100 protein-coding genes, 2 tRNA genes and 3 rRNA genes (2 of these 105 running past the window's edge) are annotated in these 115,100 nt (G+C 65.8%); 65 read left to right on the top strand and 40 right to left on the bottom strand.

What is annotated here, in order from left to right; genetic code table 11:
- From IPG63_03215 to IPG63_03180, 8 genes are all read left to right on the top strand, one after another.
- On the top strand, positions 1-1,136 hold the 3' portion of the coding sequence (locus IPG63_03215) for a tyrosine--tRNA ligase (GenBank protein ID MBK6726260.1). Its footprint begins 70 nt before the window's first position; only the last 1,136 of its 1,206 coding nucleotides appear in the window; its start codon lies off the left edge, out of view; the stop codon is at positions 1,134-1,136.
- Positions 1,137-1,491: 355 nt separating this feature from the next.
- Positions 1,492-3,036: ribosomal RNA gene (locus IPG63_03210) — 16S ribosomal RNA — on the top strand.
- 103 nt (positions 3,037-3,139) lie between these two features.
- Positions 3,140-3,216, top strand: a tRNA-Ile gene (locus tag IPG63_03205).
- A 20-nt stretch (positions 3,217-3,236) separates the two neighbouring features.
- Positions 3,237-3,312 (top strand) — tRNA-Ala (locus IPG63_03200).
- 279 nt (positions 3,313-3,591) lie between these two features.
- A 23S ribosomal RNA gene (locus tag IPG63_03195) occupies positions 3,592-6,462 on the top strand.
- Positions 6,463-6,570: 108 nt separating this feature from the next.
- Positions 6,571-6,685 (top strand): 5S ribosomal RNA (rrf, locus tag IPG63_03190).
- The 16S, 23S and 5S rRNA genes sit together here with 2 tRNA genes alongside, the layout of an rRNA operon.
- 202 nt (positions 6,686-6,887) lie before the next feature.
- Entirely contained in the window at positions 6,888-8,906 is a 2,019-nt protein-coding gene (locus IPG63_03185) for a sulfotransferase (protein ID MBK6726259.1), read from the top strand.
- A 77-nt stretch (positions 8,907-8,983) separates the two neighbouring features.
- The gene (locus IPG63_03180) at positions 8,984-11,425 is read left to right on the top strand and encodes a TonB-dependent receptor (protein ID MBK6726258.1); all 2,442 of its coding nucleotides are present in this window, start codon (positions 8,984-8,986) and stop codon (positions 11,423-11,425) included.
- A gap of 58 nt (positions 11,426-11,483) precedes the next feature.
- Here IPG63_03180 and IPG63_03175 read toward each other — a convergent pair whose 3' ends face one another.
- The 4 genes from IPG63_03175 to gatC are packed head-to-tail and all read right to left on the bottom strand — an operon-like array spanning position 11,484 to position 15,593.
- The gene (locus IPG63_03175) at positions 11,484-12,419 is read right to left on the bottom strand and encodes a carbohydrate kinase family protein (protein MBK6726257.1); all 936 of its coding nucleotides are present in this window, start codon (positions 12,417-12,419) and stop codon (positions 11,484-11,486) included.
- Positions 12,420-12,451: 32 nt separating this feature from the next.
- A complete protein-coding gene (gene gatB, locus IPG63_03170; protein MBK6726256.1) occupies positions 12,452-13,894 on the bottom strand; it encodes an Asp-tRNA(Asn)/Glu-tRNA(Gln) amidotransferase subunit GatB in 1,443 nt (480 codons plus the stop codon).
- Positions 13,891-15,309: an Asp-tRNA(Asn)/Glu-tRNA(Gln) amidotransferase subunit GatA gene (gene gatA, locus IPG63_03165; protein MBK6726255.1), complete on the bottom strand. Its 1,419-nt coding sequence runs from the start codon at positions 15,307-15,309 to the stop codon at positions 13,891-13,893. The genes gatB and gatA overlap by 4 nt, the downstream gene beginning before the upstream one ends.
- Positions 15,306-15,593 carry an Asp-tRNA(Asn)/Glu-tRNA(Gln) amidotransferase subunit GatC gene (gatC, locus tag IPG63_03160; protein ID MBK6726254.1) on the bottom strand — a complete coding sequence of 96 codons (288 nt, stop codon included), beginning with the start codon at positions 15,591-15,593 and terminating at the stop codon, positions 15,306-15,308. The genes gatA and gatC overlap by 4 nt, the downstream gene beginning before the upstream one ends.
- Before the next feature lie 150 nt (positions 15,594-15,743).
- Between gatC and IPG63_03155 the strand changes: the two genes are divergently transcribed.
- From IPG63_03155 to IPG63_03100, 12 genes are all read left to right on the top strand, one after another.
- Positions 15,744-16,790, top strand: a complete 1,047-nt coding sequence (locus IPG63_03155) for a rod shape-determining protein (GenBank protein MBK6726253.1) — start codon at positions 15,744-15,746, stop codon at positions 16,788-16,790.
- A gap of 21 nt (positions 16,791-16,811) precedes the next feature.
- Positions 16,812-17,750: a rod shape-determining protein MreC gene (mreC, locus tag IPG63_03150; GenBank protein ID MBK6726252.1), complete on the top strand. Its 939-nt coding sequence runs from the start codon at positions 16,812-16,814 to the stop codon at positions 17,748-17,750.
- A complete protein-coding gene (gene mreD / locus IPG63_03145) occupies positions 17,747-18,238 on the top strand; it encodes a rod shape-determining protein MreD (GenBank protein ID MBK6726251.1) in 492 nt (163 codons plus the stop codon). Before mreC ends, mreD begins: the two co-directional genes overlap by 4 nt.
- The gene (gene mrdA / locus IPG63_03140; GenBank protein ID MBK6726250.1) at positions 18,235-20,109 is read left to right on the top strand and encodes a penicillin-binding protein 2; all 1,875 of its coding nucleotides are present in this window, start codon (positions 18,235-18,237) and stop codon (positions 20,107-20,109) included. Before mreD ends, mrdA begins: the two co-directional genes overlap by 4 nt.
- Positions 20,106-21,227 carry a rod shape-determining protein RodA gene (gene rodA / locus IPG63_03135; protein MBK6726249.1) on the top strand — a complete coding sequence of 374 codons (1,122 nt, stop codon included), beginning with the start codon at positions 20,106-20,108 and terminating at the stop codon, positions 21,225-21,227. Before mrdA ends, rodA begins: the two co-directional genes overlap by 4 nt.
- Positions 21,228-21,256: 29 nt before the next feature.
- On the top strand, positions 21,257-22,261 hold the full coding sequence (gene mltB / locus IPG63_03130) for a lytic murein transglycosylase B (protein ID MBK6726248.1): 1,005 nt from the start codon (positions 21,257-21,259) through the stop codon (positions 22,259-22,261).
- Positions 22,261-23,091, top strand: coding sequence for a septal ring lytic transglycosylase RlpA family protein (locus tag IPG63_03125; GenBank protein ID MBK6726247.1), 831 nt, complete (start codon positions 22,261-22,263; stop codon positions 23,089-23,091). The genes mltB and IPG63_03125 overlap by 1 nt, the downstream gene beginning before the upstream one ends.
- Before the next feature lie 30 nt (positions 23,092-23,121).
- Positions 23,122-24,339 (top strand): D-alanyl-D-alanine carboxypeptidase, encoded by a 1,218-nt coding sequence (locus IPG63_03120; protein MBK6726246.1) that lies wholly within the window; start codon positions 23,122-23,124, stop codon positions 24,337-24,339.
- A 3-nt stretch (positions 24,340-24,342) separates the two neighbouring features.
- A complete protein-coding gene (locus IPG63_03115; protein MBK6726245.1) occupies positions 24,343-24,615 on the top strand; it encodes a DUF493 family protein in 273 nt (90 codons plus the stop codon).
- Positions 24,603-25,274, top strand: coding sequence for a lipoyl(octanoyl) transferase LipB (lipB, locus tag IPG63_03110; GenBank protein MBK6726244.1), 672 nt, complete (start codon positions 24,603-24,605; stop codon positions 25,272-25,274). The genes IPG63_03115 and lipB overlap by 13 nt, the downstream gene beginning before the upstream one ends.
- Position 25,275: 1 nt before the next feature.
- The gene (gene lipA / locus IPG63_03105) at positions 25,276-26,274 is read left to right on the top strand and encodes a lipoyl synthase (protein ID MBK6726243.1); all 999 of its coding nucleotides are present in this window, start codon (positions 25,276-25,278) and stop codon (positions 26,272-26,274) included.
- A 66-nt stretch (positions 26,275-26,340) separates the two neighbouring features.
- Positions 26,341-28,503, top strand: coding sequence for a carboxy terminal-processing peptidase (locus tag IPG63_03100; protein MBK6726242.1), 2,163 nt, complete (start codon positions 26,341-26,343; stop codon positions 28,501-28,503).
- A 113-nt stretch (positions 28,504-28,616) separates the two neighbouring features.
- Here the strand turns inward: IPG63_03100 and IPG63_03095 are convergent, their stop codons facing one another.
- From IPG63_03095 to IPG63_03085, 3 genes are all read right to left on the bottom strand, one after another.
- A complete protein-coding gene (locus IPG63_03095; GenBank protein MBK6726241.1) occupies positions 28,617-29,972 on the bottom strand; it encodes a leucyl aminopeptidase family protein in 1,356 nt (451 codons plus the stop codon).
- 37 nt (positions 29,973-30,009) lie between these two features.
- Positions 30,010-30,978 carry a substrate-binding domain-containing protein gene (locus IPG63_03090; protein MBK6726240.1) on the bottom strand — a complete coding sequence of 323 codons (969 nt, stop codon included), beginning with the start codon at positions 30,976-30,978 and terminating at the stop codon, positions 30,010-30,012.
- Between the two features lie 65 nt (positions 30,979-31,043).
- Positions 31,044-32,402 carry a Do family serine endopeptidase gene (locus tag IPG63_03085; protein ID MBK6726239.1) on the bottom strand — a complete coding sequence of 453 codons (1,359 nt, stop codon included), beginning with the start codon at positions 32,400-32,402 and terminating at the stop codon, positions 31,044-31,046.
- 407 nt (positions 32,403-32,809) lie between these two features.
- Here IPG63_03085 and IPG63_03080 point away from each other — a divergent pair, with 407 nt between their 5' ends.
- From IPG63_03080 to IPG63_03070, 3 genes are all read left to right on the top strand, one after another.
- Entirely contained in the window at positions 32,810-36,076 is a 3,267-nt protein-coding gene (locus tag IPG63_03080) for a ribonucleoside-diphosphate reductase (protein MBK6726238.1), read from the top strand.
- Positions 36,077-36,320: 244 nt separating this feature from the next.
- Positions 36,321-36,749, top strand: a complete 429-nt coding sequence (locus IPG63_03075; protein MBK6726237.1) for a hypothetical protein — start codon at positions 36,321-36,323, stop codon at positions 36,747-36,749.
- A gap of 293 nt (positions 36,750-37,042) precedes the next feature.
- Positions 37,043-37,798 carry an NrdJb gene (locus IPG63_03070; protein MBK6726236.1) on the top strand — a complete coding sequence of 252 codons (756 nt, stop codon included), beginning with the start codon at positions 37,043-37,045 and terminating at the stop codon, positions 37,796-37,798.
- 270 nt (positions 37,799-38,068) lie between these two features.
- Here the strand turns inward: IPG63_03070 and IPG63_03065 are convergent, their stop codons facing one another.
- The 19 genes from IPG63_03065 to IPG63_02975 all read right to left on the bottom strand — a co-directional run bounded on the left by IPG63_03065 (position 38,069) and on the right by IPG63_02975 (position 52,247).
- The gene (locus IPG63_03065; GenBank protein MBK6726235.1) at positions 38,069-39,028 is read right to left on the bottom strand and encodes an alpha/beta fold hydrolase; all 960 of its coding nucleotides are present in this window, start codon (positions 39,026-39,028) and stop codon (positions 38,069-38,071) included.
- Positions 39,029-39,031: 3 nt separating this feature from the next.
- Complete coding sequence (locus tag IPG63_03060; GenBank protein MBK6726234.1) at positions 39,032-40,891, bottom strand: M1 family metallopeptidase; 1,860 nt, start codon at positions 40,889-40,891, stop codon at positions 39,032-39,034.
- Positions 40,892-41,019: 128 nt separating this feature from the next.
- Positions 41,020-41,562: a type II toxin-antitoxin system VapC family toxin gene (locus tag IPG63_03055; protein MBK6726233.1), complete on the bottom strand. Its 543-nt coding sequence runs from the start codon at positions 41,560-41,562 to the stop codon at positions 41,020-41,022.
- Positions 41,559-42,329, bottom strand: coding sequence for a hypothetical protein (locus tag IPG63_03050; GenBank protein ID MBK6726232.1), 771 nt, complete (start codon positions 42,327-42,329; stop codon positions 41,559-41,561). Before IPG63_03050 ends, IPG63_03055 begins: the two co-directional genes overlap by 4 nt.
- Before the next feature lie 93 nt (positions 42,330-42,422).
- Complete coding sequence (gene ubiE, locus IPG63_03045) at positions 42,423-43,175, bottom strand: bifunctional demethylmenaquinone methyltransferase/2-methoxy-6-polyprenyl-1,4-benzoquinol methylase UbiE (GenBank protein ID MBK6726231.1); 753 nt, start codon at positions 43,173-43,175, stop codon at positions 42,423-42,425.
- 45 nt (positions 43,176-43,220) lie between these two features.
- Positions 43,221-44,102, bottom strand: coding sequence for an NAD(+) diphosphatase (gene nudC / locus IPG63_03040; protein MBK6726230.1), 882 nt, complete (start codon positions 44,100-44,102; stop codon positions 43,221-43,223).
- An 8-nt stretch (positions 44,103-44,110) separates the two neighbouring features.
- Positions 44,111-44,479, bottom strand: a complete 369-nt coding sequence (gene erpA / locus IPG63_03035) for an iron-sulfur cluster insertion protein ErpA (GenBank protein ID MBK6726229.1) — start codon at positions 44,477-44,479, stop codon at positions 44,111-44,113.
- Between the two features lie 28 nt (positions 44,480-44,507).
- Positions 44,508-45,005: a polymer-forming cytoskeletal protein gene (locus IPG63_03030; GenBank protein ID MBK6726228.1), complete on the bottom strand. Its 498-nt coding sequence runs from the start codon at positions 45,003-45,005 to the stop codon at positions 44,508-44,510.
- Positions 44,992-45,759, bottom strand: a complete 768-nt coding sequence (locus IPG63_03025) for a hypothetical protein (GenBank protein ID MBK6726227.1) — start codon at positions 45,757-45,759, stop codon at positions 44,992-44,994. Before IPG63_03025 ends, IPG63_03030 begins: the two co-directional genes overlap by 14 nt.
- A 69-nt stretch (positions 45,760-45,828) precedes the next feature.
- Positions 45,829-46,578, bottom strand: coding sequence for a DUF3426 domain-containing protein (locus tag IPG63_03020; GenBank protein ID MBK6726226.1), 750 nt, complete (start codon positions 46,576-46,578; stop codon positions 45,829-45,831).
- 105 nt (positions 46,579-46,683) lie between these two features.
- Positions 46,684-47,394 carry a hypothetical protein gene (locus tag IPG63_03015; GenBank protein MBK6726225.1) on the bottom strand — a complete coding sequence of 237 codons (711 nt, stop codon included), beginning with the start codon at positions 47,392-47,394 and terminating at the stop codon, positions 46,684-46,686.
- A gap of 71 nt (positions 47,395-47,465) precedes the next feature.
- Positions 47,466-47,810: a transcriptional regulator gene (locus tag IPG63_03010; protein ID MBK6726224.1), complete on the bottom strand. Its 345-nt coding sequence runs from the start codon at positions 47,808-47,810 to the stop codon at positions 47,466-47,468.
- On the bottom strand, positions 47,807-48,094 hold the full coding sequence (locus IPG63_03005; GenBank protein MBK6726223.1) for a hypothetical protein: 288 nt from the start codon (positions 48,092-48,094) through the stop codon (positions 47,807-47,809). The genes IPG63_03010 and IPG63_03005 overlap by 4 nt, the downstream gene beginning before the upstream one ends.
- Before the next feature lie 85 nt (positions 48,095-48,179).
- Positions 48,180-49,064, bottom strand: a complete 885-nt coding sequence (prmA, locus tag IPG63_03000) for a 50S ribosomal protein L11 methyltransferase (protein MBK6726222.1) — start codon at positions 49,062-49,064, stop codon at positions 48,180-48,182.
- Positions 49,065-49,080: 16 nt separating this feature from the next.
- Positions 49,081-50,445, bottom strand: a complete 1,365-nt coding sequence (gene accC, locus IPG63_02995) for an acetyl-CoA carboxylase biotin carboxylase subunit (protein ID MBK6726221.1) — start codon at positions 50,443-50,445, stop codon at positions 49,081-49,083.
- A 10-nt stretch (positions 50,446-50,455) separates the two neighbouring features.
- Complete coding sequence (locus IPG63_02990; GenBank protein MBK6726220.1) at positions 50,456-50,938, bottom strand: acetyl-CoA carboxylase biotin carboxyl carrier protein; 483 nt, start codon at positions 50,936-50,938, stop codon at positions 50,456-50,458.
- Positions 50,939-50,972: 34 nt separating this feature from the next.
- A complete protein-coding gene (aroQ, locus tag IPG63_02985) occupies positions 50,973-51,443 on the bottom strand; it encodes a type II 3-dehydroquinate dehydratase (protein MBK6726219.1) in 471 nt (156 codons plus the stop codon).
- Between the two features lie 124 nt (positions 51,444-51,567).
- Positions 51,568-51,990 (bottom strand): PIN domain-containing protein, encoded by a 423-nt coding sequence (locus IPG63_02980; GenBank protein ID MBK6726218.1) that lies wholly within the window; start codon positions 51,988-51,990, stop codon positions 51,568-51,570.
- Positions 51,990-52,247: a hypothetical protein gene (locus IPG63_02975; GenBank protein MBK6726217.1), complete on the bottom strand. Its 258-nt coding sequence runs from the start codon at positions 52,245-52,247 to the stop codon at positions 51,990-51,992. Before IPG63_02975 ends, IPG63_02980 begins: the two co-directional genes overlap by 1 nt.
- A 127-nt stretch (positions 52,248-52,374) precedes the next feature.
- Here IPG63_02975 and IPG63_02970 point away from each other — a divergent pair, with 127 nt between their 5' ends.
- The 3 genes from IPG63_02970 to IPG63_02960 are packed head-to-tail and all read left to right on the top strand — an operon-like array spanning position 52,375 to position 54,971.
- A complete protein-coding gene (locus IPG63_02970) occupies positions 52,375-54,264 on the top strand; it encodes an MFS transporter (GenBank protein MBK6726216.1) in 1,890 nt (629 codons plus the stop codon).
- A 51-nt stretch (positions 54,265-54,315) separates the two neighbouring features.
- A complete protein-coding gene (locus tag IPG63_02965; protein ID MBK6726215.1) occupies positions 54,316-54,570 on the top strand; it encodes an AbrB/MazE/SpoVT family DNA-binding domain-containing protein in 255 nt (84 codons plus the stop codon).
- The gene (locus tag IPG63_02960) at positions 54,570-54,971 is read left to right on the top strand and encodes a type II toxin-antitoxin system VapC family toxin (protein MBK6726214.1); all 402 of its coding nucleotides are present in this window, start codon (positions 54,570-54,572) and stop codon (positions 54,969-54,971) included. Before IPG63_02965 ends, IPG63_02960 begins: the two co-directional genes overlap by 1 nt.
- A gap of 6 nt (positions 54,972-54,977) precedes the next feature.
- Here IPG63_02960 and IPG63_02955 read toward each other — a convergent pair whose 3' ends face one another.
- Positions 54,978-55,937, bottom strand: coding sequence for a mitochondrial fission ELM1 family protein (locus IPG63_02955; protein MBK6726213.1), 960 nt, complete (start codon positions 55,935-55,937; stop codon positions 54,978-54,980).
- Between the two features lie 174 nt (positions 55,938-56,111).
- Between IPG63_02955 and IPG63_02950 the strand changes: the two genes are divergently transcribed.
- The 8 genes from IPG63_02950 (at position 56,112) to IPG63_02915 (ending at position 62,757) form a co-directional block, all read left to right on the top strand.
- Positions 56,112-57,455, top strand: coding sequence for a choice-of-anchor D domain-containing protein (locus tag IPG63_02950; protein MBK6726212.1), 1,344 nt, complete (start codon positions 56,112-56,114; stop codon positions 57,453-57,455).
- A gap of 95 nt (positions 57,456-57,550) precedes the next feature.
- Entirely contained in the window at positions 57,551-58,156 is a 606-nt protein-coding gene (locus tag IPG63_02945) for a malonic semialdehyde reductase (GenBank protein ID MBK6726211.1), read from the top strand.
- A gap of 25 nt (positions 58,157-58,181) precedes the next feature.
- Positions 58,182-58,778, top strand: coding sequence for a YceI family protein (locus IPG63_02940; GenBank protein MBK6726210.1), 597 nt, complete (start codon positions 58,182-58,184; stop codon positions 58,776-58,778).
- A 101-nt stretch (positions 58,779-58,879) separates the two neighbouring features.
- Positions 58,880-59,278 (top strand): DUF2541 family protein, encoded by a 399-nt coding sequence (locus IPG63_02935; protein MBK6726209.1) that lies wholly within the window; start codon positions 58,880-58,882, stop codon positions 59,276-59,278.
- A gap of 72 nt (positions 59,279-59,350) precedes the next feature.
- Positions 59,351-59,542 carry a zinc-finger domain-containing protein gene (locus tag IPG63_02930; protein MBK6726208.1) on the top strand — a complete coding sequence of 64 codons (192 nt, stop codon included), beginning with the start codon at positions 59,351-59,353 and terminating at the stop codon, positions 59,540-59,542.
- On the top strand, positions 59,526-60,686 hold the full coding sequence (locus IPG63_02925; protein MBK6726207.1) for a glycosyltransferase: 1,161 nt from the start codon (positions 59,526-59,528) through the stop codon (positions 60,684-60,686). The genes IPG63_02930 and IPG63_02925 overlap by 17 nt, the downstream gene beginning before the upstream one ends.
- Positions 60,683-61,915 (top strand): O-antigen ligase family protein, encoded by a 1,233-nt coding sequence (locus IPG63_02920; protein MBK6726206.1) that lies wholly within the window; start codon positions 60,683-60,685, stop codon positions 61,913-61,915. The genes IPG63_02925 and IPG63_02920 overlap by 4 nt, the downstream gene beginning before the upstream one ends.
- On the top strand, positions 61,912-62,757 hold the full coding sequence (locus tag IPG63_02915; protein MBK6726205.1) for a glycosyltransferase family 2 protein: 846 nt from the start codon (positions 61,912-61,914) through the stop codon (positions 62,755-62,757). Before IPG63_02920 ends, IPG63_02915 begins: the two co-directional genes overlap by 4 nt.
- On the opposite strand, the gene IPG63_02910 is transcribed toward IPG63_02915, so the two are convergent.
- From IPG63_02910 to lpxL, 3 genes are all read right to left on the bottom strand, one after another.
- On the bottom strand, positions 62,677-63,942 hold the full coding sequence (locus tag IPG63_02910) for a DUF3999 family protein (GenBank protein MBK6726204.1): 1,266 nt from the start codon (positions 63,940-63,942) through the stop codon (positions 62,677-62,679). The genes IPG63_02915 and IPG63_02910 overlap by 81 nt on opposite strands.
- Complete coding sequence (locus IPG63_02905; protein MBK6726203.1) at positions 63,939-66,683, bottom strand: DUF2339 domain-containing protein; 2,745 nt, start codon at positions 66,681-66,683, stop codon at positions 63,939-63,941. Before IPG63_02905 ends, IPG63_02910 begins: the two co-directional genes overlap by 4 nt.
- An 80-nt stretch (positions 66,684-66,763) precedes the next feature.
- On the bottom strand, positions 66,764-67,672 hold the full coding sequence (gene lpxL, locus IPG63_02900) for an LpxL/LpxP family Kdo(2)-lipid IV(A) lauroyl/palmitoleoyl acyltransferase (GenBank protein MBK6726202.1): 909 nt from the start codon (positions 67,670-67,672) through the stop codon (positions 66,764-66,766).
- Between the two features lie 61 nt (positions 67,673-67,733).
- Here lpxL and waaA point away from each other — a divergent pair, with 61 nt between their 5' ends.
- Complete coding sequence (gene waaA / locus IPG63_02895) at positions 67,734-69,017, top strand: lipid IV(A) 3-deoxy-D-manno-octulosonic acid transferase (GenBank protein ID MBK6726201.1); 1,284 nt, start codon at positions 67,734-67,736, stop codon at positions 69,015-69,017.
- A 111-nt stretch (positions 69,018-69,128) separates the two neighbouring features.
- On the opposite strand, the gene IPG63_02890 is transcribed toward waaA, so the two are convergent.
- Positions 69,129-74,558, bottom strand: a complete 5,430-nt coding sequence (locus tag IPG63_02890) for a hypothetical protein (protein ID MBK6726200.1) — start codon at positions 74,556-74,558, stop codon at positions 69,129-69,131.
- Positions 74,559-74,940: 382 nt separating this feature from the next.
- Here IPG63_02890 and IPG63_02885 point away from each other — a divergent pair, with 382 nt between their 5' ends.
- Genes IPG63_02885 through IPG63_02875 form a run of 3 tightly spaced genes read left to right on the top strand, consistent with a single transcriptional unit; the run spans position 74,941 to position 76,385 of the window.
- Entirely contained in the window at positions 74,941-75,195 is a 255-nt protein-coding gene (locus IPG63_02885; protein ID MBK6726199.1) for an AbrB/MazE/SpoVT family DNA-binding domain-containing protein, read from the top strand.
- Positions 75,189-75,539, top strand: coding sequence for a type II toxin-antitoxin system ChpB family toxin (locus IPG63_02880; protein ID MBK6726198.1), 351 nt, complete (start codon positions 75,189-75,191; stop codon positions 75,537-75,539). The genes IPG63_02885 and IPG63_02880 overlap by 7 nt, the downstream gene beginning before the upstream one ends.
- A gap of 18 nt (positions 75,540-75,557) precedes the next feature.
- Positions 75,558-76,385: a polysaccharide deacetylase family protein gene (locus tag IPG63_02875; GenBank protein MBK6726197.1), complete on the top strand. Its 828-nt coding sequence runs from the start codon at positions 75,558-75,560 to the stop codon at positions 76,383-76,385.
- Positions 76,386-76,391: 6 nt separating this feature from the next.
- Here IPG63_02875 and IPG63_02870 read toward each other — a convergent pair whose 3' ends face one another.
- Genes IPG63_02870 through IPG63_02860 form a run of 3 tightly spaced genes read right to left on the bottom strand, consistent with a single transcriptional unit; the run spans position 76,392 to position 78,828 of the window.
- The gene (locus IPG63_02870; protein MBK6726196.1) at positions 76,392-76,889 is read right to left on the bottom strand and encodes a hypothetical protein; all 498 of its coding nucleotides are present in this window, start codon (positions 76,887-76,889) and stop codon (positions 76,392-76,394) included.
- 43 nt (positions 76,890-76,932) lie between these two features.
- Positions 76,933-77,355: a DNA polymerase III subunit chi gene (locus IPG63_02865; GenBank protein MBK6726195.1), complete on the bottom strand. Its 423-nt coding sequence runs from the start codon at positions 77,353-77,355 to the stop codon at positions 76,933-76,935.
- Between the two features lie 3 nt (positions 77,356-77,358).
- Positions 77,359-78,828, bottom strand: a complete 1,470-nt coding sequence (locus IPG63_02860) for a leucyl aminopeptidase (protein ID MBK6726194.1) — start codon at positions 78,826-78,828, stop codon at positions 77,359-77,361.
- Positions 78,829-78,982: 154 nt separating this feature from the next.
- On the opposite strand from IPG63_02860, the gene lptF reads away from it, so the two are divergent.
- Together lptF and lptG are read left to right on the top strand one after the other, a co-directional pair.
- Positions 78,983-80,071 carry an LPS export ABC transporter permease LptF gene (lptF, locus tag IPG63_02855; protein MBK6726193.1) on the top strand — a complete coding sequence of 363 codons (1,089 nt, stop codon included), beginning with the start codon at positions 78,983-78,985 and terminating at the stop codon, positions 80,069-80,071.
- Positions 80,068-81,150: an LPS export ABC transporter permease LptG gene (gene lptG / locus IPG63_02850; protein ID MBK6726192.1), complete on the top strand. Its 1,083-nt coding sequence runs from the start codon at positions 80,068-80,070 to the stop codon at positions 81,148-81,150. Before lptF ends, lptG begins: the two co-directional genes overlap by 4 nt.
- A 1-nt stretch (position 81,151) precedes the next feature.
- Here lptG and IPG63_02845 read toward each other — a convergent pair whose 3' ends face one another.
- The gene (locus tag IPG63_02845; protein MBK6726191.1) at positions 81,152-81,592 is read right to left on the bottom strand and encodes an RDD family protein; all 441 of its coding nucleotides are present in this window, start codon (positions 81,590-81,592) and stop codon (positions 81,152-81,154) included.
- A gap of 29 nt (positions 81,593-81,621) precedes the next feature.
- Here IPG63_02845 and xerD point away from each other — a divergent pair, with 29 nt between their 5' ends.
- Positions 81,622-82,533 (top strand): site-specific tyrosine recombinase XerD, encoded by a 912-nt coding sequence (xerD, locus tag IPG63_02840; GenBank protein ID MBK6726190.1) that lies wholly within the window; start codon positions 81,622-81,624, stop codon positions 82,531-82,533.
- Between the two features lie 48 nt (positions 82,534-82,581).
- Here xerD and IPG63_02835 read toward each other — a convergent pair whose 3' ends face one another.
- Both IPG63_02835 and IPG63_02830 read right to left on the bottom strand, forming a co-directional pair.
- A complete protein-coding gene (locus tag IPG63_02835) occupies positions 82,582-82,827 on the bottom strand; it encodes a BrnA antitoxin family protein (protein MBK6726189.1) in 246 nt (81 codons plus the stop codon).
- A gap of 5 nt (positions 82,828-82,832) precedes the next feature.
- Positions 82,833-83,102: a BrnT family toxin gene (locus IPG63_02830; protein MBK6726188.1), complete on the bottom strand. Its 270-nt coding sequence runs from the start codon at positions 83,100-83,102 to the stop codon at positions 82,833-82,835.
- A 309-nt stretch (positions 83,103-83,411) separates the two neighbouring features.
- Here IPG63_02830 and IPG63_02825 point away from each other — a divergent pair, with 309 nt between their 5' ends.
- The 24 genes from IPG63_02825 to IPG63_02710 all read left to right on the top strand — a co-directional run bounded on the left by IPG63_02825 (position 83,412) and on the right by IPG63_02710 (position 110,817).
- Positions 83,412-84,137, top strand: a complete 726-nt coding sequence (locus IPG63_02825; GenBank protein ID MBK6726187.1) for a thioredoxin fold domain-containing protein — start codon at positions 83,412-83,414, stop codon at positions 84,135-84,137.
- Positions 84,138-84,264: 127 nt separating this feature from the next.
- The gene (purL, locus tag IPG63_02820; protein ID MBK6726186.1) at positions 84,265-88,101 is read left to right on the top strand and encodes a phosphoribosylformylglycinamidine synthase; all 3,837 of its coding nucleotides are present in this window, start codon (positions 84,265-84,267) and stop codon (positions 88,099-88,101) included.
- 4 nt (positions 88,102-88,105) lie between these two features.
- Positions 88,106-88,816, top strand: a complete 711-nt coding sequence (locus IPG63_02815; protein MBK6726185.1) for a hypothetical protein — start codon at positions 88,106-88,108, stop codon at positions 88,814-88,816.
- A complete protein-coding gene (gspE, locus tag IPG63_02810; GenBank protein MBK6726184.1) occupies positions 88,813-90,555 on the top strand; it encodes a type II secretion system ATPase GspE in 1,743 nt (580 codons plus the stop codon). Before IPG63_02815 ends, gspE begins: the two co-directional genes overlap by 4 nt.
- A 39-nt stretch (positions 90,556-90,594) precedes the next feature.
- Entirely contained in the window at positions 90,595-91,809 is a 1,215-nt protein-coding gene (locus tag IPG63_02805) for a type II secretion system F family protein (protein ID MBK6726183.1), read from the top strand.
- Between the two features lie 3 nt (positions 91,810-91,812).
- Complete coding sequence (gene gspG, locus IPG63_02800; GenBank protein MBK6726182.1) at positions 91,813-92,241, top strand: type II secretion system major pseudopilin GspG; 429 nt, start codon at positions 91,813-91,815, stop codon at positions 92,239-92,241.
- Between the two features lie 29 nt (positions 92,242-92,270).
- Positions 92,271-92,714, top strand: a complete 444-nt coding sequence (locus tag IPG63_02795; protein ID MBK6726181.1) for a GspH/FimT family pseudopilin — start codon at positions 92,271-92,273, stop codon at positions 92,712-92,714.
- Complete coding sequence (locus tag IPG63_02790; protein ID MBK6726180.1) at positions 92,714-93,127, top strand: prepilin-type N-terminal cleavage/methylation domain-containing protein; 414 nt, start codon at positions 92,714-92,716, stop codon at positions 93,125-93,127. Before IPG63_02795 ends, IPG63_02790 begins: the two co-directional genes overlap by 1 nt.
- Entirely contained in the window at positions 93,127-93,801 is a 675-nt protein-coding gene (locus IPG63_02785) for a prepilin-type N-terminal cleavage/methylation domain-containing protein (GenBank protein MBK6726179.1), read from the top strand. Before IPG63_02790 ends, IPG63_02785 begins: the two co-directional genes overlap by 1 nt.
- Position 93,802: 1 nt before the next feature.
- Positions 93,803-94,687: a general secretion pathway protein GspK gene (locus tag IPG63_02780; GenBank protein MBK6726178.1), complete on the top strand. Its 885-nt coding sequence runs from the start codon at positions 93,803-93,805 to the stop codon at positions 94,685-94,687.
- The gene (locus IPG63_02775; protein ID MBK6726177.1) at positions 94,687-95,838 is read left to right on the top strand and encodes a PilN domain-containing protein; all 1,152 of its coding nucleotides are present in this window, start codon (positions 94,687-94,689) and stop codon (positions 95,836-95,838) included. Before IPG63_02780 ends, IPG63_02775 begins: the two co-directional genes overlap by 1 nt.
- Positions 95,816-96,442, top strand: coding sequence for a hypothetical protein (locus IPG63_02770; protein MBK6726176.1), 627 nt, complete (start codon positions 95,816-95,818; stop codon positions 96,440-96,442). The genes IPG63_02775 and IPG63_02770 overlap by 23 nt, the downstream gene beginning before the upstream one ends.
- Entirely contained in the window at positions 96,439-97,146 is a 708-nt protein-coding gene (locus IPG63_02765; GenBank protein MBK6726175.1) for a hypothetical protein, read from the top strand. The genes IPG63_02770 and IPG63_02765 overlap by 4 nt, the downstream gene beginning before the upstream one ends.
- A gap of 12 nt (positions 97,147-97,158) precedes the next feature.
- Complete coding sequence (gspD, locus tag IPG63_02760; protein ID MBK6726174.1) at positions 97,159-99,564, top strand: type II secretion system secretin GspD; 2,406 nt, start codon at positions 97,159-97,161, stop codon at positions 99,562-99,564.
- A gap of 7 nt (positions 99,565-99,571) precedes the next feature.
- Complete coding sequence (locus tag IPG63_02755) at positions 99,572-100,060, top strand: hypothetical protein (GenBank protein MBK6726173.1); 489 nt, start codon at positions 99,572-99,574, stop codon at positions 100,058-100,060.
- A gap of 398 nt (positions 100,061-100,458) precedes the next feature.
- Complete coding sequence (locus IPG63_02750; GenBank protein ID MBK6726172.1) at positions 100,459-101,847, top strand: hypothetical protein; 1,389 nt, start codon at positions 100,459-100,461, stop codon at positions 101,845-101,847.
- Positions 101,848-102,277: 430 nt separating this feature from the next.
- A complete protein-coding gene (locus IPG63_02745; protein ID MBK6726171.1) occupies positions 102,278-103,336 on the top strand; it encodes a hypothetical protein in 1,059 nt (352 codons plus the stop codon).
- Entirely contained in the window at positions 103,336-104,316 is a 981-nt protein-coding gene (locus tag IPG63_02740) for a peptidylprolyl isomerase (protein MBK6726170.1), read from the top strand. Before IPG63_02745 ends, IPG63_02740 begins: the two co-directional genes overlap by 1 nt.
- Before the next feature lie 60 nt (positions 104,317-104,376).
- Positions 104,377-105,144, top strand: a complete 768-nt coding sequence (locus tag IPG63_02735; protein ID MBK6726169.1) for an ABC transporter permease — start codon at positions 104,377-104,379, stop codon at positions 105,142-105,144.
- A complete protein-coding gene (locus tag IPG63_02730) occupies positions 105,141-106,328 on the top strand; it encodes an ABC transporter ATP-binding protein (GenBank protein ID MBK6726168.1) in 1,188 nt (395 codons plus the stop codon). The genes IPG63_02735 and IPG63_02730 overlap by 4 nt, the downstream gene beginning before the upstream one ends.
- Complete coding sequence (locus IPG63_02725) at positions 106,325-107,137, top strand: glycosyltransferase family 2 protein (protein ID MBK6726167.1); 813 nt, start codon at positions 106,325-106,327, stop codon at positions 107,135-107,137. Before IPG63_02730 ends, IPG63_02725 begins: the two co-directional genes overlap by 4 nt.
- Positions 107,138-107,174: 37 nt before the next feature.
- On the top strand, positions 107,175-108,095 hold the full coding sequence (locus tag IPG63_02720; GenBank protein MBK6726166.1) for a methyltransferase domain-containing protein: 921 nt from the start codon (positions 107,175-107,177) through the stop codon (positions 108,093-108,095).
- Positions 108,096-108,110: 15 nt separating this feature from the next.
- On the top strand, positions 108,111-109,952 hold the full coding sequence (locus IPG63_02715) for a hypothetical protein (protein ID MBK6726165.1): 1,842 nt from the start codon (positions 108,111-108,113) through the stop codon (positions 109,950-109,952).
- Positions 109,953-109,959: 7 nt separating this feature from the next.
- Positions 109,960-110,817, top strand: a complete 858-nt coding sequence (locus IPG63_02710) for a glycosyltransferase family 2 protein (protein ID MBK6726164.1) — start codon at positions 109,960-109,962, stop codon at positions 110,815-110,817.
- On the opposite strand, the gene IPG63_02705 is transcribed toward IPG63_02710, so the two are convergent.
- The 3 genes from IPG63_02705 to IPG63_02695 form a co-directional block, all read right to left on the bottom strand.
- Positions 110,804-111,676 carry a hypothetical protein gene (locus tag IPG63_02705; protein MBK6726163.1) on the bottom strand — a complete coding sequence of 291 codons (873 nt, stop codon included), beginning with the start codon at positions 111,674-111,676 and terminating at the stop codon, positions 110,804-110,806. The genes IPG63_02710 and IPG63_02705 overlap by 14 nt on opposite strands.
- A 5-nt stretch (positions 111,677-111,681) precedes the next feature.
- Positions 111,682-113,346, bottom strand: coding sequence for an energy-dependent translational throttle protein EttA (gene ettA / locus IPG63_02700; GenBank protein MBK6726162.1), 1,665 nt, complete (start codon positions 113,344-113,346; stop codon positions 111,682-111,684).
- A gap of 113 nt (positions 113,347-113,459) precedes the next feature.
- On the bottom strand, positions 113,460-115,100 hold the 3' portion of the coding sequence (locus IPG63_02695) for a hypothetical protein (protein MBK6726161.1). 216 nt of this gene lie beyond the right edge of the window; only the last 1,641 of its 1,857 coding nucleotides appear in the window; its start codon lies beyond the right edge, outside the window; it ends in the stop codon at positions 113,460-113,462.

The raw sequence follows: 115,100 nt of genomic DNA, 5'->3' as shown, positions 1-115,100 counted from the left end.
TGGAGGCGCGCCTGAAACTCGGCCGCCCGCTCCGCATCAAGGCCGGATTCGATCCGACCGCACCCGACCTGCATCTCGGGCACACCGTACTGCTGAACAAGATGCGCCAGTTCCAGCAACTCGGGCACCAGGTGATTTTCCTGATCGGCGATTTCACCGGCATGATCGGCGACCCCACCGGGAAGAACGTGACGCGCAAGCCGCTGTCCGAGGAAGGCGTGGCCGAGAACGCGAAGACCTACGCCGCTCAGGTGTTCAAGGTGCTGGATCGCGAGAAGACCGAGTTGCGCTTCAATTCGGAGTGGTTCGGCAAGATGTCCGCAGCCGACATGATCCGCCTCGCAGCCAAGCATACTGTCGCCCGGATGCTCGAGCGCGACGACTTCCACAAGCGCTATGCCGGGCAGCAGTCGATCGCGATCCACGAGTTCCTGTATCCGCTGGTGCAGGGATACGACTCGGTGGCGCTGAAGTCCGACGTCGAGCTGGGTGGCACCGATCAGAAGTTCAATCTGCTGGTCGGCCGCCAGTTGCAGGGCGAAGTCGGGCAAGCGCCGCAGATCGTCATCACCATGCCGTTGCTGGAAGGGCTGGACGGCGTCAACAAGATGTCGAAATCGCTCGGCAACTACATCGGCATCAACGAGGCACCGAACGAGATCTTCGGCAAGACCATGCGCATCTCCGATGAGCTGATGTGGCGCTACTTCGAGTTGCTGTCGTTCGCGAAGTCGATGGCCGACATCGCGCGGATGAAGAGCGAGGTCGCCGCCGGCCACGCAAACCCGCGCGACTTCAAACTGGCGCTGGCGCTGGAGCTGGTCGAACGCTTCCATGGCAAGACGGCGTCAGACGACTCCTTGCGCTATTGGAACGACACCGTCAAGGGCGGAGCACTGCCGACCGAAGTGGAGCAGCGCGAAATTGTGGTGGGCGCCGACGGCATCCGACTGCCGCAACTGCTCAAGCTAAGCGGGCTGTTGGCGAGCACGTCGGAGGCCATCCGCAAGATTGGCGAACGCGGCGTGCGCATCGATGGCGAAGTGATCGAGAACAGAGATGCGACCTTTGCTGCCGGGGCGGTGTTCATCCTGCAGGTCGGGAAGCGCTCTTTCCTGCGCGTGGCGTTGCGCTGAACCTGAACAATTTGTGCATTCGAACATCGCAGGGCTTCCAAAGCTTGGGGTGTCTGGCTAGAGTTCGCGCCCCTTCCGCAGAGGAGGGGCAAACAACGCGCAGCGAGATAAAAAAACGCAGCGCGAGTAGTTGACAGCCACCAAACGCGCTCTATAATGCGCGGCTCACTCGGGACGAAATGTTCCGGCGCGGCGGACGGAAGTCTGGCGATGATGAGCGATCTTTGACAGCGTGCGCAGGTGTTTTGAGTGGGCGCCTGGCGGGTTATTGACCTGCCGAAGAAATATGGCGTCCAAGAAAGAACAGTAGTTTTAACGCTAGTGAACTGACTTGGTTCGCTTTTCAGCTTTGATTTAACTGAAGAGTTTGATCCTGGCTCAGATTGAACGCTGGCGGCATGCCTAACACATGCAAGTCGAACGGCAGCACGGCAGTAGCAATACTGTGGGTGGCGAGTGGCGGACGGGTGAGGAATACGTCGGAATCTGCCCAGTCGTGGGGGATAACTAGCCGAAAGGTTAGCTAATACCGCATACGACCGAGAGGTGAAAGCGGGGGACCGCAAGGCCTCGCGCGATTGGATGAGCCGACGTCGGATTAGCTAGTTGGAGGGGTAAAGGCCCACCAAGGCGACGATCCGTAGCTGGTCTGAGAGGATGATCAGCCACACTGGAACTGAGACACGGTCCAGACTCCTACGGGAGGCAGCAGTGGGGAATATTGGACAATGGGCGCAAGCCTGATCCAGCAATGCCGCGTGTGTGAAGAAGGCCTTCGGGTTGTAAAGCACTTTTATCAGGAACGAAAAGCGTAGGGTTAATAACCTTGCGTGCTGACGGTACCTGAGGAATAAGCACCGGCTAACTTCGTGCCAGCAGCCGCGGTAATACGAAGGGTGCAAGCGTTAATCGGAATTACTGGGCGTAAAGCGTGCGTAGATGGTTCACTCAGTCGGATGTGAAAGCCCCGGGCTCAACCTGGGAACTGCATCCGATACTGGTGGACTAGAGTGCGGTAGAGGATGGCGGAATTCCCGGTGTAGCGGTGAAATGCGTAGAGATCGGGAGGAACATCCGTGGCGAAGGCGGCCATCTGGACCAGCACTGACGTTGAGGCACGAAAGCGTGGGGAGCAAACAGGATTAGATACCCTGGTAGTCCACGCCCTAAACGATGTCGACTGGATGTTGGGTGCAACTTGGCACTCAGTATCGAAGCTAACGCGTTAAGTCGACCGCCTGGGGAGTACGCGCGCAAGCGTGAAACTCAAAGGAATTGACGGGGGCCCGCACAAGCGGTGGAGTATGTGGTTTAATTCGATGCAACGCGCAGAACCTTACCTGGTCTTGACATGTCGAGAATCCTTCAGAGATGAGGGAGTGCCTTCGGGAACTCGAACACAGGTGCTGCATGGCTGTCGTCAGCTCGTGTCGTGAGATGTTGGGTTAAGTCCCGCAACGAGCGCAACCCTTGTCCTTAGTTGCCAGCACGTAAAGGTGGGAACTCTAAGGAGACTGCCGGTGACAAACCGGAGGAAGGTGGGGATGACGTCAAGTCATCATGGCCCTTACGACCAGGGCTACACACGTACTACAATGGTCGGTACAGAGGGTTGCAATACCGCGAGGTGGAGCCAATCCCAGAAAACCGATCCCAGTCCGGATTGGAGTCTGCAACTCGACTCCATGAAGTCGGAATCGCTAGTAATCGCGGATCAGCAGTGCCGCGGTGAATACGTTCCCGGGCCTTGTACACACCGCCCGTCACACCATGGGAGTTTGTTGCACCAGAAGCAGGTAGCTTAACCGCAAGGAGGGCGCTTGCCACGGTGTGGCCGATGACTGGGGTGAAGTCGTAACAAGGTAGCCGTATCGGAAGGTGCGGCTGGATCACCTCCTTTAGAGTCTGGCAGAGACCTGTCGGGCGTCCATTCAAGACACCTGTAGAAACCAGAGAACGCGGCTACGCGTGAAGTGCAGCTTCACGGCAGGCCAACAGCAGTTGGGTCTGTAGCTCAGCTGGTTAGAGCGCACCCCTGATAAGGGTGAGGCCGGAGGTTCGAGTCCTCCTAGACCCACCATCTCGCGAGCGAGATATCACGGGGCCATAGCTCAGCTGGTAGAGCACCTGCTTTGCAAGCAGGGGGTCGTCGGTTCGAACCCGGCTGGCTCCACCAGTTTGCCGGAAGCGATCTCTGGAACGCACGCTACAAAAGACAGAACACTTGGGTGGAGCGAAAGCTCGCTCGACCCAAGTGGTTTAGAAGACCGGACGTTGAAGTCCAGGCCTCGTTCTTTGACAAGATGGGACGTAACAAGCGTTTGGGGCTCGCCCTCATGCGATCGCGCAAGCGATGGTGTGAAAGCGAAGCTTCCGAATGTGTCGTTGAGGCAAGTAAGCGAAATGATTGAGGTTTGTTTGGCTTCCAGGACGCGAAGGCGTTTTGGGGTTATAGGGTCAAGCGAACAAGCGCATACGGTGGATGCCTTGGCGGTCAGCGGCGATGAAGGACGTGGCAGCCTGCGAAAAGCCTCGGGGAGTCGGCAACAGACTTTGATCCGGGGATGTCCGAATGGGGAAACCCACTCCGCAAGGAGTATCCGCACCTGAATACATAGGGTGTGGAAGCGAACCGAGGGAACTGAAATATCTCATTACCTCGAGGAAAAGAAATCAACCGAGATTCCCCCAGTAGTGACGAGCGAACGGGGACCAGCCCTTAAGTGCATGGTGTTCTAGCGGAATGGTCTGGAAAGGCCAGCCATAGAAGGTGATAGCCCGGTACGCTAAAGGGCACTGTGCATGAAGATGAGTAAGGCGGGGCACGAGAAACCCTGTCTGAATATGGGGGGACCATCCTCCAAGGCTAAATACGTCTGACCGACCGATAGTGAACAAGTACCGTGAGGGAAAGGTTAAAAGAACCCCGGTGAGGGGAGTGAAATAGACCTGAAACCGTATGCGTACAAGCAGTGGAAGCCCGCAAGGGTGACTGCGTACCTTTTGTATAATGGGTCAGCGACTTACTGTTCGTGGCAAGCTTAACCGTATAGGGGAGGCGAAGGGAAACCGAGTCTGATAAGGGCGCATAGTCGCGGGCAGTAGACCCGAAACCAGGTGATCTAGCCATGCCCAGGGTGAAGGTGCCGTAACAGGCACTGGAGGCCCGAACCCACTCCCGTTGCAAAGGTAGGGGATGAGGTGTGGCTAGGAGTGAAAAGCTAATCGAACCTGGAGATAGCTGGTTCTCCTCGAAAGCTATTTAGGTAGCGCCTCATATGTATCCTCTTGGGGGTAGAGCACTGTTATGGCTAGCGGGTCATCGCGACTTAGCAAACCATTGCAAACTCCGAATACCAAGACGGACTGTATGGGAGACACACGGCGGGTGCGAACGTCCGTCGTGAAAAGGGAAACAACCCAGACCCTCAGCTAAGGTCCCAAAATTACCGCTCAGTGGAAAACGATGTGGGAAGGCTAAAACAGCCAGGAGGTTGGCTTAGAAGCAGCCACCCTTTAAAGAAAGCGTAATAGCTCACTGGTCGAGTCGGCCTGCGCGGAAGATTTAACGGGGCTAAGCGGTATACCGAAGCTAGGGATGCACACTTTGTGTGCGTGGTAGAGGAGCGTTCCGTAAGCCTGCGAAGGTGGCTTGAGAAGGCTGCTGGAGGTATCGGAAGTGCGAATGCTGACATGAGTAACGATAATGGTGGTGAAAAGCCCCCACGCCGAAAGCCCCAGGTTTCCTTGCGCAACGTTCATCGGCGCAGGGTGAGTCGGCCCCTAAGGCGAGGCAGAAATGCGTAGTCGATGGAAAGCTGGTTAATATTCCAGCACCGCTCGTGGTTGCGATGGGATGACGGAGAAGGCTAGGTGTACCGGGCGTTGGTTGTCCCGGGGAAAGGCGGTAGGTGTGGGTCTTAGGCAAATCCGGGACCCTCTACACCGAGCACCGAGACGAGTTCATTAGAACGAAGTCACCGAGGCCACGCTTCCAGGAAAAGTCTCTAAGCTTCAGATCACGAGGACCGTACCGTAAACCGACACAGGTAGGCAGGGTGAGAATCCCAAGGCGCTTGAGAGAACTCGGGTGAAGGAACTAGGCAACATAGCACCGTAACTTCGGGAGAAGGTGCGCCCAGTATCGTGGTGATATGCATCATTGAGCGATATTGGGCCGCAGTGACCAGGCCGCTGCGACTGTTTATCAAAAACACAGCACTCTGCAAACACGCAAGTGGACGTATAGGGTGTGACGCCTGCCCGGTGCCGGAAGGTTAATTGATGGGGTCAGCGCAAGCGAAGCTCTTGATCGAAGCCCCGGTAAACGGCGGCCGTAACTATAACGGTCCTAAGGTAGCGAAATTCCTTGTCGGGTAAGTTCCGACCTGCACGAATGGCGTAACGACAGCGGCGCTGTCTCCACCCGAGACTCAGTGAAATTGAAATCGCTGTGAAGATGCAGCGTTCCCGCGGCAAGACGGAAAGACCCCGTGAACCTTTACTACAGCTTTACACTGAACGTTGAGTTCGTCTGTGTAGCATAGGTGGGAGCCTTTGAAGTGCTGGCGCTAGCTGGCATGGAGGCGACGTTGAAATACCACCCTGATGTGCTTGACGTTCTAACCTAGGCCCGTAATCCGGGTCAGGGACCGTGTATGGTGGGTAGTTTGACTGGGGCGGTCTCCTCCTAAAGAGTAACGGAGGAGCACGAAGGTGAGCTCAGCGCGGTCGGACATCGCGCAGTGTGTGCAATGGCATAAGCTCGCTTGACTGCAAGATCGACGGATCAAGCAGGTACGAAAGTAGGTCATAGTGATCCGGTGGTTCTGTATGGAAGGGCCATCGCTCAACGGATAAAAGGTACTCCGGGGATAACAGGCTGATACCGCCCAAGAGTTCATATCGACGGCGGTGTTTGGCACCTCGATGTCGGCTCATCACATCCTGGGGCTGTAGTCGGTCCCAAGGGTATGGCTGTTCGCCATTTAAAGTGGTACGCGAGCTGGGTTCAGAACGTCGTGAGACAGTTCGGTCCCTATCTGTCGTGGGCGTTGGAGATTTGAGAGGGGCTGCTCCTAGTACGAGAGGACCGGAGTGGACGAACCCCTGGTGTTCCGGTTGTCACGCCAGTGGCATTGCCGGGTAGCTACGTTCGGAAGCGATAACCGCTGAAAGCATCTAAGCGGGAAGCGCGCCTCAAGATGAGATCTCCCGGGACACAAGTCCCCTAAAGGAACCATCAAGACCAGGTGGTTGATAGGCAGGGTGTGTAAGACCGTGAGGTTCAGCTAACCAGTACTAATGATCCGTGTGGCTTGTCCCTATAACCTCAAGACGCTTTAGCCTCGATGACACATCGAAGCAAGCCTCAAACCCTGTTACGTCCCATCCCCCCATGCGAGTACGCGCAATGCGCGTCTCCAGCCGTCTCCTTGGCGGCCATAGCGCAGTGGTCCCACCTGTTCCCATCCCGAACACAGAAGTGAAACGCTGCAGCGCCGATGGTAGTGTCGCTTAAGCGATGCAAGAGTAGGTCACCGCCAAGGGCTTTATCTGAAACGCCCCGCCGAGCAATCGGCGGGGCGTTGCTATTGGAGCCTCGCGCGTCAGCGCTGTTCGGCAGATTGACAACCCGCATGGCGTATGTTGTTCTGCCATTCGATCACGAAGATTTAACAAGGGCCCGGGCGTGCCAACAGGCAGATTGGACAGGGGCCGCGCCCGCGTCGGCGCAGGTTCGGGGAGGCCATGAACGCAGTGCCGGAAGCTACCGGAGATTTACGTACCGCACTGGTCCACGCGCGGCGGCTTCTTCCTACACAGCCGGCGGTGGCCGCCGAGCAGGCCCGCGAAATCTTGCGGGTGCTGCCGGGCCAGCCGGATGCGCAGTTGCTGCTCGCGAGTGCCCTGCGACGAGGTGGCGATCTGGAGACCGCCCGCGCGTTGCTGCACCCCTTGCGACAGCAGAACCCGCGCTCCGCCGCGATCTGGCTTGAGTGGGGGGAACTATGCGATCGCGCTGGAGAGGACGAAGTCGCCGGGCGCGCATTGCGTCGTGCCGTGGAGTTGGAGCCGCGCCTGGTCGAGGCCTGGCTGGCCCTGGCGCAGCATTGCCGGGCGGTCGATGACGAACGCGGCGCGGCCCACGCCTACCATCAGTTCCTGCGCCACTCGGCGCGCGATCCCGAACTGCTGAGCGCAGCCGATGCGCTGTGCGCAGGGCGGATCCCGGAGGCCGAGCGTTTGCTGCGGGCGCGGCTGTTCAAGTCGCCCAGTGATGTCGCGGCGATTCGCATGCTCGCCGAAGTGGCAGCACGCATGGGCCGCAATGACGACGCCGAACATCTGCTCGGGCGCTGCCTGGAGCTGTCGCCTGGATTTCTCGCCGCACGCCAGCAGTACGCACTGCTGCTGCACCGAAACAACAAGCCCGGGCAAGCGCTGACGGAGGTTGCTGCGCTGCTGCGCGAGGAGCCGGAGAACGCGGCTGCGCTCAACCTGAAGGCGGCGGTGCTGTGCCGTACCGGCGACTACGCGTCTGCGCTGGACATCTACCAGCGCCTGCTCAAGCAGTACCCGCATCAGGCCAGGCTTTGCCTCAGCTACGGACATGCTTTAAAAACGGCCGGAAGCCGCGCGGAGTCGATTGCCGCGTATCGACACAGCATTGCGATCGACCCGGGCTTCGGTGAGGCGTACTGGAGCCTGGCGAACCTCAAGACATTTCGCTTCGAGGGCACCGACCTCGAAGCGATGCAGACGCAGCTGCAGAGGAGCGATCTCGCCACCGAGCAGCGCGCGCAGTTCGAGTTCGCGCTTGGCAAGGCGCACGAGGACGCCGAGGATTATGCGCGCTCGTTCGCGCACTATGCCGCAGGCAATCGCTTGCGTCGCGACACGATTGCATACGACGCGCGCGATGCCAGCGCGCGCGTGCGCCGTGCGCGGGCGACGTACACGACCGAGTTCTTCGCTGCGCGGTCCGACTGCGGCATCGCCTCGCGTGATCCGATTTTCGTGGTCGGTTTGCCGCGTGCGGGATCGACACTGATCGAACAGATTCTCTCCAGCCACCCGCAGGTGGAGGGAACCATGGAGTTGCCCGAGCTCATCAGCCTGACGCGCGAGTTGCGCGAGCGCGCCACGGCGCAGGGCCTGCGCACCTACCACGAGGTGCTCGCCGAGATCAGTCGCGACGAAGTCGCTGCGATCGGCCACGCCTATCTGGAGCGCACCCGCATTCAGCGCAAGACTGCGGCGCCGTTCTTCATCGACAAGATGCCGAACAACTTCTTTCATGTCGGCCTGATCCATCTGGCGCTGCCCAATGCCCGCATCATCGACGCCCGCCGCCACCCGCTTGCCTGCTGCTTCTCGGTATTCAAGCAGTACTTCGCGCGCGGCCAGAACTTCAGCTATGCGCTGGACGATATCGGTCGCTATTACCGCGACTACGTCGAGCTGATGGCGCACTTCGACGCGGTGTTGCCGGGACGCGTGCATCGGGTGATCTACGAGCGCATGGTCGACGACACCGAGAACGAGGTGCGGACACTGCTCGATTATTGCGGCCTGCCGTTCGACGCGGCCTGCCTGCGCTTTTTCGAGAACGACCGCCCGGTGCGCACCGCCAGTTCCGAGCAGGTGCGATTGCCGATCTACCGCGAGGGCGTCGACCACTGGCGGCACTACGAGCCCTGGCTCGGGGAATTGAAGCAAGCCTTGGGCAAAGTCCTGGATTACTATCCCGAACCGCCGAACGATTGAGGCGGGGCGGTCAGTCGCAGCAGCAACCACACGATGGGAGAGTGGCAATGAGGGTCAGCAGCAAGCAACGAACACGAATGGCGCTGAGTCGCGCGCCGCTCGCCGCCGCAGTCTGGCTGGCGATGGGCAGCCTGGCCTTTGCCCAGGACAGCGCTCCGGCCGCCGCCGAGTCCGGCGACGAGGAGAGCGATGACCGCGCGGTCCTCGAAACCATCACCGTCACCGCGCAAAAGCGCTCGGAAAATCTGCAGGAAGTTCCGATCAGCCTGCAGGTGCTCGGCAACGAGGTGTTGCAGGAGCAGAACATCGGCGACTTCGACGATTTTGCCGCGCTGCTGCCCAGCGTTTCCATCGACAGCGGCGGCCCGGGCTTCACCCGCGTGTACATGCGCGGTGTCGCCAGCGGCGAGAACGGCAACCACTCGGGTCCGCAGCCGAGCGTCGGCATGTACCTCGATGAGCAGCCGATCACCACGATCACCGGCGCGCTCGACGTGCACATCTACGACATCGAACGTGTCGAGGCGCTCGCTGGTCCGCAGGGCACGCTGTATGGCGCCAGCTCGCAGGCGGGCACCATCCGCATCATTTCGAACAAGCCGGACCCGACTGGATTCGAAGCCGGTTACGGCCTGGAGACGAACAAGATCAGCGCTGGCGGCGTCGGCTTCGTCGGCGAAGGCTTCGCCAATATTCCCTTGAGCGACAGTGCCGCGATCCGCCTGGTCGGCTGGAGCAAGCGCGATGCGGGCTACATCGACAACATCTACGGCGAACGCACCTTCCCCACATCGGGCATCACCGATGACAACGCCGAGTTGGTCGAAGACGACTACAACGACGTGCGTACCCAGGGTGCGCGTGCCGCACTCAAGCTCGACTTCAACGAGAACTGGTCGATCATGCCGACGTTGATGGCGCAGCGTCAGCGCCAGGGCGGGCTGTTCGCCTACGATGAAAATCTCGGCGAGCTCAATGTCTCGCACACCTACCCCGAGCGCGCCGACGATGACTGGCGCCAACTGGCGCTGACGGTGCAGGGCAAGATCGGCAACTTCGACCTGACCTACGCCTTCGCCCACCTGAAGCGCGACATCGAAGGCGAGTCCGACTATTCCGACTACGGCTTCTGGTACGACACCCTGAATGGGTCCGGCGCCTATTTTTATGACGATGCCGGTGTGTTGGTGAATCCGTCGCAGTACATCCAGAGCCAGGACGGCTTCCGCAAACGCAGCCACGAACTGCGCCTGGCGTCATCGGCAGACGAGCCGCTGCGCTTCGTCGTCGGGCTGTTCTGGCAGCAGCAGTCGCACGATATCCAGCAACGCTATAAAGTGGACAACCTCGCGTCCGATATTTCGGTCACCGGCTGGGAAGACACCATCTGGTTGACCAAGCAGGTGCGCCAGGATCATGACGAAGCCTTGTTCGGCGAGGTTTCCTACGACTTCACCGAGCAGTTCACGGCGACGGTGGGCGTCCGCTCGTTCAAGGCGGACAACAGCCTCGCGGGGTTCTTCGGATTCTCCCGGGGTTACTCGTCGCAGACCAGCAGGCCCCCGGCAGCACGCTACGGCGAGGCCGGTTGCGCGGTTCGCTATGGCGACGACGCCGCGAACTGGGAAGACTTCCACGGCGCGCCCTGCGAGCAATTCAGCAAGTCCACCGAGGAGAGTGACTGGCTCGGGCGCATCAATCTTTCCTACCAGTTTGATCCGGAACACATGCTGTATTTCACCTGGTCCGAAGGCTATCGACCGGCCGGTCTTAACCGGCGCGGCACGCTGCCGCCTTACGTGGCGGACTACCTGACCAATTGGGAAGCCGGTTGGAAAACCGTGTGGGGCGAAAACACCGTGATCTGGAACGGCGCCGTGTTCCAGGAAGACTGGGACAACTTCCAATTCTCGCTGCTCGGCGCGAATGGCCTCACCGAAATCCGCAACGCGAATCAGGCCCAGATTCGCGGCCTCGAGAGCGACCTGAGCTGGGCAGCCAGCTACAACCTGCGCATTGGCGGCGGCATCGCCTTGTATGACGCGGATCTCACCGAGAACTACTGCGGCTGGTCGGTGGACGGCAACTCGATCACCGTGTGCCCGCCCGGCACGCTCGACCCGAACGGCGATCCGGTCAGTGGCCCGCAGGCGCCGGCAGGCACACGCATGCCGATCAGTGCCAAGTTCAAGGGCAATGTCATGGCGCGCTACACCTGGGACAGCGACTGGGAACCGTTCTTCCAGGCGACGATCGTGCATGAAGGTGCGCGCGAGTCCGACCTGCGCACGGTCGAAAACGAAATTCTCGGTCGCATGCCCGGATACACGACGCTGGATCTCTCCGCCGGCTTCAAGTGGAACGACCTGAACTTCGACTTCTTCCTGCGCAACGCGACCAACGAAGTCGCGCAGCAATCGCGCTGGGTGCAGTGCCCGGAGACCGTGTGCGGCGACCAGACCTACATCTCGGTCAACCAGCCACGCACCTTCGGCGTGCGCTTCTCGCAGGAGTTCTAGGCAAGAAGGGTTGGCGCAGCAACCGGAACCCGCCGCTCACCACGGCGGGTTCTTTCTTTCAGGCCAGCGCGTAACCGAACTGCTGGCGGAACTGGTCGGCGAACTGGGCGTAGTCGAAGCGCTGGTTCTGCGGGCCGAGGTGTTCGATCTTGATCGCGCCCATCAGCGAGGCGACGCGGCCGGCGGTGGCCATGTCCATGCCGTTCATCAGGCCGAAGATCAGGCCGGCGCGGTAGGCGTCGCCGCAGCCGGTGGGGTCGACCACGCGGTGCGCGGTTGCTGCCGGGATCTGCAGGATGCCGGCTTGGCTGTGCACCTCGGAACCCTTGGGTCCGCGAGTGATGATGTAGGCCTGCACCCGCGACGCGATGTCGCGCTCGCTCCAGCCGGTGCGTTCCTGAAGCAGGCTCGACTCGTAGTCGTTGACGGTGACGTAGGTCGCCTGCTCGATCATCTGCGCCAGCTCCTTGCCGTTGAACAGCGGCATGGCCTGGCCCGGGTCGAAGATGAAGGGGATGCCGAGTTCGGCGAACTCTCTCGAGTTCTGCAACATCGCTTCGTAGCCGTCGGGTCCGACGATGCCGAATTCGACGCCGGGCACGTCGCGCACGTGGTTCTCGTAGGAACGCATCATCGCGCCGGGATGGAAGGCGGTGATCTGGTTGTCGTCGAGGTCGGTGGTGATGAAGGCCTGGGCCGTGTACAGGTCCTCGATCTCCTTGACGCGAGCGAGCGTGATGCCGCAGCCGTCGAAGTGCTCGCGATAGGCGGCGAAGTCCTGGCCGACGGTGGCCATCGGGATCGGGTCGCCGCCGAGCAGCTTCAGGTTGTAGGCGATGTTGCCGGCGCAGCCGCCGAACTCGCGGCGCATGCGCGGCACCAGGAAGGAAACATTGAGGATATGCACCTTGTCCGGCAGGATGTGGTTCTTGAACTGGTCCGGAAACACCATGATGGTGTCGTAGGCGAGGGAACCGCAGATCAGTGCCGACATGGGGGGGGTCCTTGGATTTCGGGGGCGCGAGTCTAGCGGCTCGCGTCCAATCGTTCGCGCAACAGCGCGTTGACCTGGGCCGGGTTGGCCTGGCCGCGGGTTGCCTTCATCGCCTGGCCGATCAGGAACTGGAACAGCTTGGCGTCGCCGGCACGGTATTTCGCGACCTGTTCGGGAAATTGCGCGAGCAGCGCATCGAGCATGCTGCCGATGGCGCCGCTGTCGCTGATCTGGCGCAGGCCGCGGGCGTCGATGATCGCGTCGGCAGAACCTTCTCCGGCCCACATCGCGGCGAATACGTCCTTGGCGATCTTGCCGCTGATGCTGCCGTCGATGATGCGGGCGAGCAGCGCGGCGAGATCGGTGGCGCTGATGCGTGAGGCGGTAATGTCGGTCTGCGCTTCGTTCAGGGCGGCGGCGAGTTCGCCGTTGATCCAGTTCGCGACCAGCTTGGCCTGGCCCGGAGCCGCGGCGAGCGCGGCTTCGAAGTAGTCGGACGTGGTGCGGTCCTCGATGAGCTTGTCGGCGTCGTAGGGCGTCAGGCCCAGTGTGTCGAGGTAGCGCGCGCGGCGCGCTTCCGGCAATTCCGGCAGTGCCGAACGCAGAGCCTCAAGCGCGGCGGGCGAGATGCGGATCGGCGGCAGGTCGGGGTCCGGGAAATAGCGATAGTCCTCGGCGTCTTCCTTGCTGCGCATGCTCCGTGTCTTGTTCGCGGCGGCGTCGTAGAGGCGCGTTTGCTGGACGATGCGCTCGCCGTTCTCGAGCGCGCGGATCTGGCGTTCGATCTCGTAGTCGATCGCCTTCTCGACGAAGCGAAAGGAGTTGACGTTCTTGATCTCGCAGCGCGTGCCTAGCGGCGTGCCGGGTCGATGTACCGACACGTTGGCATCGCAGCGGAACGAGCCTTCCTGCAAGTTGCCGTCGCAGATGCCGAGCCACCGCACCAGCCGATGCACGGCCTTCATGTAGGCCACCGCTTCCGCGGCGGAGTGCAACACCGGCTCCGACACCACTTCGATCAAGGGCGTGCCGGCGCGATTCAGATCGATACCGGAGGCGGCATGGAAGGCGTCGTGCAGCGACTTGCCGGCGTCCTCTTCCAGGTGCGCGCGGGTCAGCTGCACGCGGATTTCGCGGCCATCGTCGAGGCGTGCGAGCACGTTGCCGCCGGAGACGATCGGTCGTTCGTACTGCGAAATCTGGTAGCCCTTGGGCGAATCCGGGTAGAAGTAGTTCTTGCGCGCGAAGATCGACTCCGCCGCGACCTCGGCGCCGACCGCGAGCCCGAAGCGCGCGGCCTTGCGGATGGCCTCGGCATTCGGTACCGGCAGTGTGCCCGGGAGCGCGGCATCGACGAAGCTGGTCTGCGTGTTGGGCTCGGCCCCGTACGCGGTGGATGCGCCCGAGAAAAGCTTGCTCTGCGTGTTGAGCTGCACGTGGATTTCGAGGCCGATCACTGCCTGCCAGGTGCTCATCGCACGGCTCCCGGCGCCAGCGCCAGATGCCAGTCGCTGCGGGACTGCAGCGCGTGGCCGGCGGCAAACAGGCGCGCCTCCTCGAAGGCAGGCCCGATCAGCTGCAGTCCTGCGGGCAAGCCATCAATGAAGCCTGCGGGTAGCGACACGGCCGGCAAGCCGGCGAGGTTCACCGCGACGGTGTTGATGTCGGCGGCGTACATCGCCAGCGGGTCGGCGGTCTTCTCGCCGAGTCGGAAGGCGACATCGGGCGTGGTCGGGCCGGCGATCAGATCAACCTCGGCGAATGCTCGCGCGAAGTCGTTGGCGATCAGCCGCCGCACCTGCTGCGCGCGCCGGTAGTAGGCGTCGTAGTAGCCCGAGGACAGCACGTAGGTGCCGGTGAGGATGCGGCGCTTGACCTCGGTGCCGAAGCCCTCGGCGCGCGAGCGGCCATACAAGTCGCGCAGGCCCTTGGCGTTTTCGGCGCGATGGCCGTAGCGCACGCCGTCGTAGCGCGACAGGTTGCTCGACGCCTCGGCCGGCGCGATCACGTAGTAGGCGGGGATCGACAGCGGCAGGCTGGGCAGGTCGATATCGACCAGCACCGCGCCGGCGGCTTCGATCGTGCGCAGCGCGGCGTGCACGGTCGCCTGCATCGCATCGCGTACGCCGGCGCCGAACAGCGGTCGGGCGACCCCGATGCGCAGGCCGCGCACACCGCGGTCGAGCGCGGCGCGATAGTCCTCGACCGGTCGTTCGACCGAGGTTGCATCGCGCGTGTCATGGCCGGCCATGACCTGCAGCACCTCGGCGCAATCCGCTGCCGAGCGCGCCAGTACCCCGGCCTGGTCGAGGCTGGACGCATAGGCGACCATGCCGTAGCGCGAAACGCGGCCATAGCTCGGCTTGAATCCGGTGATGCCACAGAACGCTGCGGGCTGGCGCACCGAGCCGCCGGTGTCGGACCCGGTGGCGAAGGCGACGACGTTGGCCGCAACCAGTGCCGCCGAACCACCCGAGGAACCGCCGGGCACCCGCGTCGGGTCCCAGGGATTGCGCACGGGGCCGAAGGCGCTGTTCTCGTTCGACGAGCCCATCGCGAACTCGTCCATGTTGGCCTTGCCGATCGTCACCGCGCCGGCGCTGGCCAGGCGATCGACGATGGTGGCGTCGTAGGGCGGCACGAAATCGGCCAGCATCTTCGAGCCGCAAGTGGTGCGCAGGCCGCGTGTGCAAAACAGGTCCTTGTGCACGAACGGAATGCCGGACAGCGGCGAATCGGCGGCGGCCACGGAGCGGCGCGCGCCATCGGCATCCAGGCTGATCAGCGCGTTCAAGGGCTGCACCGCCTGGGCTGCGGCCAACGCCTGCTCGACGCGGTCGCGCGTGCTCGCGCCGGCGGCGCGCAACGATGCCAGGGTGAGCGCGCTCATTCGATCACCTTCGGCACCAGGAACAGCCCGCTTTGCATCAACGGCGCGATGCGCTCGAGCTCGGCGCTGCAATCGGTCTCGTCGACGCGGTCGGGTCGCAGGCTGGCAGCCAGATCGTGCGGATGCGCCATCGGCGCCAGCGTGTCCACCGCCGCGTCCTGCAGTTGCGCGACGAGGCCGAGCAGGGCGTCCAGATCCTGCGCCAGTCGCTGCTCCTCCGCGAGCGGCAGATCGAGTCGGGCAAGATGGGCGAGATGGTGCAATTGAGCGGTTTCGATGGCCATGGGCTGCTTCGCGACAAGACCGCCATTTTGCAGAGGAATCGCCTTGTCCCACAAGCGTGCGCGCGTTAGAGTCCCGCGCCTTCTGCGATGCTGGCGCGCCTGCCGCGCCCGCAGACATCGCAGCCACACCCCCAATTCTGGATTCGCGCCATGTTCAAGAGCCTGCGCGGCATCTTCTCGAACGATCTGTCGATCGATCTCGGTACCGCAAACACCCTCGTTTACACCCGCGGCCAGGGCATCGTCCTGAACGAGCCCTCGGTCGTCGCCATCCGCCAGGACCGCGGTCCAGGCGGCCCGCGCGCAGTGGCGGCGGTCGGCTGGGAGGCCAAGCGCATGCTCGGCCGTACCCCAGGCAACATCGTCACCATCCGGCCGATGAAGGACGGCGTCATTGCCGACTTCACCATGGCCGAGCAGATGCTGCAGCAGTTCATCAAGAAGGTGCACAAGTCGCGCTTCCTGCGGCCGAGCCCGCGCGTGCTGATCTGCGTGCCCTACGGTTCGACCCAGGTCGAGCGCCGCGCGATCAAGGAGTCGGCCGAGAACGCCGGCGCGCGCGATGTGTACCTGATCGAGGAGCCGATGGCGGCCGCGATCGGCGCCGGCATTCCGGTGCACGAGGCGCGCGGCTCGATGGTGGTCGATATCGGCGGCGGCACTTCCGAAGTCGCGGTGATCTCGCTGAACGGCATCGTCTACGCTGCCTCGGTGCGCATCGGTGGCGACAAGTTCGACGAAGCGATCATCAACTACGTGCGCCGCAACCACGGCACCCTGATCGGCGAGTCCACTGCGGAACGCATCAAGATCGAGATCGGCTGCGCCTACCCGCAGTCGGACGTGCGCGAGATCGAAGTCTCCGGCCGCAACCTCGCCGAGGGCGTGCCGCGCATGTTCACGATCAACGCCAACGAAATCCTGGAAGCGCTGCATGAGCCGCTTGCCGGCATCGTCGGCGCGATCCGCGCCGCACTCGAGCAGACCCCGCCGGAACTATGCTCGGACGTGGCCGAGCGTGGCATTGTGCTCACCGGCGGCGGCGCCCTGCTCAAGGACCTTGATCGCCTGATCTCGGAAGAGACCGGTCTCGCCGTGCACGTCGCCGACGATCCGCTGACCTGCGTCGCTCGCGGTGGCGGTCGTGCGCTCGAGCTGATCGACCTGCACGGCAGCGAATTCTTCTCGCCGGAATAGACCAAGGCATCGGGGTCCGCGATGCCGGTCTACAACGCCGAATCCACGCCGCGATTCTCGGAAGGAGCGAGCGGTTCGCTGCGTCTGCTGGCTTATCTTGCGCTGGCCGCTGCCTGCATGGCCACGGATCTGCGCACCGGTGCGTTGCGCGAGTTCCGCGTGCTCGCCCAGACGCTGGTACAACCCTTGCACGCGCTGGCCACGGCACCTCTGCGGCTCGCGCGCGGCGCCCGTGAGGCAACGGCGCAGCGCTCCGGGCTGGTCGCGGAGAATGCCGAGCTGCGCCAGCAGCTGTTGTTCGCACAGGCCAAGCTCGACCGGCTGACGATCGTGCAGGAGCAGAACAACCATCTGCGCGCACTGCTCGATGCGCGCCAGAAGCTGGGTCTGAAGGTGCAACTGGCGGAGCTGATCGATGTCGATCTCGATCCGTACCGGCATCGCGTCCTGATCAACCAGGGCCTGCGTCACGGCGTCTTTGTCGGCGAGGCCGTGATCGATGCCAAGGGGGTCGTCGGCCAGGTGCTGGAGGTCGCCGCCGCGCAGGCGACGGTGATCCTGCTCAGCGACCCCGGCCACGCCGTGCCGGTGCGCGTGCAGCGTACCGGCCTGCGCGTAATCGCGTACGGCACCGGCGATCCAGAGCGCATCGAGCTGCCGCACGTGCCGTTCAGCGCCGACATCAAGGCCGGCGACCTGCTGGTCACCTCGGGCATCGGCGGACGCTTTCCGCCCGGGCTGCCGGTCGCGACCGTGTACGAAGTGCTGAGCGACGATTCGGCCACCTTCGCCGTCGCCCAGGCGCGAGCGCTGGCGGGTTCCGTCAGCGCGGGCGAGCTGCTGCTGGTCAGCGACGAGATGCTGGCCTTGACGCCGCTGCCCGCTGCCGCAGCGACGCCGGAACTGGTCGGTCCGCCGGCTGGGCTGATGACTGCTCCCGCGGAAGGAGCGCCACGATGAGCCGCGGTCGCGAATCCTGGTGGTGGGTGCTGCTGAGCGTGCTGCTGGCGTCGCTGCTGACAGTGATCGCGGTGCCCGAGCCGATCCGCGTGCTGCGGCCGTTCTGGCTGGCGCTGATCGTCATCTACTGGACCATCGAGGCGCCCGAGCGCTTCGGCATTGGCTTTGCGTTCGTGCTCGGATTGCTGCAGGACCTGCTGGTCGGAACCTTGCTCGGCGAACACGCATTCCGGCTCGCGATCATCAGCTTCATCGTGCTGCGCTTCCGTTCGCGCCTGCGCTTCTTTCCGATGTGGCAGCAGGCGCTGGCGGTGGCGGCGTTGTTGCTGAACGATCGCATCGTGGTGCTGTTGTTGCGCGCGATCGCTGGCGAGTTCGCGATCGACTGGCGCTACTGGCTGGCGCCGGTGATCGGTGCGGCGCTGTGGCCCTGGGTGTTCCTGCTGCTTGATGACCTGCGCTCGCGCGGGCGACAGCGCGAGTCATGATCGATTTTGGGCCCGGGCGGCGCGCGGTCAAGGACCCGATGCAGGAGGCAAACCTGTTCCGGGGTCGCGCCGCGGCCGGCTTTCTGATCATCGCGGCGTGCCTGCTGGTGCTGGTCGGACGCTATGTCTGGTTGCAGGTGCTGCGCCATGACGAGTTCAGCGGGCGCGCCGACGAAAACCGCATCAAGTTGCGGCCGCTGCCGCCGAGTCGCGGGCTGATCTACGACCGCAACGGCGTGCTGTTGGCCGAGAACATCCTCGACTACCGGCTGGAGCTGGTGCCGGAACAGGTCGGCGACGTCGATGCCACGCTGGAGCAGCTTGGACGGGTGATCGCGATCTCGGCCGACGACCGCGAACAGTTCGAGACCCTGCGCAAGGTCAAGCGCCGCTTCCACAACATTCCGCTGCGCTATGCGCTGGAGGAATCCGAGGTGGCACGCTTTGCGCTTGAGCGCCACCGTTTCCCGGGCGTCGAGGTGGTGCCCTATCTCACCCGCTACTACCCGCAGGGCGCGGACTTCGCGCATGTCGTCGGCTATGTCAGCCGCATCGATAGCGAGGATCGCGAGCGCATGGAGGATGCCCGCTACAGCGCCACCACGCATATCGGCAAGACCGGTATCGAGCGCTACTACGAGAACCAGCTGCTCGGCGATGTCGGTTACGAGCGGGTCGAAACCAATGCCGAGGGACGGGCGCTGCGCGTGCTCGGGCGGGTGCCGTCGAAGCCGGGTCGGCACCTGCACCTGAGTCTGGACGCAAACCTGCAGCGCGCCACCGTCGCTGCATTTGCCGGGCGCGCCGGCGCGGCGGTGGCGATCGACCCGCGCAACGGCGAAGTGCTGGCGATGGTGTCGCAGCCGGCGTTCGATCCAAACCTCTTCGTCAACGGCATCTCGCGTCGCGACTACGCAGCGTTGCTGCATGGCGAACAGCGCCCGCTGTACAACCGCGCCGTGCTCGGCGGTTATGAACCGGGTTCGACGATCAAGCCCTTCATCGGCTTCATGGGCCTGAAGCTCGGCGTGCGTGCGGCGACGGATACGGTGTGGTCGAGCGGTGAGTTCCGTTTGCCTGGACAGGATGCGGTGTGGCGCGACTGGAAGAAGGGCGGGCATGGACGCGTCGATCTGCGCGAGGCTCTGGCGCAGTCGGTCAATACCTATTTTTATGGGCTGGCGGTGGAGGTCGGCATTGATCGCCTGGAGCCGGAGATGCGTGCCTTCGGTTTTGGCGCGCCGACCGGCCTCGACCTCACCCGTGAACCGACCGGCGTGCTGCCTTCGCGCAGCTGGAAGCAGCAGCGATTCGGCAGGACCTGGTATCCCGGCGAGACCGTGATCGCCGGCATCGGCCAGGGCTATTGGGTGGTGACGCCGGTGCAATTGGCGCATGCGCTGGCTACGCTTGCAGCGCGCGGTGCGGCGCAGCGGCCGCATCTGCTGCTGAGCATGCAGAGCGGCATCGATGCGCCGCCCGAGGCGGTTCCGGCGCTGTCGCCGCTGCCGCGGATCGAGGCGCCGGACGCGGTCTGGGATGCGGTGCGCGAAGGCATGGAGGCGGTGATGCACTCGCCCACCGGTACCGCGCGCGCTTTTGGCATCGGCGCGCCCTATCGCATCGCCGGCAAGAGCGGCACCGCACAGCGCGCGCGCCGGCGCGGCAACCAGGAATACAACGAGAACACCACGCCGGAGCACCTGCGCCATCAGGCCTTGTTCGTCGCATTCGCGCCGGCGCAGGCGCCGACGATCGCGGTCGCGGTGGTGGTCGAGCATGGTTCCAGCGGTTCCAAGGCCGCAGCGCCGGTGGCGCGCGCGATCCTCGACGCGGACCTGCTGCAGGCGACACCGGGGCCGGCGCCGTGATCGACTTCGACCTGATGGCCAGGCTCGAACGCGGCCTGGCGCGCTGGCTGAAGCGCCCGCGCGTGGATCTGGCATTGCTCGCGGCACTGCTCGCGGTTGCGGCGACCGGCCTGGTGGTGTTGTACAGCGCCAGCGCCGAGGCGCCAGCGCAGGTGTTCAACCAGGGTCTGCGCCTGGCGCTCGGTTTCGCCGTTCTGTTCGTGTTCGCGCGCATCGCACCGACCGTGTTCCGCACCTGGACGCCCTGGTTTTACGCGTTCACCGTGTTGCTGCTGGTCGCGGTGCTGGTGTTCGGCGAGGGTCGCGGCGCGCATCGTTGGCTGGACCTGCAAGTGGTGCGCTTCCAGCCCTCGGAGTTCGCGAAACTGGCCTTGCCGATGATGGTTGCGTGGTACCTGCATGATCGGCCGTTGCAGCCATCGTGGCGCGATCTGGCGGCGTGCGCGCTGATCCTGGCGGTACCAGCGGCGCTGATCGTGAAGCAGCCCGACCTCGGCACCGCACTGCTGGTGGCCGCGAGCGGGGTGTTCGTGATCTTCCTGGCCGGCATGAGCTGGCGCCGCATCCTGTTCCTCGCCGCCTGCGGCGTCGCCGCGGTGCCGCTGTGGTGGCAGTTCGTTGCGCACGAATACCAACGCAACCGTGTGCGCATGTTCCTCAACCCCGAGGCCGATCCGCTCGGCAATGGCTGGAACATCATCCAGTCGCAGATCGCAGTTGGCTCCGGGGGAGTGTCTGGCAAGGGTTGGCTGGGCTCGACCCAGGCGCGCCTCGACTTCCTGCCCGAACACACCACCGACTTCATCTTCGCGGTGTTTTCGGAGGAGTTCGGCCTGATCGGCGTGGTCGCGATCATCGCCGTCTACCTGTTCATCATCGGTCGTGGGCTGTGGATTGCCGCAGGCGCACGTGACACGTATTCGCGCCTGCTCGCCGGTTCGATCAGCATGACCTTCTTCGTCTACGTCATGGTCAATGGCGGCATGATCGCCGGGCTGATGCCGGTGGTGGGCGTGCCGATGCCGCTGATCAGCTACGGCGGCACCTCGGCGGTCAGCCTGCTGGCCGGCTTCGGCATCCTGATGTCGATTCACGCGCACCGCCTGCGCGGGCGCTAGGCTAGGCGCTTGTTTGCATGGAATCTCGCATGTCTGCACTGTCCCGACTGTTTGCCCTCGTGCTTGCCGGCGCCCTCGCCGGCCCTGCCCCGTTGGCCGCGAAAGATGTCGAAGCCCACCCCGGCGCGAATGCACTGGTGCGCGAACTGCGCCGCGAGACCGCGGCCGACGCGGCCACGGTGAAACGCTGGCGCGTCCTGCTGCGCGAGGCGAAAAAACAGGACAGCATTCTCGCCGCGATCAGCCGACCGGCCGAGCAGACCAAGCCATGGAAGGATTATCGCCCGATCTTCCTGGCCGCCAGACGGCGCGACGATGGCATCGCGTTCTATCGCGAGAACCGCGAATTGCTGGAGCAAGTCGGCCTGGAGACCGGCGTGCCGGCCGAAGTCATCGTCGCGATCATCGGCGTCGAGACCAGCTACGGCCGCATCACCGGCAGCTATCGGGTGATCGACGCGCTGACCACGCTCGCGTTTCACTACCCACCGCGGGCACCGTTCTTCCGTGGCGAGTTGAAGCAACTGCTGCAGCTCGACGGCCGCTTTCCGCAGCCGATCGAACAGATCAAGGGTTCCTACGCCGGGGCCATGGGCTGGGGCCAGTTCATGCCGACCAGCTTCGCGAAGTGGGCGCGCGATGGCGACGGCGACGCCGTCATCGACTTGTGGAGTTCGAAGCCCGACATCATCCATTCGGTGGCCAACTACTTCGTCGCCCATGGCTGGACGCATGCCGCACCGGTGGCCGGGCTCGCGATCGCCGCGCCCGGATCGGTGTCGCCGGAAGTGCGTGCGACCGAGACCATCCACTCGCTTGATGCGCTGGCGCGCGCCGGCTACACCCTGGCCGAGCAGTTCGACGGCGCCACGCCGGCGACCTTGCTGGTGTTGGAAGGCGAGGCGGGTACCGAGCACTGGATCACCTTCCAGAACTTCTACGTGATCTCGCGCTACAACCGCTCGCCGATGTACAGCATGGCGGTCTGGCAGCTGAGCCAGGAGATCGCGCGCGGCGTTGCGGAAGCGCGCTGATGCGACAACTGCTGCTGGTGCCGGTGCTGATGCTGATGCTGATGCTGATGCTGATGCTCGAGGCCTGTGGTCGAGGGCACGTGCGCGATGAGGTTCCGCCCTCGGGTCCTGGGCTCGATGGCGCCCCGACCGGACTGATCGATGTCAGCGGCATCCCCGAGCCGGTGCCGCGCGACGAGCCACGCGCGCGCTATGGCAACCACTCGCCCTACACCGTGCTCGGCCACAGTTATCGGGTGCTGGACAGCGCTGATGGCTATCGCGAGCGCGGCATCGCCTCGTGGTATGGCACCAAGTTCCACGGCAAGCTGACCTCCAGTCGTGAGCCCTACGACATGCTCGCGTTCACCGCTGCGCACAAGACCTTGCCGCTGCCCACGTATGTGCGCGTGACCAATCTCGACAACGGCCAGCGCCTGATCGTGCGCGTGAATGATCGCGGACCGTTTCATGCGGACCGCATCATCGACCTGTCCTATGCCGCCGCGATCCGCCTCGGCATCGCCGCGCGCGGCACTGGCCGGGTCGAAGTCGAGGCGATCGATCCGACGCATGCCGACGCCGTCGACGTGACCCGCCCGCAAACGGCCACGCCGCGCCCGCTCTATGTGCAGGCTGGTTCATTCGCCAGCCGCGATAATGCCCGGCGTCTGCGCGAGCGGCTGGACGAGGCCGGATTCGACGATCTGTTCCTCGATCGCGTGTTGGCTCGCGGCGAGCTGTTCCATCGCGTGCGCATCGGACCGCTCGATTCGGTCGAGGCCGCCGACGCCCTGATCCAGCGCCTTGCCCGCATCGGCGTCCGCGCCGTCGCGACGCAGGTCGAGTAGCCCATCCAATCCTCGAGTGCCGCAGTACCCATGACCGCATCCGTGAAGTCCGTATTCGCCAGCCTGGTTCTTTCCGCCTGCTTCGCCGCCCAAGGTGCGGTGCCCGCCGCGACCCCGCTCAGCCTGCCCGCGAATGCGACCGCGAGCAGCGCCGCGCCGGTGCCGCCACCGCCGAGTGTGAGCGCCAAGCACTACGTGCTGGTCGACTTCCAGACCGGGCGCGTGCTCGCCGAGCAGGGCGGCGACGAGCGCGTGCCGCCGGCTTCGATCACCAAGATCATGACCTCCTACGTCGTTGCCGCCGAACGCAAGGCCGGCAAGATCAAGGACGATGATCTGGTCAGCATCAGCGAGAACGCCTGGCGTCACGGCGGTGCGGTGACCGACGGCTCGACCAGTTTCCTCGAGCTGAACTCGCAGGTGCCGCTCAAGGATCTGTTGATGGGCATGATCATCCAGTCCGGTAACGACGCTTCGATCGCGATCGCCGAGCACGTTGCCGGTTCCGAATCCACCTTCGCCGCGTTGATGAACCAGTACGCGCAGCAACTCGGGCTGAAGAACTCGCATTTCGTCAACGCGCATGGCCTGTTCGACCCCGAGCACTACATGAGCGCGCACGACATCGCGACGCTGTCGCGCGCGCTGATCCGCGACTTCCCCGGGGAGTACGCGCACTACTCGCTCAAGGAATACACCTGGAACCAGCACACCCAGCGCAACCGCAACATCCTGCTGTGGCGCGACCCGAGCGTGGATGGCATCAAGACCGGGCACCTGAGCCAGGCTGGTTATTGCCTGGCGGCTTCGGCCAAGCGCGGCGATACCCGCCTGATCGCGGTGGTGATGAACACCGCCGGCGAAAAGGTGCGCGCTGATGAGGCGCATGCGCTGCTCAACTACGGCTTCCGTTTCTTCGAGACGCACAAGGTGTACGAGGCGATGGCGCCGGTCAGCGAAGTGACCCTGTGGCACGGCGAAGCCGAGAAGGCCAGCCTCGGCCTGGCGCAGCCGGTGCTGGTCACGGTGCCGCGCGGTTCCTACGCGCGCCTGTCGGCGACGATGAAGGTGGCGAAGCCGCTGTCAGCGCCGCTGCACAAGGGCCAGGTCGTCGGCAGTCTGACGCTGGCGCTGGACGGTCAGGCCGTCTACGAGGCGCCGCTGGTGGCGCTTGCGGACTATGCCGAGGGCGGCTTCTTCAAGCGCATGAGCGATTCGGTCTGGTTGTGGTTCGACGATGGCGAATGAGCGATGACCGCAGCGACGGGCGAGCACGGGTTCACCTTTCCGGGCACGCTGGAAGTAAGCGTGATGGGCGCGGCCGACGCCGCGTTGCACGAGATCGTGCCGGAAGTCCTCGCCACCGTCGGTGTGGTCGTGATCGCCGGTTCGCTGCGTTCGCGTGCCTCGAGCGCGGGGCGCTACGTTTCGATCACGGTGGCGTTCCATTGCCCGGATCGCGCCAGCCATGACGCCGTGCACTGCGCGCTGCGCGCCCATCCGGCGGTGAAATGGACGCTGTGAAGCCACTCCCGCTGCACGTGCGGCATCTGGGGCGGCAAGCCTATGAACCGGTCTGGCGTGCGATGCAACGCTTCACCGACGCCCGCGACGGCGCGACCATCGACGAGATCTGGGTGCTGGAACACGATCCGGTGTTCACCCTCGGCCAGGCCGGCAAGTGGGAACACGTGCTGCTGCCCGGCGACATTCCGGTGCTGCCGGTCGATCGTGGCGGCCAGGTCACCTATCACGGCCCCGGCCAGATCGTCGCCTATCCGCTGTTCGACCTGCGCCGGCTCGGCATCGGCGTGCGCGAACTGGTGAACCGCATCGAGCAGTCGATCATCGACACGCTTGCCGGCTACGCCATCGCGGCGCAGCGGCGTGAGGGAGCGCCTGGCGTCTACGTCGGCCAAGCCAAGATCGCTGCGCTTGGCCTGCGCGTGCGTCGCGGCTGTTCCTTCCATGGCCTGGCCTTCAATGTCGCGATGGACCTGGAGCCGTTTGCGCGCATCAATCCCTGTGGCTACCAGGGGTTGGCGGTGACCCAGGTGCTAGACTGCGGCGGCCCCGGCGCACTGCCCGCGGTCGCCGCCGATCTGGTCGATGCGATCTGCGCGCAGTTCGGTTTCGCTGCGACCACGGTCGAACCGCGCCTCCCCGAACCTGCGGACGCCTGAGATGCCCGAAGCCCCGAACAAGACCATTCCCGTGCACCTGGTCGATGCCCCTGGCCTGGTCCCGGGCGCGAAGCAGATCGCGCGCGACAAGATCGCCCGCAACCCGGTCACCTTCGATGCCGAACGGCCGCTGCTGCGCAAGCCCGACTGGATCCGCGTGCGCCTGCCGAGCACGAACTCGGTGCAGTTGCTCAAGGACAAGCTGCGCGAAAACGCGCTGGTCACGGTCTGCGAAGAGGCTTCGTGCCCGAACATCCACGAGTGCTTCTCCAAGGGCACTGCCACCTTCATGATCCTCGGCGAGGTGTGCACACGCCGCTGCTCGTTCTGCGACGTAGCCCACGGCCGCCCCAAGCCGCCGGATGCGAACGAACCCGGCCAACTCGCGCAGACCATCCGCGACATGCGCCTGCGCTACGTGGTGATCACCTCGGTCGACCGCGATGACCTCGTCGACGGCGGCGCCGGCCACTTCGCCGACTGCATCCGCGAAACGCGCGCGCTCAGTCCCGACATCCGCATCGAGATCCTGACCCCGGACTTCCGCGGCAAGGGCCGCGCCGAGCGCGCGCTGGCAGCGCTTGCGGCGAATCCGCCGGACGTGTTCAACCACAACCTGGAGACGGTGCGCCGCGTCTACCGCGAGGTGCGCCCCGGCGCCGACTACGACTGGTCGCTGCGCCTGCTGCAGCAGTTCAAGGCCGAGCATCCCGAGTTACCGACCAAGTCCGGCATCATGCTTGGTCTCGGAGAGACCCTGGACGAGATCCACGACACCTTGCGCGACCTGCGCGCGCATGCGGTCGACATGATCACCGTCGGCCAGTACCTGCAGCCGTCACGCCATCATCACCCGGTGCTGCGCTACTGGACGCCGGCGGAGTTCGCCGAGATCGAGCGCTTCGGCATGGTGCTCGGCTTTCGCCATGTCGCCGCGGGGCCCTTGGTGCGTTCCTCCTATCATGCCGACGTGATGGCGCACGCCGCCGGCTATGGCTGACGGCACCCGCGGGAACCTCCGCAACGCGCTACTGTCCCACCACCCATCGCCGTACCGGGAATTGCCATGAACCTGCGTCTGATCGCCGCCATTGCTCTCGTCCTTGCACCGTTCGGGGTGGCGTTCACCCGCGCCGAACCGGCCGCAGCGGGCGTGTACCAGCCGAACCGCGGACAGGAGCAGGCGGCGCTGTGGGCGACGCGCTTCCTGACCCGCTTCCACTACAAGCGCGTGCCGCTCGACGACGCCATGTCGGAAACGATCTTCGAGCGTTATCTGGAATCGCTGGATGGCGACAAGTTGTTCTTCACTGCAGCCGACGTCGCCGGCTTCAAGGCGTATAGCGCCAAGCTCGACGACGCCATTCTCGACCAGCGACTCGCTCCGGCTTTCGATTTCTATGCGCGCTACGTCGAGCGTGTCGCCGAGCGCACTGCGCACGCGCGCGCCCTGCTCGCCAAGGGTTTCGATTTCAACGTCGACGAGAACTATCGCTTCGACCGCGAGGACGCGGCCTGGGCCAAAGACAGCGCTGCGCTGGATGAACTGTGGCGCCAGCGCGTCAAGAACGACTGGCTGCGCCTGAAACTCGCCGGCCGCGAGGACAAGGCCATTCGCGAAACGCTCGACAAGCGCTACGCCGGGTTCGAGCGGCGCCTGCGCGAACTCGATGGCGACGACGTGTTCCAGAGCTTCATGAATGCGTATTCGTCCGCGATCGAACCGCACACCAACTACATGTCGCCGCGCACCTCGGAGAACTTCAACATCCAGATGCGCCTGTCGCTGGAAGGCATCGGCGCGGTGCTCAGTCGCGAGGACGAATACACCACCATCCGCCAGATCGTGAAGGGCGGTCCCGCGGATCTGTCCGGCAAGCTCAAGGTCGGCGACCACATCACTGCGGTCGGCCAGGGCGAAAAGGGCGCATTGACCGATGTGGTCGGCTGGCGCACCGACGACGTGGTGGATTTGATCCGCGGCAAGAAGGGCACCACGGTGCGTCTCGACGTCCTCGCGGCCGATGCCGGCGATGACGGCAAGCCGGTGCAGCTGGTGCTGGTCCGCGACAAGGTGCGTCTGGAAGAGCAGGCAGCGAAGTCGGAACTGATCGATGTCGGTAGCGGCGCCTCGGCGCAGCGCATCGGCGTGGTGCGCCTGCCGACCTTCTATCACGACTTCGAAGGCGCGCGTCGCGGTGATGCCAACTACGCCAGCTCGACGCGCGACGTCGCCAAGCTGATCGCGGAATTGGCCAAGCAGAAGATCGACGGATTGGTGGTCGACCTGCGCGGCAATGGCGGCGGCTCGCTGACCGAAGCCTCCGACCTGTCCGGACTGTTCATCGACCAGGGCCCGGTGGTGCAGGTGCGTGACGCCCAGGGCCGCATTTCGATCGAAGGCGACGACCAGAGCGGCGCAGTCTGGGACGGCCCGCTGGCGGTGCTGATCAATCGCGAGTCGGCATCGGCCTCGGAGATTTTTGCCGCGGCACTGCAGGACTACGGTCGTGCACTGATCATCGGCGAAACCTCGTTCGGCAAGGGCACGGTGCAGAATCTGATCGATCTCGACCAGATGGCGCAGAACGATTCCGAGAAGTTCGGCCAGCTCAAGCTCACCGTGGCGCAGTTCTTCCGTGTCAACGGCGGCAGTACCCAGCATCGCGGCGTGGTGCCGGACATCGCCTATGCGCAGACCGCCTGGTCGGCCGAGGATTTCGGCGAGAGCTCGCTCGATTTCGCCCTGCCCTACAGCGAAGTGCAGCCAGCGGATTTTCGCCGCAGCGGCGACCTGTCGGCGCTGACGCCGCTGCTGGCGACACGCCACGAGGCGCGAGTCGCCAAGGACCCCGAATTCAAGTGGTGGTTTGATGACCTGGCCGAGTACGCGCGTCAGCGCGAGCGCAAGGACGTCTCGCTGCTGGAAAGCGCGCGCCGTGCCGAGCGCGACCAGAACGAGAAGAAGCGCTCCGAGCGCAAGGCCGCGCGCATCGCCGCCGGCGTCGATAGCGCAGACACCACGCACGAAGACGGCGACGACGGCTTGCTCGCCGACGAGCGTCGCGACGCCGCCGCGGCCAAGGACGAGAAAGCGGAGAAGCCGGACTTTCTGTTGCGCGAGTCAGCGCATATCCTCGCCGACGCGATCGAGTTGTTGCACACCGACCAGCGTCTTGCCGCGCGCGTGAAGAGCTTCGACCTGCACGAGACGGCGCGGGTCGACTGAATCAAGGAATCGAGGCTTGGAAGCCTCTCCCACGTTCGCGGGAACAAGGTGAGCGAGGCCCCTGACTCCGCGTATCCGCTGCGGAGACGGGTGGGAACGACCCCGGTCGCGATTCACGATGCGCCGTAGTCTCGCTTCAGCAGTTCATAGACGGCGCGCAGGCCCATTGCTTCGCCGCCACGAGGGCGGCCCGGGCGCTCGTTGTCGTTCCAGGCATAGGTGTCGAGGTGCAGCCACGGGATGTTCGGCGGCACGAAGCGCTGCAGGTACAGCGCCGCGGTGATCGCGCCGGCGTGGCGCGAGGGGCCGCTGTTGGCGAGATCGGCGATGCCGGACTCGAGCATCGCCAGGTACGGCTGCCACAGCGGCATCGGCCACAGCGGGTCCTGCACCTCGCGACCGAGTTCGACCAGGCGGTCGCGCAGGGCTTCGTCGTTGCCGAACAAGGGCGGCAGGTCCGGTCCGAGTGCGATGCGCGCGGCGCCGGTCAGGGTGGCGAAGTCGACGATCAGTTTGGGTTTCGACTCGGCTGCATAGGCGAGCGCGTCGCACAGCACGACGCGGCCTTCGGCATCGGTGTTGTCGATCTCGACGCTGAGCCCTGCGCGGGTGCGGATCACTTCGCCGGGACGGTAGGCATTGGCGCCGATGGCGTTCTCGACCGCCGGCACCAGCAGCCGCAGGCGGATCGGCAGGCGGCGTTCGAGTACCAGTTCGGCCAGCGCGATCGCATGCGCGGCGCCGCCCATGTCCTTCTTCATGTTGCGCATGCCGTCGGCCGCCTTGATGTCGAGCCCGCCGGTGTCGAAGCACACGCCCTTGCCGATGATCGCCACCTCGGGGTGCGCCGGATCGCCGGCCCGCACTTCGATCAGGCGTGGTGCGCGATGGCTGGCGCGGCCGACGGCATGGATCGCCGGAAAGTTCGCTTCCAGCAGTTCATTGCCGATCCACTCGCGGTATTGCGCGCCGAAGCGCTCCGCGATTTCGCGCGCCGCGGTGCCGAGTTCGGCCGGGCCCATGTCCTCGGTCGGCGTGTTGACCAGGTCGCGCGTACGCGTCGTCGCCGCCACCAGCGCGGCCACTTCGTCGAGATAGGTGCCGAGCGGAGCCAGCAGCCGCGCCGGCTCACGCCGCGCCGCCTTGTAGCGCTTGAACTGGTAGCTGGCGAGCGCGAAGCCGAGCGCGACGCGCGCGTGGTCGAGCTGCACGCCGCGGCTGCACAGGCTGTAGTCGCCGGCGGGCAGGGTTGCCGGCAAATGCGCGAGGGTGTTGAGTTCACTGGCGCTGGCGATGCCAACCAGCACCTCGGCGACGCCGCCATCGGCATCGGGAATAACGCAGCTGGTCAGCGGTTGCGCGCGGAATTGCTGCGCCGCGACCCAGCGTCGCGTGCGCTCGGCGGCGGTTGCGAGATAGGTGTCGAGGTCGGCCGTGGTCAGCGCGACCAGGGCGATGGCATCGGACATCAGCGGACTCCTTGGGCTTGGCGGACAGGTGCAGCGATCACGGCGCGACTCCGGAGTCGGGTGGCGCGGGTGTCGCGCTGACATTGGGTGGTGCGGCGACGGCGGCCGGCGGCGGTTCGTTGCGCAGCAGTGCCAGCAGCCGCCGCTCGCGCATCGCGAAAGTCTGGTTCAGCAGCCGCGCCTCGCGGATCGGCAGCAGCTTGCGCCGCTTCAGCCAGGAGGCGTTGGTCGGGGCTTCGAGAAAACGCACGAAACGCATCGCGAGATCGCTCGGGATCAAGTCGCCGCGGTGCACGACATACAGCGGCGTGGTCAACAGGTACTCGCCGCTGCGGATGGTCTTGAGCAGCGGCGTCGCGCCTTCGACGCGGAGCGCGCGCAGCTTGCGGTTTCCCTGGATGTTCGACAGCGCGCTGACGCCGAGTCCGTTCGGGTCGATCGCGACCGCGGCCTCCAGCTGCTCGGTGTTGAGGTACCAGCGGCTGGCTGCCACCGGGCGATGGCCGGCTCCGAACAGCGCGCGGCGCAGGCCGTATTCGGCGCCGTCGAGCGGTCCGGCGACGGCATACAGATTGATCGGTGCCGACGGGCCGCCGACCTGGTCCCAGCGCGTGATCTTGCCGAGGTAGATGTCGCGGATCTGGCGCAGGCTGAGCCCGGGTGTCGGGTTGCCCGGGTGCGCGATCAACGCCAGCGCCTCCCAGGCCACCGGATAGAAGTCGAGTACCGCTTCGTCGGGCTTCAGTTCGTGGCGGCCGCGCGCGGTGAGCGCGATCTCCACCTCGCCGCGCGCCACCGCTTCGATGGCACTGACCGTGGACAGCATCGCCAGGCGCACGCGCCGGTGTTCGTTGAGCTGGAACAGGCGAGTCGCCTCGGCGCCGAAGGCGCGCAACGCGACGCTGTCGGCGCGTCCATCGATGGTGTTCTGGGCGCGCGCGCCTGCGCCTGGAATCAGCGTGCCGCAGAGCATCAGAAACAGCAGCGGAAGGGACAGCGCACGCATGCGAACACGGACCGGAAAGCGGCGCGCACCTTAACATGCGCGCCCTTGCGCGGCGTGAAAGATCGCTACTCCACGAGCATGTAAAACGCGCTGCGGCCGCGCACAATGGTGAGCAGCAATTGCGTGCTGCGGCGCTTCGCGATGCGCGCCTCGAGCTCGCCGAGGTCGCGCACCTCGACCTGGTTCACGGCAGCAATCAAGTCATTCACGCGCAGGCCGTTGGCCTCGGCGCGCGAGTTGCTGGCGACGTCGTTCACCAGCACCCCGGCCAGACCCTGGCGGCGAAGCTTGTCGGGCAGCTCGCCGAGCCCGGCACCGGCCAGGCCGGGATCGAGCTTGCCGCCATCGAGCTTGCGCAACTCGGTCGGTTTCAAGGTCGCGGTGAGGGTGGAGGCAACGCCGTCGCGCTGGATGCTGATGGCCAGGCGCGTGCCGAGCGGCAGCAAGCCTTCGAGGTTGCCCAACTCGCGGCTGGCGTGGACCGGCTTGCCGTTCAGGGCGGTGATCACGTCGCCCTCGTGCAGCCCGGCGGCGGCTGCGGGCGAGCCGGGTTGCACACGCGTGACCACCGCGCCCAGCGCCGATTTCAGACCGAGCAGAGGTGCGATCTCGGCGGTCACGTCCTGGGTGTCGACGCCGAGCGAGCCGCGCTTGACCTCGCCGAAGGCCAGCAGCTGGCGCATCACTTCGCGCGCCAACTTGGCTGGAATCGCGAAGCCGATGCCGACGTTGCCGCCGGAAGGCGAGTAGATCGCGGTGTTGATTCCGACCAGTTCGCCGCGCAGGTTGACCAGTGCGCCGCCGGAGTTGCCGGGGTTGATCGAGGCATCGGTCTGGATAAAATCCTGGACTCCGACGCCACGCAGCCCCGAGCGCCCGAGCGCGGAGACGATGCCCGAGGTCACCGACTGGCCGATACCGAACGGATTGCCGAGCGCGACCACAAAATCGCCGACGCGCAGCTGGTCGGAGTCGGCCAGCGGCAACGCCGCTAGCCGTTCGGCCGGAATCTGCAGCAAGGCCACGTCCGAATCCGGGTCGCTGCCGATGAACTTGCCCTTGAGGGTGCGGCCGTCGGCGAGGGTCACCTGGATGTCGTCGGCACCGTCGATGACGTGGTTGTTGGTGAGCACGTAGCCTTTCAGTGCATCGACGATCACGCCCGAGCCGAGCGACTGCTGCACGCGTTCGCGCGGCACGCCGGGGCTGTTGAAGAAGCGGCGGAAGAAGGGGTCATCAAAGAACGGGTCGCGCACCTTGACGAGGGTCTGCGAGTGGATGTTGACCACCGCCGGCTGCGTGCGCTCGATCATCGGCGCCAGCGTCGGCAGAGGCTGGCCATCCACCGCCGCCGGCAGTTGTGCAAGCGTGGTGTTGCAAGCGACCAGCAGGGTCAGCGCGCAAAGGAACGGTCGGAAGGACATCGGCGGAAACTCCGGAAGTCGCGGTCGCGGGACCGCGGGAATGGGGGTGGTTCTGCGACCACGAAGTGTGCCGCGGGTTCGTGCCTCCGGGAGAGAATTTGCGCGGTGCAGCAAGCGATTGCATGCGCGCTCCTGGGTGTGCCCGGCGGTTGACACTCCGTGACCCGAAGCGTAAGGTGCCCATCCGCTGAGTCACAACATCTAGTGGTGAGGAACCTTCATGAACCCAACCAATTGGGTTTGCCATGGGGTTGAACCCGCAGGTACCGAAGGGTGCCGCGGTCTTGCCACAGCTCGCGGAACCCGTTTTTGACGAGAAACAATGGGCAGCCGGGCTGCACCGTTGCGGGCGGATTCCGTGTCGTGCTTGGCGGGGATGACGAAACCTGTTGGGAGGAAGAACAAGAATGAGCACGGTGCGCCTCGAAGCTGTGGCCCGCGAGACAGTGGAAATCCCGCTGCAGCCGGCTTCGTTCGACATCTGGGACAAGAAGTACCGCCTCAAGAGCAAGCGCGGTGATGCCGTCGATGAAACCATCGACGACACCTTCAAGCGCGTGGCGCGGGCGCTTGCGGAAACCGAGCCGACCGCGGAGAAGCAGAAGTACTGGTACGAGCGCTTCCTGTGGGCCTTGCGTCGCGGTGCGATCCCGGCCGGCCGCATCACCTCCAACGCCGGCGCGCTCGAACACAAGCCGGCGACGAGCACGATCAACTGCACCGTGTCCGGCACCATCACCGATTCGATGGACGGCATCCTCGAACGCGTGCATGAAGCTGGCCTGACCTTGAAGGCGGGGTGTGGCATCGGTTACGAGTTCTCGACGCTGCGCCCGCGCGGCGCCTTCGTTGCGGGCGCCGGCGCCTACACCTCCGGGCCGATGTCGTTCATGGATATCTACGACAAGATGTGCTTCACCGTGTCCTCTGCCGGAGGTCGTCGCGGCGCGCAGATGGGCACGTTCGATGTCTCGCATCCGGACGTCAAGGACTTCGTCCGCGCCAAGCGCGAAGACGGCCGCCTGCGCCAGTTCAACCTGAGCCTGCTGATCACCGACGAGTTCATGGACGCGGTCGCCGCCGATGGCGACTGGCCGCTGGTGTTCCCGGTGCATGTGAAGGAGCAGGGCGAGGTCGATCTCGGCGACGCCAGCCAGATCGTCTGGCGCGACTGGCCGCTCAAGGACCAGTACGTCAGCCGCGACGACGGACTGGTTGCTTGCAAGATCTATGGTCACATCCGCGCACGCCACCTGTGGGACATGATCATGGTCTCGACGTATGACTACGCCGAGCCTGGGTTCATCCTGATCGACCGCGTCAACGAGATGAACAACAACTGGTGGTGCGAGACCATCCGCGCGACCAATCCTTGCGTCACCGCCGATACGTGGGTGCAGACCACCGATGGACCGCGCCAGGTCGCGGACTTGCTAGGCAACCCGTTCCTGGCCCAGGTGGACGGCGTTCCGCACGCCAGCGGTGTCGAAGGATTCTTCAAGACCGCCACCAAGGACGTGGTGCGCCTGCAGTTGGCCGAGGGTCAGGCGTTGCGCCTGACGGCCGACCACCGCGTGCGCCGCGTCACCCGCCAGACGCGCTGGTCCACCGACACCGAATGGTGTGCGGCCGGGCAACTGGCAGTTGGCGATCGGGTGTTGCTCAACAATCACCGTAGCGCCGGCGAATGGCGCGGCGAACGCAGCTTTGAGGACGGTTTCCTGCTCGGTCTGCTGGTCGGTGACGGCACCCTCAAGCGAGACGCCGCGGTGCTCTCGGTTTGGGCGCAGGCAGCGGCCGTGAATGCCGGCAGCTTGGCCCCGGTCGCGCTGATGGACGAGGCCCTGCGCTGCGCACAGACCCTGCCGCATCGCGCCGACTTCGCCGGCTGGTCCGAAGTCGAGGGTCGCGGCGAGCATCGCCTCAAGCTCGCCACGCTGCGCGATCTCGCGTTCGAATTGGGCATGCGCCCGGGCAACAAGGCGATCACCCCGGCGGTCGAGAAGACCTCCAGCGATTTTCATCGCGGCTTCCTGCGCGGCCTCTTCGACGCCGATGGTTCGGTGCAGGGCAACCAGGAAAAAGGCGTCAGCGTGCGTCTCTCGCAGTCCGACCTGCCGCGCCTGGAAGCGGTGCAGCGCATGTTGCTTCGCCTCGGCATTGCGTCGACGATCTATCGTGATCGCCGCGCGGCGGGTGAGAGCCTGCTGCCCGATGGCCGTGGCGGCGAGCGGGCCTATGCGACGCAGGCGCAGCACGAACTGGTCGTCAGTGGCGACAACCTCGCCGAGTTCGCCAAGCGCGTCGGTTTCGCCGATACCGGCAAGGCGCGCCGACTCACCGCCGCGCTGGCCGGCTACCGCCGCAATCTCAATCGTGAGCGTTTCGTCGCCACCGTCCAGAGCGTTACCGACGACGGCCGCGCCGACGTGTACGACGTGCAAGTGCCGGGCATCAACACCTTCGACGCCAACGGACTGCATGCGCACAACTGCGGCGAACAGCCGCTGCCGCCCTACGGTTCCTGCCTTCTCGGTTCGGTCAACCTGACCAAGTTCGTGCGCGACCCGTTCACCGCGAAGGCGCGCTTCGACTGGGAGGAATACCGCGAAGTCGTGCGCGTTTTCACGCGCATGCTCGACAACGTTGTCGAGATCAACGGCCTGCCGCTCGAACAACAGCGCCACGAAATCATCAGCAAGCGCCGCCACGGCATGGGCTTTCTCGGTCTCGGTTCGAGCTTGACCATGCTGCGCATGGGCTATGGCTCGCCCGATTCCTGCAAGTTCACCGAGGACGTGTCGCGCGAGATGGCGCTCGCCGGCTGGGAGGTCGCAGCGAGCCTGGCCGAGGAGAAAGGCCCGGCCCCGATCATGGACCAGGACTTCATCGTCACCGGCGAGATGCTGCGCAAGCGCCCGGAAATGGTCCGCGACGGCATCCAGCTCGGCGACGTGCTCAAGGGCCGGGTGCTGCACGCCAAGTACTCGCGCTACATGCAGCGCGTGGCCACCGTGGCACCGGAACTGGTGGCCAGGATCGCCGAGCACGGCGCGCGCTTCACCCACCACAGTTCGATTGCGCCGACCGGAACCATCTCGCTGTCGCTCGCCAACAATGCCAGCAACGGCATCGAACCCAGCTTCGCGCACCACTACAGCCGTAATGTCATCCGCGAAGGCAAGAAGTCCAAGGAAAAGGTCGAGGTGTTCAGTTACGAACTGCTTGCCTATCGCACCTTGATCAATTCCAGGGCGATGCCGTTCGCGGGCGACGAGGACTCGAAGCTGCCGGACTATTTCGTCTCCGCCGACGACATCACGCCGAAGGCGCATGTCGACATCCAGGCCGCTTCGCAGATCTGGGTCGACTCGTCGATCTCCAAAACCGCGAACGTGCCGACCGATTACGCCTATGAGGATTTCAAGGACATCTACCGCTACGCCTACGAGAAGGGCTTGAAGGGATGCACCACCTTCCGCTTCAATCCAGCAGCGTTCCAGGGCGTGTTGGTGAAAGAGCAGGACCTCGAGAACACCATCTATCGCTTCGAGCTCGAAGACGGCAGCATCGTCGAGGCCAAGGGCAACGAGGAGATCGAGTACGACGGCGAGATCCACACTGCGGCCAATCTGTTCGATGCGCTGAAAGAGGGCTACTACGGGAAATTCTGATCCGCTTGCGTCCGAATCCGTGCGGGCGTTGCGTTAGATCAAGGAGTGCGGCGGCGGAAACGCCGACGATGAAACGGGCCATGGATGGTGCGTTCGGCCGGTCATGGAAACATGATCGGCCTTCGGCCGTCCGGGCAACCGGCGGTTGCGGTGGCGGGAATGGACGTCGACCACTGACCACAACAAAACTAACTGAAGCAGCCGGAGGGTTTATCCCATGAGTAATGATTCGATGATGTCCAATGTGGCCGATGCCATGGCCGACGTGAAAGCCGCGGTGGCCGAGAAGGCCAGCGATGCGATGGCCGGAGCCAAGAAGGTCGTGGCCAAGGCCAAGAAAGCCGTGGTGAAGGCGGAGAAGGCGGTCGTGAAGAAGGCCGGCGCCGCGAAGAAAGCGGTGAAGAAGGTGGTGGCGAAGGCGAAGAAGGCCGCGGCTCCGAAGAAGGCCGCAAAGAAGGCCGCCAAGCCTGCCGCCAAGAAGGCCGCGAAGAAGGCCGCGAAGCCAGCCGCAAAGAAGGCCGGAAAGAAGGTCGTGAAGAAGGCTGCGAAGCCCGCCGCCAAGAAGGCTGCGCCGAAGAAGGCTGCCAAGCCCGCGGCGAAGAAGGCCGTGAAGAAAGTCGCCAAGAAGGCCGCCCCGAAGAAGGCCGCCAAGAAGGCAGCGAAAAAGAAGTAAGCGACACGGGCAAGCCTGCTTGCCCGGTGTCTTGGCGGCCCGACGCACGTCTCCTTGACGTGATGTCGTTGACGGGCCGAGGTCTCGCACACGCCGGGTCAGCGTGTGTTTGAGGCGCGTCCACCGGCGCCTGCGCTTGCGCAGAGCCGGCTCGGACATCCTCCTGCGCATGACCATGCGCAGGAGCCTCCTGCACTGCCATGGCGCCACTACGGCGGCGCCGTGGCGACACTCCAGCGATAGTCACAACAAAGCCCTGTGCGACGACGCGCAGGATCGGGACGGGAACAACGATGGCGATCAAGATCGGGAAGAAGATCAAGGACTACAGTGTGGTGCGACCGGAAGACAAGGCGCGCGCAGTGCCTGCGGTTGCCATGAGCACTCCGGCCGAGACGATCGCACTGCCGAAGTCCGCCGACGTCATCCAGATGACCGAACAGGTCGAGCGTCCCGACGTGCTGATCGGCTCGACCTACAAGGTCAAGTCGCCGTTGTTTGAGCATGCGCTGTACGTCACGCTGAACGACATCGTGCTCAACCAGGGCACCGAGCATGAGCTGCGGCGCCCGTTCGAGGTGTTCATCAATTCCAAGAACATGGATCACTTCCAGTGGATCGTGGCGTTGACGCGGATCATGAGCGCGGTGTTCCGCAAGGGCGGCGATGTCACCTTCCTGGTCGAGGAGATGAAGGCGGTATTCGATCCGCGCGGTGGCTACTTCAAGGCCGGTGGCGTGTACATGCCCTCGATCGTCGCCGAGATCGGCAGCGTGGTCGAAGAACATCTGAAGTCGATCGGCCTGATCCACGATCCGGAGATGAGCGTCGAGGCGCGCAAGCTGATCGCCGACAAGCGTTCCGCCTACGAATCGCGTTCGAAGAAGCGGCAATCCGATACGGCGACGGATGCGGTCACCGTGCCGGCTGATCTCGCCGAGAAGTTCCCGCCGAGCGCGACCCTGTGCCACAAGTGCAACACCAAGGCCACCATCATCATGGACGGCTGCGCGACCTGCCTGAACTGCGGTTACTCGAAGTGCGGTTGAGACTCCAGCGTCGGTGATCCTGTCCGGCCATCGTCAGGGAGCGGGAGCTTGGGTTGCTGGTTGCTCTGCTGCTGTTCTTGGTGAGTACGGCCATGCCGGTTCTTGCGGTTCCATCAAGCTCTACGCAAGACCGTACTGCGCAAGCGTTCGGTGCTTGACGCGCACGGCGTCCCGATACGCTTCGATGATGCGCACATGGGTGCGTGGGCCGGATCGATGCGGCGTCTCCTGTGGGTGGAACTGCCTGGCAGGTGAGGTGAGTCACCCGGTTCAAATTTCATCGGGAGGCAACCCATACACGCTCCGCCACAGTTGGGCGAGGGCGGTGGCGGTTTCGCGGGGGCGTTCCATGAGGGGCATGTGGCCGCAGTCGTCGAGCAGCACGACTTGCTCGTTCGGCAGGCCGGCGCGGAAGGCATCGACCGAGCTGACATCGAGCACGCGGTCATCGCGGCACCAGAGCACCAGGGTCGGCAGGTCGAGCGTGGGCAGCAGGCCGGCGAGCACGAACACTTCGTTGGGCTGGCGCAACTGGCGCATGGCTTCGTCCCAGTCGGCGCCGCGCGGGAGCACGCGATCGGCATAGGCAGCGAGCACCGGTTTCGGCAGGAACGGGCGGTGCTTGAACACGATATCGAGGAAGGCGTCGAAGTCGGCTCTCGTTTCGAGCCGGTACGGATTGCCGCCGCCCTGGATCGCGCGCATGAAATCGTTCGGCGCGAACGGAACGCCGGCGGAGTCGAGGAAGGCCAGCGTGCGCACGCGTTGCGGGTGCGCGGCGGCGTAGCGCCCGGCGATGTCGCCGCCCATCGAGTGACCGACCAGGTCGATGCGGCCGACGTGCAAGGCATCGAGCCACGCATGCAGCCGACCGGCCTGGGCACCGGCGCGGAAGTCCGGCCCGGGCGGGTTCGGGCTGCCGCCGAAGCCGGGCAGGTCGGGGACGAGGTAACGGCGCGTGTCCGGCGCGTGCCGGAGCACGTCGAGCCAGGTGCTCGAATCGGCCTGCAGTCCGTGCAACAGCACCACCACATCGGCGTCGGCCGGGCCGCGCTCGAGATAACGCCAGCGTTGGCCATCGACTTCGATGAATCGCTCCTCGGCGCCGGCCATCCAGTGCTTGCGCGCCAATTCGGCATTGAGCACGTGGCCGGGTGCCAGGAACACCGCCGCGGTCGCGGCCGCGGCCAGGGCCGCGAGCAGGATCAGCAGTCGCTTCAGCCAGCGCATGGATCAGGGCTTGAAGCCGAGCACCGCATCGACCGAGTTCTGCGCGATCGGGTGCAGACCCGGGCGCGCGATCCGGTAGACCTCGGTCGCCCAGACCTTGTTCTGCGGCGTCTTTGCGAGCTCGGTCCACAGCGGCATCATCAGCTTGCGTCGGCCGATCTCGATCAGGTGCGCGCGCAGCGCATCGCGGATCGGTGCGTAGTCGGCGCGGATGCCGGCGAGGAACCAGCGCATGCTGATCTCGCGGTTCTGGCGCTGCGTCAGGCCGTAGCTGGAATCGAGTGCGGCCATCTTCGCGGCATCGGCCTTCTCGGCGAAGCCGTTGAGGAAATGCACCCACTCGCCGGTGGCCCAAGAGCCCGCGGTCAGCGTTGCGGCATCGCGCTTGCCGGCCAAGAAGTCGGCCAGCGCACCGTCGATGGCTTCGAGCTTGGCCGAGTGCGACAGCAGCGCGTGCTTGGGCACGCCCGGCTGGTGCAGCCACACGTCGAGATCGGCGCGGCGCACTGGCGCGTCCTTGGCATCGAGCAGACGCGTGCCGAAGAACTCCAGGAACTCCTCGGTCGAGACCGACTGGAACGCGTGCTCGTCGAACCAGGCGCGCACCACCGCGTCGAACTCCTCGCGGCCGAAGCGCTTCTCCAGCGTGCGCAGCATCCACTCGCCCTTCTGGTAGGGCACGCCGCTGAAGGCATCGTCGGGATCGCGGCCCTTGAGGCTCAGCACCAGGTGCTGGTCGAGTGCCGGCAGCTCCTTCAACTCGGCGAGCAGTTCCTGCTGGCCGACGACTTGATCCATCAACGCCTGATCGACGCCGAACACCGCTTCGACGATGCGGTTCTCGACGTAGCTGGTGAAGCTCTCGTTGAGCCACAGGTCGCGCCAGCTGCCGTTGGTGGCGAGATTGCCGGACCAGGAATGCGCGAGTTCATGCGCGACCACGTTGACCAGCGACTTGTCGCCGGCGATCAGCGTTGGCGTCAGGAACGACAGGCGCGGATTCTCCATGCCGCCGAACGGGAACGAGGGCGGCAGCACCAGCATGTCGTAGCGCCCCCAGCGATACGGACCGTAGAGCTTCTCGGCGGCGAGGATCATCGCCTCGATGTCCTCGAACTCCTTCGCCACCGCATCCAGCCGGCCGGGTTCGGTCCAGACATAGGAGCGCGGACCGACCTGCCTCGAGGCGATGTCGCCGGCCGCGATCGCGAGCAGGTAGGACGGGATCGGCTGCGGCATGTGGAAGCGGAAGCCGCCGCGACCATCGGCTGCCGGGTCGTTGTCGGCGCTCATCACGACGCGGATGCCCTCGGGCGCGGTGACGCGCGCGCGATAGGTGAAGCGCACCGCGGGCGTGTCTTGCAACGGCGCGAAGCTGCGCGCGTGAATCGCTTGCGCCTGCGAGAACATGAAGGGTGTCTGCTTGCCGAGTGTCTGCGCCGGCTCCAGCCACTGCAGCCCGGACGCGCCCGGCGCAGTGCGGTAGTACACGCGCACCTTGGGCGCAGCGTCCTTCAGACGGATGCGCAGGTGCGAGCCGAACTTCGCATCGCGCTTCGCCAGCGAGAACGGCGCGTTCGACCAGCTGCCATCGCTGCGCTGCGCGCTGACCCGCTCGATGCTCAGGTCGCGGGTGTCCAGATCGAGCCGCTTCGCCTGCGGCTGCTTCCAGTCCAGACTGATCTCGGCAAAACCGGCGAGCCGCCGCTGCTCGAACGAGACATCGAGATCCAGATAGACGTGCTTGATCCGGACCTCGTCCAGATGCGCGTAGGAATGCTCGTCGCGCGCGTTCTCGCCACGAACGGTGATCGGCCCGACGGCCGCAAGAACGGCCACCAGGCCGGCAAACAGGGTGCGCATGATCCGCCTCCGGAAAGAGGCGGCGAGTCTAGCGCGCGGGGAAAGTGGAGTGACGTGCAAGTGATAGAGACGGTGCGAACGGCAGCTGTTCTCTGGCAAGGAACCACCGTGAGGGCTCGTCGCCTAGATCAGGTGCCGTCGTCGTCAGTATCAGTCGGTGTTCGAGGTTCCGCCTTTCCTGAAACGTCGCCAATCCAGTCAACCTGACCGTCGTCACGAAGAAATTCGGGTCGGAAACCCTCTCTGAGGGTAACGGAGCGAGTCGAAATGTGGCCGGCTTCGCGCAACCTCTCGCAGTACTTGTGAAGCGACGAAGCGTCTTCCGTCAGTATGAAGTGAATGCCTTCGTGGCTGGCTTGTGCGATCAGCTTCGCGTCATCTCGAACCGCCGCTCTCGTATCTCCAGCGTCTCGTACGCCAAGAGCATTCCAGACCTCAGCCGCCTTCTGTCCATGAACGATGTTGAAGTGGAGACTCCTGAAATTGCCTAGCGGAAGATCGGATATCGGCTGCTTGATGCCGAACTCGGAGGCCACAATGGCCGAGAGATACATTGGAATGTTCTTTTCGAGCAGGTGGCGATAGTACTGCTTCGCGGTCAGGTGGTTCGGTCGATCCGATTGGACGAGCGAAATCAGAAAGCTCGTATCCAGTAGTACCGAGGCGCTCACCCGTTGGCGCTCCGAAGATCTTCCAGCCAAGTTGACGGGACATCGGACCAAGCTTTGGTGCCCTTTTCGACCATGGCATTGAACTCTGCTTCGTTCCACCCGACGGGTTCGCTTTGAAACGACAGGAGGCGCAGATGACGAAGCTCGCCGGTCCTCAAATTTTCCTCCGCGCCAACATGTAGCAGAACAGCCTTGTATAGGCGGTTCTTCTCTTCCGCCGCGAGTAGTTCCTGACTGGCTGCGATCGTCACTACCCTGCCGCTGAGAAGCCTGAGATGTACGTTAGCCTTGGTTGTGCCCCCTAAGTCAGTAACTTGACCTTGGAGATACTTCTCCACCGGAATCCACATCGCGTCTACCTGGTTCCGGAAATCAGTTCCTGCGTCTATGCGTAAGCCAAGGCCTCCGCCAAGATCATTCAGCGAGTAAATGCGATGGGGATTCTTGCGCGCAGCCCTTTGCCAGCCTTCCACGATCATCGCACGCTTGGGGTCGATGAGACCCAGCGCCAACGGATTGTGGAGCAGCGCGAGGTCTGACCAAAGTCTCGAAGCAGACAGTAGGCCGCTGGCAATGATCGCTAGCGAACCTTCTTCGATCGACACCATGACCTCGGCGGGATCGACGTCCTTCGTCGATCCACGAAGAAAGTCGGCAACTTCGCTTTGAAACTGGCCGAGCAACGCCAGCGGTATACGCGCTGGCCCCACCTCGACATCGTCGATGCGGTCTCTTAGAGCGAACCGAATGGTGTTTATGGTCTGCATGCTGTCGATTCTATCGCTGATCGGCGCACGGGTTGAGACGCGCCAGATTGGAAGTCTGCCGGACGAAGCCAGGACGCCTTCTCGAGCGGAGCATTAGGCCCGCCAACCGCTATGAATCGCGACGATGCCGGCGTTGAGGTTGCGGTACTCGGCACGGTCGAAGCCGGCCTCGCGCATCATCTGCTTGAGGGTTTCCTGGTTCGGGTGCTTGCGGATCGACTCGGCGAGGTATTGGTAGCTGTCGGCATCGTTGGCGATCAGTTGGCCGAGACGCGGCAGCACCTCGAAGCTGTGCAGGTCGTACAACGGACGTAGCAGCGGGTCGCTGACCTCTGAAAACTCGAGCACCATGGCCTTGCCGCCCGGCTTGAGCACGCGGCACATTTCGCGCAGCGCGGCCGGTTTGTCGGTGACGTTGCGCAGGCCGAAGGCAATGGTGACTGCGTCGAAATGGCCGTCCGGGAACGGCAGCGCTTCGGCGTTCAGCCGCACGTAGCGCAGGTTGCCGACGAGGCCGCGGTCGGTCATGCGGTCGCGGCCGACACCGAGCATCTCGGCGTTGATGTCGCCGAGCACGATCTCGCCTTCGGCGCCGACGCGCTCGGCCAGCAGGGCGGCGACGTCGCCGGTGCCGCCGGCCAGGTCAAGCACTCGCGCGCCGCGGCGCACGCCGCTGGTGGCGACGAAGTGGCGCTTCCACAGTCGGTGGATGCCGAACGACATCAGGTCGTTCATCAGGTCGTACTTGTCCGCGACCGACGTGAACACGCGGCCGACCAGCTTCTGCTTCTCGTGCCAGTCGACCTCGCGGTAGCCGAAGTCGATTTTTCCCCGTGTATCGGTCATTGCGGTATCACCTCGGGCGCGATTCTAGCCGAGCGCGCGGCCGCTTCAGGTGCCGATCCAGGAGTCGATCAGATGGCGCGAGATCGAGAAGCGCGGCGACAGCTTGACCGCGCCGCTGGCGAGTTCGGTGCGTGTGAACCAGCGCACGTCGGCCATTTCGCTACCGATGCGGATGTCCTGCGAAGTCGCCTGCGCGATGAAGCCGAGCATCAGCGAGGCCGGGAACGGCCACGGCTGCGAGCCGATGTAGCGACAATCGCCAACACGCACGCCGGACTCCTCGAAAGTCTCGCGACGCACCGCATCCTCCAGGGTTTCACCGGGCTCGACGAATCCGGCGAGGGTCGAGTAGCGGCCTTCCGGCCACGATGCCTGGCGGCCGAGCAGGGCGCGTTCGCCATCGTGCACGAGCATGATCACGCAGGGGTCGGTGCGCGGGAAGAAGGCAGCGCCGCAGGCCGCGTTGCTGCACAGTGCGCGATGGCCGCCGGCGCTGAACAGCGTGTGTGCGCCGCAGACGCCGCAGTGGCGCGAGCGCGACTGCCAATAGGCGAGCGAACTCGCGAACGCGGCCAGCCCGGCTTCCTGGGGCGGCAGGTTGGCTGCGGCGGCGCGCAGTTCGGCGGCCACGGCGCTGTGGATGGCGACGAACTCGGTGTGCTCGTCGTCGCGCAAGGTCAGTGCAAACAGCGTGCGCGCGTCTTGCTCGCCCAGGAACAGGAAGCGGTCGAAGTCGAAGCGCTCGCGCAGCAGTGGCAGTGGGATGCTGAGCAGTCTGGGTTCGGGTGGCGCGAGCAGCACCTCGCGACTGCCGCGCAGCACGATCACCTGCGCGAGGTCGTCGTCGAAGCGCGCCCGCAGCCACCCGGCGTCTTCGCGCGATTCGCCGAGGCGGTCGAGGGCTCCGGCGACAAACGCGAAGTCCATGCCCGTGCTCAGACCGTGAACGACGAGCCGCAGCCGCAGGTCGTCTTCGCATTCGGATTGCGGATCACGAATTGCGCGCCCTGCAGGTTTTCGCTGTAGTCGATCTCGGCGCCGCCGAGATACTGCAGGCTGAGCGGATCGCAGAGCAGGGTGACGCCATCGCGCTCGATCGCCAGATCATCTTCCTCGGGCGTTTCCTCGAAGCTGAATGCGTACTGGAAACCGGAGCAGCCGCCGCCCTGGATGTAGACGCGCAGCTTCAGCGCCGGGTTGTGCTCCTCTTCGATCAGCTCGCGCACCTTGCGCGCTGCGGCCTCGGAGAAATGCAGCGCGGCGCCGGCGTTGTCGTGATAGCTGGGAGTGGCGGTTGTGTTCATGGCGAGTGCTTCCGTCGGCGGCGGCGCGTCAGACGCGCTTGGCATCGAGCTTGGACTTGTCCTTGGGTTCGACCTTGGCCTCGAGCGCGAACTCGGCGTCGCTCGTCGCCTTCGCCGCTTCCGGCTTGACGGCTTCGGGCCTGGGCAACTGCTTGCGTGGCTCGTCTTCGCGCACGACGCGACCGGTGATCTGCGCGCCGGCGGCCATTTCCAGCACCTTGTAGTGGACGTTGCCATGCACGCGTGCCTGCGCCGCCAGTTCCACGCGTTCGCTGGCGATGACATCGCCCTTCATCACGCCGTTGATGATGACGTGGGGTGCGCGCACTTCGCCTTCGACCGAGCCCTGGTCGGAAATGGTCAGCACGGCGTCGGGTGCGCCGTCGGAAATGACGGTGCCGACGACGTGGCCGTCGACGCGGAAGCCGCCGGAAAAACTGATGTCGCCCTTGATCCGGGTCTTGGCGCCGATCAGCGTATCGATCGACATCGTCGGGCGGTTCGCATTCTTGTTACTTCCAAACATGTTCATCTGCTCCGGTGGCGAGTGCCTGGTCCCAGGGGAAGCTGCGCTCGAGTTGGTCGCCCTGCGCGGATTTCACCACGAGCACGATGCGATTGGGGATGAATCCTTCCGGCAGCACGAAGCTCATGTCGAGTTCCTGGAAGTACTTGAACGAGAACTGCGGGTCGGCTTCCGGCTTGCGTTGCGCCACGTCGGCCCAGGCGAGCGTGCGCAGCATCTGTTCCTGCATGCCCTCGATGCGGATCTGCGCAGAGCCTTCGGTCACTTCGCCCTTGCGCAGGTTCTGCGTCAGCGTCGCGCGCAATTCGTGGCCACCGCCGGCACCGATGCGGCGCAGCGCGAGTTGCTGCACGGTGAGGCCTTGGCGCGGCGTCTTGCCGCCCATCAGCCGCTGATAGAAAGCGATGTCTGCGCGCAGCGAGGCGATTTCGGCTTCGCGTGAGGTCAGCGACTGCTGCAGCGCCTCGTTGGCGCTGCGCGAGACCTGGTCGGAGCGTTCGCTGACGCTGAGCTTGAGCTTGGACTGCTCCAACTCATCGTGCAGCGCATTCAGGCTGGCCTCGGCCTGGCCCAGTCGTTGCTGCATGGCGAGCAGCCCGGGAGCGGCGCGATAGGACGCGACCAGCCAGACCACCGTCAGGCTGGCGACCCAGGCCAGCACGAGTGCGATCCACAAGCGTCGCGCACGCGCCGGGTCGTGCGCCTGCACGATCAAGCGCGTCGAGCTGGAGTGGGTCTTGAACGGATTGCGCATGCGTGGCCACGGCGGCGAACGCGTCTTATAGCCGGCGCCGTTCGGCGCCGGCAAGGAAACAAGTAACGATTAACGGAATTTGAACTCGAACGCGACCGCATTGCGACCCGGATCGACCACTTCGAGATCGATCGTGGCGGTCGCCTCTGGTTGCAGCCCGCGCGCCAGCGCACGCGCGTCGACCAGATAATCCTGCGGCGCCAGTCGGCGCATCGCGATGCGCTGCTCGTCGAGATCGGACAGGGTGATTTCGACGATCGGATACGGTTGCGTGAAGGGTGCGCGATTGAGCAGCGTGGCCGAGATGATCAGCGCCCCGGACTGGCTCGGATGCGGCCGCACATCGCGCGAGACCAGCGCAATCTGGCCGATGTCTGCGCGTGGCGGCAGCCGGCAGTTCAGGCGCAGACACGCGGCATCCAGCCACGGTCGCAGCCGGGGTTCGGCGAGCCACCAGCCGCGCCCAGCGTAAGTGCCTTGTGCGAGAAGTGCGAGCAGCAGCACGACGTTGCCGTAGCGCAGTATTCGGCTGCTGCGCGGCCGCGGTGCGGGCGCATGCACGAAAGCGGGCGCCGGTGCCGGTTCGTCGTTGTCCGCATCGATTGCGAACAGATCATGCTGGCCGGCCTTCGGGCGCATCGCCGGCACGTCGAGGATCGGCAGTGGTCCAGGGTGGTGGCGCTCGAGTTGCCCGACCGGCTCCGGCGGCAACTGGTCGACGAGTGTGGCCAACGTATCGAACTCGGCACGACACACCCCGCAGCGCGCCCGCCCGTGCGCATGCGTCAGCGCCGAAGCCGGAATCCGGTAGATCGTCATGCACTCGAGGCACTGGGTATACATCGCCGCGATTATGCCGCAGCGGATGCACAAGCACCTTTGATATCTTCGGCCTCGGCGCCGAGAATCAGATCCCTGTGTCTATCAGGCAGGTAACTCGAACCCGTCAGAGAACAGACTGGCTCCAACAGTCGTGATGGCGATTTCGGGCTGGCCGATAGGAATGTCACCCGGCACCCCTGTTACGTCGGGATCATTCGGTTCGACTCGCACGCCGGAATACGACTGTGCTGGGAAATTCTGACAAATGCCGCGCTGAGTCCTTCGAGAACGAGCGGAAATCTGCTCCGTCGAAACAGATTTCGTAGCGAAGTAGATCTGGTCATCATCCATCTGAACCACAAAACCGCCCGAGATTGGCGCGCCCGCTCCGTGGGTCACATAGCCTTGTCCACTACAGTCGGTGGTCGTGAAGTGGACGAACTCATCCAGTGACCGGTTGCTGTTGCTCACGTGATGGCGAGCGAATGAGCTGTCAACGTCATCGATCGCCCAGACGTACCCGGTCGGTGAAACTATCAGATACCCGGAGTTAGACATCGTGCTGATGTAGGCGACGCCTGTGTAGTACCCGAGAACACGGCCATTGGCATCCCGAACCACGGGGCTGGATGCTGAGACTGCTCCGCACAAAAGCAGGGCACAGAGGGCGGCGACAATTCTGGGGGCAATCATGACTTCGTTCTCCCAAGCAATGGCACCGGTGTGTCCTTTGAACTTGGAGAGTGCTAGTTCAAGTGCAGCAACATGCCTTTGTGCATCTCGTTGCCACTGATCAATCGGTTTGTCGTTCATCTGGAGTCGATCCCTGCGCAAGACGCGTCCCTCGATCATGCCGCAGCGCGCTCAGCGGCGGATGGCGGCGATCATGCGACGTGCGCCAGGTCGAGATGGATTTCCACGGCATCGAAGGGCACGCGCACGGTGCCGGCGTCGTCGCGTTCGACGAGGCCAAGTGCTTCGAGTGCGGCGATGTCGGCGTGGACATTGGAGTAGTTGCGTTCCGCCGCCTTCGCCAGCGCATAGACGCTGCACACGCCCCGGCGCCGCAGCGTTTCCAGCAGTTCGATTCGCGCCGGAGTGAGTTCCGAGAAAAGCGTGCGCGCGGATTCGAAATGCAGCCGATAGTCTGCTTCGCCGCTGCGGCCAAGTTGCGCAGCGGCGGTGTCGAACACGTTGCCGCGGCGGGCGAGGTCGATGATTGCTTTCATTGCTCGTTCTCCCGGGTTTCGACATCGCGACGGAAATCCGCTAGCAACTGCGCGACCGAAACGAAGACATAGGGCTGCTCGCAGCCGTCGATATGCCGATGATCGCCCTTGTCGCGCTCGTTGTCGTAGCGAACCCGGCACGCGCCCGCAGTCCCGAAAAACAAGCGGTACTTGTACCGGTGAACGCACGGTGGCACGGGCGTATCCAGTTCCCACACCACAAGTTCGACGATGCTGCCGTCGTCACGAACTTCCTTGGCTCGAATGGTGGATCGACTCGCCATGTATTGCATCATAGCAATACATCGCTCAGGGGCGCCATGGTGGGCCAAGGCCACTGTCAGTCGATTCTGGGCGGAGCGGGCGCGCTCAGCGGCGGATGGCGGCGATGCGGACCCAGTCCTGCTGCTGCGTGGTGCTGATCGCGTCGAAGTCTTCGCGGTAGGCGGCGGCGACTTCGTCGGCCTGGTCGGCGAGGATGCCGGAGAGCACGAGCGGGGTGCCGCTGCGGCAGTGCGCGGCGAGGGTCGGCTGCAGCGCGACCAGGGCACCGGCGAGGATATTGGCGACGACGACATCGGCGCTCAGTGCGGTCGGAACTTCCTCGGGCAGGTACAGATCGAGTTGCGCGGCGACGCCATTGCGTTCGGCATTGTCGCGGCTGGCGAGGATTGCCTGCGGGTCGTTGTCGATGCCGATCGCGCGCGCCGCGCCGAGCTTGAGCGCGGCGATCGCGAGGATGCCGGAACCGCAGCCGAAATCGAGCACGGTCTTGCCGATCAGGTCGAGGCCGTCCAGCCACTCCAGGCACAGCGCCGTGGTCGGGTGGGTGCCGGTGCCGAAGGCGAGGCCGGGATCGAGGCGCACGATCACCGCGTCGGAATCGACGGGTGGTTCGATGGTGGACGGGTAGATGAAGGTGCGGCGCCCGAACTGCATCGGCTGGTAGGTGTCCATCCAGGCGCGCGTCCAGTCGGCATCGGCGACCTCGCGTGTGGCGAGCTTGTCCGGTGTCAGCCATGGCACCATCAGTTGCAGCGCGTCGAACAGGCCGATGCGATCGATGTCGTCGGGGAACAGTGCACGCACGGTCACCTGCGGCCACAGCGGTGTCTCACCCGGGCCTGGTTCCAGGATCGGGTGATCCTCGCCATCGAGCAACGTGATCGACGCCGCTTCCAGATCCTCAAGCGCCGCCTCGACCCGCGACAGCGAGCGTTGTTCGACTTCGATCGAGAGTTCGAGCCAGGCCATGGGTACGCTCCTTCGCCTACAAGCCGATCGGCTTGTCCTTGCGTTCGGCGATGCGCTTCTCGAGGTAGTGGATGTTCATGCCGCCCTGCTGAAATCCGCGGTCGGCCATGATCCGGCCCTGCAACGGGATGTTGGTCTTGATCCCGTCCACGACCATCTCCGCGAGCGCCACGCGCATGCGCGAGATCGCCTGGGCGCGGTCGGTGCCATGCACGATCAGCTTGCCGATCATCGAGTCGTAGTTCGGCGGGATGCGGTAGCCGTCATAGATGTGGGTGTCGACGCGAACACCGGGGCCGCCCGGCGCGTGGAAGCGCGTGACCATGCCCGGGCAGGGCATGAAGTTGTCCGGGTCCTCGGCGTTGATGCGGCACTCGATCGCGTGCCCGCGCAGCACCACATCGCTCTGGCGGATCGACAGCTTCTCGCCGCCGGCGATCAGCAGCTGCTCGCGCACCAAGTCGATGCCGGTGACCAGTTCGGTGACCGGGTGTTCGACCTGGATGCGCGTGTTCATCTCGATAAAGTAGAAGCGGCCATCCTGGAACAGGAACTCGAAGGTGCCGGCGCCGCGGTAGCCGATGCGGATGCAGGCTTCGACGCAGACCGCACCGATCTCGTCGCGCTGCGCCGGCGTGATCCCGGGCGCGGGCGCTTCCTCGACCACCTTCTGGTGGCGGCGCTGCATCGAGCAGTCGCGCTCGCCGAGATGGATGGCGTTGCCCTGGCCATCGGCGAGCACCTGGATCTCGACATGGCGCGGGTTCTCGAGGAACTTCTCCATGTACACCATGTCGTTGCCGAACGCGGCCTTGGCTTCGGCTTTGGTGGTGGCGATCGCGTTGTGCAGCGCCGGTTCGGTGTGCACCACGCGCATGCCGCGACCGCCGCCGCCGCCGGCGGCCTTGATGATCACCGGATAGCCGATGTCGCGGGCGATGCGCGAGTTCTCGTCCGGGTCTTCGCCGAGCGGTCCCCCGGAGCCGGGCACGCAGGGCACGCCGGCCGCCTTCATTGCGCGAATCGCTTCGACCTTGTCGCCCATCAGGCGGATCACGTCCGCGGTCGGGCCGATGAAGACGAAGCCGGACTTCTCGACGCGTTCGGCGAAGTCGGCGTTTTCGCTGAGGAAGCCGTAGCCGGGATGGATCGCCTCGGCGTCGGTCACTTCGGCGGCGGCGATGATGCGCGGAATGTTCAGGTAACTGTCGGACGCCGGTGCCGGGCCGATGCAGACCGACTCGTCGGCCATGCCGACGTGCTTGAGGTTGCGGTCGACGGTGGAATGCACCGCCACCGTCTTGATCCCGAGCGCATGGCAGGCGCGCAGCACCCGGAGCGCGATTTCGCCGCGGTTGGCGATGACGACTTTGTCGAGCATCTGGGCGCGCTCAGCCAATCACGAACATGGGTTCGTCGAATTCGACCGGCTGGCCGCTGGTCGTGAGGATGGCCGTGACCGTGCCGGAGATGTCGGCCTCGATCTGGTTGAACATCTTCATCGCTTCGATGATGCCGAGCACGTCGCCGGCCTTGACCTGTTGGCCGACTTTCACGAACGCAGGCGCGTCCGGATTCGGCGAGCCGTAGAAGGTGCCGACCATCGGTGCGCGGATGACGTGGCCGTCGGGCAACTCGCGGCCACCGCCGTGGGCGCCATCGACATGCGCGTGATGCTGGCCACCGGCGCTCGGGCGCTGCTCGACGTGGACGTGGGTGACCGGCGCCGCGGCAGCCGGTGCCGGCATCATCATCGGCATCTGCTTGGGCATGCGCGCGAGACGCACCACTTCCTCGCCTTCCTTGATCTCCAGTTCGCTCAGATTGCTGGCTTCGAGCAGGTCGATCAGCTTCTTGATCTTGCGCAGGTCCATCGTCTTCTTCCCCTTTTGCGTCCGAGCCTCAAGCTCAGATCCCCGTCTGGATGCCATCGACCTTCTCCTGTGCGAGGTGGCGGATGGCGGCGTTCATGGCGTACTCGTAACCGTCCGGCCCGAGGCCGGCGATCACCCCGACCGCGCGGTCGGAAAACAGCGAGCGATGCCGGAATGGCTCGCGCGCGTGGACATTCGACAGATGCACCTCGATGAAGGGCAGGCCGGCGGCGGCCAGCGCGTCGCGGATGGCGACGCTCTGGTGCGTGAACGCGCCCGGATTGGCGATGATGAACGCTGTTCCGTCCGTTCTCGCGCTGTGCAGGCGTTCGATCCAGGCCAGTTCGCTGTTCGACTGCAAGGTGTCGCACGCGTGCCCGTTCGCTGTTGCCTGCGCGCGCGCGGCCTGCTCGATCGCCGTCAGCGTCCCATGGCCATACACCCCCGGCTCGCGCTCGCCGAGCAGGTTCAGGTTCGGACCATTGAGCAGCAGGATTCTCGCCACCGGCGCTTCCGTCAGAGAAACGTAGTCTGCAGCGCCGACACTATCCTGTCCAGATCGCCGCAGAATCGCCGGCATTTCACGGTAAATCGGCGCTTGAAACGTGTGTTCGAAGCGTATGGAGGGGTTACGCCGAACCGCCGGCGGTTTCGGCGATCAGGAATGCCACATCGTCGTGCGTGGCGACCAGTCCCTGATCGAGCGTTGCCAGCTTCAACCCGTGGTGGCGGGCGAGACCGGCCAGGTAGGCGTCGGTGATCTGCTGGTGGCCAAGCGTCGTGCGCCAGTCGGCGTCGCGAACATCGATGTCCGCGGGGACGAAGAAATGCCGTCGATCCATGCACAGGCTTTCCAGCACTGCACCGATCTGATGAATGCTGATGTCGCGGCGGAGTTGCTTGACGATGCGCAGGAAGCCCAGTTGCGTCAGCGGACAGGTGGCGAAACGGTCGTCGATGGTGGCCACCCAGCGCTCGGCAGCCGCGTTGTGCACGTGATCGTCCAGTCCGAGTGCCAGCAGAACGCTGTTATCCAGCAGAAAGCCGGACATCACTCTTCCAGCGACTTGAGTTCTGCCGGGGTCACCGGGCGGCCGACCGAGAGCTTCAGAAAGCCGGTCATCGGACTGCGGATGAGCCCGGTCTTCGGGTCGGTGTTGAGGCCCAGGGCCTGATCGCTCAGCGTCAGCAGCAGCGTGCCGAGATTCATGCCCTTGGCCTGCGCCAGTTGCTTCAGTCGTCGGTGGGCCTGATCCGGAATGTCGATCGTCGTGCGCATGGGTTTCCCCGTTTGATGCGCGCGCATCATGATGCGCCGCAAATCCGGCGTCAAACTCTGCGGGTCGCGGAGCGTCGCCGCCGTGCCGCTGCGGTTACCTGCGTAGCTCCTGGCAAGCGCCGCTTGCTAAGGTCGCCGGCGTCCCTCTGGAGCCCGCATGAGCACGCCAAACCAGTTCGCATTGTTGAAGGAACGCCGCTTTTTGCCGTTCTTCCTGACCCAGGCGCTGGGTGCGTTCAATGACAACGTCTTCAAGAACGCGCTGATCATCCTGATCACCTTCCTGACCGTCGGCCTGACCGAGGCACAGGAGCACCAGTACACCAACTTGGCTGCGGGCCTGTTCATCCTGCCGTTCTTCCTGTTCTCGGCGACTTCCGGGCAACTGGCCGACAAGTACGACAAGGCGCGGTTGGCGCAGGCGGTGAAGCTGCTTGAGATCGCGATCATGGTCGTGGCGGCGATCGGGTTCACGCAGTCGAACATCCCGCTGCTGTTGGCCACGCTGTTCCTGATGGGTCTGCACTCGACCCTGTTCGGGCCGCTCAAGTACGGCATCCTGCCGCAGGTGCTCGACAACAAGGAGCTGGTCGGCGGCAACGGCCTGATCGAGATGGCGACGTTCCTGGCGATCCTGCTCGGCACCCTGCTGGGTTCGAGCCTGATCCGCATCGAGGGCGATGGCCACTTCTGGGTGTCCGCCGCAACGATCGGGCTGGCGCTGCTCGGTCTTGGCACCGCGTTGGCCATGCCGAAAGCGGCGCCGGTCGACCCCGATTTGAAGATCAACTGGAACCCGTTCAGCGAGACCTGGCGCAACGTGCAGCTGCTGCGCGGCAACCGTGCGGTGCTGCTGTCCTGCCTCGGCATTTCCTGGTTCTGGTTCTTCGGTTCGATGTATTTCACCCAGTTGCCGAGCTACACCAAGCAGGTGCTGGGCGGCGACCCGGGCGTGTACACGATGTTGCTGGCGCTGTTTTCGATCGGCATCGGCCTTGGTTCGATGCTGTGCGAGCGCCTGTCCGGGCACAAGGTCGAGATCGGGTTGGTGCCGTTCGGCGCGATCGGCATGACCGTGTTCGGCGCCGACCTGTTCTTCGCCTGGCCGAACCCGGCCGGCGAACAACACCTCGCCATCCGCGAGTTTCTGGTGCAGCCGGGGGCTTGGCGGGTGCTCGGCGACCTGGTCGCGATGGCGGTGTTCAGCGGTTTCTTCATCGTGCCGCTGTTCGCGCTGGTGCAAAGCCGTTCCGACCCGAAGCGACGCTCGCGCATCATCGCCGCGAACAACATCCTCAACGCCCTGTTCATGGTCATCGCGGCGGCGGTCGCGGTGCTGCTGCTGAACGTGTTCAAGTTCTCGATTCCGCAATTGCTGCTCGCGACCGCGGTGCTGAACGCGATCGTTGCGATCTACATCTTCACCCTGGTGCCCGAGTTCCTGATGCGGTTCCTGATCTGGATCATCATCAACACGCTGTATCGGCTGAAGGTGGAGGGGCTCGACAAGGTGCCGGACGAGGGTCCGTGCTTGGTCGTCGCCAATCACGTCAGTTTCGTCGACGCGCTGATCATCGGCGGCAGCGTGCGTCGCCCGATCCGCTTCGTGATGGACCACGGCATCTTCAAGATCCCGGTGTTGAGCTTCATCTTCCGCACCGCCAAGGCGATTCCGATCGCTTCCGCAAAGGTTGATCCGGCCCTGCTTGAACGCGCCTATGCCGACGTCGATCGGGCGCTGGCGGAGGGCGAGGTGGTCGGCATCTTCCCCGAGGGCGCGATCACCCGCACCGGCGACATCCTGCCGTTCCGACCGGGCATCGAGCGCATCCTGGCCGCGCGCCCGGTGCCGGTGGTGCCGATCGCGTTGCGCGGCCTGTGGGGTTCGCTGTTCTCGCGCAAGGACTCCGCGCTGGGTCGCGCGCGCTTGCCGCGCCGATTCTGGTCGCGCATCGCGCTGGTCGTCGCCGACCCGGTGCCGCCCGCACAAGCCAGTGCCGCCGCACTCGAAGCGAAGGTACGCGAGATGCGCGGGGACTGGGCTTGAACGGCGGACTGCGGGTATATATCGTGGTCGATACCGAAATGGAGAAGCGCCATGAGCCAGACCGCGAAGTTGTTCAGCAATGGCCGCAGCCAGGCCGTGCGCCTGCCCAAGGAGTTTCGTTTCGAGGGCAGCGAGGTTTATGTGCGGCGTGATCCGCAAACCGGAGACGTAATTTTGTCGCAGCGTCCGAGCGACTGGTCCAAGTTCTTCGAAGTACTGAAAGGAGCGAATTTTCCGGCGGACTTCCTGAGCCCGGAGGAGCGCTACCTGCCGGAGGTTCCGCGCGATCCATTGGCTGACCTGTGATGGTGGGTCGCTTCCTGCTCGACACCAATACCGTCAGCAAGTTGCTGCGTGAGGAGCCCTTGGTCATGCGTCGGGTCGCGAGAGTGCCAACCCACGCCATGGTGATTTCGTCGGTGACGGCGGGAGAGCTTTGGTACGGGCTGGCCAAGCGCGCGGTGACCACTCGCTGGTCGGTGGTCGTCGAGGCATTTCTGGAGCGCGTGGATGTGGTCGCGTTCGATCATGCGGCTGCCCGACGATTCGGCGAGCTGCGCGCTGATCTGGAGCGGCGCGGCAAGTCGCTGGCATCGTTCGACTTGCAGATCGCGGCGCATGCCTTGGCTCTGGAGCGTGTTCTGGTCAGCAATGATGCGGCGTTCCGTCAGGTGCCGAACCTGCGGCTGGAAGACTGGTGCATCTAGCTGCGGTCAAGTCAGCGTAAACGTCAGCCGCGCGCGCACTTCGTCGACGATGGCGGGCAGTTCGCGCAGCGGCGGGCGCGGCCAGCTGCAGGCGGCGAGGTCGTGCAGCAGGCCGCGCTGGCGCAGTGCGGCGTGGAAGCGCTGCAGCTTGCCCTTGAGCGGTTGCGTCAGCAGCGTGTGCACCGGGACACCGACGGCGCAGGCTTCCGAGATCATGTTGACCGAGTCCGGCGAGACCACGATGCGGTCGGCGAAGGCGAGCATCGCGGCGTAGGGATTGGCGCCGTCGCGTTCGTCGAGCCAGATGCGGGCGCCGAGTTTCAGCGCGTGGCTGCGGATCAGTTCACGCAGTTTCGTTGGCGTGCGCCGCGAGGCGCTGACCGCGAGCGTGCCGATCTCGCGGCGCTGTGCGGCGAGTTGGTCGAACAAGCGGCCGAGCCAATGCGCGTCAATCGACTGCGCACGGTTGGGGCCGCCGATCAGTACGCTGGTCCAGGGCCTCGGCAGTTCGGCGAAGTCGCGAAAATCCTGGCGCGCACGCGCCAGCCAGGGTTCGTCGACCGGATGCAGGGCGCCGAGCGTGCGCAGCACCTTGGGGCCGCCGAGGTCGTCGTGCTCGGGCACCACCAGCAGGTCGAAGTCGTCGAGCTTGCAGCGCGGGTCGAGGATTTGCAGCGTGAACACCTCGCGCCCGCGTGCGCGTTTCAACGCGCGCAGTGCCAGCGCCGCCTGGCGTCCGCAGCCGATTGCGAGCAGTGGGCCCGATGCGTCGCGCACCGCTGCCGGCAGCGTGCCGATCGCGCGTTCGGGCAGATGTGGCGCCAGCCAGCGCGAAAAGTGCGGGAACGCGATCTCGACCGGGCGTGCGTCGTCGCGCAGCGCCTGCGCCAGCGCAGTCGCCTGACGGCGGTTGCCGGCGGCGTGGTCGCTGATGGCGAGGACGGAGGCAAAACGGTGTGCGGGCATCGGGCTGAGCCTAGCAGTGCGCCCGGGGCGGGTCAGCCGCTTGCGATGGCGCGTGCGCGGCCGTGAACACCGCGGCCGACGTTGCAATCAGACACACTGTTGCTAGGCTCGGCGCAACTTCTGATGGAAACCGGGCGCGGACGACCGATGCGCTCGCCGAAGTGGAGGACGACGATGTCGACTGCGTTGCGTTCCTGGACAGGCTCGATGGCGGTCGCCGCATTGCTGCTCGCGCAACGGGCCGTGGCCATCGACGACTACCGGCTCGACGATGGCGTCAAGGAACTCGGTATCGGCGTGCAGAGCGTCGGCGCGAACTCCTTCGCCTGGCTCAACCGCTTCGTGGTGCAGCCGGGCCACGAGACCATCACCGCAGTACGCGTTGCGTATGGCGGTGGCGCCGCGCAGTCCAACATCGGCAATGGCCAGGCGGTCAGCGTGTTTCTGTGGGCCGATGTGAACCAGGACGGCAGCCCCAGTGATGCGGTGGTGCTGGCCAGCGTCGCCGGAACGATTGCCGGCAGCGGCACCAACGCATTCACCACCTATGCGCTGACGACGCCGCTGACCCTGAGCGCCGGGCAGTACTTCTTTGCCGGCGCCATCGTCAGTTACAACGGCCAGGTGCTGGTCGGCAGCCTCGACACCGACGGCACCGACAGCATTCCAACCTATCCGCCGAACCAGCACAGCTTCGTCGCCAGCAGCAACAACGGCGTGCCTGTCGATGCCAACGCGCTGGCTTCGGCGCAGGGACCGGTGGCGCCGGTCAGCGCCGCGATTTTCGGCGGCAGCAGCGACGCCACCTGGATGATCCGCCTGAACGCGCCGCCACCGTTCACGCCGCAACTCGACCTTCAGCCCAATCCTGCCGACTTCGGCGTGGTCGATGTTGGCAGCGTGTCCGGTTCGCGTCTGGTGAGGTTGAGCAACACCGGTACCGCGACTCTGAACATCGGTTCGATCGGCACCGCGCCGGCGCCCTTCCTGGATGCGCCCGGCGGCACCTGCGGGCCGACGCCGTTCGGCCTCGCCCCTGGGGGTCAATGCGAACTTCGCTATGCGTTCGCGCCGACCGTCGTGGGTGCTGCCGCCGGCAACGTGGTGATCACCAGCAATGCACCGACGTCGCCCGATACCCTGGCGCTGAGCGGCATCGGTGGAGCGCCGGTGCCGCTGATCGCCCCGGCCGGCATCGATTTCGGTGCGGTCGATGTGGGCGCGGTGTCGGGGCCGCAGATCATCACCCTGGGCAATGCCGGCACCACGCCCTGGGTGGTCAATGACGTACAGCTGCTCGGCGCGCCGCCGTCGCCGTTCGCGGTACTGCTCGCGAGCTGCCCGCCGCTGCCGTTCGCGCTGTCGCCGGGCGTCTTCTGCGACCTGCACGCGTACTTCGCGCCGACTGCCATGGGTATCCAGGTGCGTGACTACGAGGTGACCGGCCACACCCCGGCCGGAGCCGCCGTGTTCCAGTTGCGTGGTCGCGGCGCGCTGTTCGGCGACAGCTTCGACTGATTGCAGGCCTGCAAGAACCGATTGCGGCGGCCCGGCTTGCGTCGCGGGCGCGAAGCCTCGAACCTGCACGCCCACGCCACTCCATGGAACCGAACATGAACCAGCCCCTGTCGCAGGACGCACTGGACCAGATCTTCCTCGAAGCGCGCACCTTTGCCAGCAATCCGAACCCGTGGCAGGAGCGCGCAGTGCCGGACGCGCTGCTGGAACAGGTCTGGAATCTGGCGCGCATGGGCCCGACCGCGGCCAATTGTTCGCCAGCGCGGATCGTGTTCGTGCGTTCGCCCGAAGCCAAGGCGCGCCTCAAGCCGGCGCTCGATGCCGGCAACGTCGAGAAGACGATGAGCGCGCCGGTCACCGCCATCCTCGGCATCGACATGCAGTTCTACGAGAAGCTGCCCTACCTGTTTCCGCACGCGAATGCGCGCAGCTGGTTCGCCGGCCAGAGCGACGAGCAGCTGTATCCGGGCGCGTTGCGCAACAGCTCGCTGCAGGGCGCCTACCTGATCGTCGCCGCGCGCGCGCTTGGCCTCGACTGTGGGCCGATGGGCGGCTTCGACGCCGCCCAGGTCGACGCCGGGTTCTTCGCCGGAACCAGGGTGCGCAGCAATTTCCTGATCAATCTCGGCTACGGCCGCAGCGACACGCTGCATCCACGCAGCCCGCGCCTGGCGTTCGCCGACGCCTGTTCCATCGTCTGACCCTGCCCCGCAACGGAGCTCCGCCATGCACAAGTCTTTCGCCCCGCTCGCCATCGCCGCGCTGTTCGCCGCCGCACCGCTTGCCGCCGCCGAACGCTACGAGTTCGACAAGGCGCACACCAGCATCCTGTTCTTCGTCGAGCACCTGGGATTGTCGGAGGTGCAGGGCGAATTCCGCGCCTTCGAGGGCGAACTGTCGGTCGATCCGGATGACCTCGCCCAGTCCAGCGTCAACGTCGCCATCGACGCCGCCAGCATCGACATGGATGTCGAGAAGCTCAACGAGCACCTGAAGAGCAGAGACTTCTTCGACATCGCCAACCATCCGAAGCTGACGTTCAAGAGTGGCAAGGTCGAGGTCAGGGGCGAGAACGCGCTGATGGTGACCGGCGACCTGACTCTGCTCGGCGTGACTCGGTCGGTGACGCTGGACGTGAAGCTCAAGCGCGTCGCTGCGCATCCCTTCGCCAAACGTCCGGCGCTCGGCTTCCATGCCGAGGCGACGATCCAGCGCAGCGACTTCGGCATGAACTACATCGTCGGTTCAGTCGCCGATGTGGTGAGGATCCGCATCGATGGCGAGAGCATCCAGGCGGCGCCGGCCGCGAACGCAACACCCTGAACCAACGGTGGATCGGGTGGGGCGTCGTCGTCAACGGCCGGCGAGGCGCGACGTTGTAGGCTGCGCACCGGCCCGCTGCGGGTCGGCCACCGGAGATGACGATGAACCTCAAGCTTTCCCTCGCCTTGTGCGGTCTGGTTGCGGCAACGGCGCTGGCCGTGCCAGGTGCTGCCGTGGCCGATGCCGAGCGCCTGCTCGGCAGCACGCGCCTGACCAAGATCGAGAACGATACCGACGTGATTCGCTTCAAGAAGTGCCGGCGCGGCATCAACGCCGTGCAGCTGCGCGTTGAGCGCGGCCAGGTCGAGATCGAGAAGCTGTGGGTGCGTTACGCCAAGGGCGGGGTCGAGTACCTCAACGTGCGCGATCGCATCGGACAGGGCGGTCATTCGCGCTGGATCGATCTCAACGGCGGCGAACGTTGTCTCAAGGCGGTCGGCGTGATCGGCGACACCGAGCTGTCGCGCGACCAGGCACGGGTCGAGGTGTGGGGACGCTGAGCGCTGCTCGCGGCGGCTCGCGCACCCGCTGCGGGCCGCCTACAATGCGCGCCTGATCTTGAGGAAGCGCCGATGTCCGCGAATGCCCCCCGAACCGCCAACAGCGAACGCGTCTACGCGGTGAAGCGCGCCGACCTGCCGGTGTCCTGCCCGGCGCCGGACATGCTGCTGTGGAACTCGCATCCGCGCGTGTACCTGCCGCTCGAAGACCAGCCGGAAGCGCGCTGCATGTATTGCGGTGCGCTGTATCAACGCGTCGACTGACGCGCGGCCGCGGCCGGTGTCGCGCCCCCTGACCGTGGTGCAACTGCTGCCGGCGCTTGACTCCGGTGGCGTCGAACGCGGCACCCTCGAAATCGCCCGCGCCCTGGTTGCGGCCGGGCAGCGTTCGCTGGTGGTCTCCGCGGGTGGACGGCTGGTCGATGCATTGACGCGCGAGGGCAGCGAACACATCGAACTCGACGTCGGGCGCAAGTCGCTCGCCAGCCTGTGGCAGGTGACGAAGTTGCGCCGCCTGTTCGCCGAGCGCGGTGCCGACATCGTGCATGCGCGTTCGCGGCTGCCGGCGTGGCTGACCTTCCTGGCCTGGCGCGGCATGGAGCGGACCATGCGCCCGCGCTTTGTCACCTCCGTGCATGGGCTCAATTCGGTGGGTTTCTATTCGGCGGTGATGCTGCGCGGGGAGCGCGTGATCTGCGTCTCGCAGACCGTGCGCGACTACGTGCTGCGCCACTATCCAAACACGGATGCCTCGCGCCTGCGGGTGATCCCGCGCGGCGTAGACCCGCTCGAGTTTCCGCATGGCTATCGTCCGGACAGCGACTGGCGCAGGCGATTCGTCGCGGAGCACCCGGCGTTGTCGACGCCGGCACCGTGGCTCTGTCTCGTCGGGCGCGGCTCGCGCATCAAGGGACACCGGCACGCGATCGAACTGGTCGCCGACCTGCGCGAGCAGGGCTGCGACACGCGCCTGATCCTGCTCGGCGTCGGCGAGCCCGGGCGCGAGCGCTATGTCGATGAGTTGCGACGGCTGGCGCAGCGGCGCGGCGTCGGCGATGCGGTGGCGATGACGCCGCCGCGGGCCGATGTGCGGGATGTGATGGCCTCGTGCCGACTGGTGCTGCAGTTGTCGTCGCAGCCCGAGGCCTTCGGGCGCACGGTGCTCGAAGCCTTGCATCTCGGCGTGCCGGTACTCGGTTACGACATCGGCGGTGTCGGCGAACAGCTGCGGGCGCGGTTCGCGCAGGGCGCGGTGGCGCCGGGAGACGCGGCTACGCTGGCCACGCGCGCACGCGAGTTGCTGCAGCAGGACCTGGGTCCGCCGCCCTTTTTCAGCCATGGTTTGGCGCAGATGCAGGAGGCTACCCTGTCGCTGTACCGTGAGCTGCAGGAGGCGCCGCGTCGATGAACTTGAGTCCCCGTCAATTGGCCGCGGTGCTGTGCCTGTGGTCGGTGCTGTTCCTGCTGCCGTTCGGGCGCGCGGCCGAGCTGCCGATCGTGATCGGAGCGCTGTACGCGATCGAGGCCTGCGTGCGCGATCCCGCGCGCTTGCGCGGTGCGCAGTATCGCCTCGCGTTCCTCGCGTTCTCGGCGTACTGGCTGCCGGAACTGGTGTCCGCGTTCGACAGCGTCGCGCCGCGCAAGAGCTGGACCGAAGTCGCCACCGATCTGCGCTACCTGCCGTTCGCGGTGTTCACCGTGGACGCGTTGGTGCTCGCCGCGGCACGCCGGCAACTGGCGTGGTGGAGTGCACTGCTGCTGCTGTTCTGGATTCTGGACGCGCTGGCGCAGTCGGCGTTCGGAGTCGGTTTCGGCGGCGCCTTGGAGAGCGATCGCGTCAGCGGCATCTTTGGCGACGACAACCTCAAGCTCGGGCCGGTGCTCGCGGTGCTGGCGCCGATCGCCGTGCTGGTCGCGCTCGACCGCTACGGGCGCGCGTTCGCACTCGCGATCTGGGCCCTTGCCGCACTGGCGGTGCTGCTGGCCGGTGCGCGCGGCGGCTGGATCAGCTTCGCGGTGGTGACGTTGGCGCTACTGTGGCGCGTCGCCGCTTCGCCGCAGCGCTTCGTTGGCGGACTGCTGTTGGCGGGAGTGGCTGCGGCCGCGACCATCGCCACCAGTTACCAGCTCTCCGAGCGCTTTGCCGCGCGAGTGGATCGCACACTCGCCGCTTTCGACGGCACCCGCGGCGGGCTCGAAACCGCGCTCGCCTACCGCGCCTCGATCTGGCAGACCGCGCTGGACATGAGCCTCGCGCATCCGTGGAACGGCGTCGGCGTGCGCGCGTTTCGCCACGACTACCTCGACCACGCCGCCGTCGACGATCAATGGCTGGCCTTGAATCCGGGGCAGGGCGCGTTCCATGCACATCATTGGGTGCTCGAGGTCTCGTCCGAAACCGGCGCCTTCGGGCTGGCCTGCTGGTTCGCGCTCTGGGTCGTGTTGTGGCGGCACTGGCGCGCGCTGGCGCGTGAACAGCGCCACGGCGTTGCCGCGTACAGCATCGCGCTGCTGGCGATGCTGTTTCCGCTGAACACGCATTTCGCGTTCTATTCGAGCTTCTGGTCGAACCTGTATTTCTGGCTGCTGCTGGTGTGGATCGCGCAATTGCCGCCGGCGCGCGAGCGCCTGCCATGAGCCGCCCACCGCTTTCGGCGGTGGTGACCACGTTCAACAATGCCGCCACGCTCGATGCCTGCCTGGCCTCGCTGGCATTCGCCGACGAAGTGCTGGTACTCGATTCCGGCAGCAGCGACGGCAGCATCGAGATCGCCAGGCGGCGCGGTGCGCGCGTGCTGGCCGAGCCGTTCAAGGGCTACGGGCCGCAGAAGCAGAGCGCGATCGACCAGGCCTTGCATGACTGGGTGCTGTTGCTCGACGCCGATGAGGCGCTGACCGCGGACGGCGCCCTGTGCGTGCATGCCGAGCTCGCGGCGCCGCAGGCCAGCGGCTATGACTTGCCGCGTTGCGAGCGCATGTTCTGGCGTTGGCAGCATCCGTGGAGCAAGCACAATCTCCACCTGCGTCTGTTCGACCGGCGCGTGCATCGGATGGGCGACGACCCGGTGCATGCCGCGCCGCGGCGCGACCGCGGCCGCGTGCTGCGCCTGGATGCGTTGCTGCTGCACCAGGGCGAGATCGACATCGCCAGCAAGGTCGATCGCATCAATCGCTACAGCAGCGGGCTTGCGGGGGGGCGCAGCCGGCGCGGCGCGTCGCTGCTGCTGAAGCTGCGCCTGCTCGCCTATCCGCCGCTGGTGTTGATCAAGCACTGGCTGCTGAAGCGTCAGTTCCTGAATGGCTGGGCCGGATGGATTGCATCGGTGAGCATGGCCTACCACGCCTTTCTCAAGGACGCGAAGGCGCTCGAGTGCATCGAGCAGGCGCGCGACGATGGTTCAGTCGCGCGCCGGTTCGCGCAGCAGGCGCAGGGCGAGGAAGCCGATCGCGAGCGCGGCGGCGACCAGCACGCTCCATAGCGCCCAAGCGCGATACGGCGGCGCGGGTGGCGCCGGCTTCAGCGCGGCCTTGCCGGTGCGCTCGCTGCGCACGCCGAGGCTGGCGCGCGGCGGTGTCCAGCTGGCGCCGAATTGGGCGCGCAGCTCACGCATCAGCGGTTCGATCGGGAAGTCCTGGCGCAATGCGCGCGCGCTGCCGGCCACGAGCAGCAGCCGCGCCGGGCCCTGGTGCGCGACCAGGAACACGTCCGGGCGATAGCCGACATCGACGATCGGCGTGCCGATGTCGGGTTCGACCGTGAGCCGCCAGCGCTGGCTGCGGGTAGTCGGGAAGGCGAGGCGGTTGCGTACTAGGCTGGCGTCGCCGACGGCGATGTCGAACGCCGTATCGCTGGCCAGCGTGCGCCACCATTCGCCTTCGCGAACCGCCAGCGTGATGGTCGCGAGCGCGCCGCCGTCGCCGAGGTCGATGCGCGCCGCACTGACCGGCAAGGCCGGCGGCAGGTGGAAGCGAAAGGTGTTGGCGACGCTCTCGTCACGCACCAGCGCTGCGCGCTGGTACTGCCGTTCGCGGCCCGGCGGGGTTTCGTATTCGGCGAGCACGCTGACGATTTCCAGGTCGGCGGGGACCGGCACCACGCTCAGGCGCAGGGCGTCGCCCTCGAAGTCCGACAGTGCCAGGCGGGTTTCGCCGAGCCCGCTGGCGAGCGAATACGAGTGCGCCATCACCTCGGCATGCACGGCGCCGCTGCGACGCCGGCCCTCGACGCGCCAGCGAGCGTTCACCGGCATCGCCGCGCGGTGGCGCCAGCTCACGCGCAGGCCGCGGATGCTGGCGGCTTCGGGCACGCGCGAACGCAGCGCCAGCGTCAGCCGTTGCGGGCTCGGGAAGGCGACCGGCACCTCGCGGCTGGAGGTCGGCTCGCGCGTGCTGCCGCCGATCTCGAGCGCGTACGGCGCATCGCGCCAGGGCGTGTCGGGCGCGACCGGGAGCGGGCCGAAGCTGACGCTGCGACCGCTTTCGGTGAACAACGCGAGGTCGCGGCCGTCGCTGCGCGTGATCGCGGCGTAGATCTCCGGCGTCAGTGCCAGTTCGTGCACGTCGCCGCTGCCGAGATCGAGCGGCCACTGCCAGGCGAAGTCGTCCGGAGTGGCGGCCCGCGTCGCGGAAGTCGCCAGACCCAGTGCCAACAGCAGTCGCTTCATGGCGTCGCCTCCGGCTCGCGTGCCGGCATCGGCGCGAAGTAGCCGAGCGCGACGAACAGCACGCCGACGCCCAGTACCGAGGCAATGCCGGACAGGGTGCCGAGGAAGTGCATGTCGATCAGCAGCAGCTTGAGCACCACCACACCGAGCAACGCCGCGCCGGCGATCCAGGCGCCGCGGATCATCGCGCGCGCGCCAAAGCCCATGGCTGCGGCACCGAGCAGGGTCCAGGTCCAGGACAGCGCTGCGTGTGCCTTCGGCCGGCCGAGCAGGTCGAAGCTCCAGCTTTCCTGGCCCAGGTGGTGCACGCCGCGCAGCACTGCTGCCGACAATGCCACGAAGGCGAGCAGGGCAAGCAAGATGCGCAGCGCGTCGGCGCCTCGACCGAGTTCTCGGGTCGCGAACCGTGCGATCAGCAGCAACACGAAGACCTGGCTCAACTCCAGCGGGTTGAGCAGTGGCAGGTAACCGATGGGCGGCGTGCGTCCGGGCAGCAAGCAACCGATCAGCACGTAACCGGTGCCAGCCAGCAGCAGCGGCCACATCGGGCGTTGGCGGTAGTGCGCGAACTGCTCGCGCAGCGGCCAGCCGAAGAGATCAAGCCCGGACAGCAAGGCCGCCAGTCCCAACCAGAATGGCAGCATGGTCAGCACGAAGCGCCAGTCGCCGCCGAGTCCGGCGAGCAGTCCATCGGGGATCTGCGGATACAGGCCGCTGCGCGCATACACCTCGAACGCGGCGAGCGACGGCAGCGCCAGCCAACCGAGCGCATGCGCCCAGCCCAGCCCGCGCGGCCAGGGTTCGCGCAAGAAGTGCAGGGTGGCGAAGACGCAGGCGAAGGCCAGCGGCCAGATCCAGGCGCCCTGGTGCGACAGCGGCGAGCCGGCGTCGTCGGCGGTCATCGGCACGAACAGCCACAGCGTCGCCAGCAGCAGGAAGCCCGGCCAGGCGAACGCGCGCAAGCCGCTCGGCGCGCGCAGCAAGGCTGCGATCGCCGCCGAGAGTGCGACGAAGGCGAGCACGGCATGCGACTCGTGCGGATGGCCAACCAGGCGATCGACTTCGATCACGCCGCCGACGTACCAGGCGCCGAAGCCGTAGGCCGCGAGCGCGCCGATCAGCGGGTGGCTGGCGTGCGCGCGGGTGTAGCGCCAGGCGCTGAACAGCGCGGCCATGGCGATGGCGAGTGCCCCGAGCGTGCGCGGATTCATTATCGCGACGGCGTCGGCGGTCGCCGCGGGCGTGTCCAGCAACGCAAACAGCGCCACCGCCTGCAGGCCGATACCGGCAAGGCGCAGGCGCCGTTCGTCCTGATGCAGCCCGATCCACACCAGCAGCGCGCCCTCGATCGCCCACAACACGGTGGTGGTGCCGCTGGTGAAGGCGAGCGGGAACACCAGGGTCACGAACACCAGCGCCAACCCGGCGTAGGCGGCGCGCCAGCGCGCGAGTTGCGCGTGCTGCCAGACGAAGCGTGCGAGCCCGACGTAGATCAGCGCCATCACCAGCGCGGTCAGCGCCAGGGCCGGACGGTCGTCGTGCAGCATCGCGCTTTGCAGGGCGAAGCCGACCAGCGGCGTGCCGAACACCAGCGAGCCCTCGACATGGTCGCGCCGCGTCGGATCGAGGCCACGCAGCGTCGGCAGCAGCGGAATCGCGAGGTAGAAGAAGAAGAACGCGATCAGGAACGGCTCGGTGCTGGCGAAGTCCTCGGGCCGGTAACGGGTCACCCCCCAGAAGGTGCCGATCACGAAGGTGAACAGGAAGCCGAGCGTATTCAGCAGGCGCCAGCCGCGGGCCCAGCTCATCGCCAGGATGCCCAGGTTCAGGATCAGGTAGAACGCGAACAGGACGACGTGGTTGCCCTCGCCTTTGGAGGCCAGGATCGGCGCGGCAAAACCGCCGATGACCCCGAACACCGCAAGCCCGAGCGAGTTCTGCCGGATCGCGAGCAGCGAGCAGCCGGCGACCAGGATCACCAGCAACGCGAAGGTGCCTTCGGCGGGAATCAGGTGGTACAGGCGGTAGGCGGCGAATACCACCATCATCAACACGGCGATGGCGCCGCCCTGCAGGTTCAACGCGAAGATGCGCTTGCCCTCGCGCTGGCGCCAGCCGACCGCGAGCGCGGCGAGCGCGGCGGCGGCGATGGCGGCCAGGCGCATCTCGATCGGGAAGTCGAGCCAGCCTTCCTTGACCGCGAAACGCAGCAGCGCCCCGACGCCGATCAGCACCAGGCCGATGCCGATCTTGGCGATCCAGCTGCTCTCGAACAGCCAGCGCGCGATCGCGTTTGGTTCGCTGGTTGCGACCGGTGCCGGTGCGCGTTGCGGCAGCGGCGGAGGCTTGCGCACCGCTGCCTCCGGCGCGCGCTCGGGGATTTCGGTGGCAGCGGCCGCGAGCGCTTCCATTGCCTCCGTTTCCACCGCTGGCGCCTCAACGGCGGGCGCGATCGCGGCTTCGGCGATCGGCCTTGCCGGCAGTGGTGGCGGCAGCGGTCCCGACGCTGGAACGGGGTCGGCGGCTGCCGGTCGCGGACGCGCCGCGATCAGCTCCGCTCCCGGCTTCGCCTGCAGCATCTGCAGACGCGACTCCAGCGCATCGATGCGACTGCGCAGCGTGATCCAGGCGCCAGCGAGCGCGCCGATCAGCGCCCCGCCGAAAGCACCCAGCGCCCACTTGCCGGCTTCGGCACAGGCCAGGCCGACGATCAATCCGATGACTGCAAGCAACCAGGCCATGCGCGTTTTCCCGAAGTCAGCCGCGATTCTTGCCGAATCCGGCGCGGCTGGCGAACTCGCTCGCAGTACCCGAGCCGCGTTCAGTACAAACCCGGCTCTCCCGCCGGGCGCGACTTGAAGCGCTTGTGGATCCACAGGTATTCGTCCGGCGCCCCACGCACCATCTGTTCGATCAGCGCGTTGACGCGCGCGGTGTGCGCGGCCTCGTCCTCACCGGCGATCTCGGTCAGCGCCGTGCCGATGCGCAGCACGTAGCCGCCGCGGCCATCGCGGTGGTGAAAGAACGGAATCACCGCGGCCCGCGTCAGGCGCGCGAGCTGGAAGGTCGCGGTAATGGTCGATGCGGGCACGCCGAAGAACGGCGCGAACACGGTGTCCTTGCCGCGCATGTCCTGGTCCGGCGCGTACCACAGGCAACCGCCGGCCTTGACGTGCTTCACCGCCGCACGCAGCTCCTCGCGCGCGAACATCGCGCAGGCATAGCGCAGGCGACCGCGCTTGACCGCCCACTCGAACGCCGGCGCGCCATGGCGGCGGTACATGCCGGCCAGTTCGATGTGCCGGCACAGCAGCCGGCCGCAGATTTCCAGCGTCAGGAAATGGCCTGACAACAGCAGTACGCCGCGGCCCTCGGCGCGCGCTCGCTCGATGTGTTCGAGGCCTTCGATGGTGTAGGGCAGGGCATCGACCGACCCCCACCAGGCGCGCGCGAACTCGTAGGCGCCCTCACCGAGCGAGCGTAGGCTGCGGCGCAGGATCGCCTCGCGCCGGTCGCGATCGAGTTCCGGGAAGCACAGTTCCAGATTGCGCCGTGCCACGCGGCGACGGCCGATCAGCAGCACGCCGAGCAGACTGCCGAAACCGCGCGCCAGCGGCCGCGAGCACCACGACGGCAGCCGCGCGAGCAACGCCATCAGTCCGATGCCGAGCCAGGCCGGCCAGTGTTGCGGGGCGAGCAGTGCGCGCGGGAACGGGAACGGGTTGGCCATCCACGCATTCTATCGGGCCGCGCGTGCTCGCTATGCTTCCCGCTCGCCGAATGGGCCCGGAATGTTCCTGCTGCGCGCGATCTACACGTTGACCATGTACCTGCTGACGCCGGTGATCCTGTATCGCCTGGTGTGGCGTGGCATCGGGTATCGCGACTACTGGGGGCGCTGGCGCGAGCGCTTCGGCTTCTTCGTTGACCCAGGTCTCAGCGACACCATCTGGGTGCATGCGGTCTCGGTCGGTGAGATGAACGCTGCCGCGCCGCTGATCGAGGCGTTGATGAAACGCTTCGAAGGCCGCCGTTTCGTGGTCTCGACGGTCACCCCGACCGGCTCGGCGCGCGCGCAGAAGCTGTTCGGCGAGCGCGTGTTCCATGTCTACCTGCCCTACGACCTGACTGCCTCGATCCGCCGCTTCCTCGACCGCATCAACCCGTCGCTGGCGGTGGTCATGGAGACTGAAATCTGGCCGAACCTGTACTACGAATGCGCGCGTCGCGGCGTTCCCATCGTGCTCGCCAATGCGCGCCTGTCCGAGCGCTCGTTGAAGGGATACGGGCCGGTGCGGCCGCTGGCGCGCCAGGCCATCCGTTCGGTCGCCTTCGTCGCTGCGCAGTCGCAACAGGACGCGCTGCGACTCGCGCAGCTCGGCGCGCGGCCGACGCACCTGCGCGTGGTCGGCAATGTCAAGTTCGACATGCGCGTGCCGGGCGGACTGGAGCGCATCGGCAAGGTGTTGCGCGAGTATTGGGGCGAGTCGCGTCCGGTGTGGATCGCGGCGAGCACGCACGAAGCCGAGGAGGCCGCGGTGCTGGAGGCGCACATGCGCGTGCTGCGGCGATTTCCCGAAGCGCTGCTGGTGATCGCACCGCGCCATCCCGAACGCTTCCAGCCGGTGGTGAAGCTGTGTCGCGGCTACGGTCTGCGCACGCGCTCGCGTTCGGAGGACACGGTTGCGCACCTCGACACCCAGACCTTCGTCGTCGACACCATGGGCGAATTGCTGAATTTCTTCGCCGCGGCCGACGTCGCCTTCGTCGCCGGCAGCTTCGAACGCATCGGCGGCCACAACGTGCTCGAACCGGCTGCGGTCGGCAAGCCGGTGCTGGTCGGTCCGCATACCTTCAACTTCGCCGAAGTCACCGAAAACCTGATCGCCGATGGCGCCGCGCTGCGCGTGGCCAATGCGGTCGAGCTCGGCGACACCGTTTCCCGCCTGCTCGCCGATCTCGGGCAACGCCAGCGCATGTCCGCCAACGCGCTCGCCGCAGTCGAACGCGAACGCGGCGCCGTTGGCCGCTGCGTCGAGATCGTGGCCGCGGTGATGGCGGGGCGCGAGCCGTGAGGGCGGCGGGCCGATGGTCGAGGCATTCTGAAGCCGGCTGCGCCGGGGCTTGAGCCACTGATGTGCGAAAACACCGCGGGGCTGTCGTTGCCGGCAGCCCCGCGGGGTCGATCAGTGCAGCAGTCCCTGCTGGTCTAGGTACTGCGTGTACCACGGTGGCGGCGGGATGAAGTCGTCGAAGCCATCCATGAAGATCGCGATGGTGTCGGTCACCGTCGAGCTGTTGTTGCCGAGGATCGGGTCCGGCGTGGCCAGCGGTGCGGTCACCGTCGCGGTGTTGGTCAGAGTGGTGACCGGCAGGACGACGGTGGTTGCGAGCTGGAAGGTCACGCTGCCACCGACCGGCAGATCAACGGTGGCGTTGATGTCGCCGCTACCGCTCAGCGGGCAGACGCCACCACCAATGCCGCTGCAGGTCCATGCCGGCAGCGTGTGCGGTGGCGCCAGCGTGTCGGCGACCACCGCGCCCACGACCGGGTTCGGGCTCAGGTTGCTGACCACGATGGTGTACTGCATGACACCGCTGCTGAGCGTGGCCAGCGAACTGGTCTTGACGATCGCGAGGTCGGCGCCGTTGGCGACGGTGATCGAGAACGTCGCCGTCGGCGAGGTGTCATCGCCACCGTTTGCGGTGCCGCCGTCATCAGCCAGATAGAGATCGAAGTTGGCGGTGCCGGCGATGCCGTTCAGCGTGTACTGGAGCGTGCCGTTGCTGGCGACGGTGGTGGCGCTGACGATTCCGTTCGGGTCGCTGGTCTCGGTGACGGTGAAGGCTAGCGTCTGCCCGGATTCGTTGCTCGGCCCGGCGCTGATCGCGGTGGCCCAGCCGGCCACGGTCTGCACGCCCGAGCTCAGTGCCGCGAGGCTCTGGTTGGCACCGACGCTGAAGCTCGGTTCGTCGTTGACCGGGTTCACGGTGACGGTGAAGGTGCCGTCGGTGAACTCACTGTTGCCGTCGGTAACGCGCAGCGTGATGGTGACCGGGCCGCCATTGCCGTTCGCGACCGGCGTCACCGTGACCGTGCGGTTACCACCGCCGGCATCGGCGATGACAATGTTCGCCAGCGGAATCAGCGCGGTGTCGCTGCTCGCCTGCACCGTCGCCACCAGGCTCGCCACCGGCGTCTGACCGTCATTCACGGTGAACGCCAATGCGCCGGTGTTGCCTTCCTCGTTGATGGTCTGGTTCGCTGGCGGGGTGATGCTCGGCGCGGTCGCCACGTCGAATTCGTCGGCGCCGATGTCCGGCGTCGTCGCCGAGCGTTCGTCGCCGTCGATGTCGTTCGGCACGGAGCCGATTGGAATGGCCGTCCCATCGACCGGGCTCGGCGCCGACGTCTGCACGTGCAGGTCGGTGGCCGAGACGAACGGCGGGTCGCCCGAGATCGAGACCAGATCCTGCAACGACGCGGCCTGCCAGGCCGCGAGGTCGGCACGATCGACCGCGTTCAGCAGACCGACCAGCCCGGCCGCGCCGGACACGAAGTAGTCGTTGCCATCGATCGCCACAAACGGCGCCGCCGTGGCCGCGTTGGTGGCGATGGCGTAGGCCTTGTCGGTGGTGACGGTGGTGTTGTCGAGGTTGTTGGCCAGGATGTTGTTGCGGATGTTGAGCGCGCCGGCAGTCGAAGCTGCGTACAGCGCCGCGCTCGCCGTGGCCGCGTTGTAGCCGGCATGGCTGCCACCGCCCAGGTTGATCGAGTTGTGCCAGACATTGATGCCGCCGGTGGTACCGAGGATGCGCAGGCCGACGATGCCGTCACCGGCCAGATCGGTCCAGCCGTCGCCGCCGATGCCGGCGATGAAGTTGTTGGCGATGGTCAGGCCGCTGGAGACGTTGCCGGTGTTGATGTCGATGCCCTTGCCGCCGTAGCCGCCGGTGCCGGTGTAGCGCACGTTGCTGATGCGGTTGGCGATGACCTGCGAATTCACCACGCCGGTAGCGAGGAGCATGCCGTGCGGGTTGTTGTCTGCGAGCTCGACGTTACGCACCTGGTTGCCACGCACCAGCGCGCCGTCGGTCTGCACCAGCACCAGACCGCGTCGGCCGATGGAGTCCGCCGGATTGTCATCGCCGAAGTCGTTGTCGAGCAGTTGCAACCCATTCAGCAGGCCGGTCACATCACCCGCCGCCTGCAGGCCGACCGAGGCGCGGCGCACCTGCGAATTCTCGAGGCGGAAACCGTCGTTGTCCGGCCCGGCTGCGGCACCGCTGCTGTGTCCGACGAAGAGGCCGAACGTGGTCAGCGCCGCACTGCCCTTGGTGCCGGTCTGGATGATGACGTTGCGGATGCGCACGTTGTTCGCGCCCTGGCCCGGGCCGAGGCTGCCAATGAACAGTGCCGCTGAGCCAGTGGCCACGCTGGTCGAGTTGAAGGTCAGGTCGCGATTGGTGCCGGACAGCGCGCCGTCGATCAGCACCCGATCCGAGCCGTTGATCTTGGCGAGCACGGTGCCGGCACCGGTAACGGTGCGCGGCGCGCCGAGTGGACGGATCGTGAACAGGTAGCCGCCGGCGCCTTCCTCAACGCGCTGGTTGAGTGCGATCGAGCCGGTTTCGCCGCTGAGGTCGGAGGTGATGTTGGCGATCACGTCGCTGGTGAAGACGCCGCCGTTGGCCAGGTCGAACAGGCCGCCCGGGTTGGTGAGCGACGTGATGGTCTCGGTGGCGCCCACGTTCACCACTGCCGGGAACGGCGCGATGATGGTGTAGCTGTTCGGCGTCGTTGGCGGGGTGGTGACGGTGTTGACGTCAGTGGCCACCAGCCCCGCGCCCGGGTTGGCGCCGACGTTGCCGGCGCTGTCCTGGGCGATCACGAAGTAGCTCACGCTGTCGCCGATGACCACGCCGCCGAGCAGGCTGTTGTCGATGGTGCAGGTGAACGCCGGCGCAGCGCCGGTACAGGCGCCCGAGACATAGGCTCCGGCGCCCTTGCGGAAGTAGACCCGCGGCGCATTGCCGCCACCGGCGACGCCGGAGGGATCGCTGATGTTGGCCGCGATCGCGCGGTTGGTCAGCAGTGTCGTGTTCGGGAGCGGCGGGTACGCGATCACCGGCGACGAGGTGTCGAGCCCCATGCCGGTGAACTCGTCGGCGCCGATGTCGGGCGTGGTGGCGCTGCGGCTGTCGCCGTCGTAGTCGTCGGTGATGCCCGCGACCGGCAGTCCGCCGCTTTCCAGCTGCGTCGGCAGCGTGGTGTTGATGTGCAGGAAGTCGGAACTGGCGCCCGTGGTGCTCAGGAACGGTGGCATCTCGGTGACCGACGCGCTGTCGCGTGGCGACATGCGGGTCTTGTAGTCCGTGAGGGTCTGGTCGCCAGTGGTGCCGTCATGGAACAGCAGGTTGGCGGGCCCTGGCGCACCGGCCCACAGGTTGTTGGTGTTGGACGCGGCCTGGTAGCTGGGCAGCGTGGCGCTGCTGCGGCGGTAGGCCACGGTCAGGCCGGTGCCGGCCGGGGTCGAGAGGTTCACCAGGTTGTTGTCGCGCAGGGTCAGCGCCGGCGTGGTCGAGGCACCGAAGGCGGTCGAGCCGAAGTTGGCGCCGACGCTGGTCGCAGCGAGGTAGACGCTGTTGAAAGCGGCGTTGACCGTGGTGCCGCCGGTCACGTTGATGCCGAACAGGTTGTTGGTGGTGGTGGCGTTCGGGAGGCGCAGGTCACCGACCAGGTTGTTGTGCAGGTTGACCGTGGTGCCGCCGCCGACGGTGATGCCGGTAACCGCGCCGAGCGCGTTGCTGTTTTCCAGGTTGTAGGTCTTGTTGCGATAGACGGCCTGGGTCGTGCCACCCGTGATCTGCATGCCGAACACATTGCTGGCGCCACCACTGGTCAGGGTGTGGATGGTGTTGCCGAAAAAGTTCTGGTTGCCGTTGCCACTGGCGATGCCGGTGACCGAGCCACCGGTGCTGCTGACGGTGTGGATGGTGTTGCCGGAGACGTTGTTGCCGGCGAAGGTGTTGTCGCCGTAGTCGACGATCAGCACGCGCAGCGGACTGGTGGTCGTCGCGCTGATGTTCGTGAAGGTGTTGTTGGTGATGGTCTTGCGTGCACCCGAGGGGCCTGGACCATCGGCACAGCGCCAGACGTCGATCGTGGTCGCACCCGCGGTTGGCACGCTGATGTTCGAGAAGTCGTTGCTGTCGTGGTTTTCGGTCGCGGTGGCCGGCGAGCTGCCGAAGTTGTTGTAGCCGCGAAGATTGCCGCCGGCCCCGGTCTTGGCGAAGCTGGTGACGATGCGGTTGGAACTCACCGTGGTGGTGGCGCCCGCGGGGCGGGTCCAGTCGTTGTTGATCAGCGTGACATTGCCGGTGGTGTTGACGCTGAGGCTGGAGAAGGTATTGCTGCTGATCGAATTGACCAGCGGCCCGGTGGCGGCGGAGCCGACATGCTGCAGGAAGGTGATCGCGCCGCTGGCGGCCACGGTGTGGCCGCTGGTGTGGAAGTCGTTGAAAGAGACCGAGGTAGTCGAGGTCGGTGTCGACGTGCCCGTATCGACCAGGATGCCGAACATCGCGCCGGTCGCAGCGCCGCTGCGCACCGAGATGCGGTTGTAGGTGACCGTGTCGGTCAGCGTTCCGGTCGGGTTGACGCTGAACGCCGGCACGAAGATGCCGCGCAGCGTGCCCGCGATGACGCCGCCGACCGAACTGGTGATGGTGTTGTAGGCAATGTCGTAGTTGCGACTGTTGCGCACCAGGATGCCATTCACCGAGCCGGAGACATTGGCGTAGCCGGAGAAGGTGCCGGTGGTGCCGTAGTCGTTGATGACGTTGCCGGTGGCCGGCGCCGTGCCGCCGATGTCCACCACTTCGTTGTGGTCGGCGGCCGCGGTCGGCCCGACCACGGTGATGCCGTTGTTGACGTTGCCGATGGTGTTGCCGTAGATGCGCAGTCCGCTGTTGCCGCCGGCGCTGGTAGTGGCGGTGGCGGAGGTGCTGACTGTGGTCGCGCTGTGGGTGGAGTTGGCGTAGATGCCGAAGGTGTTCTGGTAAGTGCGGTTGAGCGAGATAATGTTGTTCTGCAGCGTCACGTTCTGCGCGCCGTTGGTGGTCGTGTCGTAGAGCACGGCCACGCCCCATTCGGTCATGTTGTTGGTGGCCGCAGCGGTGATGGTGTTGGTCGGGTCTTCGCGCAGGTTGAAGTTGCGCAGCGTGACGTAGTCGGCGCCGCGGATCTCGAAGATCGCGTCGTGCAGCAGGCCGGCCGTCTGCGGGGCGAAGGCGGTGATGGTGTTGCCATTGCCCTCGAGCACGATCGGGTCGGCGCTGCTGCCGGTGATCGTGGTGATCGCGTAGCCGCCGGCGGGCGCGGTCTGCGCGTTGCCGGCGAGCAGGTTCAGCGTCACGCCGCCGCCGCCGCCGAGTACGCCGACGGCGTTCAGGTCGGTGATCGCGGCGTCGAGTGTCGGATAGTCGCCCGGGATGTTCTTGGTCCCGGACAATTGCGCGTAAGCGCACTGGCTGAACAGCATGGATGCGGCGAGCAGCAGCGGCGCGAGCGCACCGAGCCTTCCGAGATTCCCCAGCAGGTGTTTCAGTTTCATCGTTGACCCCTTGGCGTTGGCAGATGCAGACGGATCGGGAAGCGGCATGCCCGCCACCTTCCTGATCGTGCAGTGGAATTCCCCGGCTGCCGCTGGCCCCGGCGAAACCCGCTGCCTGAATAGCACAATTGGTCACAGGGCGTCGAAGCGATTCTCTATTGCGGCGCAACAGTCGATGGCCGTCGCTCCGGCACTACCCCATGAACTTGCGCAAATCGAAGCCGCGCGATTTGCATTCGGTCCAGCGGGTGCGGACTGCCACTGCGTCTAGATCGCGGCAGCGGTGATGGCTGGGCGGATGCCGTGACGCGGTTGCGAGGTGGCGGTTGCACTGGTTCGGTGGCGGCGTTAGTGTCGTCAAACACTATTTGACGGTGCGGCGATGGAACTGACGGTTCGCAAGATGGGGAACTCGGTAGGCGTGACCTTCCCGGCTGCGGTGGTGAAGGACCTCGGGCTCGCGGCCGGTCAGTCGATGGCGCTCACTACGCGCGGCGGCAAACTGGTGCTGGCGCCAAGGAAATCGCCGCGACCGAGCTTGGCGGAGTTGCTGGCTAGCTGCGATTCCACGGCACCGATGCCGCCGACCGATGGCACCTGGGAAAATGCGAAGCCGGTCGGCAGCGAACCGTGGTGAGGCGTCGGCCATATGAGCGCGGCGACATCCTGGTTGTGGATCTGGAGCCCACACGCGGCAGCGAGCAACGGGGACGCCGACATGTGCTGGTACTGACGCCAAGTGAGTACAACGCGACGATCGGGCGTGCTTTGGTCGCACCGATCACCCAAGGTGGCAACTTCGCCCGCTACGGCGGATTCGCGGTTTCGCTGACCGGCACCGGCCTTGATACCCAGGGCGTGGTGCTGCTGACCGATCTGCGTGTGATGGACCTGGCCGCACGCGGGGCCAAGCACGTCGAGACCGCACCAGCACTCCTCATCGAGTTGATTCTCGATCGGGTGAAGGCCCTGCTTGATTGAGTCGGTGCGGAGCATGATGTGAGCGAGCGCAACACCCATCACATACCGGTGCTCACCTACCACAGCATGAATGTGGACGGTCGCGACTACGCCAACAACGATCACGTGGCACTGGCGGCGGATCTGGAATGGCTGCATGCGCACGGTTGGCGGATCGTGCCGCTGCGGGCGGCGGTCGCGGCGGTGTGCGATGGCATCAGGGCGCTGCCCAAGCGTTGCTGCGCGATCAGCTTCGACGATGGCTCCTGGTTCGACTGGCATGACCTTGAACATCCGAGCCACGGGCAACAGCGCGGCATGGCCGGCATCCTGCGCGACTTCCGTGCTCGCCACGGCGCGCCGGTGCACGCCACCAGCTTCGTGATCGTGTCGCCCCAAGCGCGCATCGAACTCGACCGGACCTGCATGCTCGGGCTCGGCTGGTGGGGACACGAATGGTGGCCGCAAGCGGAAGCGGAGGGGCTGATCGGAATCGAGTCGCACAGTTTCGACCACAACCACCACACGCTGTCGCGGTCGGCGTTCGGCGAGGAGCCCGATGGTCGTTTCGATGGGCTGTTCACCGAGGCCGTGGCCGACGCCGAGATCGTCGCGGCCAGCCGCTGGCTCGATGCGGCACTGCCGACGCGCCGCACCAGTCTGTTTGCCTATCCCTATGGCCAGAGTTCCGCCTTCCTGCGCACCGACTACCTGCCGCGACGGCGAACCGATCACGGTCTCGTCGCCGCCTTCGGCACCGATCCGCGTGCGATGTCGGCAAGCGATGACCGCTGGAACCTGCCGCGCTTCGTCTGCGGCCGCGACTGGCGCAGCGTCGAGGAACTGGGGCAGCTACTCGAAGCGTGATTCGGGTCAGAACGCGCCGATCGCGTGCGCTTTCGCGATCAGCGCCCGGCGCAGCACCTCGTGCAGCGGCTTGTGCCAGTGCACCAGCAGGAACTGGTGCTCGGTGGGTTCGAAGCCGGCCGCCAGGTCCACCGCGTAGGCGCGGGCATCGCCGCAGTGTCCGAAGTAGGCATCGCAATCCGCGGCGAAGTGGCGAAAGCCGGCACGCAGCAGGTGCACCAGCACGCCGCCGGAAGACTGGACCGCGTCGCGTTCGGATTGCGCCATGGCGCGAATGACGTTGCCGTCGGTGCAGCCACCGCCGACCAGGCGGATGTCGCCGAAGCGATTGTAGTTCAGGTACGACAACGGCCACAGCGCGCCGCGCGCATCGCGGTGGAAGGCGACGAAGTGGTCGCCGGAGTCCGGCAGCGGATGGCCGAACTTGCGCCGGAACAGATCGGCGAAGGGCGAGGCATCGCTGACCTCGGTGAGAACGAGTGACGCGGGTACGGTCGTCGTCATGGGTATTCTCGTGGAACCGGCTGCGGGCGGCGGTGGATGGTGATCACATGTCGAACTTGCGCAACTCGAAACCACGCGACTTGTACTCGGTCCAGCGGGCGCGCGAGCCCTCGCGTTCGGCGGGGTCGGCGGCAACGACTTCCTTGACCGCTTCCGGTTGGCCGGCGACCGCGCTGTCACGCAAGTTGATGACCAGTGCGCGCAACGGGCTGTCGACGTCAGGCGGGACGATCAGCACCGGCGTCAGGTCATCGTCCTCGTCGCCGGCGAGCTGGTGCGGGACGAAGGCGTCCGGGTCGAAGTCCCAGAGCAGGGCGTCGAGCGCTTCGGCCTGGTCGCGGTCGCGAGCGTGGATCAGGGTCGGGATCTGCTGGTCCTGCGCGCGCCTTGCCAACTCGCAGACCAGCAGCAGCGGGTTGTCGCGGAAGCGCGGCTTGTCGATCAGGTAGAAGTCGGCGCGCGCCACGACCTAGGCGACCTTCTGCATCAGCCACTGCATCAGCAGCGGCAGCGGACGCCCGGTCGCGCCGCCCTTGCGGCCTTCGTCCGAGGCGCTGCCGGCGACATCGAGATGGGCCCAGCGCAGGCCTTCGGCGAAGCGTGCGAGGAAACAACCGGCGGTGATCGCGCCGGCGTTCTTGCCGCCGATGTTGGCGACGTCGGCGAAGCCGGACTCGAGCTGGCTCTGGTAGTCGTCCCACAACGGCAGGCGCCAGGCACGGTCGTGCACTTCGCTGCCGGCGGCGAGCAACTCGTCGGCGAGATCGTCGTGCTTGGTCATCAGGCCGCTGGCGTGCTTGCCGAGCGCGACGATGCAGGCACCGGTGAGGGTGGCGATGTCGATCACCGTGTCCGGCTCGAAGCGGCGCGCGTAGGTGAGCGCGTCGCACAGGATCAAGCGGCCTTCGGCATCGGTGTTCAGGACTTCGACGCTGATGCCCGACATCGTGGTCACCACATCGCCCGGGCGCGATGCGTCGCCGTCGGGCATGTTTTCCACCGCCGGTACGATGCCGATCAGATCGATGGGAAGCCCCAGGCGCGCGCTCGCCTCGATCGCGCCGAACACCGCCGCGGCGCCGCACATGTCGTACTTCATTTCGTCCATGCCGGCAGCCGGTTTGATGCTGATGCCGCCGGTGTCGAAGGTGACGCCCTTGCCGACCAGTACCACCGGCTTGCGCTCGCGCGTGCCGCGATAGCGCAGCACGATCAGCTGCGGCGCATTGGCGCTGCCGCGGGCGACGCCGAGCAGGGCGCCCATGTTCAGTTCCTGCATCTGCGCGCGGTCGAGCACCTCGACCTCGACCTTGCCCAGGTCGCGCGCCATCTCGCGGGCGACGTCGGCGAGGTGCAGCGGCGTGCACAGGTTCGGCGGCAGGTTGCCGAGCTCGCGCGTGCGGCGCACGCCGTGCGCGATGGCGCGGCCGGACTGCACGCTGGTCTCGTCGTGCGTCGCGATCGCCAGTTCGGTGACACCATCGGGTTTGTCGATCTTGCGGCGCGTGGCGTCGTAGCGATAGAGCGCGGCCTCGGCCGCGACCACATGCTCGCGCACCGCCCAGGCGGCGTCGCGCTGCTGCACCGGCAGTTCAGCGAGCCAGCTCGCCACGCGTCGCGCCGGTCCGCTGCGCAGTGCCTTCAGTGCCTCGCGTACCACGTCGATGTAGCGCGCGGCGCCGAACTGCGCGGCGTCGCCGAGCCCGACCAGCAGCACGCGCTTCGCGGCAACACCGGGCAGGTCGTACAGGCGCGTGAGCTGCTTGGGCTTGCAGCCGACATCGCCGGCGGCGATGCGCGCGCGAATGGCACCGGCGCTGGACAGATCCACTTCCGTGGTCGCTGCGGGCAGGGCGCCACCCTCGAACACGCCAAGCACCAGCAGGTCGGCGACGCACTGCGCCGGCTGTGCGATCAGGGAAACAATTTCGGGGTTCATGCAGCGTCCTGCGGAAGCCGGTGACTTCCATTCACGTTGTGGGCGAAAGCGGCTGCGGGCCGCCTGATAGACTCGCGCCGCCCTCGATCGAGGGCAGCGCCATGGCCGGCAGTCTAGCAAACCGGTCCCAAGCCCCGACCCCGGACCGAGCCCGATGCCCCGCATCATCGACCGCTACCTGCTGCGCGAACTGCTCCGCTCTTTCGTGGCGGTCAATGCCGTGCTGCTGCTGGTCACCTTCGGCGGTGTGCTGACCGATGTGCTGAACAAGATCGCGCGCGGCCGCTTTCCGGCTGGTCTGCTGCTGGCCCAGGTCGGTCTGCGTTCGCTCGATGGTTTGGCCATCATCCTGCCGCTCGGCCTGTTCCTGACCGTGCTGCTCGCCTATGGCCGGCTCTATCGCGACAGCGAGGTGGCAGTGCTGGCGGCCAGCGGTCTGCGCCTGCGTGCGATGTTGAAGCCGGTGCTGTGGTTGGCGCTGCCGGTGCTGGGGTTGCTCGCCGGCATCACCTTCGTCGCCAACCCGCGCGCACTCGCGCTCGCCGACGAGATGGTGCAGGACGCGAACCGTTCGCTGCTGGTGGCCGGGCTGGAAGCCGGGCGCTTCGTCGATCTACCCGGGCGCATGGGGGTGATCTACATCGGCACCATGACGCCGGACGGGCGCCGCTTCACGCGCCTGTTCGTGCAGTCCGAGAACGACGGTCGGCTCGACATCATCACCGCGGCCAAGGGCGAGCTGTACAACGACCGCGCCGGTCGCGAGCGTTATCTGCGGCTGGAAGATGGATTTCGCGTCGAGGGTGGACTGGATCGGCCCGACTTTCGCGCCATGCGTTTCGCGCGCAACGACATCCGCCTGCCCGAGCCCGAGGCCGAGGGTCCCAAGCGCGTGCAGACGCGGCGCGACACCGCAGCCTTGCTCACCAGTACCAAGCGCGCCGACCAAGCCGAGCTGCACTGGCGCCTGGCGATGCCGGTGTCGGCGCTGGTGCTGGCCCTGCTTGCCTTTCCGCTGGCGCGCTCGGCGCCGCGCGAGCCGCGCTTCGGCCGCTCCATCATCGCCGTGCTCGCCTACATCGTCTACGTGAACCTGCTCGCGCTCGGGCGCGGCTGGCTCGCTGATGGCAGCGTGCCGATGGCTGCCGGCTTGTGGTGGGTACACGCGATCGCGCTTGCGGTGTTCGCGGCGTTGTACCTGGTCGGCGCGCGGCTGCCGCGGCCGCGGGCGGTGCGCGCATGATCGGCCTGAAGCGCGCTGACCGTCTGGTGGCGCGACATGTGCTCGGCGCGACCTTGCTCGCGCTTGCGGTGTTCCTCGGCATCGACGCGCTGTCGGCGTTCGTGCGCGAGATCGACGAGATCGGCAACGGCGACTACACCCTGACCATGGCCGTCACCTATGTCGCCTACACCATCCCGCGGCGCATCTACGAACTGTTTCCGATGGCCGCCGCGATCGGCGGTGCGATGGGGCTCGGCGGCCTCGCGCCAACCTCCGAGCTCACCGCGCTGCGCGCCGCCGGCTGGTCCAAACAACGGCTGTGCGCGGGCGCACTGCTGCCGCTGCTGGTGCTGGCGCTGGCGATGTTCGGCCTCGGCGAGACCCTCGCGCCCTGGGGCGAACGCGCCGCCCAGGGCGTGGCCATCGGCGCCAAGTCGCAGGACCTGGTGACCAGCAACTCCTCCGGCATCTGGGCGCGTGATGGCGAGGACCTGCTCAATGCCCGCCGCGGTGCCTTCATCGGCGGTGCTGTCGAGCTGATCGATGCGCGCCTGTTCCGTTTCGATGACCGCGGCCGGCTGCAGTCGATCACGCGTGCCGAAAAGGCCCGCCACGAGACCGGCGGCTGGCGCTTCAGCAAGGTGCAGCGCTTCCGTTTCGACGCCGCCGCGGTGGTGCCCGAGCAACAAGCCGACTGGCGCTGGGAAGTGGCGCTGGACCCGGCACTGATCGCGATGTCGGTGGTGCGGCCGCGCTATCAGGCGATGGTCGAGTTGCGCGATCACATCGCTTATCTGGAACGCAACGGACTCGACTCGCAGCAGTTCCGCTCGGCGTTCTGGGGGCGTCTGTGCTATCCGCTGGCGGTGCTGGCCACGGCGCTGCTGGCGATGCCATTCGCGTTCTCGGCATTGCGTTCGGGCGGTTTCGGCAAGCGCCTGTTCGTTGGCCTGGTCATCTCGATCGGCTTCTACTACCTGCAAAATGCCGTGGTCACCTCGGTCGAGCTCGCCGATGGGCCCTTGCCGATCGGCTATCTGCTGTCGCCGACGCTGGCGTTCGCTGCCGCGTGGTTGTGGCTGCGGCGCAGTTTCTGATTCAGCGCCGCGGCAGATGGACGACGCGGGTGCCGGCGGCGAGATCGTGCAGCGCGCGCCGCTCGCGGTCGACCAGGCACCAGAGCAGGCCCGGGACGAACAGCGCGACCAGCGCGCGCAGCAGCGCTGCGCCCAGCGACAAGCTGCCGCGATCACTACGCACCGCGATGCGCCAGGCACGCATGCCGATGGTCTGGCCGCCGCGGCGCCACGAGATCACGTAGTAGGCAGCGGTGAGTGCTGCCAGCCACGACTGCAGTGCGACGCGCGGCCAGCCGTCGCGCAGCACCAGATCGACACGCTCGACCGGCAGCAGCAGGCGCGCAAGCAGCACCGCGAACGCGGTCGCGATCATCAGCAGGCCGGCGAGCGGCAACAGGTCGTACAGCGCGGCGAGGGCACGGCGCCACAGCGGCGCGGGAACGGAGGCGTCGGTTTGCAAGGTCGGGGGCTCTGGGTATCGTCGGGCGCATGGTAGCGACTCGCACGAGCAGCCCGAACGACCCGCTGATCCGCTCGGTGCTGGAGCAACTCTGGTCCGAGCAGGGGCTGTCGAAGAACACCCTGGCGGCGTATCGCGCCGACCTGCTCGCGGTCGATCGTCTGCTCGCGCGGCGCGGCCGGGCATTGATCGCGGCGACGCGCGAGGATCTGTTCGCGGTGCTGGCCGAGCGCGGTCGCTCCGGCATCTCGGCGCGCAGCAGTGCGCGCATGTTGTCGGCATTGCGCCTGTTCTTCCGGCAGCTGCTGCGTGTCGGCCGCGTCGATGTCGATCCGACTGCGCTGATCGATGCACCCAAACTGCCGAAGCCGCTGCCCAAGGCACTCGGCGAAGGTGAGGTCGAGGCCCTGCTGGCGGCGCCCGATGTCAACACGCCGCTCGGTCTGCGTGATCGCGCCATGCTGGAGCTGCTCTACGCCACCGGCCTGCGCGTGACCGAGTTGGTCACCCTCGACGTCGACCAGGTGAACCTGCGCCAGGGCGCGCTGCGCGTGCGCGGCAAGGGCGAGAAGGACAGATTGGTGCCGATCGGCGAGGTCGCGCTCGACTGGCTTGGCCGCTACGTCGCCGATTCGCGCCCGCTGTTGCTGCGGGACGGTGCCAGCAGGAGCCTGTTCGTGACTGCGCGCAAGAGCGCGCTTTCGCGCAAGACGTTCTGGCTCATCGTAAAGACTCTCGCCGCGCGCGCCGGCATCCACCGCCCGATCTCCCCGCACGGCCTGCGCCATGCCTTCGCGACCCACCTGCTGGACCATGGCGCGGACCTGCGCGTGCTGCAGATGCTGCTCGGCCACAGCGACCTTTCCACCACCCAGATCTACACCCTGGTCGCCCGCGAAGGCCTCAAGCGCCTCCACGCCGAGCACCATCCGCGGGGGTGAGGCACTTGGCCAGATCGCTCAGCGTGCGTTCTGGCCGCGTGGATCTGCCTAAGCAGCGTGCAGTTCCTGCCGAAGCACTTCGCGGAGCTTGCGCACGGTGAGTGGCGCGTCTTCGGCCAGGACCGCAGCACGCAACGTGTCGTTGATGAGGGTCTGGTAATTGCCACCGCCCTTCACCTGCTCGCGGAACCAGGCAAGGATGTCAGCATCGATGCGGATTGTGATGCGCTCCTTGCCCGGTTCGCTGAGGACCGGGCCGCGCTTGCCGGAGCTGAAATCGTATTCGTCACGCATGCTGGCTACTCCTGGTATTGGCGAATTTCACCGGGGCTGGCTCGGCGGGCTGAGATCAGGCGGTAGATCTCGCCGCGGCGTTCCGTCCAGACCACCAACAGGATACGCAGGCTCGATCCCAGACCGATTGTGATTGAGCGTGCTTCTCCAGTGCTGTCCGGGTCTGGGCGGGTGATTGCATGGTCGTCATACAAGACGCCCACTGCATCCGCGAAGTCGACGCCGTGCTTGCGCAGGTTCGCTTGGCGCTTGGCTTCGTCCCATTCGAACTGCATGCGCGGAAGTGTATGCACGACGTGCATACTCGTCAAACCCCTGCTTCGTGATCGCAGTGCTTGCTCGCCGGGAGCTCGCCAACACATCGGTGCCGGCAATCGCTGCTCACGTGGACGGGGCCGCCGAGGGCGACCGGTGGAGCCGAGGCGGCTGGGCTGGAAGGCGTTCGGCGCGTCGGTCGCGGTCGCTTGGCCGCAGGCGATGTGCTCTGCAACAATGCCGGGTCCGCCGTGAACTTTTTCCGCGGGCGCCGGTCTGTAGCGGCGCCGTTGCCGATGGCGGCCCCATCATTCCAAGGAATTTCCCCGATGTTCAAGCGTGTGTTGTTCTCCCTGGCGATCGCCGCCAGCGCCACGGTCCAGGCGGACGCAGCCAGCGAGGCCAAGGTGCGCGAAGCGATCAAGACCCTGGTGCCGAGCGCCCAGATCGACTCCCTGGTCGAGTCGAAGTTGACCGGTTTCTACGAGGTCACCTTGTCTGGGCAGGTGCTGTACGTCAGCGCCGACGGCAAGTACCTGGTGCAGGGCATGGTCTACGACATCGCCAACAAGCGCGACCTGACCGAAGAAAAGAAGTCGGGCATGCGCCAGGCCGCCCTCGCCGGCGTACCGAAGAACCGCTTGATTTCATTCCCGGCCAAGGCCGAGAAGCATCGCGTCATCGTCTTCACCGATATCGACTGCGGCTACTGCCGCAAGTTGCACCAGCAGATCGCCGAGTACAACAACCTCGGCATCACCGTCGACTACCTGTTCTTCCCGCGCTCGGGCCTGAACACTCCCTCGTACGACAAGGCGGTGACGGTGTGGTGCGCCGCCGACCGCAACAAGGCCTTCACCGACGCCAAAGCCGGCGTCGAGCAGGAAAAGAAGACCTGCGACAACCCGATCGCCGAGGACTTCGAGCTCGGCCAGAAGCTCGGCGTCAACGGCACGCCGATGATCGTCGCGCGCGATGGTTCGCAGATCGGCGGCTATCTCGCCCCGGCGCAGATGCTGGAGCGGCTTACCGCGCTCGATCTGGCGACCAAGTAACCGCCGTCCTGGACCACAGGCCTGCAGACGCCGCCCCCGGGCGGCGTCATTTTTTCCGCCGCCCCGCGCCCGCCGGCGATTCCAGGCGATCGGCTATCCTTGCCGCCCATTTTTTCTGGTGCTTCCGATGATCCTGCTCGACGGCCGCGAAACCCTGTCCGCGTTCCGGCGTGATCGGTTGGCCGCGCTGCTGGCTGCGGCGGGCGCAGAGGTGAGCCTGCTGGAAGCGCGCGTCGTGTTCGCGATCGATGGCGCCGACGGCGCGGCCCCGGCGCGCTACGCCGAACTGCTCGACGCCGGCGTTGAAGCCGCGCCGCTGCTCGGCGATGACGTGCTGGTGTTGCCACGGCTCGGCACCATCTCCCCGTGGGCGAGCAAGGCCACCGACATCCTGCGTGGCGCCGGTTTGACACTGGATCGCGTCGAGCGCGGCATGCGCTATCGCGTCCGCGGTTTGTCCGTGCTTGGCGCCGAGGCGCGCACGCGCGTGCAGCGCGCGTTGCACGATCCGATGACGCAGTCACTGTTCGACTCCACCGCCGCAGTCGCCGCCCTGTTTCGCCACGAGTCGGCGCGGCCGCTCGCGCGCGTCGCGCTCGCTGATCAGGCCCGCATGGCACTCGAAGCCGCCAACGCCGAACTCGGGCTGGCGTTGAGTGGCGACGAAATCGATTACCTCGCAGCTGCCTACGCGCGTCTCGGGCGCGATCCGACCGACGCCGAATTGATGATGTTCGCGCAGGCGAACTCCGAGCATTGCCGGCACAAGGTGTTCAACGCCAGCTGGCGCGTGGACGGCGAGGACCAGCCGAAGTCGCTGTTCCAGATGATCAAGCACACGCACGCGACCACGCCCGCCGGAACCCTCTCGGCCTACCACGACAATGCCGCAGTGATCGCCAATGGCGGCGCCGAGCGCATGCAGGCCGATCCGTCGACGCGTCGTTGGCGGACCCTGCGCGAAGACACCGCGTTCGCGATCAAGTGCGAGACGCACAACCATCCGACCGCGATCTCGCCGTTTCCCGGCGCCAGCACCGGTGCCGGTGGCGAGATCCGCGACGAAGGTGCCACCGGCCGCGGCGCCAAGCCCAAGGCCGGGCTCACCGGATTCACCGTGTCGCACCTGCGCATCCCGGGCGCACCCGCGCCTTGGGAGCAGGAACGCAACACGCCGCCGCGCATGGCCAGCGCCTTCGAGATCATGCGCGACGGCCCGCTCGGCGGCGCCGCGTTCAATAACGAGTTCGGACGCCCGGCCCTGCTCGGCTACTTCCGCAGCTTCGAGCATCGCGAACACGAGACGCTGACGCGCGGCTATGACAAGCCGATCATGCTCGCCGGCGGGCTCGCCAACATCAAGGCGACGCATGTCGAGAAGCAGCGCCTGCAGGAGGGCGACGCCGTGATCGTGCTCGGCGGCCCGGCGATGTTGATCGGCCTCGGGGGCGGCGCCGCCTCGTCGGTGGCTTCGGGGGCCTCGAGTGAAGCGCTCGACTTCGCCTCGGTGCAGCGCGACAACCCGGAGATGGAGCGGCGCTGCCAGGAAGTCATCGACCGCTGCTGGTCGATGGGTGATACGAATCCGATCGTCAGCATCCACGATGTCGGTGCCGGTGGATTGTCCAATGCCATTCCCGAACTGCTGAATGACTCCGCGGTCGGCGGCCAGATCGACCTGCGCAAGATTCCCAACGACGAGCCGGGCATGAGCCCGATGCAGATCTGGTGCAACGAAGCGCAGGAGCGCTACGTGCTCGGCGTGCGCCCCGAGCGACTGGCCGAGTTCGAGGCGATCTGCCGGCGCGAGCGCTGCATCCATGCCATCGTCGGCCACGCCACTGCGGTGCGCCATCTGACCGTGCGCGACGATCTGCTCGGCGATGCACCGATCGATTTGCCGCTCGATGTGCTGTTCGGCAAAGCGCCGAAGATGCATCGTGACACCCGGCATGTCGCGCCCACGCTGCGCGCGCTGGATCTCGCCGCCGTCACCCTCGACGAAGCGATCCGGCGCGTGCTCGCGCATCCCTCGGTTGCGAGCAAGAGTTACCTGGTCACGATCGGCGATCGCTCGGTCGGTGGCCTGTGCGCGCGTGATTCGATGGTCGGCCCGTTCCAGGTGCCGGTCGCCGATGCCGCGCTGACTCTGCTCGATTTCTCCGGCCACGTTGGCGAGGCCATGGCCATCGGCGAGCGCACACCGCTGGCATTGATCGACGCCGCTGCCTCGGCGCGCATGGCGGTCGGCGAAGCGCTGACCAATCTGCTGTCGGCACCGATTGCGCGCCTTGAGGACATCAAACTATCGGCGAATTGGATGGCTGCCGTCGGCCACTCGGGCGAAGACGCCGCACTGTTCGCGGCGGTCAAGGCGGTCGGCATGGAACTTTGCCCGGCATTATCGCTGTCGATCCCGGTCGGCAAGGACTCGTTGTCGATGCAGGCGGTGTTCCGCGACGACGACCGCGAACACCGCGTGGTGTCGCCGGTGTCCCTGATCGTGTCGGTATTTGCCCGCGTCGACGACGTGCGCGGCGCGCTGACGCCGCAGCTGCGCAGCGATCTCGGCGCGAGCTCGATCTGGTTGATCGACCTCGGTGCCGGCAAGACCCGTCTCGGCGGCTCGATCCTGGCGCAGTGCTTCAACCAGCTTGGCGACAGCGCACCGGACCTGGACGATGCCGGCTTGGTTCGCCGTTTCTTCGACGCCCTCGTCGAACTGCGCCCGTTGCTGCGTGCCTGGCATGACCGTTCCGATGGTGGCGTCTTCGCAGCGCTGTGCGAGATGGCGTTCGCGACCCGCTGCGGCCTCGACATCGAGGTGCGGCACGACGTGCTGGCAGAGTTGTTCAACGAGGAACTCGGCGTGCTGGTGCAGGTGTCCGATCACGATCGCGCTGCGTTCGTGGACGTGCTCGCGCGGCACGGTCTGGCCGCGATCGCGCATCCACTGGCCACGCCGCGAGCCGACGCGCGCATCCGCGTGCAGCGTGCCGACGCGACGCTGTCGGATCACGCACTCGCCGACTTGTTCGCGATCTGGCACTCCGTCAGCCATGCCATGCAGCTGCGCCGCGACGATCCTGGCTGCGCTGAGGAAGAGCGCGAGTCGGTGCTGGCGGGTGCGCACGCGCTGTCGGCCCACGTGTCCTTCGATCCGGAACAGGACATCGCCGCGCCCTTCATCACCACCGGCGCGCGGCCCAAGGTCGCGATCTTGCGCGAGCAAGGCGTGAACTCGGAGGTCGAGATGGCGGCGGCGTTCACCCGCGCCGGCTTCGACTGCTTCGATGTGCACATGACCGACCTGATCGAGGGCCACGACCGGCTGGCGAATTACCATGGCCTCGCCGCCTGCGGCGGCTTCAGTTATGGCGACGTCCTCGGCGCCGGCCGTGGCTGGGCGTCATCGATCCTCTATCACGGCGATCTTGCCGAGCAGTTCGCGGCCTTCTTCGCGGATCGCGGCAAATTCGCGCTTGGCGTCTGCAACGGCTGCCAGATGTTCGCGTCGATCAAGCACCTGGTGCCCGGTGCCGAACACTGGCCGCGCTTCCGTCGCAATCGCTCGGAGCAGTTCGAGGGTCGCGCCAGCCTGGTCGAGGTGATCGATTCGCCGTCCATTCTGTTCGCCGGCATGGCCGGCCTGCGCGCGCCGATCGCGGTCGCGCATGGCGAGGGTCGCGCCGAGTTCGACGCGCCCGAACATGCGGCGCAGGCGCTCGCGGTGATGCGCTTCGTCGATGCCGCGGGCGCGCCGACCGAGCACTATCCGGCCAACCCGAATGGCTCGCCTGGCGGCGCCACGGCATTCACCATTGCCGATGGCCGTGTCACGATCCTGATGCCGCACCCGGAGCGCGTGCATCGATCGGCGCAGATGAGTTGGTCGCCGCGCACCTTCGGTGAAGCGTCGCCGTGGTTGCGCATGTTCCGCAATGCGCGCGTCTGGTTGGGCTGAAGACATGACCGAACAGAATCCCGCAGTGCCCAGCGCGAGCGAGCCGCCGCAGCCGGTATCGCTGAAGCTGTTCTTCGCGCTGTGCGCGTTATGGATGCCGATGGCGTTCTTCCTGTGGTTCTTCCTGCGCAGCGTGGTGACCTGGCCGGTATCGCGGCTCGGGCATCGGGTGGTCGAGTGGTGGCTGCCCGGCGTCGTGCATTCGTGGCGGCAGAACTTCCACCATTTCGAAATCACCGCGATCGTGCCGCCGCCACCGGGCATGGAACTGGCACCGGGACAGATTCCGGCGGCGATCGCCGACGTCAACGTGCTGCTCTACAGCTACGGCGTGGCCGTGCTTTGGGGACTGATGCTGGCGACGCCGGACGACGACCGCAGTTTCGCGCGCCGCCTGCTCTATTGCCTGGTCGGTTGGCTGATGCTGATTCCGTTCCATGTCTTCTCGACCGTGATCTATGTCGGCAAGACCCTGTTCATCGACCTCGGCCCGGCCGGGCTGCAGTTGGCGCAGACGCATGGCGTGAACCTCGAGTTCATCGCGCTGTTCTTCCAGTTCTCGCGGCTGGTGCTGCCGACGCTCGGTGCGCTGATCGTGTGGGCGCTGTTCAATCGCAAGTTCATCGAGCAGGTGCGCAACTCGATGCCGCTTGAGCCGGAACCCGAGGCCGGTCAGGATGGTCCAACGCAGTCACCGCCTCCGAGTTCGCCATGACCGAATCCGAAACCGAAGCCCAGGTCGCCGAAGCGTCTGCCGTCGCAGAGCCGAGCTTCGACGAGCGCATCAGCGCGCAGATGATCGCGCGCGGTCGGCTCAAGGAAGCCGATCTCGGCCGTGCCAAGCGTCTGCATGAGGAAAACCCCGAGGGTGATTTCATCTCGCTGATGACGCGCCTCGGGCTGGTTTCCGAACGCGATGCCGCCGAGGCGCTGGCCGAGGTGATGAAGCTGCCGTTGCTCGCGGCCAAGGAATGCCCGGACGCGCCGCCGCCGAACGTGCAGGTGTCGACGCGCTTCCTGAAGCAGTACCACGTGGTGCCGATCGGCGAGGACGAGCACTACATCAGCCTGCTCGTCGCCGAACCGCAGGACCCGTACCCGACCGAGGCGATGCGCCTGGCCACTGGCAAGGACGTGCATGTCCGCGTCGGGCTGCGCTCGGAGATCGACGACCTGATCGAGCGCTACTACGGGTCCGGGCGCTCCGCGATGGGCACCATCGTCGAAAACCTGTCCGACGACGCCACCCGTTCCGAGGACGATGTCGAACACCTGCGCGACCTGGCCTCGGAGGCGCCGGTCATCCGTCTGGTGAACCTGGTGATCCAGCGCGCGGTCGAGGCGCGGGCGTCCGATATCCACATCGAACCGTTCGAGAACCGACTGAAGGTGCGCTACCGCATCGATGGCGTGCTCGAAGAGGTCGAGTCGCCGCCGGCGAGCTCGACCGCGGCGGTGATCTCGCGCGTCAAGATCATGGCCAAGCTCAACATCGCCGAGCGTCGTTTGCCGCAGGACGGCCGCATCATGCTGCGCGTGCAAGGCAAAGAACTCGACCTGCGCGTGAGCACGGTGCCGACCAGCTACGGCGAGTCGGTGGTGATGCGTATCCTCGACCGCGAATCGGTCGTGCTCGACTTCCACAAGCTCGGCTTCACCGACCAGTTCCTGCCGCGTTTCCTTGAAGTCCTGAACCTGCCGCACGGCATCATGCTGGTCACCGGCCCCACCGGCTCCGGCAAGACCACCACGCTGTACACCGCGCTCAGCAAAATCAACACGCCCGACGTCAAGATCATCACCGTCGAAGACCCGGTCGAGTACCAGATCGAGGGCATCAACCAGATCCAGGCCAAGCCGCAGATCGGCCTCGATTTCGCGCATGCATTGCGCTCGATCGTGCGTCAGGACCCGGACATCATCATGATCGGCGAAATGCGCGATCTGGAAACCGCGAAGATCGCGATCCAGTCGGCGCTGACCGGACACCTGGTGCTGTCCACGCTGCATACCAACAACGCTGCCGGCGGCATCACCCGCCTGCTCGACATGGGCGTCGAGGACTATCTGTTGTCGTCGACCGTGAACGGCATCCTCGCGCAGCGACTGGTGCGCCGCGTCGAAGCCGGCAACGCGCAACCCTATGTCGCCCTGCCCGAGGTGGTGCAGGAGTTCAATCTTGAGTCGTTCACCGACGAGCGCCCGATCCGTCTGTTCAAGCCGACGCCCTCGAACCTGACCCCGACCGGCTATCTCGGACGCACTACGATCATGGAGTTCCTGGTCATGAGCGATCCGATCCGGAGGCTGGTGATGAAGCACGCCGACATGGGCGTGATCGAAAAGGCCGCACGCGAAGAAGGCATGCGCACGATGTACGAGGATGGACTGGTCAAGGCTCTGGCCGGCGTCACCACCATCGAGGAAGTGATGCGTGTCTGCCAGGAATCCTGATTCGATGCGCCGGCCCCGTGCTGAACGCGGAGCGCGCTGATGGCGCTGTATCGCTACAAGGCGGTGGCGCCCACCGGCGAGACGCTGAATGGGCAGATGGAAGCGGCCTCGCGCGACGAGGTCGTGCTGCGCCTGCAAGACGCCGGCAATCTGCCGATCGAAGCGGTCGAGGCGGGCGCCGGTGGCGGCTTCAATCTGGAGCAACTCCTGCGTCGGTCGGCCATGAGCCAGGCGCAGATCGTCGGCTTCACCCAGCAACTTGGCACCCTGCTGGGCGCGGGACAGCCGCTGGATCGCGCGCTGCACATGCTCTCGGAGCAGCCCGACAGCGAGGAAGGGCGGCGCATGGTCGAGCGCATCAAGGACGCGGTGCGCGGCGGCAGCACCTTGTCCACGGCGCTGGAACAACAGCACGGCGTGTTCTCGCGCCTGTACGTGAACATGGTCCGCGCCGGTGAGGTCTCCGGCTCGCTGACCGATACGCTTAGGCGCCTGGCCGAGTATCTGGAGCGCTCACGCCAGCTCAAGGGCACGGTGGTCAATGCGCTGATCTACCCGGCGATCCTGATCGGCATGGTGATCCTGTCCCTGGTCACGCTGATGGTCTATGTGGTGCCGAATTTCGAGCCGATCTTTACCGAGCTCGGCGACAATCTGCCGCTGATCACCAAAGTCGTGCTCGCGATCGCCGGGGCGCTGCAGGGGTTCTGGTGGCTGATGCTGATCGCCCTCGGCGCCGGCGTGTGGTGGATGAACCAGCAGTGGTCGAAGCCGGAATCGCGGGCGTTGTGGGAAGCGCGCCTGCTTGCCTTCGGCAAGATCGGCGAATTGGCGCAGAAGGTCGAGACCGCGCGCCTGGCGCGCACGCTCGGCACCCTGCTGCAGAACGGCGTGCCCTTGCTGAATGCCTTGTCGATCGCCAAGAACGTGCTCGGGAACACTGTGCTGGCCGCTGCGGTCGAAGCCTCGGCGAACGAGGTGAAGACCGGCTCCGGGCTGGCCTTCGCGCTCGGCGCGAGCAAGAAGTTTCCGCGTCTGGCGCTGCAGATGATCGCGGTCGGCGAGGAAGCCGGCGAGCTCGACGGCATGCTGATGAAAGTGGCGGATACCTACGACACCGACGTGCGCAACTCGGTCGAGCGCCTGCTCGCTGCGCTTGTGCCGGCGCTGACAGTGTTGATGGCGGTGATGATCGGCATGATCATGCTCGCGATCATCCTGCCGATCCTGGATATGAGTTCTTTAGTGGAGTGAACCATGCAGCTCAATCGAATTAGCAACCGTTCCAACCGCGCCCGCGGCTTCAGCCTGGTCGAGCTGCTCGCGGTCATCATGCTGCTCGGCATCATCGCCGGCATTGTCGTGCCCAAGGTGTTCGGGCAGGCGGAGAAGGGCAAATGGCAGGCGTCCAAGACCAAGGTCAGCTCGGTCAGCGCCAAGGTCGAGTCCTACGCGCTCGACGTTGGGCGTCCACCCGAGCAATTGAAGGATCTGATCAGCAAGCCGGGCAACGCCGACAATTGGGCGGGCCCCTATGCGCGCGACTCCGATCTGAAGGACGGCTGGGGGCGTGAATTCGAATACAAGGCCCCCGGTGAACACGGTGATTTCGACGTGATCTCGCTGGGCGCAGACGGTCAGCCCGGCGGCGAGAAGTGGGCGCGCGACATCGGCAACTGGGAGTGATCCCGGTCGTCGCGGATCGGGAGTGAGTCATGCGTCGGCAACGCGGGTTTTCGCTGGTGGAACTGGTCGCGGTGCTGATGCTGATCGCGATCGTCGCCGGAACCGCGGCTTTGTCGATCAGCGGCAGCCTGGCCGGCGCCAAGATCCGTGCCGCAGTGCGCGACCTGACTGCGGCACTGCGCCAGACGCGCGGTCTGGCCATCGTGAAAGGCGAGGAACGATCGCTCGAAATCGATGTCGAAGCACGCACCTACCAGGTGCCGGGCAAGAATCCGGTGCAGTTGCCCGAGGAGTTGCAGATGAAATTGCTGACCGCTGCAACCGAACAGACCGGCGATAGCAAGGGCATGATCCGGTTCTTTCCGGACGGCAGCTCCAGCGGCGGGCGCGTGACCCTGACCCGCGACCGCCACGAGTGGCGCGTCGAGATCGCCTGGCTCACCGGCGAAGTCCGCATCGAGGAAGATCGCTGATGCAGCACCGTCGACGCCAGCGAGGGTTTTCCCTGATCGAACTGCTCGCGGCCTTCGTCGTGTTCGCGCTCGGCTTTGGCGTGATGATGGAAATTACATCGAGCAGTTTGCGCAATGCGCGCAGGGCCGCGGAGCAGACCGAAGCGGCGCTTTGGGCGCAGAGCCTGATCGATGCCATGGGGGTTGACGAGAAAATCGAAGTTGGCGCCGACAGCGGCAAGTTCAACGACCGCTATCGCTGGGATCTGCAGGTGAGCGAGTGGGAGCCGCCCGCCGATGCCGCCCCCTTCGAGTTCGCCTCGCTGATCGAGATGTATCGCATCGAATTGGTGGTGCGCTGGGGGCCGAGCGGCGCCGAGCGCAGCGCGAAGTTCGTCACCGTGCGCGCAGTCCAGCCCGGAGTGAACGGCTGATGCGCGCGCGCGGTTTCACTCTGGTCGAGTTGCTGCTGGCGATCCTGCTGCTCGGCATGTTGATGGCTGCTGCCTGGGCCGGGATCTCGACCGCGACCAAGGCCGCGCACAGCGGCGAGGCGCTGATCGATCGCACCAATCGCGTGCGCGTCGCGCAGGAGTTCATCCGTCGCCAGATCCGCAACGCGCTGGCCTTGCCCTATCCGATGGACAGCACCACTGGCGAAACCCGTACCTTCGAAGGCGAGGGCGAGTCGATGCGTTTCGTTGCGCCGATGCCCGGTTACCTCAGTCGCGGCGGCGCCTACCTGCAGACCTTCGAACTGCGCCCGGCGCGTGGCGGCGGGCGCGAGCTGGTGTTCGCGCACGAACTGCTCAACGGCTACGACCCGGACGAACATCGCGATGCCGAGCACGAACCGGTGGTACTGATCGAGGGAATCCGCAGCGCCCGCTTCGAATACCGTGGTCTGGACGAAACCGGCAAGCTTGGCGACTGGGAGGAGGAGTGGGATGAACCCGGCACGCAACCGGTGCTGGTGCGCATGAAGTTCGAGATGGAGGAGCGCAGCGGCTACATCTGGCCGGACATCGTGGTGCCGGTGCTGGCCAATGCCGCCACTGCCGGGTTCCATGATCCGTTCTACGGCTCGATGAACCAGGCGGGGGGCTGACATGCGCCAGCGCGGGATCGCCTTCATCGTGGTCATTTGGGTGCTGCTGCTGCTGGCGGTGCTGCTCGCGGGCTTCGCCGTGATCGCACGTACCGAGGGCTTGCAGGCGCGGCATCTGGCCGATTCGACGCGCGCCCGCTACATGGCCGAGGCGGGCATCTCGCGCGCGGTTTGGGAGCTGCGCAATCCCGACCCGCTGACGCGCTGGGCCGGCGACGGCCGCGCCTACGCCTTCGAATTCGAGGGCGCGAAGATCTCGGTGGAGATCCAGGACGAATCCGGCAAGATCGATCTCAATGCCGTGGACGGCCAGGTGCTGCAGCGCTTCCTCGCCAGTTCCGGACTCGACCAGGATCTGGCACAGCAGATCTCCGACGCGGTCCTGGACTGGCGCGATGCCGATGATCTGACCCAGCCGATGGGTGCCGAGGACGCCGATTACGAACGCGAGGACTACCCCTACGGCGCCGCCGATGCCGGTTTCCAGACCGTGGGCGAGTTGCAGCAGGTCATGGGCATGGACTACGAGCTGTTCCGCAAGCTCGAACCCGACCTGACCATCTGGGGTGGTTCCTCGGTCCCGGGTGCGGGCGCGGCTTCGCGCAATGTGCTGATGAGTTTCCCGGGAATGACCCCGGAGCTGGCCGACCAGCTGATCGCGATGCGCTCGCAGGTGCAGCCGGGCGATCCGGCCAGCGCCACCCTGACCCTGCCCGATGGCACGCCGCTGCTGACCGGCGGGGGCGGGGTCACCTATACTGTGCGATCGAAGGCCACCTTGCCGAACGGTGCGTGGACCCAAGTGGATGCCACGATCCGACTGGGCGGCGCCGCCGGCGCACGCGCCTACACCATCCTGCAGTGGCGCGAAGGGAGCGCCGGTTGATGCCCCAGAACATCTTCAGCAAGCGCTTCGCGCGCTGGCGCACGGCCTATCGCAACAGCGGCTTGCGCCGGTTCCTGCAATGGTGGGGCGGCGAGCTGGCCGCGCTGTTGCCGGAGCGCGTCCGCAACCTGCTGGTCGAGCGGCGCGACGAACTGCGCATCGCGCGCTTGGCCGACGGCGGCTGGGCGATCCGGCGGCTGCCGGCGCGGGACGCAGCCGACGAGCAAATGCTCGCGGCGGATGCCGCTCCGGAACTGCTGCGCGACACCGTCGATGCTTTGCGACGGCGCGTAGAGGTGCCGGCCGATCTGGTGCTGGTGCTCGACCGCCGCGGCGTGCTCGACCGGCACCTGACCCTGCCGCTGGCGGCAGAGGACAATCTGGCCCAGGTGCTGGCGTTCGAGATGGATCGGCAAACGCCGTTCAAGCCCGACCAGGTGCGTTTCGACCATCGCATCACGCAGCGCGATCCGGTCTCAAAGCAGATCGGCCTCGATGTGCTGGTCGCCCCGCGCGCCGCCGTGGATGCCGCGCTCGCGCCGATGCAGGCGGCTGGGCTCGCACTCGACGCGGTTGATACCTTGCTGCCCGAAGGCGCGCGCAGCGGCTACAACCTGCTGCCGCTGGAGTTGCGGGCCGAACGTTCGCAACGCGAGCGGCTGGTGAACTGGGCCCTGGTCGCGCTGGTGTTGCTGCTCGCCTGGAGCGCGATGTCCACCTCCATCCACAACCGCGAGCTTGCGCTCGCCAACCTGCAGGCCGAGGTCGATCGCGTGCGCGTCGAAGCGAAGCGGGTCGGTGGGCTCGAAAAGGAACTCGGCGAAGCCGTGTCCGGCGCCAATTTCCTCAACGAAAAAAAGCAGTCGCACCCGGTCACCATTGATCTGATCCGCGACCTGACCGAGCGCCTGCCCGAAAACACCGCGCTGCAGCGCTTGTCGATCAATCGCGGCGAGGTCCAGATCCAGGGCGTCAGCAGCGAAGCTTCGGCACTGATCACCATTCTGCAGAAGTCGGCGCTGATCGAGGGACCGGCTTTGCAGGGCGCGATCACCCCCGACCAGCGCACCCAGAAAGAGCAGTTCATGATCCAGGCGCGCGCCCGGGCCAAGGCCGTGGAGGGCGCCGATGCAGCTCCTGCCCAAGGCTGAGAACGGCCGTTTCCTCGCCCTGCTGCTGGCGCTGATCGCAGTGGCGCTGGTGTATCTGTTCGGCGTCCACTGGTGGTTCACCGAGCGCCATCTGGTCATCGCCGACGAGATGTCCGATCTGCGCGACCAATATGCCCGCTTCAAGGCCAAGGCCGACCAGAAGCCGCTGATCGACCGGCAACTGGCCGACGTTCGCGAGTACGAGGCTGGCAACCCGGCTTTCCTGCCCGAGGGCGACTTCGATGCCGCCGCCGCCGGCCTGACCCAGCGCCTGAAGCAGATCGTCGCCAGCCACGCGCCCGATCCGCAGCGCTGCCAGATCATCATGAACCAGTATTCGCGCTCCACCGAGCCAGACCCGTTCGAGCGCGTGGTCATCAAGGTGCGTTTGCGCTGCGACCTGGAGCCGTTCGCGGGCATCCTGTACGACCTCGAAAGCGCGAGTCCGGTGCTGTTTGTCGAGGAACTGGCGATCTTCCGCCAGCAGGGTTACCTGGTGCCAGGTCAGAACAAGCTCAGCAATTATCTCGACATCCGCTTCGACCTGTTCGGGTTCATCCGCAAGGCCGGTCCCGCCCGCGCCACCGAAGGACGCAAGCCATGACTCCGGCGCGACGCATTGGCGCGGGCTTGTTGTCGCTGGCCGCGATCTTCGGCAGCCTCGATGTCGCACAGCGCTTCGGGATCGGCTCCGGCCATCGACTGCCGCCGGCACAGCGCGGCAGCGCCGCGGCGCCGCTGGCGCTGCAGCGCGAGTCCTTCAAGCTGCCATCCTGGAGCGACTACGCCATCGTGCTGGACCGGCCGATCTTCAACGAAGACCGCAAACCGACACCGATCGAAAGTGCGGCGGGCACCGGGGAGAATTCGGGCGAAGCCACCGCGGCACCCCTGAACGCCACCCTGACCAGTGTGATCATCACCCCTGGGGTGAAGCTCGCGATCGTCAAGGACAACAACACCGGGGTCTCGGAAGTGGTTCGACTCGGCCGACCTCTGCCCGGTGAACAAAATGGCTGGACGCTGGTCGAAGTCAGTCCACGCGGTGCCACCTTCGAAGGTCAGGGCCTGGGTCGCCAGGCGCTGGAACTGGCGGTGAGCGAGGCGTCGGCCGCAGGCGTGCAGATGCAGCCGGCAGCCGCTGCAGCCGCAGGCGGCAAGCCGAGTGAGCCGGTGACTCCGCTTGCGGCAGCGGCCTCGGACGCATCCAGCCAGGCCCATGCCGAAGAGATTCGGCGACGCATCGAAGAGCGTCGCCGCCAGTTGCGTGAAGAAGCCGAGCGCATGCGCTCGGAACAGACGAATTGATGGAGTAGCGACGTGCCCAAACACGCAATCCGAAACCTGATGCTGGCCGGCGCCGCCTTGGTCTGGCCGCTGCTGGCGATCGCCGATGGCAGCCCTGGCGAACCGGCCGCTGCTGCGGCGCAGTCAGTGGCAGCGACTCCGGCGACCCCGGCTCCGGTGCTTGCCGAGCCAACGCCGCAGGTCCCGGCCGAGGCCGCAATCGCGGCGCCACCGGCCGTGGTCGCTGCCGAGACATCGCTGGCGGAACCGGCACAACCGACTCCCGTCGCGGAACCGGCAGCGGTTGTCGAACCAGTGGCACCCGCACCGGAGGCGCCTGTTTCTGGCGCGCAGGGCGCTCTGGTCTCGGCGACCACGCCGGGCGATGCCGAGGCCGAAGTGGATTCGCGCCGCGCGGTGCAGCGTGGCACTGGCGTCTTCCTCAATGAGGAGGCCGCCGCCAGACGTCCGGAGGATCCGGCCGCCGCCGGTGACGTGGTCTTCAATTTCGAAGCCGAGTCGCTGCAAGCCGTGATCAAGGCCATCCTCGGCGACTTGCTGGGGCATAACTACGTGGTCGCGCCCGGAATCCAGGGGCAGGTCACCTTCGCCACCGCCAAGCCGATCAGCATGGACCAGGCCATGGGCGTGCTGGAGATGCTGCTTGCCTGGAACAACGCCACCCTCGTCTACAAGGACGGCCGCTACACGGTGCTGCCGGTGGCGCAGGCGATCCCCGGCAATTTGATTCCGCGCATGGGTCCGGCCGCAGAAGCGCGTGGATACGAAATCCGAGTCGTGCCGCTGCGATACATCTCCGCCACCGCCATGCAGGAAACCCTGCAGCCCTATGCGCGCCAGGGCTCGATCATCAAGGCCGACAACACCCGCTCGATGATCCTGATCGCCGGCATCCGCTCCGACCTCGAGGCCTATCTGCAGACCATCGAGATCTTCGACGTCGACTGGCTTGCGGGCATGTCGGTCGGCGTGTTTCCGCTGGAACGCGTCGAAGCCAGCACCGTGGTGCCGGAAATGGAGAAGATCTTCGGCGAGGGTGGCCCGACCCCGCTCGCTGGCCTGTTCCGCTTCCTGCCGATCGAGCGCATCAACGCGGTACTGGTGATCACGCCGCAGCCCGACTATCTCGATGATGCCGAGGAATGGCTGCGCAAGCTCGATCGCGGCGGTAGTGAGTCAGGCAGCCAGCTCTACGTGTACTACGTCAAGAACGTCAAGGCGGTCGATCTCGCCGACAAGCTCACCGAAATCTTCACCGGCCAGGCGCGCGCCAGTTCGGCGTCGAACCAGCCACGCGGTGTCGGCGGCGTGGTGCCCGGCATCGAGTCGGTCGAGATCAAGAGTTCCGACAAGAAACAGGAGGCGCCGCGCGCGCCGACACCGGCACGAGCCACGCCCGCCGATGGCATCGCGATTGTGCAGAGCGACGAGATCCGCATCACCTCGATCGAGGAAAGCAATGCCTTGATGATCCGCGCCACCGCCGGTGAATACGACGCCATCCTCGGCGCCATCAAGCGCCTCGACATTGTGCCCTTGCAGGTGCATATCGAAGCCAAGATTCTTCAGGTCGACTTGAGCAATGGCTTGACGATGGGTGTTGAGTGGTTCTTCGAAAATGCCCTGAATAATCGAGCCAACGCTGCCTATCACGCTGCGCGCCGCCTGAACCCGGCGCGCGATGTCTGGAGTAGTCACAGCGGCACTGCCGGTAGCGCGGGTTTGGCTTGGACATTCCTGAACGTGGAGGCGGAGGCCTTGATCACCGCGCTGCAAAACGAATCGAGCGTGCAGGTGCTTTCCGCGCCCTCGCTGGTCGTGCTGAACAACAAGGATGCATCGATCAATGTCGGCAAGCAGATCCCGGTGGTCAGCGCGGTGCTCAATTCTCCCTACGGTTCGGCAGTCGGTGGTGGCACCGATGGCACCGGAACTGGAACCGGCGTAGGCGGATACAATCCCAGCAGCTACGTCCAATTTCGCGACACCGGTATCAAGCTCAACGTCACCCCGCGCGTGAATCCAGGCGGCCTCGTGTACATGGAGATCTCGCAGGAAGAGAGCACGCCGGGTGAGACCCAGGACGCCACCGGAAATGTCCCGGTGGACCGACGCTCGATCGAAACTGAGATCGCGGTGCAAAGCGGTGAAACCGTGCTTCTCGGCGGCTTGATCAAGGAAACGCGCCTGGATGGCAAAAAGGGCGTGCCCGGTCTGTCCAAGATTCCGCTGATCGGCAGATTGTTTGGCTCGACGGATACCGGAACCACGCGGCAGGAACTGCTGGTGCTGATCACGCCCACCGTGATCGACAGCGCCGAGTCCGCAGCCGAGCTCACCGAAGACTATCGTTCTCGATTCAAGGGCCTCAAACCCCTGCTGAAGCGCCAGAATGACGAACTCAGGAAGAAGGAGTAACACCGCAATGAAGATCAATAGCGTCTGGACTCTGGTCGCGACGGCGGCGATGGCCGCACTGCTCGCCAGTTGTGCAAGTACCCCTGCCGGCAAGCCCGAAGCCGGCGATGCAGCTGCAGTTGCGACGACCGAAGGTGGCGTAGTGGTGTCCAGCGATCCGCGCGCCCCGCTGGAACGTCGCGCCACCGACCGCTGGAAGCTGCTGATCGCCAAGGACGCCGCGCGCGCCTACACCTACCTGACGCCAGGTCATCGGGCTGTGCAAACCGAAGGCGAATATGCGAAGTGGCTGGATGGGCGTCGGGTGAAATGGACCGCGGCCGTTTACGTTGACCACGCTTGCTCGTCCAGCGACGCCTGCAAGGTCAGTCTCTCGGTATCCGTCGAGACCGTCGTTCCCGGTGTTCCGGGCAAACAGTCGCTGACCTCCTCGGTCACCGAGAACTGGCTCTTGATCGAAGGTGTTTGGTACCATCTCCCCGAGGGCCAGCGTTGAGTTGATCCCGGTCAGTACTGGCGACGGCAGCAGCTTGCGTTGCCTGAGGCCTTCCTATAGCATTACGATTGCTGTTGCGTAACCGAGTCTTCTGGTAGCCAAAGAAGCTAGCCGAGGCAGGCGAGTCGCGAGCAAAAGCCCTGTGGTCCTAATTAGGAGTGTTGTGATGAAAAAGAACTCCCTGACGAACGCGGTCATCGCGGGCATCGCCGGTGTGGCGGGCATCGCGAGCGTCGCCAACGCCGTGAACCTGAACCCCGATGGCCTTGGCCAGGTTCTGATCTACCCCTACTACACCGTCAACGGTGGCAACTCGACGCTGATTTCGGTGGTCAACACGACCGAATTCGGCAAGGCCGTCAAGGTCCGCTTCGTCGACGGCGGTGACAGCGCGCGAAGTGCTCGACTTCAACCTGTACCTGTCGCCCTACGACGTTTGGTCGGGTGCGGTATACGAAATCGCCGGCGTCACCCCGGCGGTTCTGTCGACCAACGACAACAGCTGCACGGTCCCGAACATCAAGACGAACAGCATTCTGCCGCTCAACAGCAACGGCCAGCGCTACATCGCCTTCCGTAACCTGCAGTACGTCAATCTGACGGCGTTCGGCGGTTCCAACTTTAATGACGCCGGCCCGAATGGTCTGGATCGCACCCGCGAAGGGCATCTCGAAATGATCGAGATGGCGATTGTGACCAACGCTACCGAAGGTTCGCTGGACGCCATTACCCATGATGGCACGGGCGTTCCGGCCGACTGCCCGCAGGTCGTGACCGCTTGGTCGTCGTCGGCTTCGCCGGCCGCCTACTGGCGTGCCGATCCAACCATCGACACCCTGCCCCCGACCGTGGAAAACGGCGGTGGCGGACTGTTCGGTGCCGCGGCGATCGTCGACGTGGCGAATGGTACCCAGATCACCTACGTGCCGGACGCGATCGACGGCTTCTCTGTCAGCAACCTGCACGCTGCTCCGGGTACGGTCAGCCCGAACTTGGCCCAAGCCAACTTCCCGACGGCTCTCGGTGCGGACGCCATCGTGTTCAACAATGGTTCGTTGGTCACCACGTCGTACCCGCTTGCCACCGCGATCGATGCGGTTTCTGCGGTCTACATGCACGACGCGATCTTCAATGAATACGCCGTGTTGAGCGTCGGCGGCACGCCGATTCTGGCGTCGGAGTGGGTTGTGACCTTCCCGACCAAGCGTTTCTACGTGGACAAGGTTGCGCCGGCGATTCTGCCGTTCCAATACGTCTTTGCGGGCGCAGAAGGCGCGGGTACGGCGCCGGTGGACATCCGCTTGAACGTCTACAACCGCGAAGAAGCGGATGGCACCTCGGACTGCTTGGATGGAGGCGCGGATGCATGCGTCGACTTCTCGCCGTCGCTGCCGGGCACCATCACCACTCCCCAACTGTATTGGGAAGCGCAGGTCGTGACCTTCGACCAGCCGCAGACGTTTGATGCGACCAATGCGATCGTTGGTAATACGCTGGTGTTGGGCTCGAAGCTCGCCGCGAATGTTGCGGTGGGTGATTACAGCTTCACCGAAGGCTGGATGAAGATGCGCTTCTGGGACGACACCATCGCCCCGCTGAACCTGCATATCAGCCGTGCTGATGCCGCTGGTCAGCGTTACGTCGGTATGCCGGTCACCGGTTTCTGGGCTGAAAACACCCAGACCACCAGCGTGCTCGCCAACTTTGCCGGTATCTGGAAGCACAAGGGCTCGCGTTGCGTGGTCCCGAATGCCGCCGTTCCGGCTGTTGCCTGCCCGACCAACTGATCGGTCGTTCAGCGTTAGTTCAGAGAACCCCGCTTCGGCGGGGTTCTTTTTTTCTGCTTCGACGTGGTTGAGGTCTGTCGGCAGGCGCTGACCACGGCTGGCCGGACCAAGCGCAGTGCGCTGGCGCGCCGAGCCGTGCCAAGAACAACCGGTCTCGACATCGTCTGAGAACGCGCCTCCGTTGACCATGCGTACGGCGTTGCGCGGCCTCCAACGGCAGTAGGTCGCTCAATCCGCGAGGACCTCGAGCCGGTCCGGCGCTGGGGGAAGCGCCAGGATCCTGCGTCTGGGTAAGGAGCGCGGCGGCCCGCAAGCGACACCGCGACTCCGCTTCCGGTACTGCTTGCAAAGCTGGTCGCCAAGGGTGATCCTGCTCATGACCGCTTAACATTTGCAATGCTATGATTCCCGCGTCAACGTGAGGTACAGGATGAACACATTCTTGAAGGTCGTTGTTCTAATGATTCTTTCCGGATCAGCATGCGCCGGTGACTTGGTGTTGAAATTGGGCACGACCGGGAACTTCCGATATCACCGCATCCCAGTGACCGGTACCGTTACCGTGAGTCCGTCGACCGGCGATATCACGGTCGATCCAGTCGCCGAGACCGGCAGCTCCAACGATGGCTGGTGCCCGACGACCGGCGGCGGTGGTTCCGCTCCGACCTTCACGACGGCGCTGATGCCCAGCACGACGGCTCTGGCGGCCGGCGGTGGCTCGGTTACCTTGACGTGGGCGGTGTCCAATGCCACCAACGGATGCGTCGCGTCCTCTGCGGGCGTGACCGGCTGGAACGGCAATGCCGTAACCAGTCCCACGACGGTCAACCTCACTACTGCGGGTAGCTACCCGTTCACCGTATCTTGTTCCAATGCGTTCGGGTCGACAAACAGCGGCCCGGTTACGGTGACGGTGGCGGAAAGTGGCGGCTCGGGCAACCCGGAGTGCGACACCCGCCCGGCGACGGCAGGCCTTACCCGCCAGACCACGATGACGAACTACAACCTGGGCGGCACCCTCAACCAGCAGAACAGCGAGTTCGGGATCGGCACCAGCATCAATGTGACGGGTTATTCGCCCTTGTTCGGGACCACGTTCAATCAGGCCAACCAGGTCGCCCGCGTCTTCATCGATACCGGCAAGTACGTGGCGATGGGCTTCTCCACCACCGGCGTGGCCACGGGTGCTACCGGCAAGATCTCCTGGGCGCAGGCTTCGCAGGCAATTTTCAGCGTGCAGATCAGTCCCTGCGTAGGCGACTTCCAATTCGTTACCGACCCGATGTGCAAGGCCTCTGCCGTGGAGACCGGCGGTATCGCCTGGAAGATTGGAACCAAGCCACCAACGAATCCAGGCTTCTACTGCTATCTGACGCCCGGCAAGACCTACTACATCAACAGCGTCGCCACTGACGACGGGACGTGGACCACGACCACTTGCACCACTGCATGGTGCGACTGGTTCGTAAACTACGTTGGAGGCGTCTGATGCGAAATCGTTTGATTGCAGTGGCTGCGCTGTTCGCATGCGCAGTCACTGCGGTTGCGCAGGAGGCGCAGCCAGCGGGAGCGCAGTCCAATTATCTGATTGCAAAGCAGGGCAAGGCTGAGGTCTGGGCGATCGACGTCGATGCCCACTTGGCCGCAATGCCCGCCGGCGACCGCGCGGGCTTCATTGATAGTCCGAAGCGCATTCAGCAATTGCTTGGTCATCTGCTGTTGCGGCGCAATCTGGCGCTGGAAGCCCGCGAGTCCGGTCTTGACAAGGGACCGGTGGTTGAGCGTGAGTTGGAACAGGCTGTCGAAGTAGTGCTGATGCGCTACCGCTTGGAGCAGTTGCGCAAGAACATCCAGGTCCCCGATCTGGAGCAGTTGGCGAAGGAGAAGTTCCTGGCCAGTCGCGACGCATTCAAGTCGAGCGAGACCGTCAGCATCGCCCACGTGCTGCTCGACACCAAAGAGCGCACCGATCAGCAGGCGCACGATCAGCTGCTGGCATGGAAGACGGAGGTCGCCAGCGGCAAGACCACGATCGAGGAGTTGGCCAAGGTGCACTCTGACGACCCCGGCGTGCCGACCAACAAGGGCCTCTACGAAAATACCGATGTGAACAGCTTTGTGCCCGAGTTCGCAGAAGCGGTGCGCAAACTGGGCAAGCCTGGCGATCTGTCGGAACCAGTGAAGACCCAGTTCGGGTATCACTTGATCCAGTTGAGGGCAAGAACTCCCGGGAAGGCCTACGCGTGGGATGACGTAAAGGATCGTTTGATCGCCGCAGAGAGCGATGCCTTCATCAAGAAGGAGCTGGCTGACTACGTCGAGCGGATCAAGAATCTGCCAATCGAGGCCAGTGAGGCGAGTGTGCTGCCGCTGCGCGAGCGCTACGGCAAGATTACTGCAGCACCTGTGGCAGAAAAGGAAGCTCCGGCCGTTGAAGCCGTGGCCGTGCCGAGCGACGGCGCGAAGTAGTTTGCCGTATGCCCGGATGAAACAAGCCGGGCAGTGAGCGAGAACGGGAAACCATCGCCGGTGAAGTCCAGACAGCTCGCACTTGCCCTGCTCGGGCGTGAATTGCGCGAGCGCTATCTCAGCACCTTCGCGGGCTTCGCGTGGGTGCTGCTGACCCCGGCACTGTTGCTCGCCATTTTCAGTTTCGTGTTCGTGGAGTTGCTCGGCGCGCGCTTCGGATCGCGGGTCGGTGGCGATGTGATCGCGTTTCTCGCGCTCGGCCTGTGGTCATGGCACGTGTTCGCCGACTCGCTGGCGCGCGGCACTGGCGCGCTGGCCGCGAATTCGGCGCTGATCGCGCAGATCGCGCTGCCGCGCATCTGGCTGGTGCTGGTTCCGGTATTTGGAGCCATCGTCATCCAGACGGTTTCGCTGCTGCTGGTGCTGTTGACGCTGCTGCTGATGGGCAAGACGATGCCAGGTGCGGGCTGGCTGGTCGCCCTGCTGGCCTATTGCGAGTTGCTGGCGCTGTCGGTGGCATTGTCGCTGTTGTTGGCGCCGCTAAACGTGTTCTTCCGCGACGTCGGCACCTTGTTGCCGCAAGTCCTGACCTTCTGGATGTTGCTGACGCCGATTTTCTTTGACCGCACCCAACTGCGTCCGGAGATGGGTGACTGGTTGTTGCTGAATCCGCTCGCGGCAGTCATCGAGGTCATCCGCGACGGCGTGCTCACCGGGGCGGTTTCGCCCGCGCCCCTGCTTGTGCCCGGCCTGCTCGCGATCGCGCTGCTCGCGGTTGCCTGGGTCGTCACGCCGCGCTTCCTCGCGCGCATCGAGGACTTTCTGTGAGCGACTCCGTCCTGCTCGAACTGCATGGCGTCGGCAAGCGCTATCCACGCGTGCATGGGCGCCGCGATCGCCTGGCGTCGGTGATCGACGCCATTGCCGGGCGGCCCTACCGCAAGAATACGCAGGTGCTCTCCGGCATCGGCTTCACGCTGCGGCGAGGTGAGTCGCTCGGGCTGATCGGTGAAAACGGCGCCGGCAAGTCAACCCTGTTGCGCATGATCTGCGGGGTGGCGGAAGCGAGCGAGGGCAGCATCCTTCGTCGCGGCAGCGTCGCACCGTTGCTGGAGTTGGGGGCTGGATTCCACCCCGACTACAGCGGTCGCGACAACATCCGCATGAACGCGCTGTTGCTCGGCATGCCGGCAGCGGACTTCGAGGCCAAGGTGCAGCAGATCATCGACTTTGCCGAGATCGGCGCCTACATCGATGAACCGGTGAAGCACTATTCCTCGGGCATGAAGGTGCGGCTCGGTTTCGCGGTGGTCGCCTCGGCCAAGCCTGACCTGCTGATCACCGATGAAGTGCTCGCGGTCGGCGACGAGGCCTTCCAGAAGAAGTGCATCGCCTGGATCGAGGGCTATCTGCGCGAGGGTGGCACTCTGCTGCTGGTGAGCCACGGCATGTACCACGTGCAGAAGTTGTGCAAGCACGCCTTGTGGCTGAACCAGGGGCGGGTGGAAGCCTACGGGGACGTGTTCGATGTCACCCAGCGCTATCTCGCCTATCAGGAGAGCAAGTCGACACGGCGGCGCGCCGAGGAGCGCGCGCTAGCCGCCACCGGTGACTACGCCGTGACCATCGTGGCGATCAACGGCGAGACCCGCGACGTGCCGGTAGTGCTGGCGATGCGCACGACACTGGACGTGGACGTGACCGTGTACAGCGCAGATGGCCGCGCGCCGGTATTCGCGGTCGGCCTGAAGCGTCACGATGGCACTCCGGTGTATGGCGTCTCCAGCGAACTCGATGGCATCCAGCCGGTCGCAGTCTCCGAACATGTGTTTCGCTTCTCGATCTGCTACCCGGAGCTGGCCTTGTTGCCGGGCACCTATACCATCGCGTTGCACGCCATGGACCCGGAGGCGATCCGTCTGTTCGACACGGTCGAGCGCAGCCTGGTGGTGACTGGCCGTACGCGCGAGGTCGGCCTGGTCCAGCTTTCCCATCGCTGGCATACGCAGTGACGTGCATCGTCATTCCGGTATTCAACGCCGCTGCGGCGCTGTCGGCTTGCCTGCGGACGTTGCGACGCAGCATCCCCGAAGGCACCACAGTGCTCTTGATCGATGACGCCTCCACCGACCCTGCAGTTGCCGACTTGCTCGCAGAACACGTCGCGACGCGAGCTTGCAGCAGGCTGCTACGCAACACCGTGAATCTGGGCTTTGTCGGAAGCGTGAACCGCGCGCTCGCTGCAACTGCCGACGACGTGCTGCTGCTGAACTCGGACACACTGCCGACCCCTGGATTCCTCGTGGCGATGGAAAGGTGCGCCGCGGCGGACCCCTGGATCGCGTCGGTGACGCCGTTCTCGAACAACGCCGAGATCTGCTCGTTTCCGCGCTTCTGTGCGGCGAACCCGGTACCGGAGGACGCGGACCGCGTGGCGGAAGCGTTTGGCCTCGAGACTTCGGTTCCGGTTGTGGTTCCGACTGCAGTCGGATTCTGCATGTGGATGCGGCGCGCCGCGATCGCTGCGGTCGGCGATTTCGATGCGGCCACCTTTGGCCGCGGCTACGGCGAGGAAAATGACTGGTGCATGCGCGCGGCGGCGCATGGCTGGCGCCATGTCGTGTGCCCGGCGGCATACGTCGCTCATGTTGGCCACGCATCCTTCAGCGCCACCGGCGAGCGTCCTGGCGGCGAGAACCTGGCGCGGCTGGTGGCGCGCTATCCCCGCTACAATGCGCTCGTCGCGGATTTCATCGAGCGCGACCCGCTGGCGGAAATCCGGGCCCGGGTTGCGGCCCGACTTGGCGTCGTCACCGCCTGACGCGACCTCGCCGTCCTTCGTCACCACAGGATTCGTTGTGCAGGAACTCCCTTTCACCGGTGAGCGCTTCACCCCCGAGTGCGTACGCGAGATCTGGTACGAACACGTGCATCGCTACGCGCTGGCGCGCCACCTCGCGCCCGGAAAGCGTGTGCTCGACATCGCCTGCGGCGAAGGCTACGGCGCGGCGATCGTGGCCCCAGTGGCGAAGTCGGTGCTGGGCGTGGATGTGAGCGCCGAGGCGATCCGCCATGCGCGGACGCGGTATGGGCTGCTGCCCAATCTCGGTTTTCGCGAGGGTGATGCCACGTGCGTGGACCTCGGCAGCGAACAATTCGACCTGGTGCTTTCGTTCGAGACCCTGGAGCACGTGGCCGAGCAGAATGCGCTGGTGGCGGGGCTGGCCAAGGCGCTGGCGCCAGGTGGCTGCGCGATGATCTCTTCGCCGGACAAAGCCGAGTACAGCGAAGCCAGCGGACAGCGCAACGAGTTCCACGTGCGCGAGCTCTATCGCGACGAACTGCTCGAATTGCTCGGGCGCCATTTTCGCGTGGTGCGACTGTGCGGCCAGCGCCTGAGGTTCCACTCGGCGATCTGGACGCTGGATTCCGCTCGCTCCGCTGTTCTTGCGCAGACGGCGCAGGCGGACGGGCGCTTCGACAGCGACGCCTTCGGCAAGCCGATGTACTACGTCGCGTACTGCGCCCAGCACGAGCAGGACTTGCCGGCGCTGCCCGGGCTGGCCCTGTTCGCCGATGCCAGCGAGAGCGTGTACGCGCACTATCACCACGAAATCCGCAAGAACATGCAGGCGGGCACGCTGCTGGCCGAGCGCGAACAGGCGCTGCTGGCAGCCGAGGCCAACCTGGCCCGCGTTGAGGCGCGCGTGCGTGAACTCGAAGCCGCGGTAGCGGCAAAACCTGCGCGCTTGCGCTTCTGGCCGTTCCACCGCCACTGACCGGATCCGATCCCGATGGAATTCAGTATCGACCTCGATGTCACGCCCAAGCCGCGCCGCGATCCGACAGCGACCCTGTTTGCAACGGTCCCCGGACAGGCTGCCGATCTCGGCAACGGCGAGTGCATTTTCCGGCCGCAACACGAAGACTTGCCGCATGTGATGACACATCAGGTGCTCAGCGCGCTGGACCACTGTCGCGCCTTTCGCAGCGTCGACGAACACGTCGCAGCCATCCGCCAAGCGACGCCGGGCGCGCCGGACGATGGCGTTCGCCGCGTATTCAACAATCTGGCCGAGCGCGGTCTGATCATCGCCGCCGAGGACTTCGCGGCACCATTCCTGCAGGCGACCGCGGCGTCGCAGACCGCATCGGCCGGACTCTTCATCCGCGCCGGCGATCGACCGGCGCAGTTGCAGCGGCTGTTGGAATCCCTGCGCGCGCAGGCGCCGACTGTGGCTAGCGCGCATGCCCTGACCATCCTCGACGACTCGCGTGCTCGCGACGCGGTGACCGCGCAGTCGCGCCTGCTGCACGAGCACGCCGAAGCCACCGGCGATGTTGTCCGCCACGTCGATGGCACCGCCTGGCAACGTATCCAGGACACACTGACCGCGGCCCTGCCGCAACACCGGGCCGCGCTCGATGATCTGATCGGGCGCGACGCTGCCGGCCAGCCGCGCAGTGGTCGCGGTCGCGGCTGGAATCTGGCGCTGCTGCTCGGTGCGGGGAAACGCATGCTGTTTGGCGACGACGACTTCCTGCTGCCGCTCAAGCTGCATCCGCTGCTGCAAGATGGCGTTGAATTGGAAGCACGCGAGACAAATACAGCGGTATTCCACACCGACCCCGCTGCGGCCCTGGCCAGCGGCCTCGACGCCGACTTCGATCTGCTCGGCTGGCATCTGGACTTGTGCGGTGCGAACGTTGGTCGCCTGTTCGATCCGGAATCGCGTCTGCAACCGACGCTCGAGCAGTGGCGAGACATCGCGCCATCACGTCTGCCAAGACTGGTTCCCGACGCGCGCATCGTCGCAACCATGAATGGACGCCGTGGTCACGTCGGGTCCGAGTCGAACGACTGGATGTACACGCTCGACCGCGCCAGCAGCCAGGACCTGTACCACGATCGCAATCGCTACCTGCGGCTGATCGAATCGCCCCAGGCATGGATCGGCACCGATCGCGCCGCAATGATGGCGTCGACGCCGTTTGCTCCATTCGCGCAGGACCTCTCGCGCCTGCCGGCCTTCGTTAGCCCGGACGCGCGCGGCGACGCCGGCCTGTTCGGCGCGATGACGCGCCTGATCGAGCCGCAGTCGTGGATTCTGCATCTGCCGACCAGCAGCGGCCACGTGCGCATCGCGCAAACAGGTGCCAAACCGGTGCACGGCGTCGCCGCCGAACGCAGCTTCGACCAATTCCTGGGCGAGTTCCTGGAACGATTCGAACCCGATCTGTTCGCGGCGTCGGCACCCGCGCGGCTCGCCAGCGCCGCGGCGCGACTCGAGGAATTGGCGGCAGCTGACGATCGCGCCTTGCTGCGCATGCTCGACGAATACCTGCTGGCCGCGCACAGTGCGCAGATCCAGCGGTTGCAGGGCGTGGCGGCTGCGGCTGGCGCGCTTGCGCCGGTGCACTGGAGCGCGGACCTGCAGGCGCTCATCAAGACCCATGCCAAGGCGATGCTGCACGACGGACCGCCGCGGCTGGCCGGTTGGTCGCCGGAACTCGACGCCGCCGGTTGTGCGCGACGTTTTCGTGCCGAGCTTGGACGTTTTGCACAGCTGATGCGAGCCTGGCCGGAGATCTGGAGCGCGGCGCGCGACCTCGGTGCCAGCGGTCGTCTCGGCTGATGTCGGCATGAACCGCGTCGCGGTTGTCGTCGTTGCCCACGACAGCGGTCCGTTGTTGGCCCAATGTGTGGCGCGGGTGCTCGCCGATCCCGCCTGCGCGGAACTGATCGTGGTCGACAACGCCAGCGGAGATGGCTCCTTGCAGGCGGTGCGCGCCATGGCCGACGCGCGCGTCCGTATCGAGTGCCTGGGCCGCAACGCCGGTTTCGCGGTGGCCTGCAACCATGGCGCGAATGCGACCGCTGCACCTTGGCTCGCGTTCCTGAATCCGGATGCGCTGGTCGAGTCCGACAGCTTTTCCCGCCTGCTGCACATCGCCGCGAATGATGCCTCGATCGGTCTTCTCGGCGCCGATGTGCGTGGCCGCGATGGTGCACGCGAAGCCGCCGCGCGCCGCCGCGACCCCAGCTTGGGCCGCATCCTCGCGACCCAGATCGCGCGCTTGCCGGGCTGCGGCGGCTGGTCGGGCCGTGGCCTGGAGATCGCGCCACGCGACGAGGCGCTCAGCGAAGTCGATGCCTGCTCGGGCGCGTTGATGCTGCTGCCGCGCGCCCTGTTCGAACGTGTCGGAGGCTTCGATCCCGGCTACTTCCTGCATGCCGAAGACCTGGACCTGTGCCGGCGCGTGCGCGGCGCCGGTCGACGTGTTCTGGTCGCGAACCAGGTTGCGGTAACGCATGTGCAGGGCAGTTCCAGTCGGGCGCGGCCGTTCTTCGTCATCTGGCACAAGCATCGCAGTCTGTGGCGCTACTTCGCCACGCACGAGGGCGTGCGTCTCATGTCGCTGCGCGGTGGCTGTCTACTAATTCTGCTTGCGGCGCGCGTCGCCGGGCAATGTCTGCTGGCGATGTTCAGGCGGCGTTGAGCGCGTCGAACATCGCCGCGATGCGGGCGCAGTCGTCGACGATAAGACCACCGGTCGGGTTCGGATGCGCTTCGGCGACGACCAGATTGTGCTTGCGCACGAAGCGATCGGCGAAGATCGACCAGCGTTCGTCGAAGCTGCCATCGGAGTCGTGCAGCAGATGCAGGTCCTGGGCGATGCCGACCACGTGGCCCCGACGATGGCAGGAATAGCTGAAGTCGATATCGTAGAGATGAAAGGCGTCGAAGCGGTCGGCGTCGAAGCGAACCTGCTCCCACACCCGGCGCTTCACTGCGATGAAGACGCCGTCCAGCGCTTCGGCGCGCGCGTGCACCGGGCCGATGCCGCACAGCGTCGCCGCATAGCGGCCATCGGGCAGTGGATAGGTGACTTGCGCCAGGCCATTCGCTGGACCGCCCCACAGCACGGCAGGTCCGACGAGGTGCGTCGCGCCGGCCGGACCGCAAACATCAAAGCGTTGCAGGGCAAGCGCGAGGCGTGCGGCAAAATCCGCGCGCAGGAAGCGGATGTCGTCGTGGCAAAACACCAGCCACTCGCCGTGCGTCATCGCGGCGCCGCGATTGTAGGCCTCGGCGAGTGAGCGGGCGTCGTTGAGAACGCAAACCTCGGTCTGGGGCCAGGCCGAAAACGCGCGTGTGACCTCCGCTCGAAATCGAGCCTCCAGAGCAGTCTGGATCGAACAGCAGACGAAGGACAGGCTGGGTAGCACGCCCGGCAATTCCAGGCGGCGTTCGGCAGGCGCCACGTGCATGGCGCGATCCAGCATGCGGCCGACGAGGCCGCCCTGCTCCGGATGCAGCGCCGCATCGCGCTTCAGCGATTGCAGCACCTCGTCCATCGCACTTACTTCTTCAATGCCTTGAAGCGGATGCGATGCGGACGCTCGGCATCGGCACCGAGGCGGCGCTTCTTGTCTTCCTCGTATTCGCGATAGTTGCCCTGGAAGAACTCGACGTGCGAGTCGCCCTCGAACGCCAGGATGTGCGTGGCGATGCGGTCCAGGAACCAGCGGTCATGCGAGATCACGAAGGTGTTGCCAGGGAACTCGAGCAGCGCATCTTCGAGCGCGCGCAGGGTTTCGATGTCGAGGTCGTTGGACGGTTCGTCGAGCAGCAGCACGTTGCCACCCTGCAGCAGGGTCTTGGCCATGTGCAGGCGCCCGCGCTCGCCACCGGAGAGGTTGCCGACCAGTTTCTGCTGGTCCTGGCCCTTGAAGTTGAAGCGGCCGAGGTAGGCACGCGACTGGATCTCGACGCCGTTGATGTTGAGGATGTCGAGGCCGCCGGACACTTCCTGGAATACGTTGTGGTCGCCGGTCAGCGCGTCGCGGCTCTGGTCGACGTAGGCCAGCTTCACCGTCGGTCCGACCACGATTTCGCCCTTGTCCGGCTTCTCCAGGCCCATCAGCATGCGGAACAGGGTGGACTTGCCGGCGCCGTTCGGGCCGATGATGCCGACGATCGCGCCCGGCGGTACGGTGAAGCCGAGGTCTTCGATCAGCATGCGCTCGCCGAAGCTCTTGCACACGCCCTTGAACTCGATCACCGAGTTGCCGAGGCGTTCACCCGGCGGAATGAAAATCTCGTTGGTCTCGTTGCGACGCTGGTAGTCGACCGACTGCAGTTCCTCGATGCGCGCAAGTCGTGCCTTGCCCTTGCTGCGTCCGCCCTTGGCATTCTGCCGCGCCCACTCCAGTTCCTTCTGGATCGCCTTCTGGCGCGACTTTTCCTGATTCTCCTCCTGCTTCAGACGCTCGTCCTTCTGCTGCAGCCAGTCGGTGTAGTTGCCCTTCCACGGGATGCCGCGGCCGCGGTCGAGTTCGAGGATCCACTCGGCGGCGTTGTCGAGGAAGTAGCGGTCATGGGTGACCGCGACCACGGTCCCCGGGAAGCGCGCGAGGAACTGTTCCAGCCACTCGACCGATTCCGCATCGAGATGGTTGGTGGGTTCGTCGAGCAGCAGCATGTCCGGCTTCGACAGCAGCAGCTTGCACAGCGCGACGCGGCGCTTTTCGCCGCCGGAGAGCTTGCCGATCACCGCTTCCCAAGGCGGCAGGCGCAGCGCATCGGCGGCGACTTCGAGTTGCTGGTTCAGGGTATCGGCGTCGCCGGTTGCGAGGATCGCCTCCAGGCGCTCCTGTTCCTTGGCCAGCGCGTCGAAGTCGGCGTCGGCTTCGGCGTAGGCGGCATAGACCGCTTCGAGTCGATCCTTGGCGTCGAAGATCTCGCCCAGTGCCGACTCGACCTCCTGGCGTACCGTCTTCTCGGGATCAAGCCTTGGCTCCTGTTCCAGATAGCCGATCTTGATGCCCGGCGCCGCCCGCGCCTCGCCGTTGAAGTCCTTGTCGACGCCGGCCATGATCCGCAGCACCGTCGATTTGCCGGAACCATTCAGACCAAGCAGGCCGATTTTCGCGCCCGGGAAGAAGCTCAGCGAAATGTTCTTGATGATTTCGCGCTTCGGGGGCACGACCTTGCTGACCCCGTTCATGGTGTAGATGAATTGCATGGCGATGCCCGATCCGGCGAGAAGTAGACCGAGCATTGTCGGTGCAGGGCCGGGGCAAGTCCAGCTTCGTCGCCAGGCGATCCTGGGGCGGAGGCGGTGCCGCGCCGCACCTCTCAGACAGTGCGTTTGGCGACTTCGCGTTGCAGCAGTTCCGTGAACGCCGTGACGACGCGGTGGTCGCGGTACAGCCGCGACTTGCGCGCAGACACCAACGCGCGCAGGCGCATGCGTTCCGCAGGATCGCTGGCCAGCGCGACGGCGCGACGCACGAAGTCGTCGACGTCGTCGGTGATGAGCTCCGGCAGTTCCAGCAGCTGCAACATGGCAAAGGTATGCCGGCCGCGCATGAAGGCTCCGGGCAGGGTCAGGATCGGCGTGTCGGCCGAGAATGTCTCGAGCGCGGTGACGCCGCCGGACCAGTGCAGCGAGTCGAGCACCAGGTCGGCCTGCGCCAGCTCCTGCTGAAATCCGGCCTCGTCGATATTGCCGACCACGTGCACGCGGCGCTCGAAATCGACGCCGTGCGCGAGGAAGACTGGACGCATTCGGGCCACGAGATCCTGCTCGATACCCGCATGCAGCCCGCACAGCAAGGTGAGGTCGGCCGCGGGAGCTGCGGCGAGGATGCGTGCGAAGACGCCATCTTGCTCGGGCAGCAGTTTGAGCCCGTTCTGTGCGCAGCACAGCCGCACGCGGTCGTCGTCATTCTTCGGGCGTGGCGGGGTTGGCGACCGCGTTTGCGGGTCGAACCAGCAACCGAGACCGGGCAAGGTCAGCAGGGCTTCGGAGTAGTGCGCTTGGGCGTCGACGGGTTCCATCAGCGCGCTGCTGATGAAGGCATCGATGGTGTCGACGCCGCTGGTCACCGGGTGGCCCCAGAGCATTGCCTGGAAGGGGGCGAGCCGCAACGCCGAGAGCGCCACCGTGCGCGGGTGCATGCCGATGTCGAGATAGATCAGGGCGTCGCAGGCATCGTCGCGGATGCGTTGGGCCATCGTGCCCAGGCCCGTGAGCTCGGTGCGCACCAGATCGAGCTCGCGCCGCAGCTGTTCGGTGACGGCATCGACGCCGGCTTCCAGTGCATAGGCGTGAACTTCAAATCGCTGGCGCGGCAGGCCGCGCATCAGCCCGCCGAAGAGCTTGAGCACGGTGTGGTGGCGCAGGCTGGCAGTCAGGAAGCCGACGCGGAGCTTGCCGCTCGCTGGCCTTGCCGCGAACGGTCGATCGAATTGCGGCAGCGCGCTGCGCGCAATGCGCCGCAGGACTTGACCCAGCGCGATCTGGCGCGACGTCACGTCGATTCCGGTGTAGGCAAGGTGGAAGTTGCTCTGCGCGAGAAGCAGGTGTTCCAGTTGGGGGCGAGCGTCCGGCGCCTCGAGGTCGATGCCGGCGAACGCGGCGCAGCCCGAATCCCAGTCGGCAATGAAGCGCTGCACTTCGTCGTCGCTCGCGAAGAATTTGCCGCGTGGCGTCAGGAACTTCGCCCAGCGCGCGAACAGATGCGACGGATCGAGCGCCAGCGTGGCATCGAGTGCGGCATGCATTTCACGGTAGTAGCCGACCCGAGATGCGGTGACCGCAAGCAGAAACTGGTAGCTCAACGAGTCTGGTTGCAGCGCGACCAGGCGTCGTCGCAACGGCAGCACCTCGATCGCCGTGGCGCCGCCTTGCTCCATGGCCAGCGCCTGAAGTTCGAGGCCACGAGCGTCGTCGCCATCCAGTTGCGTGATGTGCGCGCCGATGTTGAAGGCGGC

It is taken from the genome of Lysobacterales bacterium (assembly GCA_016703225.1).
In the GTDB taxonomy this organism is placed as follows: Bacteria; Pseudomonadota; Gammaproteobacteria; order Xanthomonadales; family Ahniellaceae; genus JADKHK01.
The sequence above is the reverse complement of the archived record's forward strand: the minus strand, read 5'-3'. Positions and strand labels throughout refer to the sequence as shown.

What these genes read in the sequence shown, in the direction of transcription:
- IPG63_03185 (MBK6726259.1), top strand. Translation starts at nt 6,888, where the DNA reads ATGAACGCAGTGCCGGAAGCTACCGGAGATTTACGTACCGCACTGGTC.
- IPG63_03180 (MBK6726258.1), top strand. Translation starts at nt 8,984, where the DNA reads ATGGCGCTGAGTCGCGCGCCGCTCGCCGCCGCAGTCTGGCTGGCGATG.
- IPG63_03175 (MBK6726257.1), bottom strand. Translation starts at nt 12,419, where the DNA reads ATGTCGGCACTGATCTGCGGTTCCCTCGCCTACGACACCATCATGGTG.
- gatB (MBK6726256.1), bottom strand. Translation starts at nt 13,894, where the DNA reads ATGAGCACCTGGCAGGCAGTGATCGGCCTCGAAATCCACGTGCAGCTC.
- gatA (MBK6726255.1), bottom strand. Translation starts at nt 15,309, where the DNA reads ATGAGCGCGCTCACCCTGGCATCGTTGCGCGCCGCCGGCGCGAGCACG.
- gatC (MBK6726254.1), bottom strand. Translation starts at nt 15,593, where the DNA reads ATGGCCATCGAAACCGCTCAATTGCACCATCTCGCCCATCTTGCCCGA.
- IPG63_03155 (MBK6726253.1), top strand. Translation starts at nt 15,744, where the DNA reads ATGTTCAAGAGCCTGCGCGGCATCTTCTCGAACGATCTGTCGATCGAT.
- mreC (MBK6726252.1), top strand. Translation starts at nt 16,812, where the DNA reads ATGCCGGTCTACAACGCCGAATCCACGCCGCGATTCTCGGAAGGAGCG.
- mreD (MBK6726251.1), top strand. Translation starts at nt 17,747, where the DNA reads ATGAGCCGCGGTCGCGAATCCTGGTGGTGGGTGCTGCTGAGCGTGCTG.
- mrdA (MBK6726250.1), top strand. Translation starts at nt 18,235, where the DNA reads ATGATCGATTTTGGGCCCGGGCGGCGCGCGGTCAAGGACCCGATGCAG.
- mltB (MBK6726248.1), top strand. Translation starts at nt 21,257, where the DNA reads ATGTCTGCACTGTCCCGACTGTTTGCCCTCGTGCTTGCCGGCGCCCTC.
- IPG63_03125 (MBK6726247.1), top strand. Translation starts at nt 22,261, where the DNA reads ATGCGACAACTGCTGCTGGTGCCGGTGCTGATGCTGATGCTGATGCTG.
- IPG63_03120 (MBK6726246.1), top strand. Translation starts at nt 23,122, where the DNA reads ATGACCGCATCCGTGAAGTCCGTATTCGCCAGCCTGGTTCTTTCCGCC.
- IPG63_03115 (MBK6726245.1), top strand. Translation starts at nt 24,343, where the DNA reads ATGACCGCAGCGACGGGCGAGCACGGGTTCACCTTTCCGGGCACGCTG.
- lipB (MBK6726244.1), top strand. Translation starts at nt 24,603, where the DNA reads ATGGACGCTGTGAAGCCACTCCCGCTGCACGTGCGGCATCTGGGGCGG.
- lipA (MBK6726243.1), top strand. Translation starts at nt 25,276, where the DNA reads ATGCCCGAAGCCCCGAACAAGACCATTCCCGTGCACCTGGTCGATGCC.
- IPG63_03100 (MBK6726242.1), top strand. Translation starts at nt 26,341, where the DNA reads ATGAACCTGCGTCTGATCGCCGCCATTGCTCTCGTCCTTGCACCGTTC.
- IPG63_03095 (MBK6726241.1), bottom strand. Translation starts at nt 29,972, where the DNA reads ATGTCCGATGCCATCGCCCTGGTCGCGCTGACCACGGCCGACCTCGAC.
- IPG63_03090 (MBK6726240.1), bottom strand. Translation starts at nt 30,978, where the DNA reads ATGCGTGCGCTGTCCCTTCCGCTGCTGTTTCTGATGCTCTGCGGCACG.
- IPG63_03085 (MBK6726239.1), bottom strand. Translation starts at nt 32,402, where the DNA reads ATGTCCTTCCGACCGTTCCTTTGCGCGCTGACCCTGCTGGTCGCTTGC.
- IPG63_03080 (MBK6726238.1), top strand. Translation starts at nt 32,810, where the DNA reads ATGAGCACGGTGCGCCTCGAAGCTGTGGCCCGCGAGACAGTGGAAATC.
- IPG63_03070 (MBK6726236.1), top strand. Translation starts at nt 37,043, where the DNA reads ATGGCGATCAAGATCGGGAAGAAGATCAAGGACTACAGTGTGGTGCGA.
- IPG63_03065 (MBK6726235.1), bottom strand. Translation starts at nt 39,028, where the DNA reads ATGCGCTGGCTGAAGCGACTGCTGATCCTGCTCGCGGCCCTGGCCGCG.
- IPG63_03060 (MBK6726234.1), bottom strand. Translation starts at nt 40,891, where the DNA reads ATGCGCACCCTGTTTGCCGGCCTGGTGGCCGTTCTTGCGGCCGTCGGG.
- IPG63_03050 (MBK6726232.1), bottom strand. Translation starts at nt 42,329, where the DNA reads ATGCAGACCATAAACACCATTCGGTTCGCTCTAAGAGACCGCATCGAC.
- ubiE (MBK6726231.1), bottom strand. Translation starts at nt 43,175, where the DNA reads ATGACCGATACACGGGGAAAAATCGACTTCGGCTACCGCGAGGTCGAC.
- nudC (MBK6726230.1), bottom strand. Translation starts at nt 44,102, where the DNA reads ATGGACTTCGCGTTTGTCGCCGGAGCCCTCGACCGCCTCGGCGAATCG.
- erpA (MBK6726229.1), bottom strand. Translation starts at nt 44,479, where the DNA reads ATGAACACAACCGCCACTCCCAGCTATCACGACAACGCCGGCGCCGCG.
- IPG63_03030 (MBK6726228.1), bottom strand. Translation starts at nt 45,005, where the DNA reads ATGTTTGGAAGTAACAAGAATGCGAACCGCCCGACGATGTCGATCGAT.
- IPG63_03025 (MBK6726227.1), bottom strand. Translation starts at nt 45,759, where the DNA reads ATGCGCAATCCGTTCAAGACCCACTCCAGCTCGACGCGCTTGATCGTG.
- IPG63_03020 (MBK6726226.1), bottom strand. Translation starts at nt 46,578, where the DNA reads ATGACGATCTACCGGATTCCGGCTTCGGCGCTGACGCATGCGCACGGG.
- IPG63_03015 (MBK6726225.1), bottom strand. Translation starts at nt 47,394, where the DNA reads ATGAACGACAAACCGATTGATCAGTGGCAACGAGATGCACAAAGGCAT.
- IPG63_03010 (MBK6726224.1), bottom strand. Translation starts at nt 47,810, where the DNA reads ATGAAAGCAATCATCGACCTCGCCCGCCGCGGCAACGTGTTCGACACC.
- IPG63_03005 (MBK6726223.1), bottom strand. Translation starts at nt 48,094, where the DNA reads ATGGCGAGTCGATCCACCATTCGAGCCAAGGAAGTTCGTGACGACGGC.
- prmA (MBK6726222.1), bottom strand. Translation starts at nt 49,064, where the DNA reads ATGGCCTGGCTCGAACTCTCGATCGAAGTCGAACAACGCTCGCTGTCG.
- accC (MBK6726221.1), bottom strand. Translation starts at nt 50,445, where the DNA reads ATGCTCGACAAAGTCGTCATCGCCAACCGCGGCGAAATCGCGCTCCGG.
- IPG63_02990 (MBK6726220.1), bottom strand. Translation starts at nt 50,938, where the DNA reads ATGGACCTGCGCAAGATCAAGAAGCTGATCGACCTGCTCGAAGCCAGC.
- IPG63_02980 (MBK6726218.1), bottom strand. Translation starts at nt 51,990, where the DNA reads ATGTCCGGCTTTCTGCTGGATAACAGCGTTCTGCTGGCACTCGGACTG.
- IPG63_02975 (MBK6726217.1), bottom strand. Translation starts at nt 52,247, where the DNA reads ATGATGCGCGCGCATCAAACGGGGAAACCCATGCGCACGACGATCGAC.
- IPG63_02970 (MBK6726216.1), top strand. Translation starts at nt 52,375, where the DNA reads ATGAGCACGCCAAACCAGTTCGCATTGTTGAAGGAACGCCGCTTTTTG.
- IPG63_02965 (MBK6726215.1), top strand. Translation starts at nt 54,316, where the DNA reads ATGAGCCAGACCGCGAAGTTGTTCAGCAATGGCCGCAGCCAGGCCGTG.
- IPG63_02960 (MBK6726214.1), top strand. Translation starts at nt 54,570, where the DNA reads ATGGTGGGTCGCTTCCTGCTCGACACCAATACCGTCAGCAAGTTGCTG.
- IPG63_02955 (MBK6726213.1), bottom strand. Translation starts at nt 55,937, where the DNA reads ATGCCCGCACACCGTTTTGCCTCCGTCCTCGCCATCAGCGACCACGCC.
- IPG63_02950 (MBK6726212.1), top strand. Translation starts at nt 56,112, where the DNA reads ATGTCGACTGCGTTGCGTTCCTGGACAGGCTCGATGGCGGTCGCCGCA.
- IPG63_02945 (MBK6726211.1), top strand. Translation starts at nt 57,551, where the DNA reads ATGAACCAGCCCCTGTCGCAGGACGCACTGGACCAGATCTTCCTCGAA.
- IPG63_02940 (MBK6726210.1), top strand. Translation starts at nt 58,182, where the DNA reads ATGCACAAGTCTTTCGCCCCGCTCGCCATCGCCGCGCTGTTCGCCGCC.
- IPG63_02935 (MBK6726209.1), top strand. Translation starts at nt 58,880, where the DNA reads ATGAACCTCAAGCTTTCCCTCGCCTTGTGCGGTCTGGTTGCGGCAACG.
- IPG63_02930 (MBK6726208.1), top strand. Translation starts at nt 59,351, where the DNA reads ATGTCCGCGAATGCCCCCCGAACCGCCAACAGCGAACGCGTCTACGCG.
- IPG63_02920 (MBK6726206.1), top strand. Translation starts at nt 60,683, where the DNA reads ATGAACTTGAGTCCCCGTCAATTGGCCGCGGTGCTGTGCCTGTGGTCG.
- IPG63_02915 (MBK6726205.1), top strand. Translation starts at nt 61,912, where the DNA reads ATGAGCCGCCCACCGCTTTCGGCGGTGGTGACCACGTTCAACAATGCC.
- IPG63_02910 (MBK6726204.1), bottom strand. Translation starts at nt 63,942, where the DNA reads ATGAAGCGACTGCTGTTGGCACTGGGTCTGGCGACTTCCGCGACGCGG.
- IPG63_02905 (MBK6726203.1), bottom strand. Translation starts at nt 66,683, where the DNA reads ATGGCCTGGTTGCTTGCAGTCATCGGATTGATCGTCGGCCTGGCCTGT.
- lpxL (MBK6726202.1), bottom strand. Translation starts at nt 67,672, where the DNA reads ATGGCCAACCCGTTCCCGTTCCCGCGCGCACTGCTCGCCCCGCAACAC.
- waaA (MBK6726201.1), top strand. Translation starts at nt 67,734, where the DNA reads ATGTTCCTGCTGCGCGCGATCTACACGTTGACCATGTACCTGCTGACG.
- IPG63_02890 (MBK6726200.1), bottom strand. Translation starts at nt 74,558, where the DNA reads ATGAAACTGAAACACCTGCTGGGGAATCTCGGAAGGCTCGGTGCGCTC.
- IPG63_02885 (MBK6726199.1), top strand. Translation starts at nt 74,941, where the DNA reads ATGGAACTGACGGTTCGCAAGATGGGGAACTCGGTAGGCGTGACCTTC.
- IPG63_02870 (MBK6726196.1), bottom strand. Translation starts at nt 76,889, where the DNA reads ATGACGACGACCGTACCCGCGTCACTCGTTCTCACCGAGGTCAGCGAT.
- IPG63_02860 (MBK6726194.1), bottom strand. Translation starts at nt 78,828, where the DNA reads ATGAACCCCGAAATTGTTTCCCTGATCGCACAGCCGGCGCAGTGCGTC.
- lptF (MBK6726193.1), top strand. Translation starts at nt 78,983, where the DNA reads ATGCCCCGCATCATCGACCGCTACCTGCTGCGCGAACTGCTCCGCTCT.
- lptG (MBK6726192.1), top strand. Translation starts at nt 80,068, where the DNA reads ATGATCGGCCTGAAGCGCGCTGACCGTCTGGTGGCGCGACATGTGCTC.
- xerD (MBK6726190.1), top strand. Translation starts at nt 81,622, where the DNA reads ATGGTAGCGACTCGCACGAGCAGCCCGAACGACCCGCTGATCCGCTCG.
- IPG63_02835 (MBK6726189.1), bottom strand. Translation starts at nt 82,827, where the DNA reads ATGCGTGACGAATACGATTTCAGCTCCGGCAAGCGCGGCCCGGTCCTC.
- IPG63_02830 (MBK6726188.1), bottom strand. Translation starts at nt 83,102, where the DNA reads ATGCAGTTCGAATGGGACGAAGCCAAGCGCCAAGCGAACCTGCGCAAG.
- IPG63_02825 (MBK6726187.1), top strand. Translation starts at nt 83,412, where the DNA reads ATGTTCAAGCGTGTGTTGTTCTCCCTGGCGATCGCCGCCAGCGCCACG.
- purL (MBK6726186.1), top strand. Translation starts at nt 84,265, where the DNA reads ATGATCCTGCTCGACGGCCGCGAAACCCTGTCCGCGTTCCGGCGTGAT.
- IPG63_02815 (MBK6726185.1), top strand. Translation starts at nt 88,106, where the DNA reads ATGACCGAACAGAATCCCGCAGTGCCCAGCGCGAGCGAGCCGCCGCAG.
- gspE (MBK6726184.1), top strand. Translation starts at nt 88,813, where the DNA reads ATGACCGAATCCGAAACCGAAGCCCAGGTCGCCGAAGCGTCTGCCGTC.
- IPG63_02805 (MBK6726183.1), top strand. Translation starts at nt 90,595, where the DNA reads ATGGCGCTGTATCGCTACAAGGCGGTGGCGCCCACCGGCGAGACGCTG.
- gspG (MBK6726182.1), top strand. Translation starts at nt 91,813, where the DNA reads ATGCAGCTCAATCGAATTAGCAACCGTTCCAACCGCGCCCGCGGCTTC.
- IPG63_02795 (MBK6726181.1), top strand. Translation starts at nt 92,271, where the DNA reads ATGCGTCGGCAACGCGGGTTTTCGCTGGTGGAACTGGTCGCGGTGCTG.
- IPG63_02790 (MBK6726180.1), top strand. Translation starts at nt 92,714, where the DNA reads ATGCAGCACCGTCGACGCCAGCGAGGGTTTTCCCTGATCGAACTGCTC.
- IPG63_02785 (MBK6726179.1), top strand. Translation starts at nt 93,127, where the DNA reads ATGCGCGCGCGCGGTTTCACTCTGGTCGAGTTGCTGCTGGCGATCCTG.
- IPG63_02780 (MBK6726178.1), top strand. Translation starts at nt 93,803, where the DNA reads ATGCGCCAGCGCGGGATCGCCTTCATCGTGGTCATTTGGGTGCTGCTG.
- IPG63_02775 (MBK6726177.1), top strand. Translation starts at nt 94,687, where the DNA reads ATGCCCCAGAACATCTTCAGCAAGCGCTTCGCGCGCTGGCGCACGGCC.
- IPG63_02770 (MBK6726176.1), top strand. Translation starts at nt 95,816, where the DNA reads ATGCAGCTCCTGCCCAAGGCTGAGAACGGCCGTTTCCTCGCCCTGCTG.
- IPG63_02765 (MBK6726175.1), top strand. Translation starts at nt 96,439, where the DNA reads ATGACTCCGGCGCGACGCATTGGCGCGGGCTTGTTGTCGCTGGCCGCG.
- IPG63_02755 (MBK6726173.1), top strand. Translation starts at nt 99,572, where the DNA reads ATGAAGATCAATAGCGTCTGGACTCTGGTCGCGACGGCGGCGATGGCC.
- IPG63_02745 (MBK6726171.1), top strand. Translation starts at nt 102,278, where the DNA reads ATGAACACATTCTTGAAGGTCGTTGTTCTAATGATTCTTTCCGGATCA.
- IPG63_02740 (MBK6726170.1), top strand. Translation starts at nt 103,336, where the DNA reads ATGCGAAATCGTTTGATTGCAGTGGCTGCGCTGTTCGCATGCGCAGTC.
- IPG63_02715 (MBK6726165.1), top strand. Translation starts at nt 108,111, where the DNA reads ATGGAATTCAGTATCGACCTCGATGTCACGCCCAAGCCGCGCCGCGAT.
- IPG63_02710 (MBK6726164.1), top strand. Translation starts at nt 109,960, where the DNA reads ATGAACCGCGTCGCGGTTGTCGTCGTTGCCCACGACAGCGGTCCGTTG.
- IPG63_02705 (MBK6726163.1), bottom strand. Translation starts at nt 111,676, where the DNA reads ATGGACGAGGTGCTGCAATCGCTGAAGCGCGATGCGGCGCTGCATCCG.
- ettA (MBK6726162.1), bottom strand. Translation starts at nt 113,346, where the DNA reads ATGCAATTCATCTACACCATGAACGGGGTCAGCAAGGTCGTGCCCCCG.